The organism is Aeromonas sp. DSM 116730 (genome assembly GCF_046581335.1).
GTDB lineage: Bacteria > Pseudomonadota > Gammaproteobacteria > Enterobacterales > Aeromonadaceae > Aeromonas > Aeromonas rivipollensis.
The window spans coordinates 4,165,001-4,278,582 of record NZ_CP144265.1 but is presented as its reverse complement, the minus strand read 5'-3'; the positions used below and the strand labels follow the sequence as shown (position 1 = coordinate 4,278,582).

Annotated in this window: 100 protein-coding genes and 4 tRNA genes (2 of these 104 running past the window's edge); 66 read left to right on the top strand and 38 right to left on the bottom strand. The window is 61.9% G+C overall.

The genetic code is table 11. The annotated features are described in order from the left end of the window. From nirC to Aeroheme_RS19645, 9 genes are all read right to left on the bottom strand, one after another. Positions 1-557, bottom strand: partial view of a nitrite transporter NirC gene (nirC, locus tag Aeroheme_RS19685; protein WP_411166424.1) — the 5' portion only. Its footprint begins 256 nt before the window's first position; 557 of the gene's 813 nt are visible here — the first part of the coding sequence; the start codon lies at positions 555-557; its stop codon lies beyond the left edge, outside the window. Positions 558-608: 51 nt separating this feature from the next. Beyond that, positions 609-926 carry a nitrite reductase small subunit NirD gene (nirD, locus tag Aeroheme_RS19680; RefSeq protein ID WP_241343864.1) on the bottom strand — a complete coding sequence of 106 codons (318 nt, stop codon included), beginning with the start codon at positions 924-926 and terminating at the stop codon, positions 609-611. Beyond that, entirely contained in the window at positions 926-3,472 is a 2,547-nt protein-coding gene (nirB, locus tag Aeroheme_RS19675) for a nitrite reductase large subunit NirB (RefSeq protein ID WP_411166423.1), read from the bottom strand. The genes nirD and nirB overlap by 1 nt, the downstream gene beginning before the upstream one ends. A gap of 226 nt (positions 3,473-3,698) precedes the next feature. Further along, positions 3,699-4,787 carry an ABC transporter permease gene (locus tag Aeroheme_RS19670; RefSeq protein WP_411166422.1) on the bottom strand — a complete coding sequence of 363 codons (1,089 nt, stop codon included), beginning with the start codon at positions 4,785-4,787 and terminating at the stop codon, positions 3,699-3,701. A 2-nt stretch (positions 4,788-4,789) separates the two neighbouring features. Next, entirely contained in the window at positions 4,790-5,899 is a 1,110-nt protein-coding gene (locus tag Aeroheme_RS19665) for an ABC transporter permease (protein WP_411166421.1), read from the bottom strand. Then, positions 5,896-7,650, bottom strand: a complete 1,755-nt coding sequence (locus tag Aeroheme_RS19660; RefSeq protein WP_411166420.1) for an ATP-binding cassette domain-containing protein — start codon at positions 7,648-7,650, stop codon at positions 5,896-5,898. Before Aeroheme_RS19660 ends, Aeroheme_RS19665 begins: the two co-directional genes overlap by 4 nt. Then, complete coding sequence (gene hlyD / locus Aeroheme_RS19655) at positions 7,647-8,615, bottom strand: secretion protein HlyD (protein WP_411166419.1); 969 nt, start codon at positions 8,613-8,615, stop codon at positions 7,647-7,649. Before hlyD ends, Aeroheme_RS19660 begins: the two co-directional genes overlap by 4 nt. Then, a complete protein-coding gene (locus Aeroheme_RS19650) occupies positions 8,612-9,244 on the bottom strand; it encodes a TetR/AcrR family transcriptional regulator (protein WP_411166418.1) in 633 nt (210 codons plus the stop codon). Before Aeroheme_RS19650 ends, hlyD begins: the two co-directional genes overlap by 4 nt. Positions 9,245-9,470: 226 nt before the next feature. Continuing rightward, positions 9,471-10,391 (bottom strand): LysR family transcriptional regulator, encoded by a 921-nt coding sequence (locus Aeroheme_RS19645; protein ID WP_411167268.1) that lies wholly within the window; start codon positions 10,389-10,391, stop codon positions 9,471-9,473. A gap of 186 nt (positions 10,392-10,577) precedes the next feature. Between Aeroheme_RS19645 and Aeroheme_RS19640 the strand changes: the two genes are divergently transcribed. Then, complete coding sequence (locus Aeroheme_RS19640) at positions 10,578-11,966, top strand: MFS transporter (RefSeq protein ID WP_411166417.1); 1,389 nt, start codon at positions 10,578-10,580, stop codon at positions 11,964-11,966. A 69-nt stretch (positions 11,967-12,035) separates the two neighbouring features. Here the strand turns inward: Aeroheme_RS19640 and hslU are convergent, their stop codons facing one another. The 4 genes from hslU to argS all read right to left on the bottom strand — a co-directional run bounded on the left by hslU (position 12,036) and on the right by argS (position 16,742). Next, complete coding sequence (hslU, locus tag Aeroheme_RS19635; RefSeq protein WP_005328414.1) at positions 12,036-13,364, bottom strand: HslU--HslV peptidase ATPase subunit; 1,329 nt, start codon at positions 13,362-13,364, stop codon at positions 12,036-12,038. 68 nt (positions 13,365-13,432) lie between these two features. Then, on the bottom strand, positions 13,433-13,966 hold the full coding sequence (gene hslV, locus Aeroheme_RS19630; RefSeq protein ID WP_005340772.1) for an ATP-dependent protease subunit HslV: 534 nt from the start codon (positions 13,964-13,966) through the stop codon (positions 13,433-13,435). 187 nt (positions 13,967-14,153) lie between these two features. Continuing rightward, positions 14,154-14,993 carry an SPOR domain-containing protein gene (locus tag Aeroheme_RS19625; RefSeq protein ID WP_168236021.1) on the bottom strand — a complete coding sequence of 280 codons (840 nt, stop codon included), beginning with the start codon at positions 14,991-14,993 and terminating at the stop codon, positions 14,154-14,156. Between the two features lie 3 nt (positions 14,994-14,996). Beyond that, the gene (gene argS, locus Aeroheme_RS19620; protein WP_262112577.1) at positions 14,997-16,742 is read right to left on the bottom strand and encodes an arginine--tRNA ligase; all 1,746 of its coding nucleotides are present in this window, start codon (positions 16,740-16,742) and stop codon (positions 14,997-14,999) included. 314 nt (positions 16,743-17,056) lie between these two features. On the opposite strand from argS, the gene Aeroheme_RS19615 reads away from it, so the two are divergent. The 3 genes from Aeroheme_RS19615 (at position 17,057) to Aeroheme_RS19605 (ending at position 18,975) form a co-directional block, all read left to right on the top strand. Continuing rightward, on the top strand, positions 17,057-17,623 hold the full coding sequence (locus Aeroheme_RS19615) for an LON peptidase substrate-binding domain-containing protein (RefSeq protein ID WP_411166416.1): 567 nt from the start codon (positions 17,057-17,059) through the stop codon (positions 17,621-17,623). Between the two features lie 124 nt (positions 17,624-17,747). Further along, complete coding sequence (locus Aeroheme_RS19610; RefSeq protein WP_025328693.1) at positions 17,748-18,317, top strand: sigma-70 family RNA polymerase sigma factor; 570 nt, start codon at positions 17,748-17,750, stop codon at positions 18,315-18,317. Continuing rightward, positions 18,310-18,975, top strand: a complete 666-nt coding sequence (locus Aeroheme_RS19605) for a ChrR family anti-sigma-E factor (protein ID WP_289978315.1) — start codon at positions 18,310-18,312, stop codon at positions 18,973-18,975. The genes Aeroheme_RS19610 and Aeroheme_RS19605 overlap by 8 nt, the downstream gene beginning before the upstream one ends. Before the next feature lie 64 nt (positions 18,976-19,039). Here the strand turns inward: Aeroheme_RS19605 and bacA are convergent, their stop codons facing one another. The 6 genes from bacA to galE all read right to left on the bottom strand — a co-directional run bounded on the left by bacA (position 19,040) and on the right by galE (position 25,505). Beyond that, positions 19,040-19,855, bottom strand: coding sequence for an undecaprenyl-diphosphate phosphatase (gene bacA, locus Aeroheme_RS19600; protein WP_106885514.1), 816 nt, complete (start codon positions 19,853-19,855; stop codon positions 19,040-19,042). Positions 19,856-20,081: 226 nt separating this feature from the next. Further along, positions 20,082-21,077 carry an aldo/keto reductase gene (locus tag Aeroheme_RS19595; protein WP_411167267.1) on the bottom strand — a complete coding sequence of 332 codons (996 nt, stop codon included), beginning with the start codon at positions 21,075-21,077 and terminating at the stop codon, positions 20,082-20,084. 130 nt (positions 21,078-21,207) lie between these two features. Further along, positions 21,208-22,200 carry a galactose-1-epimerase gene (gene galM, locus Aeroheme_RS19590; RefSeq protein ID WP_411166415.1) on the bottom strand — a complete coding sequence of 331 codons (993 nt, stop codon included), beginning with the start codon at positions 22,198-22,200 and terminating at the stop codon, positions 21,208-21,210. Between the two features lie 48 nt (positions 22,201-22,248). Then, positions 22,249-23,397, bottom strand: a complete 1,149-nt coding sequence (gene galK / locus Aeroheme_RS19585; protein WP_163148386.1) for a galactokinase — start codon at positions 23,395-23,397, stop codon at positions 22,249-22,251. Then, positions 23,394-24,440: a UDP-glucose--hexose-1-phosphate uridylyltransferase gene (locus Aeroheme_RS19580; RefSeq protein WP_205598901.1), complete on the bottom strand. Its 1,047-nt coding sequence runs from the start codon at positions 24,438-24,440 to the stop codon at positions 23,394-23,396. The genes galK and Aeroheme_RS19580 overlap by 4 nt, the downstream gene beginning before the upstream one ends. A gap of 51 nt (positions 24,441-24,491) precedes the next feature. Further along, a complete protein-coding gene (gene galE / locus Aeroheme_RS19575; RefSeq protein WP_163148388.1) occupies positions 24,492-25,505 on the bottom strand; it encodes a UDP-glucose 4-epimerase GalE in 1,014 nt (337 codons plus the stop codon). A 217-nt stretch (positions 25,506-25,722) separates the two neighbouring features. On the opposite strand from galE, the gene Aeroheme_RS19570 reads away from it, so the two are divergent. From Aeroheme_RS19570 to Aeroheme_RS19545, 6 genes are all read left to right on the top strand, one after another. Continuing rightward, positions 25,723-26,727, top strand: a complete 1,005-nt coding sequence (locus tag Aeroheme_RS19570; RefSeq protein WP_163148389.1) for a substrate-binding domain-containing protein — start codon at positions 25,723-25,725, stop codon at positions 26,725-26,727. 578 nt (positions 26,728-27,305) lie between these two features. Next, on the top strand, positions 27,306-30,347 hold the full coding sequence (locus Aeroheme_RS19565) for a beta-galactosidase (protein ID WP_411166414.1): 3,042 nt from the start codon (positions 27,306-27,308) through the stop codon (positions 30,345-30,347). Between the two features lie 221 nt (positions 30,348-30,568). Continuing rightward, complete coding sequence (mglB, locus tag Aeroheme_RS19560) at positions 30,569-31,555, top strand: galactose/glucose ABC transporter substrate-binding protein MglB (protein ID WP_111910882.1); 987 nt, start codon at positions 30,569-30,571, stop codon at positions 31,553-31,555. A gap of 53 nt (positions 31,556-31,608) precedes the next feature. Next, positions 31,609-33,129 carry a galactose/methyl galactoside ABC transporter ATP-binding protein MglA gene (mglA, locus tag Aeroheme_RS19555; protein ID WP_041206573.1) on the top strand — a complete coding sequence of 507 codons (1,521 nt, stop codon included), beginning with the start codon at positions 31,609-31,611 and terminating at the stop codon, positions 33,127-33,129. A 15-nt stretch (positions 33,130-33,144) separates the two neighbouring features. Next, complete coding sequence (gene mglC, locus Aeroheme_RS19550) at positions 33,145-34,155, top strand: galactose/methyl galactoside ABC transporter permease MglC (RefSeq protein WP_106885521.1); 1,011 nt, start codon at positions 33,145-33,147, stop codon at positions 34,153-34,155. 58 nt (positions 34,156-34,213) lie between these two features. Then, positions 34,214-35,947 carry a methyl-accepting chemotaxis protein gene (locus Aeroheme_RS19545; protein WP_411166413.1) on the top strand — a complete coding sequence of 578 codons (1,734 nt, stop codon included), beginning with the start codon at positions 34,214-34,216 and terminating at the stop codon, positions 35,945-35,947. 804 nt (positions 35,948-36,751) lie between these two features. Here the strand turns inward: Aeroheme_RS19545 and Aeroheme_RS19540 are convergent. Beyond that, positions 36,752-36,928, bottom strand: a complete 177-nt coding sequence (locus Aeroheme_RS19540) for a hypothetical protein (protein WP_411166412.1) — start codon at positions 36,926-36,928, stop codon at positions 36,752-36,754. A gap of 191 nt (positions 36,929-37,119) precedes the next feature. Between Aeroheme_RS19540 and Aeroheme_RS19535 the strand changes: the two genes are divergently transcribed. The 5 genes from Aeroheme_RS19535 to Aeroheme_RS19515 all read left to right on the top strand — a co-directional run bounded on the left by Aeroheme_RS19535 (position 37,120) and on the right by Aeroheme_RS19515 (position 42,488). Next, positions 37,120-37,332, top strand: coding sequence for a hypothetical protein (locus tag Aeroheme_RS19535; protein ID WP_411166411.1), 213 nt, complete (start codon positions 37,120-37,122; stop codon positions 37,330-37,332). A 343-nt stretch (positions 37,333-37,675) separates the two neighbouring features. Beyond that, positions 37,676-38,896, top strand: a complete 1,221-nt coding sequence (arcA, locus tag Aeroheme_RS19530) for an arginine deiminase (RefSeq protein WP_106885524.1) — start codon at positions 37,676-37,678, stop codon at positions 38,894-38,896. 62 nt (positions 38,897-38,958) lie between these two features. Next, positions 38,959-39,885, top strand: a complete 927-nt coding sequence (arcC, locus tag Aeroheme_RS19525; protein WP_163148393.1) for a carbamate kinase — start codon at positions 38,959-38,961, stop codon at positions 39,883-39,885. Positions 39,886-39,955: 70 nt separating this feature from the next. Continuing rightward, positions 39,956-40,960: an ornithine carbamoyltransferase gene (gene argF, locus Aeroheme_RS19520; RefSeq protein ID WP_411166410.1), complete on the top strand. Its 1,005-nt coding sequence runs from the start codon at positions 39,956-39,958 to the stop codon at positions 40,958-40,960. 121 nt (positions 40,961-41,081) lie between these two features. Continuing rightward, complete coding sequence (locus Aeroheme_RS19515; protein ID WP_411166409.1) at positions 41,082-42,488, top strand: YfcC family protein; 1,407 nt, start codon at positions 41,082-41,084, stop codon at positions 42,486-42,488. Positions 42,489-42,600: 112 nt separating this feature from the next. On the opposite strand, the gene Aeroheme_RS19510 is transcribed toward Aeroheme_RS19515, so the two are convergent. The 4 genes from Aeroheme_RS19510 to Aeroheme_RS19495 all read right to left on the bottom strand — a co-directional run bounded on the left by Aeroheme_RS19510 (position 42,601) and on the right by Aeroheme_RS19495 (position 45,512). Beyond that, the gene (locus tag Aeroheme_RS19510) at positions 42,601-43,092 is read right to left on the bottom strand and encodes an arginine repressor (RefSeq protein WP_005324454.1); all 492 of its coding nucleotides are present in this window, start codon (positions 43,090-43,092) and stop codon (positions 42,601-42,603) included. A 200-nt stretch (positions 43,093-43,292) separates the two neighbouring features. After that, a complete protein-coding gene (pyrI, locus tag Aeroheme_RS19505; protein WP_005324452.1) occupies positions 43,293-43,757 on the bottom strand; it encodes an aspartate carbamoyltransferase regulatory subunit in 465 nt (154 codons plus the stop codon). Positions 43,758-43,774: 17 nt separating this feature from the next. After that, entirely contained in the window at positions 43,775-44,695 is a 921-nt protein-coding gene (pyrB, locus tag Aeroheme_RS19500) for an aspartate carbamoyltransferase (RefSeq protein ID WP_005324450.1), read from the bottom strand. A 232-nt stretch (positions 44,696-44,927) separates the two neighbouring features. Next, positions 44,928-45,512, bottom strand: coding sequence for a hypothetical protein (locus tag Aeroheme_RS19495; protein WP_411166408.1), 585 nt, complete (start codon positions 45,510-45,512; stop codon positions 44,928-44,930). Positions 45,513-45,714: 202 nt separating this feature from the next. Between Aeroheme_RS19495 and Aeroheme_RS19490 the strand changes: the two genes are divergently transcribed. Together Aeroheme_RS19490 and Aeroheme_RS19485 are read left to right on the top strand one after the other, a co-directional pair. Continuing rightward, positions 45,715-45,791: transfer RNA gene (locus tag Aeroheme_RS19490), tRNA-Trp, on the top strand. A gap of 377 nt (positions 45,792-46,168) precedes the next feature. Further along, positions 46,169-48,058, top strand: coding sequence for a methyl-accepting chemotaxis protein (locus tag Aeroheme_RS19485; RefSeq protein ID WP_411166407.1), 1,890 nt, complete (start codon positions 46,169-46,171; stop codon positions 48,056-48,058). 266 nt (positions 48,059-48,324) lie between these two features. Here the strand turns inward: Aeroheme_RS19485 and Aeroheme_RS19480 are convergent, their stop codons facing one another. Next, entirely contained in the window at positions 48,325-48,852 is a 528-nt protein-coding gene (locus Aeroheme_RS19480; RefSeq protein ID WP_404835612.1) for a lipocalin family protein, read from the bottom strand. Between the two features lie 16 nt (positions 48,853-48,868). Then, positions 48,869-49,771 (bottom strand): AraC family transcriptional regulator N-terminal domain-containing protein, encoded by a 903-nt coding sequence (locus tag Aeroheme_RS19475; RefSeq protein WP_408781792.1) that lies wholly within the window; start codon positions 49,769-49,771, stop codon positions 48,869-48,871. A 144-nt stretch (positions 49,772-49,915) separates the two neighbouring features. Between Aeroheme_RS19475 and yqhD the strand changes: the two genes are divergently transcribed. The 6 genes from yqhD to Aeroheme_RS19445 all read left to right on the top strand — a co-directional run bounded on the left by yqhD (position 49,916) and on the right by Aeroheme_RS19445 (position 59,183). Then, complete coding sequence (gene yqhD / locus Aeroheme_RS19470) at positions 49,916-51,079, top strand: alcohol dehydrogenase (protein WP_411166406.1); 1,164 nt, start codon at positions 49,916-49,918, stop codon at positions 51,077-51,079. 506 nt (positions 51,080-51,585) lie between these two features. Next, a complete protein-coding gene (locus Aeroheme_RS19465; protein ID WP_168236006.1) occupies positions 51,586-53,112 on the top strand; it encodes a Re/Si-specific NAD(P)(+) transhydrogenase subunit alpha in 1,527 nt (508 codons plus the stop codon). Between the two features lie 11 nt (positions 53,113-53,123). After that, the gene (gene pntB / locus Aeroheme_RS19460) at positions 53,124-54,608 is read left to right on the top strand and encodes a Re/Si-specific NAD(P)(+) transhydrogenase subunit beta (protein ID WP_106885534.1); all 1,485 of its coding nucleotides are present in this window, start codon (positions 53,124-53,126) and stop codon (positions 54,606-54,608) included. 324 nt (positions 54,609-54,932) lie between these two features. Further along, positions 54,933-56,225, top strand: a complete 1,293-nt coding sequence (locus Aeroheme_RS19455; protein ID WP_411166405.1) for a serine dehydratase subunit alpha family protein — start codon at positions 54,933-54,935, stop codon at positions 56,223-56,225. Between the two features lie 156 nt (positions 56,226-56,381). Further along, the gene (locus Aeroheme_RS19450; RefSeq protein ID WP_168236004.1) at positions 56,382-57,782 is read left to right on the top strand and encodes an L-cystine transporter; all 1,401 of its coding nucleotides are present in this window, start codon (positions 56,382-56,384) and stop codon (positions 57,780-57,782) included. A gap of 72 nt (positions 57,783-57,854) precedes the next feature. Beyond that, the gene (locus Aeroheme_RS19445; protein WP_411166404.1) at positions 57,855-59,183 is read left to right on the top strand and encodes a CoA-disulfide reductase; all 1,329 of its coding nucleotides are present in this window, start codon (positions 57,855-57,857) and stop codon (positions 59,181-59,183) included. 115 nt (positions 59,184-59,298) lie between these two features. On the opposite strand, the gene Aeroheme_RS19440 is transcribed toward Aeroheme_RS19445, so the two are convergent. After that, positions 59,299-60,054 (bottom strand): outer membrane protein assembly factor BamD, encoded by a 756-nt coding sequence (locus Aeroheme_RS19440; RefSeq protein WP_163137524.1) that lies wholly within the window; start codon positions 60,052-60,054, stop codon positions 59,299-59,301. Between the two features lie 116 nt (positions 60,055-60,170). Between Aeroheme_RS19440 and rluD the strand changes: the two genes are divergently transcribed. The 6 genes from rluD (at position 60,171) to Aeroheme_RS19410 (ending at position 67,461) form a co-directional block, all read left to right on the top strand. Further along, complete coding sequence (gene rluD / locus Aeroheme_RS19435; protein ID WP_005324417.1) at positions 60,171-61,151, top strand: 23S rRNA pseudouridine(1911/1915/1917) synthase RluD; 981 nt, start codon at positions 60,171-60,173, stop codon at positions 61,149-61,151. Between the two features lie 109 nt (positions 61,152-61,260). Beyond that, complete coding sequence (gene pgeF, locus Aeroheme_RS19430) at positions 61,261-61,998, top strand: peptidoglycan editing factor PgeF (protein WP_411166403.1); 738 nt, start codon at positions 61,261-61,263, stop codon at positions 61,996-61,998. Positions 61,999-62,256: 258 nt separating this feature from the next. Then, positions 62,257-64,833, top strand: a complete 2,577-nt coding sequence (gene clpB, locus Aeroheme_RS19425) for an ATP-dependent chaperone ClpB (RefSeq protein WP_411166402.1) — start codon at positions 62,257-62,259, stop codon at positions 64,831-64,833. A 60-nt stretch (positions 64,834-64,893) separates the two neighbouring features. Then, positions 64,894-65,715: an MBL fold metallo-hydrolase gene (locus tag Aeroheme_RS19420; RefSeq protein WP_411166401.1), complete on the top strand. Its 822-nt coding sequence runs from the start codon at positions 64,894-64,896 to the stop codon at positions 65,713-65,715. 211 nt (positions 65,716-65,926) lie between these two features. Further along, complete coding sequence (locus Aeroheme_RS19415) at positions 65,927-66,550, top strand: c-type cytochrome (RefSeq protein WP_163137528.1); 624 nt, start codon at positions 65,927-65,929, stop codon at positions 66,548-66,550. After that, a complete protein-coding gene (locus tag Aeroheme_RS19410; protein WP_411166400.1) occupies positions 66,547-67,461 on the top strand; it encodes a c-type cytochrome in 915 nt (304 codons plus the stop codon). Before Aeroheme_RS19415 ends, Aeroheme_RS19410 begins: the two co-directional genes overlap by 4 nt. 273 nt (positions 67,462-67,734) lie before the next feature. Here the strand turns inward: Aeroheme_RS19410 and asnA are convergent, their stop codons facing one another. Further along, entirely contained in the window at positions 67,735-68,727 is a 993-nt protein-coding gene (gene asnA / locus Aeroheme_RS19405; protein WP_411166399.1) for an aspartate--ammonia ligase, read from the bottom strand. A 153-nt stretch (positions 68,728-68,880) separates the two neighbouring features. On the opposite strand from asnA, the gene asnC reads away from it, so the two are divergent. After that, positions 68,881-69,342 (top strand): transcriptional regulator AsnC, encoded by a 462-nt coding sequence (gene asnC / locus Aeroheme_RS19400; RefSeq protein ID WP_106885545.1) that lies wholly within the window; start codon positions 68,881-68,883, stop codon positions 69,340-69,342. 50 nt (positions 69,343-69,392) lie between these two features. Here the strand turns inward: asnC and Aeroheme_RS19395 are convergent, their stop codons facing one another. Further along, a complete protein-coding gene (locus Aeroheme_RS19395; protein ID WP_411166398.1) occupies positions 69,393-70,157 on the bottom strand; it encodes a substrate-binding periplasmic protein in 765 nt (254 codons plus the stop codon). A gap of 83 nt (positions 70,158-70,240) precedes the next feature. Between Aeroheme_RS19395 and Aeroheme_RS19390 the strand changes: the two genes are divergently transcribed. Further along, complete coding sequence (locus Aeroheme_RS19390) at positions 70,241-70,777, top strand: DUF2301 domain-containing membrane protein (RefSeq protein WP_411166397.1); 537 nt, start codon at positions 70,241-70,243, stop codon at positions 70,775-70,777. Here the strand turns inward: Aeroheme_RS19390 and Aeroheme_RS19385 are convergent. Then, positions 70,774-71,178, bottom strand: a complete 405-nt coding sequence (locus Aeroheme_RS19385; RefSeq protein WP_106885548.1) for a CBS domain-containing protein — start codon at positions 71,176-71,178, stop codon at positions 70,774-70,776. The genes Aeroheme_RS19390 and Aeroheme_RS19385 overlap by 4 nt on opposite strands. A 129-nt stretch (positions 71,179-71,307) precedes the next feature. Between Aeroheme_RS19385 and Aeroheme_RS19380 the strand changes: the two genes are divergently transcribed. Beyond that, the gene (locus Aeroheme_RS19380) at positions 71,308-72,012 is read left to right on the top strand and encodes an SDR family oxidoreductase (protein WP_411166396.1); all 705 of its coding nucleotides are present in this window, start codon (positions 71,308-71,310) and stop codon (positions 72,010-72,012) included. Positions 72,013-72,083: 71 nt separating this feature from the next. Here Aeroheme_RS19380 and Aeroheme_RS19375 read toward each other — a convergent pair whose 3' ends face one another. Further along, positions 72,084-72,632, bottom strand: a complete 549-nt coding sequence (locus Aeroheme_RS19375; protein WP_411166395.1) for a 2-amino-4-hydroxy-6-hydroxymethyldihydropteridine diphosphokinase — start codon at positions 72,630-72,632, stop codon at positions 72,084-72,086. Between the two features lie 125 nt (positions 72,633-72,757). Between Aeroheme_RS19375 and Aeroheme_RS19370 the strand changes: the two genes are divergently transcribed. From Aeroheme_RS19370 to Aeroheme_RS19350, 5 genes are all read left to right on the top strand, one after another. Next, positions 72,758-72,850: a YnhF family membrane protein gene (locus Aeroheme_RS19370; protein ID WP_106885551.1), complete on the top strand. Its 93-nt coding sequence runs from the start codon at positions 72,758-72,760 to the stop codon at positions 72,848-72,850. Between the two features lie 102 nt (positions 72,851-72,952). Then, the gene (locus tag Aeroheme_RS19365; protein WP_234690740.1) at positions 72,953-74,353 is read left to right on the top strand and encodes a sensor histidine kinase; all 1,401 of its coding nucleotides are present in this window, start codon (positions 72,953-72,955) and stop codon (positions 74,351-74,353) included. 8 nt (positions 74,354-74,361) lie between these two features. Further along, the gene (locus tag Aeroheme_RS19360) at positions 74,362-74,871 is read left to right on the top strand and encodes a hypothetical protein (RefSeq protein WP_411166394.1); all 510 of its coding nucleotides are present in this window, start codon (positions 74,362-74,364) and stop codon (positions 74,869-74,871) included. 61 nt (positions 74,872-74,932) lie between these two features. Next, the gene (locus Aeroheme_RS19355) at positions 74,933-76,213 is read left to right on the top strand and encodes a sigma 54-interacting transcriptional regulator (RefSeq protein ID WP_106885553.1); all 1,281 of its coding nucleotides are present in this window, start codon (positions 74,933-74,935) and stop codon (positions 76,211-76,213) included. 64 nt (positions 76,214-76,277) lie between these two features. Further along, positions 76,278-76,607, top strand: coding sequence for a phage minor head protein (locus tag Aeroheme_RS19350; RefSeq protein ID WP_394293524.1), 330 nt, complete (start codon positions 76,278-76,280; stop codon positions 76,605-76,607). A gap of 63 nt (positions 76,608-76,670) precedes the next feature. Here the strand turns inward: Aeroheme_RS19350 and Aeroheme_RS19345 are convergent, their stop codons facing one another. Beyond that, on the bottom strand, positions 76,671-77,153 hold the full coding sequence (locus Aeroheme_RS19345) for a DUF1097 domain-containing protein (RefSeq protein WP_106885554.1): 483 nt from the start codon (positions 77,151-77,153) through the stop codon (positions 76,671-76,673). Between the two features lie 370 nt (positions 77,154-77,523). On the opposite strand from Aeroheme_RS19345, the gene msrP reads away from it, so the two are divergent. Together msrP and Aeroheme_RS19335 are read left to right on the top strand one after the other, a co-directional pair. Next, on the top strand, positions 77,524-78,528 hold the full coding sequence (gene msrP, locus Aeroheme_RS19340; protein WP_411166393.1) for a protein-methionine-sulfoxide reductase catalytic subunit MsrP: 1,005 nt from the start codon (positions 77,524-77,526) through the stop codon (positions 78,526-78,528). A 97-nt stretch (positions 78,529-78,625) separates the two neighbouring features. Then, the gene (locus Aeroheme_RS19335) at positions 78,626-79,264 is read left to right on the top strand and encodes a protein-methionine-sulfoxide reductase heme-binding subunit MsrQ (protein ID WP_411166392.1); all 639 of its coding nucleotides are present in this window, start codon (positions 78,626-78,628) and stop codon (positions 79,262-79,264) included. Here the strand turns inward: Aeroheme_RS19335 and Aeroheme_RS19330 are convergent. Next, positions 79,261-79,509 carry a PepSY domain-containing protein gene (locus tag Aeroheme_RS19330; protein ID WP_111910906.1) on the bottom strand — a complete coding sequence of 83 codons (249 nt, stop codon included), beginning with the start codon at positions 79,507-79,509 and terminating at the stop codon, positions 79,261-79,263. The genes Aeroheme_RS19335 and Aeroheme_RS19330 overlap by 4 nt on opposite strands. 63 nt (positions 79,510-79,572) lie before the next feature. Between Aeroheme_RS19330 and Aeroheme_RS19325 the strand changes: the two genes are divergently transcribed. From Aeroheme_RS19325 to Aeroheme_RS19310, 4 genes are all read left to right on the top strand, one after another. Beyond that, positions 79,573-79,905 (top strand): PepSY domain-containing protein, encoded by a 333-nt coding sequence (locus Aeroheme_RS19325; protein WP_025328631.1) that lies wholly within the window; start codon positions 79,573-79,575, stop codon positions 79,903-79,905. 81 nt (positions 79,906-79,986) lie between these two features. Beyond that, a complete protein-coding gene (locus Aeroheme_RS19320; RefSeq protein ID WP_025328630.1) occupies positions 79,987-80,643 on the top strand; it encodes a response regulator transcription factor in 657 nt (218 codons plus the stop codon). Between the two features lie 37 nt (positions 80,644-80,680). Beyond that, positions 80,681-82,030 carry a sensor histidine kinase gene (locus Aeroheme_RS19315; protein ID WP_411166391.1) on the top strand — a complete coding sequence of 450 codons (1,350 nt, stop codon included), beginning with the start codon at positions 80,681-80,683 and terminating at the stop codon, positions 82,028-82,030. Positions 82,031-82,153: 123 nt separating this feature from the next. Then, positions 82,154-82,615: a hypothetical protein gene (locus Aeroheme_RS19310; RefSeq protein ID WP_106885558.1), complete on the top strand. Its 462-nt coding sequence runs from the start codon at positions 82,154-82,156 to the stop codon at positions 82,613-82,615. Between the two features lie 138 nt (positions 82,616-82,753). Here the strand turns inward: Aeroheme_RS19310 and torA are convergent, their stop codons facing one another. Next, positions 82,754-85,234, bottom strand: coding sequence for a trimethylamine-N-oxide reductase TorA (gene torA, locus Aeroheme_RS19305; protein ID WP_411166390.1), 2,481 nt, complete (start codon positions 85,232-85,234; stop codon positions 82,754-82,756). A 22-nt stretch (positions 85,235-85,256) separates the two neighbouring features. Beyond that, positions 85,257-86,387 (bottom strand): NapC/NirT family cytochrome c, encoded by a 1,131-nt coding sequence (locus Aeroheme_RS19300; RefSeq protein WP_111910908.1) that lies wholly within the window; start codon positions 86,385-86,387, stop codon positions 85,257-85,259. 348 nt (positions 86,388-86,735) lie between these two features. Here Aeroheme_RS19300 and Aeroheme_RS19295 point away from each other — a divergent pair, with 348 nt between their 5' ends. Next, entirely contained in the window at positions 86,736-88,706 is a 1,971-nt protein-coding gene (locus Aeroheme_RS19295; RefSeq protein ID WP_408837439.1) for a DNA topoisomerase III, read from the top strand. 85 nt (positions 88,707-88,791) lie between these two features. Here the strand turns inward: Aeroheme_RS19295 and Aeroheme_RS19290 are convergent, their stop codons facing one another. Next, the gene (locus tag Aeroheme_RS19290; protein WP_163148416.1) at positions 88,792-90,147 is read right to left on the bottom strand and encodes a TrkH family potassium uptake protein; all 1,356 of its coding nucleotides are present in this window, start codon (positions 90,145-90,147) and stop codon (positions 88,792-88,794) included. Then, positions 90,144-90,797, bottom strand: a complete 654-nt coding sequence (locus Aeroheme_RS19285; RefSeq protein WP_106885563.1) for a potassium channel family protein — start codon at positions 90,795-90,797, stop codon at positions 90,144-90,146. The genes Aeroheme_RS19290 and Aeroheme_RS19285 overlap by 4 nt, the downstream gene beginning before the upstream one ends. A gap of 125 nt (positions 90,798-90,922) precedes the next feature. Here Aeroheme_RS19285 and murB point away from each other — a divergent pair, with 125 nt between their 5' ends. Together murB and birA are read left to right on the top strand one after the other, a co-directional pair. Continuing rightward, on the top strand, positions 90,923-91,960 hold the full coding sequence (gene murB, locus Aeroheme_RS19280; RefSeq protein ID WP_404835599.1) for a UDP-N-acetylmuramate dehydrogenase: 1,038 nt from the start codon (positions 90,923-90,925) through the stop codon (positions 91,958-91,960). Next, the gene (gene birA / locus Aeroheme_RS19275) at positions 91,957-92,922 is read left to right on the top strand and encodes a bifunctional biotin--[acetyl-CoA-carboxylase] ligase/biotin operon repressor BirA (protein WP_411166389.1); all 966 of its coding nucleotides are present in this window, start codon (positions 91,957-91,959) and stop codon (positions 92,920-92,922) included. Before murB ends, birA begins: the two co-directional genes overlap by 4 nt. Before the next feature lie 77 nt (positions 92,923-92,999). Here birA and coaA read toward each other — a convergent pair whose 3' ends face one another. Further along, positions 93,000-93,938: a type I pantothenate kinase gene (gene coaA, locus Aeroheme_RS19270; RefSeq protein ID WP_106885566.1), complete on the bottom strand. Its 939-nt coding sequence runs from the start codon at positions 93,936-93,938 to the stop codon at positions 93,000-93,002. A 263-nt stretch (positions 93,939-94,201) separates the two neighbouring features. On the opposite strand from coaA, the gene Aeroheme_RS19265 reads away from it, so the two are divergent. The 20 genes from Aeroheme_RS19265 to fusA form a co-directional block, all read left to right on the top strand. Beyond that, positions 94,202-94,286: transfer RNA gene (locus Aeroheme_RS19265), tRNA-Tyr, on the top strand. Between the two features lie 38 nt (positions 94,287-94,324). After that, positions 94,325-94,399 (top strand) — tRNA-Gly (locus tag Aeroheme_RS19260). Between the two features lie 171 nt (positions 94,400-94,570). Then, positions 94,571-95,755, top strand: coding sequence for an elongation factor Tu (gene tuf, locus Aeroheme_RS19255; protein ID WP_106885567.1), 1,185 nt, complete (start codon positions 94,571-94,573; stop codon positions 95,753-95,755). Positions 95,756-95,807: 52 nt separating this feature from the next. Further along, positions 95,808-95,884: transfer RNA gene (locus Aeroheme_RS19250), tRNA-Trp, on the top strand. 60 nt (positions 95,885-95,944) lie between these two features. Continuing rightward, positions 95,945-96,316 (top strand): preprotein translocase subunit SecE, encoded by a 372-nt coding sequence (gene secE, locus Aeroheme_RS19245; protein ID WP_042650611.1) that lies wholly within the window; start codon positions 95,945-95,947, stop codon positions 96,314-96,316. A gap of 33 nt (positions 96,317-96,349) precedes the next feature. After that, entirely contained in the window at positions 96,350-96,877 is a 528-nt protein-coding gene (gene nusG, locus Aeroheme_RS19240; protein ID WP_197066239.1) for a transcription termination/antitermination protein NusG, read from the top strand. Positions 96,878-97,011: 134 nt separating this feature from the next. Further along, positions 97,012-97,440: a 50S ribosomal protein L11 gene (gene rplK / locus Aeroheme_RS19235; RefSeq protein WP_016352267.1), complete on the top strand. Its 429-nt coding sequence runs from the start codon at positions 97,012-97,014 to the stop codon at positions 97,438-97,440. A 4-nt stretch (positions 97,441-97,444) separates the two neighbouring features. Then, the gene (gene rplA, locus Aeroheme_RS19230) at positions 97,445-98,146 is read left to right on the top strand and encodes a 50S ribosomal protein L1 (RefSeq protein ID WP_041206544.1); all 702 of its coding nucleotides are present in this window, start codon (positions 97,445-97,447) and stop codon (positions 98,144-98,146) included. A 257-nt stretch (positions 98,147-98,403) separates the two neighbouring features. Beyond that, a complete protein-coding gene (gene rplJ / locus Aeroheme_RS19225) occupies positions 98,404-98,904 on the top strand; it encodes a 50S ribosomal protein L10 (RefSeq protein ID WP_025328617.1) in 501 nt (166 codons plus the stop codon). A 51-nt stretch (positions 98,905-98,955) separates the two neighbouring features. Next, positions 98,956-99,318, top strand: a complete 363-nt coding sequence (gene rplL, locus Aeroheme_RS19220) for a 50S ribosomal protein L7/L12 (RefSeq protein ID WP_025328616.1) — start codon at positions 98,956-98,958, stop codon at positions 99,316-99,318. A gap of 222 nt (positions 99,319-99,540) precedes the next feature. Next, positions 99,541-103,569, top strand: coding sequence for a DNA-directed RNA polymerase subunit beta (rpoB, locus tag Aeroheme_RS19215; RefSeq protein ID WP_025328615.1), 4,029 nt, complete (start codon positions 99,541-99,543; stop codon positions 103,567-103,569). A gap of 90 nt (positions 103,570-103,659) precedes the next feature. Continuing rightward, positions 103,660-107,964 carry a DNA-directed RNA polymerase subunit beta' gene (gene rpoC, locus Aeroheme_RS19210; RefSeq protein ID WP_005325063.1) on the top strand — a complete coding sequence of 1,435 codons (4,305 nt, stop codon included), beginning with the start codon at positions 103,660-103,662 and terminating at the stop codon, positions 107,962-107,964. 196 nt (positions 107,965-108,160) lie between these two features. After that, positions 108,161-108,877 (top strand): transcriptional regulator, encoded by a 717-nt coding sequence (locus tag Aeroheme_RS19205; protein WP_025328613.1) that lies wholly within the window; start codon positions 108,161-108,163, stop codon positions 108,875-108,877. Positions 108,878-108,903: 26 nt separating this feature from the next. Beyond that, positions 108,904-109,284, top strand: coding sequence for a RidA family protein (locus tag Aeroheme_RS19200; protein ID WP_106885569.1), 381 nt, complete (start codon positions 108,904-108,906; stop codon positions 109,282-109,284). 86 nt (positions 109,285-109,370) lie between these two features. Then, the gene (gene tusD / locus Aeroheme_RS19195) at positions 109,371-109,763 is read left to right on the top strand and encodes a sulfurtransferase complex subunit TusD (RefSeq protein ID WP_163149481.1); all 393 of its coding nucleotides are present in this window, start codon (positions 109,371-109,373) and stop codon (positions 109,761-109,763) included. 9 nt (positions 109,764-109,772) lie between these two features. Next, the gene (tusC, locus tag Aeroheme_RS19190; RefSeq protein ID WP_111913575.1) at positions 109,773-110,129 is read left to right on the top strand and encodes a sulfurtransferase complex subunit TusC; all 357 of its coding nucleotides are present in this window, start codon (positions 109,773-109,775) and stop codon (positions 110,127-110,129) included. A gap of 7 nt (positions 110,130-110,136) precedes the next feature. Continuing rightward, a complete protein-coding gene (gene tusB, locus Aeroheme_RS19185) occupies positions 110,137-110,415 on the top strand; it encodes a sulfurtransferase complex subunit TusB (protein WP_111913573.1) in 279 nt (92 codons plus the stop codon). 182 nt (positions 110,416-110,597) lie between these two features. Continuing rightward, on the top strand, positions 110,598-110,972 hold the full coding sequence (gene rpsL, locus Aeroheme_RS19180) for a 30S ribosomal protein S12 (RefSeq protein ID WP_005306278.1): 375 nt from the start codon (positions 110,598-110,600) through the stop codon (positions 110,970-110,972). 93 nt (positions 110,973-111,065) lie between these two features. Then, positions 111,066-111,536: a 30S ribosomal protein S7 gene (gene rpsG / locus Aeroheme_RS19175; RefSeq protein ID WP_010675949.1), complete on the top strand. Its 471-nt coding sequence runs from the start codon at positions 111,066-111,068 to the stop codon at positions 111,534-111,536. 75 nt (positions 111,537-111,611) lie between these two features. Beyond that, positions 111,612-113,582, top strand: the 5' portion of a protein-coding gene (fusA, locus tag Aeroheme_RS19170) for an elongation factor G (protein WP_106885572.1). 135 nt of this gene lie beyond the right edge of the window; only the first 1,971 of its 2,106 coding nucleotides appear in the window; it begins with the start codon at positions 111,612-111,614; its stop codon lies beyond the right edge, outside the window.

Below are 113,582 nucleotides of genomic sequence, written 5' to 3'. Positions count from 1 at the left end.
AGGCACCACCAGATGGCGATGAACTTGGCCGCGCCCTCGGTGCGCAGCGCCATCCAGATGGCGAGGCAGACCAGCCAGTTGCAGAGGATCCCCTTCATGAACAGGGTCAGGGCCGGCGCCTGGGTCTTGGCCAGCGCCACCTTGTGGGCCAGGCTGCCCGCGTCCGGCAGCAAGCTGCCGCCGTAGGAGTAGATCAGCGCTACTGCGATGGAGCCGAGCAGGTTGCCGGCCCAGGTCTGGGGCAGGATGCGCAGCAGATCGCCCATGGAGATCTTGCCCGCCTTAACCCCCAGGGTGAGGAACATGGTGTGGCCGGTGAACAGCTCGGAGCCGGCGATGATCACCAGGGTCAGGGCGATGCCGAAGGTGGCCCCCATCACCAGCGGACGAATGCTGGGATCCACCAGGTTGCCCAGGGTGAAGATGAGTATGATGCCCAGGCCCACATAGGCCCCCGCCATGGCAGAGCTCAGCCAGAAGCCGAGTTTGTCGTCCCGCTCGAAGCGGTTGATGCGGGCCGCGTTGGCGGCGCACTTGTTGATGGTGTCGGTATACATGCTGGTTCTCTCTAAACGGGCCGCCTGCAGGCCGCCCTGATGTGTATGGGATTAGACGGCGACCCAGACCTGCTGGTCACGCACTTCAACGGCATAGGCCGCAATCGACATGGCCGGATTCTCGAAGCAGTGGCCGTCGCTCAGGCGAAAGCGCTGCTTCTTGAGCGGGCTGGCGACCCAGAGCGCGCCGTCGTGTTCACAGATGATGCCCCGCGACAGCACGTTGGCGGCGAAGAAGGGATCCCGGTTGTCGATGGCGAACACCTCGGCCGCTTCGCTCGGGCGGAACAGTGCGATCTGGCGACCTTCGATCAGGGCGCAGACGCCGGTGCCTGGGAAAATGTCGTTCAGTTGACAGGCGAATTTCATCATTTGGCCTCCACTTCGATCTGGTAGACGGGGATGCGCTCCGCCGGGGTGGCGGGCCTGTGCTGGTCACGCTCGCTGACGAACTGCACGTCAGGGTCACGTTTGCCGCTGTTGATGAAGTGGCTGAAGCGCTTGAGCGCTTCCTCTTCATTCAGGGTGCGGGACCATTCGCACTCGTAGCCGTCGATCAGCACCTGGATGTCACGTTCCAGGGTCTCATTCAGTCCCAGCTTGTCGTCGACTATCACCTCGCGCAGGTAGTCGACGCCCCCTTCCAGGTTGCCGAGCCAGACCGAGGTGCGCTGCAGCTTGTCGGCGCTGGTGACGTAGAACATCATGAAACGGTCGATCAGCTTGATCAGCGTCTCGCGGTCCAGGTCCGAGGCCAGCAGATCGGCGTGGCGCGGCTTCATGCCGCCGTTGCCGCCCACATAGAGGTTCCAGCCCGCGTCCGTGGCTATGATGCCGACGTCCTTGCCCTGGGCTTCCGCACATTCGCGGGTGCAGCCGGAGACACCGAACTTCATCTTGTGCGGGGTGCGAATGCCCTTGTAGCGATTCTCGAGGAAGACCCCGAGGCCGACGCTGTCCTGCACGCCGAAGCGGCACCAGGTGCTGCCGACGCAGGTCTTGGCCATGCGCAGCGCCTTGGCGTAGGCCTGACCGGTCTCGAAGCCTGCGGCCAGCAATTTCCGCCAGATGGCGGGCAGATCGTCTTTCTGAGCCCCGAACAGGCCGATGCGCTGGGCGCCGGTGATCTTGGTGTAGAGCTGGTAGTCACGGGCCACCTCGGCCACCGCCAGCAGGCCTGCCGGGGTCACCTCGCCACCGGCCATGCGCGGGATGACGGAGTAGCTGCCGTCCTTCTGCATGTTGCCGAGGAAGATGTCGTTGGTGTCCTGCAGCTGGGTGTTCTGCGGGCTCAGCACATGGCCGTTCCAGCAGGAGGCGAGGATGGAGCCGACCGTGGGTTTGCACACCTCGCAGCCATAGCCCTGACCGTGTCTGGCCAGCAGCTCGTCGAAGCTCTTGATCCCTTCCACCTTGACCAAATGGAACAGCTCCTGGCGGGAGTGGGGGAAGTGGGCACAGAGGTGGTTGTTGACCTCTATGCCCTGCTTCACCAGCTCGGCGTTGAGCACCTGGCTGATGAGCGGCACGCAGCCGCCGCAACCGGTGCCGGCCTTGGTGTGCTGCTTGATGGCGGCCAGCGTGGTGTGACCCTCGGCCACCGCCTGGGCGATATCGCCCTTGGAGACGTCGAAGCAGGAGCAGATCTGGGCGGTGGACGGCAGGGCATCGACCCCCAGGGTCGGCTTGGCACCGGCATAGGCGGGCAGGATCAGGGTGTCCGGGTGGGATGGCAGCGGCAGGGCGTTGAGCATCAGCTGCAGCAGGTTGCCGTAGTCATCCACGTCGCCGACCAGCACGGCGCCGAGCAGGCGACTGTTGTCTTCGCTCACCACTATCCGCTTGTAGACGCCGGCCTGATCGTCCTGGAACACATAGCTGTGGCTGCCGGGCGTGCGGCCGTGGGCATCGCCGATGGAGCCGACGGAGACGCCGAGCAGCTTGAGCTTGGCGCTCATGTCCGCCCCCTCGAAGCGGCTGTCGCCGCCGAGCAGGTGATCCACCGTGATCTGGGCCATCTTGTAACCCGGCGCCACCAGGCCGAAGAAGCGGCCTTGCCAGGCGGCGCATTCGCCGATGGCATAGATGTCGGGGTCGGAGGTGAGGCAGTGATCGTCGACCGCGACGCCGCCGCGCTCGGCTATGGCCAGTTCACAGTAGCGGCCGAGGGTGTCCTGCGGGCGTATGCCGGTGGAGAAGACCACTACGTCCACGTCAAGCGCGCTGCCGTCGGCGAAGGCGAGGCGGTGTTTGGCCTCCTTGCCGCCGTGCATCAGGATCTCGCTGGTGCTCTTGCTGGTGTGCACCTGCACCCCCATGGACTCGATCTTGCGGCGCAGCAGCTGGCCGCCCTGGCCATCGAGCTGCTCCGCCATCAGCACAGGGGCGAACTCCACCACGTGGGTCTCGAGGCCCAGCGCCTTGAGGGCACCGGCCGCCTCCAGCCCGAGCAGACCACCACCCACCACCACGCCGCTCTTGCCGCTCTTGGCGGCGCTGCGGATGGCCTTCAGATCCTCGATGGTGCGATAGACGAAGCACTCGTGGTGCTGGCTGCCCTGAATGGGCGGCACCCAGGGGTAGGAGCCGGTGGCCAGCACCAGCTTGTCGTAGCCGACCACAGTGCCCTTGTTGGAGTGCACCTCGCGGGTTGCCCTGTCGATTTTTTTCACCGCTTCGCCGAGCAGCAGGCGGATGCCGTGCTTCTCGTAGAAACCGGGTTTGACGAGGGAGAGATCTTCGCTGGTGTGGTGGGAGAAGTAGGAGGAGAGATGGACACGATCGTAGGCGGGACGCGGTTCTGCACCGAAGACGGTGATCTCGAACCGGCCCGGATCGGATCGCTCGATCAACTCTTCGATGAAGCGGTGCCCCACCATGCCGTTGCCGATGACGGCCAGCCTGACTTTGCTCATGATTGCCTCTGATTTGGAGTAATAAAACATCATTCTGAAGCTAGGCTAACCAGTCGGCGGGGGCGGTCGATTGATGCAAATCAAGTGTCTATTTATATATCTCCTCAGGGGTAATTCGAGGGAATTCAAACTTATACATAAATGGGTATACCAGTTGACGGTTTCCGTACCCGGCGCGGTGGCTGGCTCCGGTCGAGTGCCGGCATGGGGGGCAGGGGCCGGGTCATCAGGCGATATGGCGGCGGAACATGGCCAGCGCCAGGGAGAGGGAGACACCGGCGATGGCGAGCAGGGGCCAGAGCAGGGGCCAGGCCGCCGACCAGCCGAGATCCTTGAGGAAGACTCCCTTGAGCAGCAGGATGAAGTGGCTGAGGGGATCCACGGCCGCCAGCCACTGGAACAACAGCGGCATGTTCTCGATGGGGGAGACGTAGCCGGAGAGGATCACCGCCGGCACCATGAAGGAGAAGACCCCGAGAAACGCCTGCTGCTGGGTCGAACAGAGGGACGAGACGAAGAGCCCTATCCCCGCCAGCGCCAGACCGTAGCAGACCATGCCTGCCATCAGCAGCGTGGTGCTGCCGCCAAACGGCACCTGATAGAGGAAGCGGGCCGCCAACGCGACTATGGTGCCCTGGCCCACCGCCACCAGAATGCCGGGCACCGCCTTGCCCGCCATGATCCAGCCTGCGGTGAGGGGGGAGACCAGCAGCTGATCGAAGGTGCCCTCTTCCCGCTCCCGCGCCACCGACAGGGCCGTGACGATGAGGCAGCCTATGGTGGTGATGATGGCCACCAGGGAGGGCAGTATGTGCCAGCTGAACTCTATGTTGGGGTTGTAGAGGTGGCGCACCGTGAGCTCCGGCAGCCCCTTGCCCTCGCTCTGCCAGCGGGCGATCACCTGATTGATGTAGCCCGCCGCCACCTGCCCCCCGTTGGAGCGGCGCCCGTCGATGATCAGCTGCACCTTGGCGGTGTCGCCGCGCGCCAGGCGGCGGGAGAAATCCTGCGGAATGATGAGGCCGATCAGGGCCTGCTGCCCAGTGATGGCATCTGTCATCACAGCCTCACCCGACACCGGCATCACAGTGGTGAAGGCGGGCATGTGGGTGAGGCGCTCGATGAGCTCCCGGCTCTGCGCCCCCCCATCCTGGTCGTAGATGGCCAGGGTGTTGCCGGTCACCTCCAGGGTGGCGGCGAAGGGGAAGAGGGCCGTTTGCAGCAGCACCGGCATGATGAGCAGGAAGCGCCCCTGGGTATTGCCCATCAGGGCCTGCAACTCTTTTCGGATCAACCACCAGAGTCGGATCAGCATGTTTACTCCAGGGTGCGCCGCGTCTTGCGGGCGGTGAGGGCCAGCCAGAAGGCGGCCAGCAGCAACAGGCAGACGCCGTTGACCAGCAGGATGGAGAGCACGTTGCCCGCCTGGTAGAGGGTCTGCAACGAGCTCGCGAAGTAGCGGGCCGGGATCAGGTGGGTGATGGCCCGCAACAGGGGCGGCATGCTGGCGATTTCGAACACGAAGCCCGAGAGCATCATGGCCGGCAGAAACGCTGCCGTCAGCGCGGCCTGGGCGGCGTTGAACTGGCTGCGCATCACTGTGGAGAGAAAGAGCCCGAGCCCGAGGGCGCTGCCGAGAAACAGGGTGGTGAGCACGAACAGGGAGATCAGCGAGCCGCGCCAGGGCACCCCCATCACGGCCACCGAGAAGAGCAGGCAGATGAGCATGGCGGCGATGCCGAGCCCGTAGTAGGGCAACAGCTTGGAGAGCAGCAACTCTGTCTTGGTCACCGGGGTGGCGAGCAGGGCCTCCATGGTGCCGCGCTCCCACTCCCGGGCCACCACCAGGGAGGTGAGCAGGGCGCCTATGATGGTCATCACCACGGCGATGGACCCGGGCACCAGGAAGTTGCGGCTCACCAGCGCCGGGTTGAACCAGGCGCGGCTCTCCACCGCCACCGGCAGGGAGACACCCTCCCTGGCGAGCCACCCCTGCCAGATCCCCTGCACGTAGTTGGTGACGAAGTTTGCCGTGTTGGGTTCGGAGCCGTCGGTGAGCAGCAAGACCCTGGGGGTGCTGCCGCCCTGGCCCGCCATGGCACGGGAGAACCCCTCGTCGATCACCAGCAGGCCTCGGATCTCGCCGCGCTCAAGGCTCTTGAGCAGCACCTCCTTGCTCGGACCGTCCTGCACCTCAAGGGCGTTCGAGCCGCGCAGGGCCTGTTCGAGGCGGATGGCCGGTGCGCCGCCGTCGGTGCGCCAGATGCCGAGTCGCAGGTGGTCCACATCCAGGTTGATGGCGTAGCCCATCACCACCAGCAGCACCACGGGCATGATGAAGGCGATCAGGATGCTGCTGGGGTCGCGCACTATTTGCAGGGACTCCTTGTGGCACAGGGCCAGCAGACGGCGGCGGTTGATGCTCATGCGTCCTCCTCGCTGGCCTGCTCGACTAGCGTGATGAAGGCCTCTTCCATCGTTGGTAATGAAGAGGTTGGCAAGGAGAGGGGGTTGCCTCCGGCGGCACTGGCCTTGAGTTCGTCCGGGGTGCCGAGCGCCAGCAGGCGACCGCGGTAGATGAGGGCGATGCGGTCGCAATACTCCGCCTCGTCCATGAAGTGGGTGGTGACCAGCACTGTGACCCCGTGATCGGCCAGGGCGTTGATGTGGGACCAGAACTCCCGCCGGGTCACAGGATCGACCCCCGAGGTAGGCTCGTCGAGGAACAGCAGCGGCGGCTCGTGGAGCAGGGCGCAGGCGAGGGACAGGCGCTGGCGCAGGCCAAGGGGCAGGGATTCCGTTTGCTGGTCGAGCCAGGGGCCGAGGGCGAACGCCTTCACCATGGCGTCGATGCGCGTCTGCTGCTGGCGACCGAACAGGCCGTAGATGCCGGCGAAGAACGACAGGTTCTGGGCCACGGTGAGTTGCTTGTAGAGGGAGAACTTCTGGGCCATGTAGCCGAGGTGCTGACGCGCCGCCGAGGGGCTGCGGGCCAGATCGATGCCGGTCACCAGCGCCTGCCCGCTGCTTGGGCGCAGCAGGCCGCACTCCATCTTGAAGGTGGTGGACTTGCCCGCGCCGTTGGGGCCGAGCAGGCCGAAGATCTCCCCCCGGCGCACCGCGAAGCTGACGTCGTCGGTGGCGGTGAAATCGCCGAAACGCTTGGTGAGGCGGCGCGCCTCGATCACCGCCTCCGGGGAGACCCCCTCGGGCAGGCTGGCCTCGCGCATCAGCTGCGCCAGGCTGGATTCCCCACCCGGGCCGCCCCCCAGCAGATCGATAAAGGCATCTTCGAGCCGCGCAGGGGTCGGTACGAAGCCACCCTCCGAGAGGCCGAGCTCCGCCAGGGGAGGCTGCATCTGGCCCGGGTGCAGCAGCAGGCGCACCCGCTCCCCCGCCACGGTGCCGTCCATCACAGCCGGGTGGGCCAGGGCGCGGCGCAACAGGGCGCGCCGCTCACGGCCGTCCAGTTCTCCGGCTTCCAGCAGCCAGCAGCGGCTCGCCATGGCCCCCATGAGTGCCGCCGGGGTGCCGCTGGTGCGCACCTCGCCGTCCGCCATCAGCAGCACGTGGTCGCACAGCTCGGCCTCATCGAGGTAGGCGGTGCTCCAGAGCACCGTCATGCCTCCCTGGGCCAGCTCGCGCACCATCTTCCAGAGGGCGCGGCGGGAGATGGGATCGACCCCGACCCCGGGCTCGTCGAGCAGCAGCACGTCCGGGGTGCCGAGCAGGGCGCAGGCCAGACCCAGCTTCTGCTTCATTCCCCCCGACAGCTTGCCCGCCGGCCGTGCGGTGAAGCGGGCGAGATCGGTGAAGGCGAGCAGGCGCTCGAAGGTGGGGCTGCGCTCTGGCTCCAGCACGCCGCGCAAGTCAGCATAGAGGTTGAGGTTCTCCTGCACGCTGAGATCCTCGTAGAGCCCGAACTGCTGGGGCATGTAGCCGAGCCGCTGGCGCAGGGCATCCCCCTCGCGCACCGGATCCAGCCCCAGCACCCGGATCTCCCCGGCCTCCGGCACCAGCAGACCGGCCAGCAGGCGCAGCAGTGTGCTCTTGCCCGCGCCGTCCGGCCCCACCAGACCCGTGATGCCGCCGCTCGGAATGGTGGCCGAGATGGCGTTGAGGGCCACCCGATCGCCGAAGCACTTGGTGAGCCCGGCGAGCTGGATGGCGGCGTTCATGGCTGCAGCCTGACGGTGACCGGCATCCCCTGGCGCAGGGCAGAGTCAGGATCCTGCACCACTATGCGCAGCCGGTAGACCAGGTGGGTGCGAAGGTCCGGCGTCTCCACGGATTTGGGGGTGAACTCGGCGGTGGGGGAGACAAAGCCCACCACCCCCTGATAGGGCTTGTCCGGCCTTGAGTCGGTGGTCAGGGTCACCCTGGCGCCGCTCGGGAAGTGGCCGAGCCAGGGCTCCTCCACATAGGCGCGCACCCAGACAGGCGCTGTCAGTGAGAGGTTGAAGGCGGTGGCTCCCGGCTGCACCATGCTGCCAGTCTCTATGGCGCGGGTGAGGAGGATGCCGTCGCTCGGGGCTGTCAGCGTGGCGTCGGCGAGCGCCAGTTCGGCACTGGCCAGCGCCGCTTTGGCCCCTTGCAGCTGGGCATCGGACTGGGCTATCTCCTCCGGGCGATAACCGGTCTCGAGCTGGCCGAGCTGCTCGCGTGCGGAGCGAACCTGGGCCTGGGTCTGATCCCGCTGGGAGCGGGCGCTGTCGAGCTGACCACGGGAGATGGCACCGGTCGCCGCCAGCGCACTCTGGCGACGCCACTGCTGCTCTGCCTCGAGCGCAGCCGCCTCGGCGGCGGCCAGTTCGGCCCGTGCCCGATCGCGCTCTTCGCTGCGATACCCCTTGTGCACCAAGGCGTTGGCCGCTTCGATCGCGGCCAGATTGGCGCTTGCGCTGTCGCGCTGGTGGGCGAGGGGCACGGGATCGAGACGCGCCAGCGGCTGACCCGCCTTGATGATGTCCCCCTCATCGACCAGCACCTCGTTGACCCTGCCGCCGACCCTGAACGCCAGGTTCACATCGCGGATGTCGACGTTGCCGTAGAGGATGGAGCCGTCGGCCGGACGGCCCTGCCACCAGAGGTAGCCACCGATGACGGATAGCAGCAGGACCAGGATGGCGATGCGTTGTTTCATGCGGGATCTCCTTCGGAGCGGCGCAGGCCGCGCAGGGCCCACGTCAGGCGTTGCCGGGCGGCCTCGGGGTTGTCTATCTGGGACAAAAACGGCGCCGCCTCCGGGGGCAGCCAGCCGAGCTGGCGACCACCACCGGCGATCACCAGGGGCAGACCGACGGAGCCCATGATGAAGATCATCAGTTGCAGCGGGTGGCCCGCCACCAGGGATCCCTCCACCTGCGCCTTCTGGACCTGCTCGAGCAGCAGCAGGGGGTGGCGGCGCGGCAGGCTCAGCAGAAAGCGCTGGGCCGCGTTCTCGCCGGCCAGAGCATCGCCAAACAGGTGATTGATGAAGCTGCGCTGGCGCGCCACCAGGGCGATCACCGCCACCATGGTGGCCTCGAAGGTCGCGAGGGCAGAGGGGTAGGTGCCGCGGGCAGCCACCGCCTTGAGCTCATCAAAGAGGGGGGCGTACCAGAGCTCCACCAGCTCGTCGATGAAGGCGTCGCGGTTGCCAAAGTGATAGACGAAGGTGCCGAGATTGACTTCGGCCGCCGCCGCCAGCTCGCGCACAGTGAGGCCGCGCAATCCCTTGTCGGTGGCGATCGCAAGGCCCGTATCGAGCAGTTTTTGACGAGTGGGGTGCATCTAACAAGGCTCCTGCTGCACTGATTTTGATCTGAATTATACGCTCGTATAAATCCGAGGGAAGGGGGCGGGTCGATCTTTTTTTGAACAAGGGGTGAGCGGCGCCTCGCGGCTCTGTGTGACGGAGGGAAAAGGCGGGTGCAGCGTGCCGGAACCTTCGGAATTTCGGGCGGCCGCGCCGTGCTCCCCGGGCGGCCAGGAGGTGGATTTGCCTGCCGCCGGGTGATCAGCTGTCTCTGATGTCCACTCCATAGGGGGCCTGGGCGCAGGTCTCGCGGATGAGGGTGCGCAGCCAGCGGTGAGCCGGGTCGGCGTCCTGACTGGGGTGCCAGATCAGGGCGACCCTGATCCCTGCCAGCGGGAAGGGCAGGGGCAGGGTCACCAGATCGGCGTGCAGGGCGGCGCAGTGCCGCTCGGGAACCGTCGCCACCAGGTCGCTGCCCCGCACCAGGGCCAGGGCAGTGGCAAAGCCGGGGACCAGGGTCGCCGCCTCGCGTGCCAGCCCGAGGCGCGCCAGGGCCTCGTCTATGGGACCCTGCTCCAGCCCGCGCCGCGACACCATGATGTGGCGGGCGGCGGCATAGCGGGCGGCGGTCAGGGTACCCTCGCACAGGGGGTGGCCCGGACGCACCACGGCGACGAAGTGGTCCTGAAACAGCGCCTGGGTACGCAGCTCGGGCGCCGTCTCTGCACCTATGACGCCGGTTTCGAAATCCAGCTCGCCGCTGCGCAGGGGGCGGCTCCCCTTGTCGGGCTTGGCCAGAAAGTGCAGCCTGACCCCAGGGGCCTCGGCGGCGAGCCGGGCCAGCAGGGCAGGGCCGACCGCCTCCACGAAGCCGTCGCTGGATCTCAGGCGGAAGGTGCGCACCAGCCGGGCCGGGTCTATCTCCTGCTGGGGGCGCAGCACGGCATGCGCCTCCTGCACCAGCTGGCTGACCTGGGCGCGCAGGGCCAGGGCACGCGGCGTGGGCACCAGACCCCGGCCCGCCCTGACCAGCAGGGGGTCACCCGTGGTCTCCCGCAGCCTGGCCAGGGCCCGGCTCATGGCGGAGGGGCTCAAGGAGAGTCGTCTGGCGGCACCGGCCACGCTGCCCTCGTCCAGCAGGGCATCCAGGGTCAGCAGCAGATTGAAGTCGGGGGTGTTCATGGTGTTGCCCTCGCCGAGCCGGGGATCCCGGGTGATGACCCATGACGGTCGGTTGGCTTCATCATACGCGAGAACCCCGATCTTCATATGGCGTCTCGTGCAGCTATAAGCTGCAAGTCGTGCGTCTTCCGCCAACTCATACCCCCCGCTAGCCTTGTGGCATCATCCTCTGCCGGAGACTGTGCCATGTCAGAACCCAAGCCCCTTCCGACCCCTGCCGCTCGCCGTCTCGGCCTGCTGGCACTCGGCCTCGCCACCCTGCTGCCCATGTTGGGGGGTAGCCTGGCCAACATGGTGCTGCCCGCCCTGGGGCAGGCCTTTGCAGTGCCCTTTGCCAGCCTGCAGTGGGTGCTGGTGGCCTATCTGCTGGGGATCACCTGCCTGACTGTGGTGGCCGGCCGACTGGGGGACAGGTTCGGTCGGCGTCGCCTGCTGCTCCTGGGGCTGGGGCTCTTTGCGCTGGCCTCGTTGCTGTGCGCCCTGGCGCCGACCATAGGCTGGCTGATCGCGGCCCGTGCCCTGCAGGGAGTCGCTGCAGCCTGCATGCTCTCCCTGGCGCTGGCCATGGTGGGCCAGCTGGTGCCGCTGGCGCGGCGGGGCTGGGGCATGGGGCTGCTCGGTACCCTGTCGGCCTGCGGCACTGCGCTCGGCCCCTCCTTTGGCGGCCTGCTGACGGCCGGCTTTGGCTGGCAGGCCCCCTTCCTGCTGCTGGTGCCCCTCAGCCTGCTGGCGCTGGGCTGTGCCCGGCTCGGTCTGCCCGGGGACGGCTCCTCGCCACAAAAGGAGGGGATGAACCTCGCGAGCCTGTCACTGCTGGTGGCGGCCCTGCTCTGCTACGGCCTGGCGCTGACTCTGGGGGGCACCCTGGCCCTCTGGTGGGGGATGGGGGCCCTGCTGGTCACGGCCTCGTTCGTTCGCCGCGAGCGCCGCGCCCCTGTGCCCCTGTTGCCGCTGGCGCTGCTGGGGGCCCCGGGGCTTGGCAACGGCCTTGTCGCCAGCGCCCTGGTGGCCAGCGTCATGGTGCTGACCCTGCTCATAGGCCCCTTCTACCTGAGGGGCGTCTTCGGTCTCAGTCTCGGGACTGTCGGCCTGATGATATCGGGCGGGCCCCTGCTGGCGGCCCTGACGGGCATGCCCGCTGGCTGGCTGGTGGACAGGCTGGGGGCGCGGCAGGTGGTCCGGCTGGGGCTGGCCGTCATGGGGGCTGCGGCCCTCGGTCTGGCCGGGGCGGCGGGGCAGTTCGGCCCGCTCGGCTACCTGCTTCCCATACTGCTGCTGACCACCGGCTATGCCCTGTTCCAGACCGCCAACAACAGTGCCGTGGTGGGTGGGGCGAGTGAGCAGACCCGGGGCGCCGTGGCCGGTCTGCTGACCCTGTCGCGCAATCTGGGCCAGCTGACCGGGGTGGCCGGGCTCGGCGGCCTGTTCGCCGCCCTGGTGGGAGAGCAGGGCCTGACCCTGGCCAGCGAGCTGGTGTTCGGCACCCGGGCCCTCTTCGCCCTGAGCGCCTTGCTGATTGGTCTGGCGTTCTGGCTGGTGGGTCGCCGCCGGGAGGGGATGTTGGTCAGCGCCTGAGCCTGAGCAGAAACGCATACAAAAACGCCTCCGCGAAGGGAGGCGTTTGTCTAACGGGAGGCGGCGAGCTTACAGAATATAGCGGCTCAGATCCTCGTCCTCGATCAGGGCACCGAGGTGGGCGTTGACGTAGTCGGTGTCGATGACGAAGGTCTCGCCGGACTTCTCGGAGGCGTCGTAGGAGATGTCTTCCATCAGCCGCTCCATCACTGTGTGCAGGCGGCGGGCGCCGATGTTCTCGGTGCGCTCGTTGACCTGCCAGGCCGCCTCGGCCAGACGGCGGATGCCGTCCTGGGTGAACTCGATCTTGACCCCTTCGGTGGCCATCAGCGCCTGGTACTGATCGGTCAGGGAGGCGTTCGGCTCGGTCAGGATCCGCTCGAAATCATGGGTAGTCAGGGCGGTCAGCTCGACCCGGATCGGCAGGCGACCTTGCAGCTCGGGGATGAGATCCGACGGACGGGCCACCTGGAAGGCGCCGGAGGCGACGAACAGTATGTGGTCTGTCTTGACCATGCCGTGCTTGGTGTTGACGGTGCAACCCTCGACCAGCGGCAGCAGGTCGCGCTGTACCCCTTCACGGGAGACATCGGGGCCCGAACTCTCGCCGCGCTTGCAGATCTTGTCGATCTCGTCGAGGAAGACGATGCCGTTGTTCTCGACCGCGGCAATGGCCTTCTGCTTCAGCTCTTCCGGGTTGACCAGGCGGGCCGCTTCCTCTTCGATCAGCGCCTTCATGGCCTCTTTGACCTTGATCTTGCGCTTCTTCTTCTGCTGCTGGCCGAGGTTCTGGAACAGCCCCTGCAGCTGGTTGGCCATCTCTTCCATGCCCGGCGGGGTCATGATGTCGACGCCCATGGGGGTGGCGGCCAGATCCAGCTCGATCTCCTTGTCATCCAGCTGACCTTCCCGCAGTTTCTTGCGGAAGATCTGGCGGGTGTTGGAGTTGTCGGCCTTCTCCTCCTCGCCCCAGCTGTTGCGCGGGTTCGGCAGCAGGGCGTCTAGGATGCGCTCCTCGGCGGCTTCCTCGGCGCGGTATTTCATCTTCTCCATCTCGGTCTCGCGCACCAGCTTGATGGCGACATCGGTGAGATCGCGGATGATGCTGTCCACTTCCTTGCCCACATAGCCCACTTCGGTGAACTTGGTCGCTTCCACCTTGATGAAGGGGGCGTTGGCCAGCTTGGCCAGACGACGGGCGATCTCGGTCTTGCCGACCCCGGTCGGGCCTATCATCAGGATGTTTTTCGGGGTCACTTCATGGCGCATCTCTTCGCTGAGCTGCATCCGGCGCCAGCGGTTGCGCAGGGCCACGGCCACCGCACGCTTGGCATCGGCCTGACCGATGATGTGTCTGTCCAGCTCGTGGACGATTTCTCTCGGGGTCATCTCGGACATGATGGAGTTCCTGTATCCGGGGCGGGCAGGGCCCACCCCTTGGAGAATGAGTTGGCTGACGGGCGCCCTTACTTGGCGCTGTAGTCCAGCACTTCGATGGTGTGGTTGCCGTTGGTGAAGACGCAGATGTCGCCCGCAATCTTGAGGGACTTCTCGACTATGGTCCTGGCATCCAGCTCGGTGTTTTCCAGCAGGGCGATGGCGGCGGACTGGGCGAAGTTGCCGCCGCTGCCGATGGCGATCAGGTCATGCTCCGGCTGCACCACGTCACCGTTGCCGGTGATGATGAAGGATTTGTGCTCGTCGGCCACGGCCAGCAGGGCCTCGAGACGGCGCAGGGCGCGATCGGTGCGCCAGTCCTTGGCCAGCGCCACGGCGGCGCGTTCCAGGTTGCCCTGATGGGCCTGCAGTTTGGCTTCGAAGCGCTCGAGCAGGGTGAAGGCGTCGGCGGTGCCGCCAGCGAAACCGGCCAGCACCTTGCCGTTGTAGAGGCGATGAACCTTGCGGGCGTTGCCCTTCATGACGGTGTTGCCGAGGGAGACCTGGCCATCACCGCCGATCACGACCTGGCCGTTGCGGCGGACGGAAACTATGGTAGTCACTTTACTTACCTCGCTTGAGCCGAATGACGGCCGGACTGTGCATGGCAAGAAAGATGGGGATGGCAAACCGGCTTTTCAAGCCTGCCTGTTGTCGGGATAAAGGAGGAGGCCATGTCGGCGAGGGAGAGGGGAGTCGAAAGGAGAAGGGCCGGGGTTGTCCCCCGGCCCTTCTTGATTGGCTGTGTGGCTAGCCTTTCTTGGGAATGCAGCCGCTGATGCCGGAGCCTTGCAGCTTGCGGTTGGCCGCATCGACGGCCGCCTTGCCGCTGAAGGGGCCCACCATCACCTTGTAGACGGTGCCATTGGCGCCATTGACTACCTGCAGGCTGGAGGAGAGGCCGGCGCCGAAGGCGATGCGCGCCTTGAGCGATTCGGCGGAATCCTGCGAGCGCAGGGCGGCGCACTGCATCATGTAGCGACCGCCGTCGGCTGCCGCCGTCTGGGTCGCCGCCTTGGCCTTGGCGGCCTCGGCGCGTTCCCGCTCCAGTTCGGCACGGATCTCCCGCTCCATCCGCTCACGCTCTGCCTTCTGGTCGATCACCTGCTCTTGCGCGCTGGCGACCGGGGCACCGGTGGCCGGCTTGGTCGGTTGCACCGGTTGCGGCTGGAAGGGCTTCACCTGACCTAGGGGGGTCCCCGGTTGGGGGATCTCGGTCGGTACCGGCTGCGGCAGCTTCTCGGGTTGCAGGGTGAGGGTCTCGGCAGGCGGTGGCGGCAGCACGCCCGGCTGGGGCGGCGGCTCTATGATGTCCACCTGCTTGTTCTCCAGCCGCTCTATGTAGCTCCACTTCTCCTGGGGCAGGGTGTGACCCTGTGCCTTGGGTTTGTTGGCCTTCACCTGCTCTTCTATGGTGGGGGCATCCGCCCCCTTGCCGTTGATCAGGTAAAGGAAGGCGCCAAAGCCGACGACCAGGGCCCCGGCCAGCAGTGCCGGGATAACAGGAAAGCGGCGAGGTGCCGCTTTCTTGATGTTACGACCACCGGCCCGTCGTCTCGGGCTGTTGCCGACGTAATCCCGGGTCGCCATCTATTACATGCGCTCCAGGGTATGGATGCCCAGCACGCCCAGGCCCAGCTTGAGCACCTTGGCGGTGGCGGCGCACAGCAGCAGGCGGCTGTTGCGGGTCGCTTCGTCCACGCCGTCCTTGTTGATCGGGCAGGCTTCGTAGAAGGTCATGAAGTTACCGGACAGCTCGTACAGATAGGTGCACAGCAGGTGCGGCATGCCCTTGTCCGCCACGCCGTTGACCGCATCGGAGAACTGGATCAGCTTCTGGGCCAGCACCTCTTCGGCCTCTTCGTTCAGGGTCACGTGGCCGGTCAGGGCCTCGGCATCTATGTTCGCCTTGCGGAAGATGGACTGGATGCGGGTATAGGCGTACTGCAGGTAAGGGGCAGTGTTGCCTTCAAACGACAGCATCATGTCCCAGTCGAAGATGTAGTCTGTGGTGCGGTTCTTGGAGAGATCCGCATACTTGACCGCGCCCATGGCGATGGCGTGCACCACCTTGGCCTTGTCTTCGGCGCTGAGATCGCTGTTGCGGCTCTCCAGCAGGGCACTCGCGCGCTCTTCGGCCTCGTTCAGCAGATCGACCAGCTTGACGGTGCCGCCGGAGCGGGTCTTGTAGGGACGGCCGTCCTTGCCCAGCATCATGCCGAAGGCGTGGTGCTCAAGCGGCACGGATTCCGGCACATAGCCCGCCTTGCGGGTGATGGTCCAGGCCTGCATCAGGTGCTGGTGCTGACGGGAGTCGATGAAGTACATGACACGGTCGGCGCCCAGGCTCTCGTAACGGTACTTGGCACAGGCGATGTCGGTGGTGGTGTAGAGGAAGCCGCCATCGCTCTTCTGGATGATGACGCCCATGGGCTCGCCATCCTTGTTCTTGAACTCGTCGAGGAAGACCACGGTCGCGCCTTCGCTCTCGACCGCCAGGCCCTTGGCCTTCAGGTCTGTGACGATAGTGGGCAGCATGTCGTTGTACATGGACTCGCCCATGATGTCCTTGTTGGACAGGGAGATGTTCAGGCGATCGTAGTTGCGCTGGTTCTGCTCCATGGTCATGTCGACCAGCTTCTTCCACATGGTGCGGCAGTACTCATCGCCACCCTGCAGCTTGACCACGTAGTTGCGCGCGCGCTCGGCGAAGGCTTCGTCTTCGTCGTAGTGACGCTTGGCCTGGGTGTAGAAGGCTTCCAGGTCCTTGAGCTCCATGTCGGAGGCGTGCTCGTTGGCCATCTTCTCCAGGTAGGCGATCAGCATGCCGAACTGGGTGCCCCAGTCGCCGATGTGGTTGGCACGCACCACCTTGTGGCCGAGGAACTCCAGGGCGCGGGCGGCGACGTCACCGAGGACTGTGCTGCGGATGTGGTGCACCGCCATCTCCTTGGCCACGTTCGGCGCCGAGTAGTCCACCACCACGGTTTGCGGGGTCGGCAGCTTCACGTTGGCGTTGGCACTGGTCACCATGGCTTCCACCTGACCGGCCAGCCAGCTCGGGTCGAAGAAGAAGTTGATGAAGCCGGGACCGGCGATCTCGACCTTGGCGATCAGATCGGAGGCGGGCAGGTGCTCTATGATGGCAGCGGCCAGCTCACGGGGGTTCTTGCGGGCCGGTTTGGCCAGCAGCATGGCCAGGTTGGTGGCCAGGTCGCCGTGAGCCTTCTCCTTGCATCGGTCTACTTGCACCCGGGCTTCCAGGTCGGCCGGCAAGACGCCCGCGGACTTGAGATTGGCTACCGTTTGTTCAAGTAGATGATGAATATGCTCTTTCATAACTGACCACCGAGGTTGCGCGTCGAAAAATGACTGACTGGATAAGGGCGTGAATTTTACCCGCATCGGGCCGAGAAAACTATAGGAATGGCCCGACCCCCTTGGGGTGGCGGATATTTCACTGCGTTTTTCACCACATTGCAGAATATTGATTTGAATAAGTGGTGGTTATCCATTTCTACTGCATATCGAAGCGGCTTGTCCAGGCTATTTTCCCCTGATTGTTAAGGGGTTATTTATTCCAATTTGGTCTGAATGATCCCGCGCCGTCCGGCGGTCGTATCCTTATAGGAAGTCGCTAGAGGACGATCCCGATGACACTGGTGCTGTTTCCACTCTCCGCCCACCTGCTGCCCGGCGGCATCATGCCGCTGCGCATCTTCGAGCCCAGGTATCAGCGCATGATAGCCGAGGTGCGGGAGCGGGAGTTTGCGCTCTGCATGCTGGACCCCCGCCAGCCCGACGCCATGCGCAACATGTATCCCATCGCCACCCGGGTGCGGATCATCGATTTCGATCTGCTGCCGGACGGCCTGCTCGGCATCACCGTGCTCGGGGTGGCGCGGGTCAGGATAGTCGATCTGTGGCAGGAGTCCGATGGTCTGCGGGTGGGCGAGGTGGAGCCGCTGCCCCCCTGGCAGACCAGCCGGCTCAATGCGGATCAGCACTCCCTGGTCAAGGCGCTGCAGGATGTGTTCAACGACTACCCGGAATACGCTGCCCTCTACCCCGAGCCCGACTGGGACGACGCCAGCTGGGTGGCCCAGCGCTGGCTGGAGGTACTGCCCATCCCGGTGGAGCAGAAGCAGTGGCTGGTCGCGGCCAAGGATAACCAGCCCGCCCTCTCCCTGCTGAGCGGCCTGCTGGTCGCGAGCCACTGAATTCCCGTCCCCGGTGATCCTTTTGCCCCGCCCGTCGTAATGGTGATGACAGCAACACTCAAGGGATGGCGCAATGGCATATACTGGCCAACCACAATCGGCTCCACGCAGGATATCGCCCCCCATGGACAACCCAGATGGCGATCTGACGTCTCTTCTCATTCGGGTGGCCGAGCATGGCGACAAGGTCGCCTTCGCCACCCTGTTCCACCACTTCGCGCCGCGCATCCGCAGCTATGGGATGCGCCACCTCGGCAGCGAGGCCAACGCCCTCGAGCTGGTACAGGAAACCATGCTGCTGGTGTGGCAGAAGGCGCGGCTCTATCACCCCGAGAAGGGGGCGCCGACCACTTGGATCTACACAGTGATGCGCAACCAGAGCTTTGACATGCTGCGGCGCCGTCGCGCCAGCAAGGAGGATCTCTGCGCCGAGGAGCTGTGGCCGCTGCTGGAGTTCAGGGCGGAAGAGGAGCACCTGAGCGGCGGGGAGGACGCCGTGCTGACCCGCCAGATGGCAGATTACCTCGCCACTCTGCCGGAGCCGCAACAACAGGTGGTGCGCGGCATCTATCTGCAGGAGTTTTCCCAGCAGGAGCTGGCCGACAGGCTAGGCGTCCCGCTCGGGACCATCAAGTCCCGCCTCCGGCTGGCATTACAGAAACTGAAAGAGCAAGTGGAGCAAGGCCATGATTAAGACCCATCCGACCGAACTCATGTTGCGGGCCTTCGCCGCCGACGAGTTGCCCCTGCCGTTGGCCGTCGGTGTCTCCGCCCATTGCGAGCTCTGCCCCGAGTGTGCCGCCCAGGTGCAGACCCTTGAGGCTGAGCTGGCGAACCGGCTCCTGGCGCCAGCCGCGCCGGACCAGGGGCTGCCGGCCGGGCTCGACGCCATGCTGGCGGAGATACTGCAACAACCCGTGGCGACCGTGGCCGAGCTAGCGCAGCAGGTGCGGCCGGCCCCCGAGTTGCGGGTCGCGGGCCAATCCTACCGGCTGCCACGGGTGCTGGCCCGCCACCATGCGCCCAAGTGGCGCCATGTGGGCGCCATTCGCCAGCACAGCCTGCCGCTCGACGAGATGGGGGCCCGCGCCAGCCTGCTCCACATCGAGGCCGGTGGCCGCATCCCCGAGCATACCCACAAGGGCTATGAGCTGACCCTGCTGCTGGCAGGCAACATGCAGGAGGGGGACATCTGCTATCAGGCGGGGGACTTCATCTGGCGCGACGCCAGTCACGCCCACAGCCCGCACACCCCGGACGGCTGCCTCTGCTACACGGTGCAGGACGCACCCGTCCACTTCACCAAGGGACTGTCTCGGCTGCTCAACGGCATCAGCCATCGCCTCTATTGAGTGCGGGCAGCAATAGAAAAAGGGACCTTAACGGTCCCTTTTTTCATCAGGCAATCCCTCGGGATCAGGCCACAAATACCAGGTAGACGGCGAAGGCCACCACGAAGCGGTAGATGGCGAACGGGATGAAGTCGAGGCGACGGATCAGCGCAAGGAAGGTCTTGATGGCGACCATGGCGACCGCGAAGGCGGTGACGAAGCCCACCGCAAACATGGGGAAGTCGGCCATGGAGAGGAAGTCGCGGCTCTTGTAGAGGTCCAGTCCGCTGGCCGCCATCATCATGGGCACCGCCATGATGAAGGAGAATTCGGCCGCCGCATGGCGGCTGATGCCCATCAGCATGCCGCCGCTGATGGTGGCGCCGGAGCGGGAGAAACCGGGCCAGAGCGCCAGGCACTGGAACAGACCTATGCCGAACGCCTGCTTGTAGCTGATGTCGTCCAGGGTCTCGGCGGTGACGGCTGGGCGGAACTTCTCGGCGATGATGAGCAGTATGCCGCCGGCCACCAGGGCATACATCACGGTTTCAGGGCCAAACAGATGGGCCTTGATCCAGCTGTGGATGGCCAGCCCGATGAGCACGGCGGGCAACATGCCGAGGATGATGTGCACCAGGGAGAGGGTGGCATGCCCAGGTGCCGGTTTCTGACCGAAATGGATGCCGATGAGGCCGAACAGCCGGCGCCAGAACATGACGACCACAGCCAGGATGGAGCCCAGCTGGATCACCACCTCGAAGGTGGCGGCCTTGGGGCCTTCGAAACCGAGCAGGTGGCCGACGATGATCATGTGGCCGGTGGAGGAAACGGGCAGAAACTCGGTCAGGCCTTCCACTATGCCCAGCACGAAGGCCACAAACAGGGCGTAGGATTCGGTCATGGTACAGATCTCTTGGTTGATGGGTCCGGATAAAATCAGCCCCGATCAGGGTCGGGGCGGCCAATGATGGCGGAAAATCACGCGGGCAACCAGAGATTATTGGAAGGGACAGTCGAACCCGCTAGGTGCCGCGCGGCCGGTGTCGTTTGTCTGCGGGTGGCGCGGGGCAGGGGCCGACAGTCCCCTGGTTCCGTCATCTTCTGACATGGTCAGCGGTATAGGCCCGTCATGCCAGCACCGCCAGGATCTGCTGCTGCAGCGCCTCTTCCAGCGGCGGCAGGGCCAGGGCTTCGACCGCGCTTACTATCTGCTGCGGGCTGCTGGCGCCGATCAGGGCGCAGCTCACCACGGGATCGCGAAGCACCCACTGCAATGCCAGCTGTGACAGGGGCTGCCCTCGTTGCTGCGCCAGGGCATGGAGGGCGCGGATGCGGGCCAGCTTGTCCGGGGTGATCTGGTCTGGCTGGAGGAAGGGGCTGGCGCTGGCGGCGCGGGAGTCCGCCGGGATCCCCTCCAGGTAGCGATCGCTCAGCAGGCCCCCCGCCAGGGGCGAGAAGGCGACCACCCCCACTCCCTGCTCGCGGCAGACCGGCAGCGTCTCGGCCTCGATGTCGCGCTGGAACAGGGAGTACTTGAGCTGGTTGACCAGGCAGGGGGTGCCGAGTTCGGCCAGCCGGGTCGCCGCCCTGGCGGCAAGCTCGGCCGGGTAGTTGGAGAGGCCGACGTAGAGCGCCTTGCCCTGACGCACCATGAGCGCCAGCGCCTGACAGGTCTCCTCCAGCGGGGTGCGGGGATCCGGCCTGTGGTGATAGAAGATGTCCACATAGTCGAGCCCGAGCTGGCGCAGGCTCTGGTGCAGGCTGGCAAAGAGGTACTTGGCGCTGCCGCCATCGCCGTAGGGGCCGTCCCACATCACATAACCCGCCTTGCTGGCGATGATCAGCTCGTCTCTGTAGGGGGCCAGACTGCGTTTGAGCACGCCGCCGAAGGTGGTCTCGGCGGAGCCCGGCGGCGGCCCGTAGTTGTTGGCGAGATCGAAGTGGGTGATCCCCAGATCGAAGGCCTGATGCACCATGGCCTTCACCCTGGCGGGATCGCTCCCGGCGCCGAAGTTGTGCCAGAGCCCGAGGCCTATGCCGGGCAGGCGCAGGCCGTGGCGACCGGCGGCTCTGTAGGGCTGGCGCTGGTAACGATCCGGCGCGGCGAGGTAGTGATCATCCATGTTCATCAAGACTCCTGAGTTGGCTCGGTGGACTGTCGTCAGCAAGAGAGGGTGAAGAATCCCACCTCTCCCCTTCATAAGAGGCGTCATAGCGCCTCCCCCTTTCGAAGGGGGAGATCGGTAGGGGGTCTTAGCCTGCGGGGATCAGGCGGTAACGGGTCTGGTGGTGATACAGCTGGCCCGGCAGCAGCCAGGGGTCGCCGAGCTCGGGCCGGTTCGGGCTGTCCGGCAGCTGTTGCGCCTCCAGGCAGAAACCGTCGTAATCCCGGTATGGTCGACCGCTGCGGTCCGGCGTGCTGGCCAGCCAGTTGCCGGTGTAGAACTGCAGGGAGGGTTGATTGGTATGGACCTCCATCACCAGCTGCTTATCCCCTGAGACCACCCTTGCCGCCAAGGCCTGTTCGGAGCCGTTCAGCAGAAAGGCGTGATCAAAGCCCTTGGCCTGCTGCTGTTGGGGGTGGCTCAGCCAATCCTGGCCTATGGGGCGTTCGGTACGCAGATCGAAGGGGCCCTCCACCGGCGTGATGGCGAGCGGCAAACCGCTCTGGTCGGTGGGCAGGAAGCGATCGGCATTGATACTGATGGCATGACTGCGAATATCAGAGTGCAGATCGCTGCCGCTTTGGTGGCCATCGAGATTGAAATAGGCGTGGCTGGTGAGGCTGACCGGGGTCGGCGCGTCCGTGCTGGCCCTGAAGTCGACCACCAGATCCTGCTGCTCCAGCCGATACTCCAGGGTCACCCGAAGGTTGCCGGGGAAGCCCTGATCTCCCGCCCTTGAGAGCAGGGCCAGCCTGACCCTGTCCGCCTCCCGTTCCTTTATCTGCCAGGGCTGACGATGGAATCCGGCTCGTCCGCCGTGCAGGCAATGGGGGGCCTGATTGGCGTCCAGGGACCAGCGTTCGTCCCCTCGCACCAGCTCGGCGCCGCCGATGCGGTTGGCAAAGCGCCCCGCCACTGCCCCCAGCCACACCTGCTGGGTGGCATAGGCTTCATCGGTGCAGCCCAGCAGCACTTCACGGCGCTGGCCCGCTACCGGCAGGCTGAGGGAGGTGAGGGTGGCGCCAAATTCGAGGCCGCGCAGGCGCAGCCCCTCCTCGTTTTCCAGTTCGAATATCTTCATGGTTTGCCCGTTTCTATGGTCAGTGACCTATCACTCATCTGCTTCCCGTTAGAGCCTGCCAGCCCCGGCGCTGGCGCGGCAGACGTAGCAGTCCGCCTTGAGGCCAAACCTGGCCGGGTACTGGGCCTCGACCACGGCGATCACCTCGTCCACCTGCGCCGGGCGCAGCAGGGCCACCACGCAGCCACCGAAGCCACCCCCTGTCATGCGCACGCCGCCCTGGGTACCGATCTCTGCCTTGATGATCTCCACCAGGCCGTCGATGGCGGGCACGGTGATCTCGAAGTCATCCCGCATGGCGGCATGGGACTGGCCCATCAGCTCGCCGAGGCGCACCAGATCGCCAGAGGCCAGCGCCTCGGCGGCGGCCAGGGTGCGGGCGTTCTCCCCCACCACGTGGCGGGCACGACGGTAGCAGGCTTCGTCCAGCCCGGCCTTGCCCGCTTCCAGCGCGGCCAGATCCAGGTCGCGCAGGGCCTTGACCCCGTAGTGACGGGCGGCGGTCTCGCACTGCTGGCGACGGGTGTTGTATTCGCTGTCCACCAGGCCGCGGCGCACGTTTGAGTTGACGATCAGCACCGCCAGATCTTCGGGCATGGGGATGAGGCGGGTCTCCAGGGAGCGGCAGTCCAGCAGCAGGGCGTGATCCTGCTTGCCACTGGCGGAGATCATCTGATCCATGATGCCGCAGTTGCAGCCGACGAACTGGTTCTCCGCCTGCTGGCCGTTGAGGGCGATCTCGGCCTGGCTGATGTGAAGCCCCAGGGCCTCCTTGAAGGCCTGGCCTATGGCCACCTCAAGAGACGCGGACGACGACAGGCCGGTCCCCTGGGGCACGTTGCCTGAGACCACCAGATTGAGGCCGCGCAGGGCATGGCCACGGGCTTGCAGATGCTTGACCACGCCGCGAATGTAGTCGCTCCAGCGCTGGTCCGGATGATGGGTGATGGGCTTGTCCAGGTCGAACAGATCCCGTTGGTTGCCGTAGTCGGCGGCGATCACGTGCACCAGGTTGTCGCTGCGCAGGCCGATGGCGACACAGGTCTCGTAGTCGATGGCGCAGGGCAGCACGAAGCCGTCGTTGTAGTCGGTGTGCTCGCCGATGAGGTTGACGCGACCGGGGGCGCGCACCAGCAGGTCGGGTTGTTGCTCAAACTGCTCGGCAAACACGGCGCTGACGCGTTGGCTCGGGGTCATGGGGTCACCTCATTGGCTTTGTAATGAACGGGGGAGAGGGAGCGCAGGCGCTCGGCGGCCTGTTCCGGGGTCAGGTCTCGCTGGGTTTCGGCCAGCATCTCGAAGCCCACCATGAACTTGCGTACCGTGGCGGAGCGCAGCAGGGGCGGATAGAAGTGGGCGTGCAGTTGCCAGGCCTCGGGGCAATCCGACTTGGGCGGCGCGAAGTGCCAGCCCATGGAGTAGGGGAAGCTGCACTCGAATAGATTGTCGTAGCGGCTGGTGAGCTCCTTGAGCGCCACCGCCAGATCCTCTTGCTGCTCCTGGGTGAGATCCAGCAGGGAGGGCACATGGGCCTTGGGCAGCAGCAGGGTTTCGAACGGCCAGGCCGCCCAGAAGGGCACCACTGCCAGCCAGTGTTCGGTCTCCACCACTATGCGGGATCTGTCCGCCAGTTCCCGCTCCACATAGTCCAGCAGCAGCGGGCGGCCGTGTTCGGCCAGCCAGTCGCGCTGGTGCTGCTCTTCGCGGGCGATCTCGTTGGGCAGGAAGTCGCTGCCCCACAGCTGGCCATGGGGATGGGGGTTGGAGCAGCCCATGACGGCGCCCTTGTTTTCAAAGACTTGCACCCAGTCCCACTGGCTCGACAGCTCGGCCACCTGGCTCATCCAGGTGGTGATCACCGCTTCTATGGCGGGCAGCGCCAGCTCGGGGAGTGTCTTGCCGTGATCCGGCGAGAAGCAGATGACCCGGCTGGTGCCGCGGGCGGCCTCCAGCTTCAGCAGGGGATCCTGCTGGCTGTCGGCGGCCGGGGTGTCCTGCATCAGGGCGGCGAAGTCGTTGGTGAAGACGAAGGTTTTTTGATAGTCGGGATTCTGGTCGCCGGTGACGCGCTTGTTGCCCGCACAGAGGAAGCAGTCCGGATCGTGGGACTGGCTCGGTGCCTGGCTTATTTTTTCGACCTGACCCTGCCAGGGGCGCTTGGCCCTGTGGGGGGAGACCAGCACATATTGGCCGGTCAGCGGGTTGAAACGGCGGTGGGGGTGATCAACAGGGTTGAACATCATCACTCCAATCAATGAGTTGAGAAAATCGTAACGGGCAGGCCGTCAGGCCTACTCCTCGTAACCGTTCGGGTTGGCGAACTGCCAGCGCCAGCTGTCGGCGCACATGGCCGCGAGATCCCGGGTGGCATGCCAGCCCAGCTCGCGCTCGGCCTTGGCGGGATCGGCCCAGCACTCGGCGATGTCACCCGGGCGTCTGGGTTCGATGCGACAGGGCAGGGGGCGGCCGCATGCCGCCTCGAACGCCGCCACCATCTGCAGCACGCTCTGGCCCTGGCCCGTACCCAGGTTGTAAGGGTGGACGCCGCCTCGCCCCGCACAGTGGTGCAGCGCCTTGACGTGCCCCTCGGCGAGATCCATCACATGGATATAGTCGCGCACCCCTGTGCCGTCCAGGGTGTTGTAATCGTTTCCAAAGACCGAGAGACAGTCACGACGGCCAATGGCCACCTGAGTGATATAGGGCATGAGATTGTTGGGCATGCCCTGGGGATCCTCCCCCAGGGTGCCGGACTCGTGGGCGCCGACCGGGTTGAAGTAGCGCAGCAGCGTCATGCTCCAGTGGGGTTCGGCGGCCTGCAGATCCTCGAGGATCTCCTCGATGATCAGCTTGGATCGGCCATAGGGATTGGTGGCGCTGCGCGGGAAGTCCTCCCGGATGGGGGTGCTGGCCGGGTCGCCGTAGACGGTGGCCGAGGAGCTGAACACCAGGTTGTGAACCCCGGCCCGCTTCATCGCCTGCAGCAGCACCAGGGTGCCGCTCAGGTTGTTCTCATAATATTCGAGGGGGATCCGGGTCGATTCGCCGACCGCTTTCAGGGCGGCGAAGTGGATCACTGCGTCTATCTGCTGCTCGGCGAAGATGCTGTCCAGCAGGGCCGGATCACGGATGTCCCCCTGATAGAACTTGGGCATCTGCCCGCTGATGGCGGCGACCCGTGTCAGCACGGCGGCCTTGCTGTTGCAGAGGTTGTCCACCACCACGGGCTCCATGCCTGCCGCCTGCAAGGCCAGACAGGTGTGGCTGCCGATATAGCCGCAACCGCCGGTCACCAGTACTCTCATCCTCTTCTCCACCGTTTGTGCCTCACGCAAGGAAAGCCTGAGCAGGAGTCTAGCCGAGGGGCTGACGGACAAACTGTGAACTGGTTAACAAATATGTGGAAACGATTACACTTGTTTGTGTGGTTATAAATGCATCGACATGGCTTTTCCCCCTGTTATCAGTGACATTGCCCGGTATAATGGCGCCATATCGAACCGTGAAATAAGTGAAAACAGCATGAGCACCATCAAGGATGTCGCCCGTTTGGCCAATGTATCGGTGGCAACGGTTTCACGGGTGATGAACAACTCACCCAAGGCCAGCGCCGCCTCCCGCGAGGTAGTGCAGAAGGCCATGGCCGAGCTGGGCTACACCCCCAACGCCAACGCCCGGGCCCTGGTCAGCCAGACCTGCGACACCATGGGGGTGGTGGTCGGTGACGTGGCGGATCCCTTCTTCGGAGCCCTGGTCAAGGGGGTCGCCGCCGTGGCGGTGGAACAGGGGTTGCACCTGCTGATGGGTAATGGTTTTCACCGCGCCCAGCAGGAGCGGGAAGCCATAGATCTGCTGATCGGCAAGCGCTGCGAGGCGCTGGTGGTGCACAGCAAGGCGCTCAGCGACGAGGAGCTCATCGACTACGCCCTGCGAGCCCCCGGCATGGTGCTGATCAACCGCGACATCCCGAGCCTTCGGGGCCGCTGCATCGCCCTCAACAACCGGCAGGGGGCCGCCACCGCGACCCGCCATCTGCTGGAGCTGGGGCACCGTCACATCGCCTTCCTCAGTTCGGATCACGCCATCGAGGATGCCCTGCTGCGCCATCAGGGTTATCAGGATGCCCTGGCCGAGGCGGGTTTGAGCGCCGATCCCGAGCTGGTGGAGAGCGGCATGCCCAATGAGGAAGGGGGGGAGCGCGCCATGCTCAACCTGCTGGCCAAGGGGCTGCCCATCACGGCCGTGGTGGCCTACAACGACGCCATGGCGGCAGGGGCCATCTCGGTGCTGGCGGACAACGGCCTCAAGGTGCCGGAAGAGGTCTCTGTGGTGGGCTTCGATGACATCATCTATGCCAGATACCTGAGACCCAAGCTATCCACCATGCGCTATCCCATCGAACTCATGGCCGCTCAGGCCGCCAAACTGGCGTTGCAACTCGCCGCCGGGGAGAGCGAGACGGTGCAGAGCCGGATCTACACCCCGACCCTTATCAACCGCCACTCGGTCGCGCCCGTCAGGCTCTGATCGCCGCATCTTCTCGCCGCCGTCATGACGGTGGAGTGAAGGCGGTAGAGGCGTGTTTACAGGCTCACGCTCTGCCCCCCCTTGCCGCTGTCATGGCGCTGGCGTGAAGGCGGCAGAGGCGTGTTTACAGGCTCACGTTCTTCCCATTTGCCGTTGTCATGGCGCTGGAGTGGGGGGGCAGAGGCGCCGCTACACGCCCAGATCACTGTTCAATTGCCGCTTGATGGCGTCCGCCAGTCTCTGAACAATTGCATCCGATGGTCCCCACCGCTCTGAAGGCTGTGTCTCCTTGCCGTTTTCTGACGGTGGATTGGAGGCGCCTCTGATGACGCGCTCTGACTGGCTCCCATTCGAGGCCAGATTTATCTCTTTTTCCCCGGTTTCCCCGTCTGAATCGCCCTGTTTCAGCCTGCCTATCCTGTGGGGCGATCTTTTACTTTCATTTATCTTATTTTTACCCTGTTTTACTTAACAAAATCAGTGTAATCGTTTACATCTGTGTGAGCGAGATCGCCGATCACCGGGCAAAACTCCCCTACACTGCATGCGTTATCTGTTTCATGCAGGGAGAGAGAAGAATGCTCAGGGAGATAGTGGCCCGTCAGGACTGGCAGACCCAGGCGATTACATCGGTGAATCGTCTGCCTGCCCATACCCCCTTGTTCAGCTGGCGCAGCGAGGCCGATGCCCGTGCCGGGCTCCCTTCGCCCTCCCGCATGCTGCTCGATGGTGACTGGCGTTTCTCCTTCTTCGAAGCCCCTGAGCTGGTGCCAGAGCGCTGGGTGAACGAGGATCTAGCCGACGCGACCCCCATCAGGGTGCCCGGCAACTGGCAACTGCAGGGGTTTGATCGCCCCATCTATACCAACATCAAGTACCCCTTCCCCTGCGATCCGCCCCGGGTGCCGGCCGAGAATCCCACCGGCTGCTATTCCCGCGAGATTGAACTGCCCGCCGACTGGCTGGCCAGCGGCCAGACCCGCATCATCTTCGATGGGGTGGACAGCGCCTTCCATCTGTTCTGCAACGGCCGTTGGGTCGGTTACTCCCAGGACAGCAGGCTGCCCGCAGAATTTGATCTCGGCGACTTCCTGCAGGCCGGTCCGAACCGGCTGGCCGTGCTGGTGCTGCGCTGGTCCGATGGCTCCTATCTGGAGGATCAGGACATGTGGCGCATGAGCGGCATCTTCCGCTCCGTCAGCCTGCTGCACAAACCCGAGCGCCGGTTGCTGGACGTGCGGCTGACACCTGTGCTGGACGCCTGTTACCGGGACGCCCGCCTCAAGGTGGCGCTTCAGGTCAATGAGGGCGCCGGGCTGGCGGTGGAGGCCAGGCTCTATTTCGGTGAGACGCTGATCGCCGATCGGCGCCAGCCGCTCGGCACAGGCGCCATCGACGAGAAGGGCGCCTACCCAGACAGGACCGAGCTGTGGCTGGATATAGCGGCGCCGCACAAGTGGAGCGCCGAGACGCCGCACCTCTATCGACTGACCCTGACCCTGCTGGACGAGCAGGGGGAGCCCATCGAGAGCGAGGCCCATGACGTGGGTTTTCGGGCGGTGGAGATCAAGGGCGGCCTGCTGAGGGTCAACGGCCAGCCGCTGCTGATCCGCGGCGCCAATCGCCACGAACACGATCCCGCCCTGGGCCATGTGGTGACCCCTGCCGCCATGGAGCAGGATCTGCGGTTGATGAAGCAGCACAACTTCAACGCGGTGCGCTGCTCTCACTACCCCAACCATCCCGAGTTCTATCGACTGTGTGACCGGCTCGGCCTCTACGTGGTGGACGAGGCGAACCTGGAGACCCACGGCATGACCCCCATGGGGCGGCTAGCGCAGGATCCCGCCTGGAGCAACGCCTTCCTGGAGCGGGTCACCCGCATGGTGGCGCGGGACTTCAACCACCCCAGCATCATCATCTGGTCCCTGGGCAACGAATCCGGTTATGGCCCGGCCCACGACGCAATGTATCAGTGGGTCAAACGGGCCGATCCGAGCCGGCCGGTCCAGTACGAAGGGGGCGGGGCCGATACCCCGGCCACCGACATCATCTGCCCCATGTATGCCCGCACCCATCAGGATCAACCCTTCCCGGCGGTGCCCAAGTGGGCGCTGGCCAAGTGGATAGGCCTGCCGGACGAGACCCGGCCGCTGATCCTCTGCGAATATGCCCACGCCATGGGCAACAGCCTGGGGGGCTACGCCCACTACTGGCAGGCGTTTCGCGATCATCCCCGCTTGCAGGGCGGCTTCGTGTGGGATTGGGTGGATCAGGGGCTCGACAAGCAGACCGACGATGGCCGCCATTTCTGGGCCTATGGCGGTGACTTCGGCGATCTTCCCAACGATCGCCAGTTCTGCTGCAACGGCCTGCTGTTCCCGGACAGGACACCGCATCCCGCCCTGTTCGAGGCGAAACGGGCCCAGCAGCCCTTCATGCTGACCCTGCAAAGCCGGCAGCCGCTCCGGGTCGAGATCCGCAGCGAATACCTGTTCCGCCCCACGGACAACGAAGTGTTGCGCTGGCAGCTGCTGGAGGACGGTGTGGTGCTGAGCCAGGGTGAGTGCCCGCTCGAGCTGGCGCCCCAGGGCTGCGTGACGCTGACCCTGCTGGAGCGGCTGCCGGGCTTTGCCGCAGGCACCCTGGCCTGGCTGGATCTGACCATAGTGCAGCCCACCGCCACGGCATGGGCCGGGGCGGATCACGAGGTGGCGCGCCAGCAATGCATGCTGCCGACCCCTCTGGCCCTGCCTGTTACCCGGGCGCCCGCCTCATTGAGCGAGCAGCCGGACCACTGGCTGGTGCGTGCCGCAGGCAGCGAGTGGCGGCTGGACAAGGCCAGCGGCCGCATCAGCAGCTGGCAGAAACAGGGTCATGAGCGGCTGCGGGATGCCATAGCCGATCACTTCTACCGGGCACCGCTCGACAACGACATCGGCACCAGCGAGGCGGATCACGCGGATCCCAACGCCTGGATTGCCCGCTGGCAGGAGGCCGGGCTCAATGATCTGCAGCACCGCTGCCTCGGCCTGGAGGCTAACCCCGATAAGGGGACGCTGGTCGTATCCCACGGTTACTTCGTCGGGGAGTCGCTGCGGCTGCTGACCCGCTGGCATCACAGCTTCGGTGCCGACGGCGCCATGGCGCTGCGCATAGAGGTGGAGGTTGCCGCCGATATGCCGTCCCTGCCCCGCATCGGGGCCAGGCTCTGGCTGGCCGACGAGGTTGATGAGGTGAGCTGGCTGGGACGCGGTCCCCACGAGAACTATCCGGATCGTCAGCTTGCCGCCGACCTCCATCGCTGGCAATTGCCGATCTCGGCCCTGCACACCCCCTATGTGTTCCCGACCGACAACGGGTTGCGTTGCGATACCCGTCAGCTGCGCCTCGCAGAGGTGAGCATGGAGGGCAAGTTCCACTTCAGCGTCAGCCGCTACAGCCAGCAGCAGCTGGCCCAGGCCCGCCACCAGACCGATCTGGTGGCTCAGGGGGGATTGCACCTCTGCCTGGATGGTTTCCACATGGGTGTAGGGGGCGATGACTCCTGGAGCCAGAGCGTGCGACCCGAATTCTGGTTGCCACCTGGAAGTTACAGTTGGAACTGTGTTCTACACTGAATCTGACGCCGATGACGAAAATGGATTCGTAAAGGTCTTTTAATTGGTTATCTGATTGATTTTAAAATGTTTTATGTCTATGTAACAGAGTGTAAACGTTTTCATTTTGTTGCCATGATCACAGACCGCCATACAACAAACTGATTACATTAGGCTGGCGCCAGTTCAAACGGTGTACAGCATTCCCTACAAAAACAGATATTAGAGATCGGAGCATAACAATGAAAAAACTCACGACAGTTGCCACCTTGCTGATGGGACTGATGGCGGGAGCCCAAGCCCAGGCCGATACCCGTATCGGTGTCACCGTCTACAAGTATGACGACAACTTCATGGCGGTAGTGCGCAAGGCCATCGAGAAGGAAGCGGCAGCCAATCCCGGTGTGGAGCTGCTGATGAATGACTCCCAGAATGACCAGTCCAAGCAGAACGACCAGATCGACGTGCTGCTGGCCAAGGGCGTGAAGGCGCTGGCCATCAACCTGGTTGACCCGGCGGCGGCCCCTGTCGTGATCGAGAAGGCCCGTGCGGACGAGATCCCCGTGGTGTTCTACAACAAGGAACCGAGCGCGGCCGACCTGGCCAGCTATGACAAGGCCTACTACGTGGGTACCGACTCCAAGGAGTCAGGCATCATCCAGGGCCAGCTGATCGCCAAGCACTGGAAGGCACACCCTGAGTGGGATCTGAACAAGGATGGCGTCATCCAGTTCGTACTGCTGAAGGGCGAGCCGGGCCACCCGGATGCCGAAGCCCGTACCACCTACGTCGTCAAGACCCTGAATGACGGCGGCGTCAAGACAGAGCAGCTGCACATGGATACCGGTATGTGGGATACCGCCATGGCGAAAGACAAGATGGACGCCTGGATCTCCGGCCCCAACGCCAACAAGATCGAAGTGGTCATCGCCAACAACGACGGCATGGCAATGGGTGCTGTTGAATCCCTGAAAGCCCAGGGCAAGAGCGCCATCCCGGTATTCGGCGTCGATGCCCTGCCGGAAGCCCTGGCCATGGTCAAGAGCGGTGCCATGGCGGGTACTGTGCTGAACGATGCGGCCAACCAGGCCAAGGCCACCTACGAGCTGACCAAGAACCTGGCTGAAGGCAAGCCGGCCGGTGAAGGCACCAACTGGAAGATCGACAACAAGGTCGTGCGTGTTGCCTACGTGGGCGTTGATAAAGACAACCTGTCCCAATTCGAGTAATTCCCCCCTCCAGGGCAAGGGAGATCCCCTTGCCCTTTTTTCAACCAGATGTGATGGCTGATATGACAACACGGCAACAATCAGAATGGCTGTTGGAGATGATTGACGTCAGTAAGAGCTTTCCTGGCGTCAAGGCACTCGATAATGTCAATTTACGGGTCCGTCCTCATTCTGTGCATGCGTTGATGGGCGAGAATGGCGCAGGAAAGTCCACGCTGCTCAAGTGCCTGTTCGGCATCTACGAGAAAGATCAGGGCAAGATCTTCTTCAAGGGCGAGGAGGTCAACTTCACCTCTTCCAAAGAGGCGCTGGAAAATGGCGTATCCATGGTGCACCAGGAGCTGAACCTGGTATTGCAACGCACCGTGATGGACAACATGTGGCTAGGTCGCTATCCCACCAAGGGCTGGTTCATCGACCACGGCAAGATGTATGACGACACCAAGCGCATCTTCGACGAGCTGGACATCGACATAGACCCCCGGGTCAAGGTCGGCACCCTCTCCGTCTCCCAGATGCAGATGATCGAGATTGCCAAGGCATTCTCCTATGACGCCAAGATCGTCATCATGGACGAACCCACCTCCTCCCTGACCGAGAAAGAGGTCAACCACCTCTTCAAGATCATCAACAAGTTGAAGGACAAGGGGTGCGGCATCGTCTACATCTCCCACAAGATGGAAGAGATCTTCCAGCTCTGTGACGAGATCACCATATTGCGGGATGGCCAGTGGGTGGCGACCCAGCCGCTCGAGGGCATGACCATGGATCAGATCATCGGCATGATGGTCGGTCGTGAGTTGACCCAGCGCTTCCCGGAGAAAACCAACCAGCCGAAAGAGGTGATCCTCGAAGTCGAGCACCTGACGGCCAAGAACCAGCCCTCCATCAAGGACGTGAGCTTCAACCTGCACAAGGGAGAGATCCTCGGCATCGCCGGTCTGGTGGGGGCCAAGCGCACCGACATAGTCGAGACCCTGTTCGGCATCCGCGATCACAGCGACGGTGTCATCAAGCTGCACGGCAAGGAGGTCGCCAATCGCAACGCCCACGAGGCGATCCAGAACGGCTTCGCCCTGGTGACGGAGGAGCGCCGCTCCACCGGCATCTACTCCCGTCTCGATATCGCCTTCAACTCCCTGATCGCCAACATGGACAGCTACAAGGGATCCATGGGGCTGCTCAGCGACAACAAGATGAAGAGCGATACCCAGTGGGTCATCGACTCCATGCGGGTCAAGACCCCGACCCAACAGACACAGATTGGCTCCCTCTCCGGGGGCAACCAGCAGAAGGTCATCATAGGCCGCTGGCTGCTGACCCAGCCGGAGATCCTGATGCTGGATGAACCGACCCGCGGCATAGACGTGGGCGCCAAGTTCGAGATCTATCAGCTCATCCTGGAGCTGGCGAAGAAGGACAAGGGCATCATCATCATCTCGTCCGAGATGCCTGAACTGCTGGGGATCACGGATCGCATCATGGTCATGAGCAATGGCCGGGTCGCGGGGATCGTCAACACCAAAGAAACTGACCAGAGCGAGATCCTGCGCCTGGCATCTCTGTACCTATAAAGACAGGAAGACATTATGGAGTCGGCTAAAAATTTCAATCTGATGCAGGCGCTCAAAGAGAACGCCATCTACCTGGTGCTGCTGGTGTTGCTCATGATCATAGTGATCCAGGAGCCCTCCTTCCTCAGCCTCACCAACCTCAGCAACATACTGACCCAGTCCTCGGTGCGGGTCATCATAGCCCTCGGGGTGGCGGGCATCATCATCACCCAGGGTACGGATCTCTCGGCCGGTCGTCAGGTCGGTCTGGCGGCGCTGATCGCGGCCACCATGCTGCAGGCGCTGACCAACGTCAACAAGGTGTTCCCCAGTCTGGGTGAAGTGCCCATTCCTGTGGTGATCCTGCTGGTGTGTGCTGTGGGTGCCCTGATCGGTCTGGTCAACGGCCTGATTGTTGCCTACCTGAACGTGACGCCCTTCATCACCACCCTGGGCACCATGATCATCGTCTACGGCATCAACTCCCTCTATTTTGATTCCGTGGGTGCCTCCCCGGTGGCCGGCTTCGACCCCCGCTTCTCCAGCTTCGCGCAGGGCTTTATCCGGATAGGGGGATTCAAGCTTTCGTATCTCACCTTCTATGCGGCCATCGCCAGCGTCTTCGTCTGGGTGCTGTGGAACAAGACCCGCTTCGGCAAGAACATCTTCGCCATCGGTGGCAACCCGGAAGCCGCCAAGGTCTCCGGCGTCAACGTAGCGGTCAACCTGGTGATGATCTACGCCCTGGCCGGCGTCTTCTACGCCTTCGGCGGCATGCTGGAAGCGGGCCGCATCGGCAGCGCCACCAACAACCTCGGCTTCATGTATGAACTCGATGCCATCGCGGCCTGCGTGGTGGGCGGTGTCTCCTTTGCCGGTGGTGTGGGGACTGTCGCCGGTGTCATCACAGGGGTGCTCATCTTCACCCTGATCAACTACGGCTTGACCTACATAGGGGTCAGTCCCTACTGGCAGTTCATCATCAAGGGCGGCATCATCATTCTTGCCGTGGCCCTGGACTCCATGAAGTACGCCAAGAAGAAGTAAGCATTGGCAGAGAGGGTCGGACATGTTCCGGCCCTTTCTACTTGGAGGGACCCACCCCATGCCATTCAAAGTCAAAATCAACGTCCTGCTGCTGCTCGCCATCCTGGTCACCATCGGCACCGCCTGGTTCAGCGTCAATCACTTCATCAGTGGCTATATCCGCACCCAGGCGACCCAGAACATCAACGAGCAGATCACCCTGGTCAAGGAGAAGCTGGCCGGTGACATCAACCAGAAGGTGCTGCTGGCGGCGAACCTCAACCTCGGGGTGACCAGCGTCAAGAAGGCGCTGCAGGAGACCGGCTTTCACAACATCGTCAAGCTGATCGGCGACATGGCGTTCGACGTGAACGGGGTCATCGACGACAAGGCCAGGGTTGAAGCCCTGCGCAAGCTGATCCCCGCCGCCAACAACCAGATCACCGTCAGCTCGCTGGAGCAGCTGGACGGCAAGCCGGTCATCTCCATCCTAGTGCCCCGGGGTGCCGATTCCGCCTACCTCTATTACCTCGATATGAGCGAGTTCAAGGCGCTGCTGGCCAAGGTAAGCGGGGAGGGGCGCTACTTCTCCCTTGCGGACAGTCAGGGCCAGGTGCTCTACAGCAGCAAACCCCAGGGAGAGAGCGAGTCTCGCCCCAACCAGCTGGATATCCGTGGCAGCCAGTGGACCCTGACCGGTTACGTGGACCTCGATTACATCCGGTCCATGACCCAGGCACTCAACGGCAAGATCACCCTGGCCCTGCTCGGGGTAGCGGCCCTGGTGCTGGTGATCTCCATGGTGGCCCTCAACCTGGCCTACCGCCCCATCCTCTCCCTGCGTGATCTGGTGCAGGAGCTGTCCAGGGGCAGCGGCGATCTGACCCGCCGTCTGACGGTGACCAGTACGGATGATCTCGGCCAGATCTCGGCCGGCATCAACCGCTTCATCGAGCGGCTGCAGGAGATGATGGGAGAGGTACGGGAAGCCAGCGGCCAGCTCAACGAAGGGATATCGGGTCTGGCCAGGCAGACGGGCTCGGCCCAGGGGCTGCTGGCCGAGCATGTGCGAGAGACCGAACAGGTGGTCACCGCCATCAACGAGATGAGCCGTACCGCCGTCTCGGTATCGGAGAGTGCCGCCAGCACGGCCCAGCTGACCGGCCAGAGCCAGCAGCTCGCGAGCCAGTCGCGCCGGGTGGTGGATCAGGCCATGGCCAGCGTGACCGCCCTGGTGACAGAGGTGGAAACTACGGCACACTCCATCGCCGCCATGCAGCAGGATGTGCAGCAGATTGGCTCCATCCTCGGGGTCATCGGCAGCATCGCCGAGCAGACCAACCTGCTGGCCCTCAACGCCGCCATCGAGGCCGCCCGTGCCGGCGAGCAGGGGCGCGGCTTTGCCGTGGTGGCCGACGAAGTGCGCTCCCTGGCGGGCCGTACCCAGCAGAGCACGGCCGAGATCCAGACCATGCTGACCCGGTTGCAGCGGGGAACCCAGACTGTGGTGGCCGCCATGGGCAACACCCGGCAGAGCTGTCAGGATGCGGCAGAGAACACCAGCAAGGTGAATGCGTCGCTGGATCTGATGGCGGGGGAGGTGGTGGAGATCAACGATCTCATCAGTCATATCGCGACAGCGGCGGAGCAGCAGAGTGCGGTCGCCGAAGAGATCAACCGCAACATGAGCGCCATCGCCGAGGTGATCACCCAGCTAAAGGGCAATGGTGAGCGGACTGTGGAGAGTTCGACCTCAATGCAGCACACCTATGACAGGCTGCGGGAGATAGTGGGGCACTTCCGGCTGGAGTAAGGTCGGTTGGACGGGTCGTGGGCACCCTGGCCGTTGGCGCCAGGGTGGCAGCTCACCGGGAAAGTGTGAAAAATTCCCAAAAAAAGATGGGGGCGACTTGCGTCGCCCCCGATAGTCTTATCGCTCATATCCTTGAACGAAGTTGCTCCCTGCAATCCCTGACTATACCTCTTCCTTTAGGTTTCCCCTTCCCAATCCTTTGGGGTGTCCTTTAGCCATCATGGCCTGACGAGTCATCCGTTCCCGTCGCACTTTCTCCGTCCTGGGAGGTGTCCTTTACCACATCCTGTGGTGAGTCCATTTGCCCAACCCTGGCAGCCAGTCTTCCTGACCGACTTCATTGCGTCCGTGCAGGAGTAACTATAAGGATTTCCCGGGGGAGGACAACGGCATGTTGAAAAACGTTTTTTCGAAACTCGTTTCTCGAGAAATGATAATGATGTTATTTCGTTGTAAATCATTTAGTTGTGATTTTTTAGTGCGGTTTTTTTGCTCTTATCTTCCGACTATGGCGAGAATTTTTGAGGCGCTTGGCTTACGCCGGCTATGGCGAATGTCTCACGGCTCGTTTAACTGAGGTTCAGGAAAGTCGCCAGGCTCAGAGTCGATCGCGGATAGGCGAGTCGAGGTCGTCAGCATCCAGGGTCAGAGGCACCTGTGCCAGGACGGGTCGAGGGGGGAACACAGAGGGTTGCATGGGGTTGCTGGCCGGAAGCGGCTAAAAGGAGCGGGCTATCGGGGGAGGGGTATGCCGGTGTGGGGAACTGACAACCCAGGAGGAGGCGTTCTCCCCCTGGGGCAGTATCAATGGTGCTGCTGGCCGCCATGCTGTTGGCACAGATAGGCGGGGAGCAGCTTCTGGGGAGCCTGGTCAACATGGCACACCACCAGCGGCATGGCGGGGGCGCCCTGGGCCTGAACCAGGGTCGGGGCCATGGGCAGAACCAGGGCGACCAGTAGAAACAGCGATTTGATCTTCATGGTTATCTCCTTGGTGATAGAAAATAGCGTGATCCTGATCACTTTCTGAGTTAAGGCGAACCCGGGAGTGGCGCAAGGTGGCGCAATAAATTCAACTAATGAAAAAACTTTAAAACCCGGATGCAATGGCGCTGGTGAGAAAAGCATCGCCAGGATGCGCCCAGAATGCATATCCATATAAAGGAGATGCGATGAGCACCCTGATACGGAGGGCTGCCCGTGCGGGTTGGCGCCGATGCCATGATCTGGGACAAGAGATGGATTATTCAGGCGAAGGGATGAAGATGACTATTTATGTGGTGAGCGGCGGGCGTATTTATGAGGATAAATGCATGGATGAACGTATAAAATTCAAACAAAAAATAAAATCCATCCATGCCAATGATTTTATTGGTTATTTTTAATTGATCATATCCATTTGTAGATATCCTACATGAATGAAAACGGTATCCTGGTGAAATAAAACCTGCCCTTATTGCGTCGTTATGCGGCAGCCGTTAATGAGTAAATGTCATTTATGTAAACTCCATCATAAATTAACTCCTGATTTTATTCAGTCTAGAGTGAATGTGATCAATGTCTAAGTTTGTGGTGATTACTAGTCCTAACCTCTGTCACGAAAGGCAAGGGCAGGATAGAACACAAGCCGAGTACCCTACATAAAGAATATCCCGCCTTAGCCACGAGCCAGAATAGAAGGAATCTATTCAATCACTCGCAGGGACCACTGCTAGACGGAATATAATCATGAGCAAATTTTATGTAGGTTCTGAAGTTGGCCAATTGCGCCGTGTCATGCTGCACCGCCCCAACCTCAGTCTGAAGCGCCTGACCCCTTCCAACTGCCAGGATCTGCTGTTCGATGACGTCCTGTCCGTTGAACGTGCCGGTCAGGAGCACGACAAATTCGCTCAGGTACTGCGCGATCAGAATGTCGAAGTCTTCCTGCTGACCAACCTGCTTGCCGAAACCCTGGATGTGCCGGAAGCCAAAGCCTGGCTGCTGCAACACCAGGTCTCCGATTATCGCCTCGGCACCGCACTGGCCAATGACGTGCGCTGCTTCCTGGCTGACATGCCGCACCGCGAGCTGGCCCGCATCCTCTCCGGTGGCCTGACCTACTCAGAGATGCCCTTCAGCGGCGTCAACATGGTAGTGGGCATGCACGCTCCGACCGACTTCATCATAGAGCCGCTGCCCAACCACCTCTTCACCCGTGATACCTCCTGCTGGGTTTACGGTGGCGTCTCCATCAACCCCATGGCCAAGGCCGCCCGTCGCCGCGAAACCAACCATGTGAAGGCCATCTACCGCTGGCACCCGCAGTTCGCCGGTCAGGACTTCATCAAGTACTTCGGTGACGAGGATCGTGACTACGACAACTCCACCATCGAAGGGGGTGACGTCCTGGTCATCGGCCGTGGCGCCGTGCTCATCGGCATGTCCGAGCGCACCACGCCGCAAGGGGTGGAACACCTGGCCCGCGGGCTGTTCAAGCACGGCCAGGCCAAGCAGGTCATCGCCATGCAACTGCCGAAACACCGCAGCTGCATGCACCTGGACACCGTCATGACCCACATGGACATAGACACCTTCTCCGTCTATCCGGAGGTCATCCGCAAGGATGTGAACTGCTGGAGTCTGACTCCGGGCGGTGCCACCGGCATGAACATCAAGGAAGAGGGCTACTTCGTCACCGCCATCGAGAAGGCGCTGGGCGTGGATCAGCTCAAGCTCATCACCACAGGTGGTGACAGCTTCGAGGCCGAGCGCGAGCAGTGGAACGATGCCAACAACGTGCTGACAGTGCGTCCCGGCGTGGTGGTGGGTTACGAGCGCAACACCTACACCAACGAGAAGTACGACAAGGCCGGCATCACAGTGCTGCCCATCCCGGGTGAAGAGCTGGGACGTGGTCGCGGCGGCGCCCGCTGCATGAGCTGCCCGATGGAACGTGACGGCATCTGACAAGACGGCGTGGCGCCGGCAGAGGCTGGCGCCACACACACCAAGACTCGAGAGTAACACTCATGAAAAAACCAACTGTCGTCGTCGCCCTGGGTGGCAATGCCCTGCTCCGTCGTGGCGAGCCCCTCGAAGCTGACATCCAGCGCAAGAACATAGCGACCGCCGCCAAGACCATCGCCCGGATCGCCGAGGAGTACAACGTGGTGCTGGTGCACGGCAACGGCCCGCAAGTCGGCCTGCTGGCTCTGCAGAACAGCGCCTATACCAAGGTCTCCCCCTATCCCCTGGATGTGCTGGGCGCCGAGTCCCAGGGCATGATCGGCTACATGCTGATCCAGGAGCTGAAAAACCTGATGCCGAGCCGCAACGTCACTGCGCTGCTGACCCAGGTGCAGGTCGACCCCAAGGATCCCGCCTTCGCCAATCCGACCAAGTTCATCGGCCCCGTCTATGAGGAAGCCGAAGCCCGCGCCCTGGCGGCCGAGAAGCAGTGGAGCGTCAAGGCCGACGGCAAGTTCTTCCGCCGCGTGGTGCCGTCCCCGCTGCCCCAGCGCATCGTCGAAGGCGACGCCATCGAAACCCTGATCGCCCAGGGCCACCTCATCATCTGTACCGGTGGTGGCGGCATTCCGGTGACCTGGGATGGCCAGTGCCTGACCGGCATCGAAGCGGTGATCGACAAAGACATGTCCGCCGCCTACCTGGCCAGACAGATCAAGGCCGATGCCCTGCTGATCCTGACCGACGCCGATGCCGTCTACCTGGATTGGGGCAAGCCGACCCAGCACCCGCTGCGGGTCACCAGCCCGGATGAACTGGCTGGCGTCAAGTTCGATGCCGGCTCCATGGGGCCCAAGGTCGAAGCCTCCTGCGAATTCGTCAAGGCAACCGGCGGCATGGTCGGGATCGGTTCCCTGGAAGATGGCCTCGCCATCCTCAAGGGGGAAGCCGGCACCAATATAGTCGCCACCCATACCGTGAATGCTTGAGTCGTTGAATCACTGCGTAGTTAATAACACTGCCCGAATTGGTCTGACACAAATATAGAGAGAACTCATCATGGCTTTTAATCTGCGTAACCGTAACTTCCTGAAACTGCTGGACTTCACCCCGCGCGAAATCCAATACATGATCGATCTGGCCATCGACCTGAAAAAAGCCAAATACGGTGGCTATGAGCGCAAACACCTGACCGGCAAGAATATCGCCCTCATCTTCGAGAAGACCTCCACCCGCACCCGCTGCGCCTTTGAAGTGGCGGCCTTCGACCAGGGCGCCCAGGTCTCCTACCTTGGCCCAAGCGGTTCCCAGATCGGTCACAAGGAGTCCATGAAGGACACCGCCCGGGTGCTGGGCCGCATGTATGACGGCATTGAATACCGTGGCTACGGCCAGGAGATAGTCGAAGAGCTGGGCGCCCATGCCGGCGTCCCGGTCTGGAACGGCCTGACCAACGAATTCCACCCGACCCAGATCCTGGCGGACTTCATGACCATGCTGGAGCACGGCAAGGGCAAGCGTCTGGATCAGATCAAGTTCGCCTACCTGGGTGACGCTCGCAACAACATGGGCAACTCCCTGATGGTCGGTGCCGCCAAGATGGGCATGGACATCCGCCTGGTTGCTCCCAAGGCCTTCTGGCCGGAAGAGGAGCTGGTCGCCAAGTGCCGCCAGATCGCCGAAGAGACAGGTGCGCGCATTCACCTGACCGAAGACGTGAAAGAGGGCGTGCTGGGTACCGACTTCCTCTACACCGACGTCTGGGTCTCCATGGGTGAAGCGAAGGAAGCCTGGGATCAACGGGTGAAACTGATGACCCCCTATCAGATCAACATGGACGTCATCAACGCCACCAATAACCCGGATGTGAAGTTCATGCACTGCCTGCCGGCGTTCCACAACGATGAGACCACCATGGGCAAGGAAGTGGCTGACAAATATGGCATGAAGGGTCTGGAAGTGACCGAGGACGTGTTCGAATCCGAGCACAGCATCGTGTTTGACGAGGCCGAAAACCGGATGCACACCATCAAGGCAGTGATGGTGGCTACGCTGGGCGACTAAGGTCGCAGTAGTGGTGCCGGGGGGTGACCCCCGGCTTTTCGACCATGTGACGGCGGCATAACACCTCTAACCCTACGACCCGCAGATACATGGATACCACACCACAGAAGGAAGCTGGACCATGACCAAATTCAAGTTCCCGTCAGCCTACACCATATTGTTTGTGCTGATCGCCCTGGTGGCCGCCCTGAGCTGGATAGTGCCGGCCGGCAAATACGACATGGTAATGAATGAAGCCCTCGGCAAGGAAGTGCCGGTGGCTGGCACCTACAAGCTGGTAGAGGCCAATCCCCAGGGGATAGTCGACGTGCTGCTGGCACCCATCGACGGCCTCTACAACCACGACACCTATGAGGCAGGCGCCATCGACGTCTCCCTCTTCATCCTGATCATCGGCGGCTTCCTTGGCATTGTGACCAAGACTGGCGCCATCGATGCCGGTATCGAGCGCGTCACCGATCGTCTGCGTGGCCGCGAGGAGTGGATGATCCCTATCCTGATGGCGCTGTTCGCCGCAGGGGGCACCATCTACGGCATGGCGGAAGAGTCGCTGCCCTTCTACACCCTGCTGGTGCCGGTGATGATGGCCGCCCGCTTCGACCCCGTGGTCGCCGCCGCGACCGTATTGCTCGGCGCCGGTATCGGTACCCTGGGCTCCACCATCAACCCGTTCGCCACCGTGATTGCCGCCAACGCGGCCGGCATCTCCTTCACCGACGGCATCTGGCTGCGGGTCGCCATGCTGGTGGCCGGCTGGCTGCTGTGCGTGGCTTACGTGATGCGTTACGCCAAGATGGTGCGCAACGACCCCAGCAAATCCCTGGTGGCTGACAAGTGGGAAGAGAACCGTGCCCACTTCCTCGGCAACAAGAGCGACCAGATGCTGGAGTTCACCCTGACCCGTAAAATCGTGCTCGGCATCTTCGTCGCCGCCTTCGCCGTGATGATCTACGGTGTGGCCGTACTCGGCTGGTGGATGGCGCAGATCTCCGGCGTCTTCTTGGCCGCCGCCATCATAGTCGGCCTCATCTCTCGCATGAGCGAGGAGGAGCTGACCTCCAACTTCATCGACGGTGCCCGTGACCTGCTCGGCGTGGCCCTCATCATAGGTATCGCCCGCGGTATAGTCGTGGTGATGGACAACGGCATGATCACCCACACCATCTTGAACAGCGCGGAAGGGATCGTCACCGGCCTCTCCACTGTGGTGTTCATCAACGTGATGTTCGTGCTGGAAGTGGTGCTCTCCTTCTTGGTGCCGTCCTCCTCCGGCCTGGCCGTGCTGACCATGCCGATCATGGCGCCCCTTGCCGACTTCGCCAACGTGGGCCGCGAGCTGGTGGTGACCGCTTACCAATCCGCCTCCGGTCTGGTGAACCTGGTGACCCCGACCTCAGCCGTGGTCATGGGTGGCCTGGCCATCGCCAAGGTGCCTTATGTGCGCTGGCTGAAGTGGGTGGCACCGCTGCTTGGCATACTGACTGTGCTGATCGTGGTCTGCCTGAGCCTGGGGGCCCTGCTCTCATAAGGGATGACTATCAAGACGCAACGGGAGCCTGTGGGCTCCCGTTTTTTTATGGCCTAGATGACAGGCAACAAAAAGGCGACCCAGGGGTCGCCTTGCTGCATTCGGGGCTGGCTTAGCGCGCCTGCTCCAGGGTGCGCACCACGGCGGCATGGGCCTGGCGAGTGCGACTGATGTGGCGCGGGGCTATCAGCACCACATCGTTGCCGGCCACGGCCCCCAGGATCTCGGGATCGGCGTGGCGATCCAGCAGGCGGGCCACCACGGTCGCGGCCCCAGGGGTGGTGTGCACCAGCACCATCTGCTGGTTGTGCACCACGGCGCGCACCATGTCGTGTACGGAGCGGGTGCTGCCGGCGGGTTCCAGCTGATCGTCCACTAGCGTGTAGACCTTCTTGCCGTTGGCATTCTGGGCCTTGGCGACGCCGAGGCGGCGCAGCAGACGGGAGATGGTGGACTGGCTGATGTCGGCGAAGCCGCGCTCCGCCAGCTCGCGGCGGATCTCTTCCTGGGTGCTGTAGCAGTGCTGGCCGATGATCTGGCGGCAGGCATCGAGCTGGGCCAGGTCGGACTCCTGTTCCGGGGGGCGACTGAGGGTCTTGACCATGGCGACTTCCTTTGACGATGACAGATGGCTATGGCGCTCAGTCTGTCATGCCTGTTTTTCATAGCGAAAAACACTGATGACGAGCATTTCGGTAGGTGATGAGCGATGTCTAGCCGTTGCGAGATGGCAAATTATAACCAAAGGGGGAATTAGTGATGTGACAGGGGTCAAAAATGGGCCCCGCAGGGCCCGACAGAGTATCAATAGCGCTCGCTGACGATGTCCTGGGTGAAGGACTTCTCGCAGTATTTGCACTTCATGCGCACAGCGCCCTTCACTTCGCGCACCCGGAAGTAGCTGTCCACCGGCTCGTTGTGGGAGATGCAGTTGGAGTTGGGGCAGTGGAACACCCCGGCGATGAACTCCGGCAGCTTCAGCTGGTGCTTCTTCACCACGGCGAAGTCTTCGATGATGTTTACGGTCGCGGTCGGGGCAAACAGCGCCAGCTGGTTGGCCTGCTGTTCGGTCAGGCGGGTGTTCTCGATCTTGATGAGATCCTTCTTGCCCAGGGCGCCGGATTTGAGGTTGAAGCCGACGGTGATCCGCTCCTGGGTCTCGATCAGCTGGAACAGCTTGAGGATCTTGATGCCCTGGCCGGCGGGGACGTGGTCGATGACGGAGCCGTGACGGATGGCTTCGACTTGCAGTTGGTTCTTCTCGGACATGATGTTCCCCTTTTCCCTTAGACGGTTTCGTTCAGTACCAGTGCCAGCAGCGCCTGGCGTGCATAGACCCCGTTTTCCGCCTGCTGGAAGTAGTAGGCGTGGGGGGTCTTGTCGACGGCGACCTCGATCTCGTCGACCCGGGGCAGGGGATGCAGGATCTTCATGGTGGGTTTGGCCCCTTCCAGGGTCGCCAGCTCCAGCACGAACTTGGCGGCCATGTGCTTGTATTCGGTCTCGTCGAAGCGCTCTTTCTGAACTCGGGTCATGTAGAGGATGTCGAGCTCCGGCATCACCTCTTCCATGGTCTCGTGGACGCTGAACTGAATGCCCTTCTCCTCCAGCTCTTCGCAGAGGTAGTCCGGCATCGCCAGGGCTTCCGGTGAGATGAAGAAGAAGCGGCAGTTGAACAGGCTCAGGGCCTGGGCCAGGGAGTGGACGGTGCGGCCGTACTTGAGGTCACCGACGAAGGCCACGTTGAGGCCGTCCAGCTTGCCCTGGGTCTCGTGGATGGAGAAGAGGTCGAGCAGGGTCTGGGTCGGATGCTGGTTGGAGCCGTCACCGCCGTTGATGACAGGCACCCGGGAGAACTCGGAGGCCAGACGGGCGGCGCCCTCCTTCGGGTGGCGCATCACCACCGCATCGGCATAGGAGCCGATGATCTTGATGGAGTCGGCCAGGGTCTCGCCCTTCTTGGCGCTGGTGTTGCCGCCGTCGGCGAAGCCGATGATGTTGCCGCCGAGGCGCTGTACCGCGGTCTCGAAGGAGAGACGGGTGCGGGTAGAGGCCTCGAAGAAGCAGCTGGCGACCAGCTTGTCTTTCAGCAGGCGGGTGTCGGGTTCGGCCTTCAACCGCTGAGCGGTGGCGACCACCAGTTCCATGTCGGACCGGGTCAGGTCCGAGATGGAGATGACGTGTTTGTTATAGAGTGGATTGGTCATCGTCTGCATTCCCTTTGACATCAATGAAGGTTTTTCTGGCACAAAAAAAAGCCCCTGAAACAGGGGCTCTTTTTAAAAATAACTGGGGATCTGTGGGTCGGAAACCGGAAACAACGGGGCCGCTCTGGTGCGCTCCACCCGTCTGCAAGGCTGCTTTTTTCATCAAAAACGGCATCGTCCTGTCCCGACCTTTTTCAAAACCGGACAGATTATAGGGCTGGTTTTTGAATTGTCAAAAATTTATTTCAGAGGCAGGATTTGCCGGTAAAAACGTTTGAGTGTCGCGAACGGGTCGACAAATCCAGACCTGGTGTTCACTCTGCAACGGCAGACCATCTTCGGCCATGCTGCGCAGATAGCCGAGCCTGTGGTGCCCCTCCAGCAGGCAATATGGCTGCGGCAGGGGTTGGCCGTCCGGATAATGGCCGCCGGGCTCGGGGGCGAGCACTATGATGGGCTCTGACCAGGTGCCCCGGCTCAGCATGTCCTCGCCGAGCCAGGAGCGGCGCACATAGCGGTTGCTGCGCAGCATCTCGCCCCAGCGCTCGATCACCTCCATGTGGCGGGAGCCTATCTGGCTCACGATCTGGGCCGTGTCCCAGGCCTCGCACTCGAATTGGTGGCGGGCGAGGTCGATAAAGCTCCAGTTGGACTCAAAACCGCGCCAATGGCGGTAAATCCATTGCGTCAGCACATTTTGGGGAATGAAGGGCACCAGGGGAGAGACCCGCTCGAGATAGTCTGGCAGGGACTCGGTTTTGCGCTCATCCCGGAAGTTGAGGGGCGCAAGTTGTTGAAGCAGGCGGTAATTGAGCATGAACGACCTCCCTGTAGCTGGTTTCACCCTACCCCCATTTATGCCCCATTCCTACCCCGGCGGGACTGCAAATACAGCAAGTTACCCCGGCTGGTTGCGGGAATTGCCGCGATTTGCTCGTGAATTGTTCGATCGCATCGAAAGTGAGAAAAAAAGCCTTTACCTTTGATCCCGGCTTTGTATAATTCGCCTCGTTTGTTGCAGGGGCGTAGTTCCAATTGGTAGAACAGCGGTCTCCAAAACCGATGGTTGCGGGTTCGAGTCCTGCCGCCCCTGCCATTTTCAGAAAGGCCAGCTCATTGAGCTGGCCTTTCGCATTTCTGCGATCCCTGAACCTTTCTGCTGCGCCGCTCGCCGGCGACCCCTGACGCGCTCCGCGCGACTCACTTCTCTTGTCCTTGCCGATCCGCCCCTTGGGTTCGCTCACCCTCGCTGGTCGCCCTGGCGCCATGGCGTTGCTGACACTGGTGCCGCCAGCGGGCGGCCTCTGGATCTTGGTGCCCGGCGGCTGAGGTTGAGGCGGCATGCACAGCATCTTCGGCTGTTGATAAAGAAGAAATTAAAAGGATTCACTAAAGTCCAGTGAGGCTGCCGCCGATATCACCTACCAATATGGGGGTATTCCTGGCCTCCTGTCACCACAAGGATTTGTAGTCATGACACTCTCGTTGCGCGGCAAGCTGCTCGCGACCAGCCTGGGGGTAGTGCTGCTGATGGCTGCCCTGCTCGGCATAGTCGCCTTCCACACCCTCAAATCACGGACCCTGAGCGCCATCCAGAGCGAGGCGGTCAACTATGGTCACGCCCACTCGGTGGCCATCGGCAACTGGATGGCGGATCGCAAGCACGCGGTCGATGCCCTGGCCGCCGTCATTGCCGACAATCCCGAGGCGACTCTGGTGCCGCACCTGCTGCAGACCCGCACCTCCGGCGGCTTCGGCCTCACCTATTTCGGCTCGGCGCAAGGGGCCATGACCCGTCACGATCCCTCCCTCAACACCGCCAACTACGATCCCCGGGTACGCCCCTGGTATCAGGGCGCCAGCAAGGCGGGCAAGCTGATCGTCACCCCGCCCTACGTCAGCGTGACCATGCAGCAGATGGTGGTGACCCTGGCGGAGCCGGTGAGTCATCAGGGTCAGGTGATCGGGGTGGCGGGGGCGGATCTCTCCCTGGATGCCCTGATCGACGAGGTGCTGGCCATGAAGGTGCAGGGGGAGGGCTACGCCATGCTGCTGGACAGCTCCGGCCTCATCGTCGGTCACCCGCAGAAGGAGCTGGCCCTCAAGCAGGTAGCCGAGCTGGCCCCCGGCCTCACGGGGGCTACCCTGGAGGGCTGGAGCCGGGACGGCGAGCTGCACGTCGCCACCATAGCGGGGCGTGAGGTGCTGCTGTCGGTGCAGGGGGTGCCAGGCACCGACTGGCTGCTCGCCATGGTGATGTACAAGGATGTGCTGGAGGCGCCCTTCGCCAGCCTGCTGTGGCAGCTGGTGGGGCTGACCCTGGTGCTGCTGCTGGTGTTCAGCGCCCTGCTCATCGCCATGTTCAACTACCTCTTTGCCGATCTCGGCCGGGTCTCCAAGGCGCTGGCCGACATAGCCCACGGCGAGGGGGATCTCACCGTGCAGATCGCGGCCCACAGCAAGGACGAGGTGGGGCTGCTGGCCCAGAACTTCAACCTGTTCGTGGCCCGGCTGCACGGCATCGTCAGCCGGTTGCGGGATGTCACCGTCGAACTGGCGGCCCAGTCGCGGACCCAGGCGGCGGGGGCAGAGGCTCGCAGCCAGCGGGTGCGCGAGCAGCAGGACGAGATCGTCATGGTGGCGACCGCGGTGACCGAGATGGCGTCCGCCACCCAGGAGATCGCCGGCAACGCCGAGTTTGCCGCCACCACCTCAGGTGATGCGGTCAGGCTGGCCGTGGCCGGTCAGTCCCAGGTCGGCCAGAGCCAGCGCAGCATCAGCGGCCTGGCGGGGGAGGTGGCCGACGCCAGCCAGACCATTCATGAGCTGGATGGTCATGCCCAGAAGATCAGCGGCATCCTGGCCACCATCAGCGGTATCGCCGAGCAGACCAACCTGCTGGCACTGAACGCCGCCATCGAGGCGGCCCGGGCCGGGGAGCAGGGACGCGGCTTCGCCGTGGTGGCGGACGAGGTACGGGTGCTGTCGCGCCGCACCCACGACTCCACCGCCGAGATCCAGCAGATGATAGAGGCGCTGCAGCAGACTACGCGCCGCGCCGTGGGGGGCATGGAGACCAGCCGCCAGCTGGCGGGCACCAGCGTGGAGGATGCGGAGGCGGCGAACCAGAGCCTGGCGCGGATCAACGAGGCCATAGGCGCCATCAGCGACATGGCGACCCAGATAGCGGCGGCGGCGGAGGAGCAGACCTCGGTCACCGGCGAGATCAGCCGCAACACCGAGAACATCCGCCATGTCTCCCAGACGCTGGCGGCGCAGGCGAAGGAGGAGGCCGCCCAGGCCGCCGAGCTCAAGTCCCTGACCGAGCGGCTGGAGCAGGAGATAGGCCGCTTCCGGCTCTAGGGGCAGACCCTGATGTGACAAAGGCGACCCCGGGGTCGCCTTTATTCATGCGGTGTATGGATATTTTGTCGACATGCACCCGCTGAATAATGCCGGGGCCAGGCTTTGCAATCGGCCCGGTCAGGGGGGGGCAGAGCGGCTTGATCTAGCTGTAGGAGTCGATGTCCCGCTGGTCGCCGAGGGCTTGGGCCCGCTGATTGTCGGTGGCTGTGCTCAGCATCAGGGGGCGACCCGGGGAATGTCCGGCGGGGTGGCCTGGAAGATCTTCAAGGCGTGTTCCCGGCCGGCTCCTGGCTGACCCAGATAAGCTGGTCGGTAGCAAAGCCCAGCCCCTTCGCCTTGGCGATCAGCGCATCCACCTTGGCCTTGGGCGGCTGGGGGGAGCGGGAGAGGATCCACAGATAGTCGTGGTTGTAGCTGGTCACCAGGGAGAGCTGGTAGTCGGGGTCCAGCTCGATGACGTTGTAGCCGCCGTAGAAGGGGCCGAAGAAGCTCACCTTGAGCCGCGCCTCGGTAGGCTTGTCCACGAAGTAGGCCTTGCCTTCGGCCTCGCGCCAGCTGCCATCGCTCTGCAGGCCGCGGTTGAGCACCTTGACGCCGCCGTCGTCACGCAGGCTGTAGGTGGCGCTCACCCGCTCCAGCCCCCGCTCGAAGCTGTGGTCGAGACGGGCGATTTCGTACCAGGTGCCGAGGTAGCGATCGAGCTGGAAGCCGGTGACGGGGCGGATGCCGTCGGCGAGGCCGGTGCAGGCCGTCAGTAGCCAGGCGGTGAGCAGACAAAGCAGTGAACGCATGGGGGATCCCTCTCTTTTAGCCTTCGATGATGTGCAACTGGCCTTCCCGGAAGCGGGAGGCCTGATCCGTCGGCGTGCTGCCGAAGAAGCGCTTGTACTCCCGACTGAACTGGGAGTTGCTCTCGTAGCCGACCCTGGCCGCCGCCGCCCCCGCCTTGATGCCGTCGTGCAGCATCATCATGCGCGCCTTGTGCAGGCGAAACGACTTGATGTACTGCAGGGGCGAGGTGGCGGTGACCGCCTTGAAGTGGTGGTGGAAGGCGGAGACGCTCATGTTCACCTCCCGGGCCAGCTCCTCCATGGTCAGGGTGTCGGCGTAGCGCGCCTCTATCATACGCAGCACCCGGGCTATCTGGCCCACATGGTTGTGACGATTGGCCAGCGCCTGCAGCGCCGGGCCGCCCTCCTCGTGCAGGGCGTAGAACAGCATCTCCCGCACCGTCTGCGGCCCCAGCACCCGGGCGTGGTGGGGCTTGTCCATCAGATCGATCAATCGCTCGGCGGCACAGAACATTTCTTCGGACAGGGGGACAGAGTGCACACCGCTCTTTTGCACAGCCGGGGCGGGCAGGGCATCCCCCAGTTCCAGCAGCAGTTCTTGCAGGGTGGCGACGTTGATCTCCAGGGAGAAGCCGATGAGGGGCTGCTCGGGGGAGGCGAAGCACTCGCACTCGCAGGGCAGCGGCAGTGTCATCAGCAGGTAGTGGCTGGGGTCGTAGCGAAACACCTGATCCGCCAGATAGCCCACCTTGTGTCCCTGCAGTATGACGATCATCCGGGGCTGGTAGAGCACAGGCGTGCGGCCGTGATACTCGGTGGTGTAGATGAGGTTCACCTGCTCAACCGGAGAAGCTGTGATGCCCGGGGTGGTGACGTGGCGGGCCAGCCTGGCGGCGAGATCGGCGTAACGGTTGGACATGGTCGCTCCGGGTGGATTCTGATGATTTGTAGAAATAGGCAAGCAATGTGCAGAATGTTGCCTTGATGGTAGAGGTTGTCTGTAGAAAAATGCAATCAACATTTTGCGGCCAGGCCGCCGGACTATCAGAAGAAGGCAATGTCGATGAACAATTTTACTCTCCATACCCCCACCAAGGTGCTGTTCGGCAAGGGCCAGGTGGCCCAGCTGCGCGGCCAGATCCCGGCCGACGCCCGTGTCCTCATCACCTACGGTGGCGGCAGCGTGGTGCGTAGCGGCCTGTTGGCGCAGATCCGCAGCGAGCTGGCGGGCCTGACCCTGTTCGAGTTCGGCGGCATAGAGCCCAACCCGGCTTACGAGACCCTGATGGGGGCGGTCGAGCTGGCCCGTGCCGAGAAGATCGACTTCCTGCTCGCCGTCGGCGGCGGCTCGGTGCTCGATGGCACCAAGTTCATCGCCGCTGCCGCTCACTACGATCTGGCCAGGGAGCCCTGGCACATCCTCGAGACGGTCGGTGGCGAGGTGGCTTCCGCCATTCCCCTCGGCGCCGTGCTGACCCTGCCGGCCACCGGCTCCGAGATGAACATGGGGGCCGTCATCACCCGCAGGAGCAGCGGCGACAAGCAGCACTTCTTCTCGCCGTTCGTGATGCCGCGCTTCGCCGTGCTGGATCCCGTGCTCACCTATACACTGCCGGCCCGCCAGGTGGCGAACGGCGTGGTGGATGCCTTCATCCACACCCTGGAGCAGTACCTCACCTACCCGGTCAACGCCAAGGTGCAGGATCGCTTCGCCGAAGGCCTGCTGCTGACCCTGGCTGAGGAGGGCCCCAAGGCGCTGGTGGAGCCGGAAAATTACGAGGTGCGCGCCAACATCATGTGGAGCGCCACCCTGGCGCTCAACGGCCTGATCGGAGCCGGTGTGCCCCAGGACTGGGCCACCCACATGCTGGGCCACGAGCTGACCGCCCTGCACGGCCTCGACCACGCCCAGACTCTGGCGGTGGTGCTGCCCGCCCTGCTCGCTGCCAAGCGTGAGCAGAAGCGCGCCAAGCTGCTGCAATACGCCGAGCGGGTCTGGGACTTGCGCAGCGGCAGCGAAGAAGAACGCATCGACGGCGCCATCAAAGCCACCCGCGACTTCTTCGAGCGGATGGGGGTCAAGACCCGGCTGCGGGACTACGGCCTGGCCGATGCCAATATCGACACCCTGCTGGCCAAGCTCGAAGAGCACGGCATGACGGCGCTCGGGGAGCACGGCGACATCGACCTGGTGCAGAGCCGGCATATTTATGAAGCCGCCTGGTAAGAGGCGAGAGACCAGCTCCGGCCTTGTCCGGGGTTGAATCAGGGGGCCCGCTCCCGCCTTATGGCGGCGGCGCGGCCCCCGAGTCGTTACAAAACGGTTACTTTTTCCCCTTTCATCTCATCAGATGAGCCAACGGCAGATTTCATAAGAACAAAAAACGCTAAGGTAGAGGCTCGGCAAAACATTTTTTTTGACTGGTTGGATCACTTTTTTCAGCGCATTTTGCTGGTATAAGCCCCTAATTTGGTTTGTTTTTTTTAATCATGGTCCGGGATGGGCTGAATTCTGTACCCGCCCGCTCGGGGTCGTGGTTGTAATAAAACTCCAAAATTTGATACTAATCACCTTCGCGCCTGAAAAGCGGGGGCCTGACCATGACAGGAGGTTGAGGTAAAGCCTGCTGATTTTCATAACAAAGGGCCCGTGACCTGCACTTTGATCATGCCTTGTCCCCTCAGACATGAGAGACTGGGCAATGATTGTTTATTAACCATCAGGGAATAGTCATGCAGATTGGAATACCGAGAGAGAGTCTCGCCGGTGAGACCCGGGTCGCAGCGACCCCGGCCACCGTCGAGCAGCTGAAAAAGCTCGGCTTCGAGGTCGCCATCGAGGCCGGTGCCGGCCAGCTGGCCAGCTTCGATGATGCCGCCTTCGAGGCTGCCGGTGCCAGCGTGGTGCCGAGCGTCTGGCAAGCCGACCTTATCTTCAAGGTCAACGCGCCGACCGATGCCGAGATCGCACAAATTAAGGATGGTGCCACCCTGGTGAGCTTCATCTGGCCTGCCCAGAACCCCGAGCTGGTCAAGAAGCTGTCCGAGCGCAACATCAATGTGATGGCGATGGACATGGTGCCGCGGATCTCCCGTGCCCAGTCCCTCGATGCCCTCTCCTCCATGGCCAACATAGGCGGCTATCGCGCCGTGGTCGAAGCCGCCCACCAGTTCGGTCGCTTCTTCACCGGTCAGATCACCGCTGCCGGCAAGGTACCGCCCGCCAAGGTATTGGTGATAGGTGCCGGTGTGGCCGGTCTGGCTGCCATCGGGACCGCCGGTTCCCTCGGCGCCATAGTGCGTGCATTCGACACCCGTCTGGAAGTCGCCGAGCAGATCGAATCCATGGGGGGGGAATTCCTCAAGCTGGACTTCGGTAGCGAGGACGGTGCCTCCAGCGACGGTTATGCCAAGGTCATGTCCGATGAGTTCATCAAGGCCGAGATGGAGCTGTTTGCCCAGCAGGCCAAGGAAGTGGACATCATCATCACCACGGCCCTGATCCCCGGTCGTCCGGCGCCCAAGCTGATCACCAAGGAGATGGTCGACAGCATGAAGCCGGGTTCCGTCATCGTGGATCTGGCTGCCGCCACCGGTGGCAACTGTGAATACACTGTGCCGACCGAGCTGTTCGTCACCCCGAACGGCGTCAAGGTGATAGGTTACACCGATCTGCCTGGTCGTCTGCCCGCCCAATCCTCCCAGCTCTACGGTACCAACCTGGTCAACCTGATGAAGCTGATGTGCAAGGAGAAGGACGGCAACGTCGCCATCGACTTCGAGGACGTGGTTCAGCGCAACATGACGGTGATCCAGGCCGGTGAAGTGACCTTCCCGCCCCCTGCCATCTCTGTCTCTGCCGCGCCGCAGAAGCCGGCTGCCAAGGTTGCGCCGAAGAAGGCCGAAGAGAAGAAACCGTCCAACAAGAAGTTCGTGTTCGGTGCCCTCGGCATCGCCGCCTTCGGTTGGGTGGCTGCGGTGGCACCTGCCGCCTTCCTCTCCCACTTCACCGTCTTCATCCTGGCCTGTGTGGTCGGTTACTACGTGGTGTGGAACGTCTCTCACGCCCTGCACACGCCGCTGATGTCGGTCACCAATGCCATCTCCGGCATTATCGTGGTCGGTGCCCTGCTGCAGATTGGGCAAGGGTCGACCCTGGTCACCGTATTGGCCTTTATCGCCGTGCTGATTGCCAGTATCAACATCTTCGGTGGCTTCACCGTCACTCAGCGCATGCTGAAGATGTTCCGTAAGGATTAAGGGGGTTTAACGTGTCTCAAGGACTGGTAACAGCATCCTATATCGTTGCCGCCGTGCTCTTCATCCTCAGTCTCGCGGGACTGTCGAAGCAAGAAACGGCCAAGCATGGCAACCTGTTCGGTATCGCGGGGATGGCCATTGCCCTGCTCGCGACCGTCTTCAACCCGGAAACCAGTGGCGTGCACTGGATAGTCCTGGCCATGGTCATCGGTGGCGCCATCGGCGTGCGCCTGGCGCTCAAGGTCGAGATGACAGAGATGCCCGAGCTGGTGGCCGTGCTGCACAGCTTCGTGGGCATGGCGGCGGTGCTGGTGGGCTTCAACAGCTTCATCGACTTGCACCCCTCCGCACCCGCTGAGGTAGTCGTCTCCGTTGGCTCCAACCTGGATGCGACCCTGGCTGCTGCCCGGGCGGCGTTCGAGCAGGCGGCCAGCGTCGCCCAGGTCGAGCACCTCTCCGGCGCCATGCTGAACATCCACCTGGTGGAAGTCTTCCTGGGCGTCTTCATCGGTGCCGTGACCTTCACCGGTTCAGTCGTGGCGTTCGGCAAGCTGCGTGGCCTGATCTCTTCCAAGCCGCTGCAACTGCCCCATCGTCACAAGCTGAACCTGCTGGCCGTGGTGGTTTCGCTGGCGCTGATGATCCACTTCGTCAACGCCGGTGGCTCCACCTTCGCACTGCTGGTGATGACCCTGATCGCCTTCGCCTTCGGCTGGCACCTGGTGGCCTCCATCGGCGGCGCCGACATGCCGGTGGTGGTCTCCATGCTGAACTCCTACTCCGGTTGGGCGGCGGCGGCGGCGGGCTTCATGCTCTCCAACGACCTGCTGATCGTGGTGGGTGCCCTGGTGGGTTCCTCCGGTGCCATCCTCTCTTACATCATGTGCAAGGCGATGAACCGCTCCTTCATCTCCGTCATCGCCGGTGGCTTCGGCTCCGACGGTGTGGCCTCCACGGCCGATCAGGAGATGGGCGAATACCGCGAGACCAACGCCGAAGACGTGGCCGACATGCTGAAGAATGCCAGCTCCGTCATCATCACCCCGGGCTACGGCATGGCGGTGGCGCAGGCCCAGTACCCGGTTGCCGAGATCACCCACAAGCTGCGCGAGCGCGGCGTCAAGGTGCGCTTCGGTATCCACCCGGTTGCCGGTCGTCTGCCTGGTCACATGAACGTGCTGCTGGCGGAAGCCAAGGTCCCGTATGACATAGTTCTGGAAATGGACGAGATCAACGAGGACTTCAGCGATACCGACGTGGTGCTGGTGATAGGTGCGAACGACACCGTCAACCCGGCCGCCATGGAAGATCCGGGCAGCCCCATCGCCGGCATGCCGGTGCTGGAAGTGTGGAAGGCGCAGAACGTCATCGGCTTCAAGCGCTCCATGAACACTGGCTACGCCGGTGTCCAGAACCCGCTGTTCTTCAAGGAGAACACCCAGATGCTGTTTGGCGATGCCAAGGCCAGCGTCGAGGCCATCCTGAAGGCGCTCTAAGCGTCGATGGGATGAGACAAGAGGAGGCTTCGGCCTCCTTTTTTATTGCCCGTTTTTCAGGGGGGCGCGGGCAACACATTGATGGCAAAGGGCCCTGGCCGGGAGGGGAGATCTGCTACCGGCGGCAGGGCAGCAATCCGGTGACGTTGCCCTCGCTGGAAGGCATAATGGCGGCAAAAGGCGAGGGGGCTCAATTTTATTTGAGGCTCGAGCCACTAGAATCAAATAAAGTGACATGGACGGGGTGGCCCGGCGGGCGGCCCTCCAGATTGAACCCATACCCCCATACGATGCCTGCGGCACAGTGAACCAGAGAAACCACAGATGAAAGCACAATGGACCGACTTTATTACTCTGCTCAAGCGTGAAGTGGTGCCGGCCCTGGGCTGCACCGAGCCCATGTCGGTGGCGCTGGCCGCCGCCAACTGCCGCAAGCTGCTGGGGCAGGATCCGACCAACATCAGCGTCTGGGTCAGCGGCAATCTGTTCAAGAATGGCATGGGGGTCGGCGTGCCCGGCACCGGCATGATAGGTCTGCCGGTCGCCGCCGCCGTCGGCATCACGGGGGGCAACCCGGATGCGGGGCTGGAGGTGCTCAAGACTCTGACCCCGGAGCAGGTGGACGCCGCCAAGGCGCTGCTGCCCATCATCAAGGTGGACGTGAAGGATGTGCCTGATGTGCTCTACGCCGAGGTGCTGGCCGAGGCCGACGGTCACAGCGCCCGTGTGGTGATCTGCACGGATCACACCCGTATAGTGCTGCTGGAGAAGGATGGCGAGGTGCTGATGGAGCAGGACAGTGCCCCCGGGGTGCAGATCCAGCCCGCGAAATCCGACAAGCCCGCCATGACGCTGCGGGAGATAGTGGCGTTCGCCCTGGAGGCGCCACTGACCGAGATCGACTTCATCCGCGAGGCCGCCACCATGAACCAGGCGCTAGCGGATGAGGGGCTGCAGGGCTATGGCCTGCGCATCGGCAAGATCCTCACCGAGCAGGTGGAGCGCAAGCTGCTCTCGGACGATCTGATGACCTTGGCCATGCGCCTCTCTTCTGCCGCGTCGGACGCGCGGATGGACGGCGCCATGCTGCCCGCCATGTCCAACTCGGGCTCGGGCAACCAGGGCATAGCCGCCACCATGCCGGTGGTCGCCGCCGCCCGTTTCCTCAAGGCCGATGACGAGCAGCTGACCCGGGCACTGGTGATGAGCCACCTGGTGGCCATCTACATCAAGGCCTACCAGAACAAGCTGTCGGCCCTGTGCGCCGCCAGTACCGCCGCCATGGGCTCGGGCGCCGCCATCACCTGGCTGCTGGGTGGCCAGTTCGAGCAGATCAGCCACTGCATCAACAACATGATTGGCGACGTCTCCGGCATCATCTGCGACGGCGCCGGCAGCGCCTGCTCCATGAAGGTGTCCACCTCCACCTCGGCGGCGGTCAAGTCGTCGCTGATGGCCATCAACAACCTGCACGTGCCCCAGAGCGAGGGCATAGTCTCCGACGATGTGGACCAGACCATAGCGAACCTGGGTCGCCTCTCGAAACAGGGGATGCTGGACACCGACATAGAGATCATCAACATCATGCGGGCCAAGCAACAAGGCAAGGCTGGCTGATGAGGGGGGCGGCACTGGCCGCCCCCGGTTTTTGCAGAGATTGACGTCACCCCGAACGGGGGGCGTGCCGCCACGATGCGGCCAGTTTCGGGGCGAGGCGCAGGGTGCGCCCGTCCATCCATCTCGGGCCTCGCCCGTTTATTTTTGGGGAATATCATGACTCTTAGCGTTATCGGTAATCTGGCCATCCTGGTCATGTTGCTGCTGTTTCTCTACCGCTTGCAGCAGACCCACGTCAGCTTCACCCGCCGGGTCTTCTCGGGGCTGGGGCTCGGGGTCCTGTTCGGCTGGGCCTTGCAACTGCTGTACGGCGTCGGCTCCGAGGTGCTGGTCCAGACCGGCGACTACCTGGATCTGGTCGGCAGCGGCTACGTGAAGCTGCTGCAGATGATCATCATCCCGCTCATCATGGTCTCCATCATAGGCGCCATCCTCAAGCTGAGCGGCGGCACGGCGCTAGGCAAGATCAGCGCCCTGACCATAGGGGTGCTGATCTTCACCACCATGATCGCCGCCGGGGCGGGCATACTGATGTCCAACCTGTTCGGCCTGAGTGCCGAGGGGCTGGTTGCCGGCGCGGCCGAGACGGCCCGTGGCGCGGCCCTGCAGACCAGCCTCGGCAGCGTCGAGAGCATGTCCCTCCCCAAGATGGTGCTGGAGTTCATCCCGGCCAACCCCTTCCTCGACATGACGGGGGCACGCAAGACCTCCACCATAGCCGTGGTGATCTTCTCCATCTTCATCGGCCTGTCCGCCACCGGCATCGCCCGCAAGCAGCCCGAGATCTTCGCCAGCTTCGAGCGCTTCATGCAGGTCGCCCACGCCATCGTCATGCGGATGGTGACCCTGGTGCTGCGTCTCACCCCCTATGGCGTGCTGGCGCTGATGGCCAAGGTGGTGTCCGGCTCCAACTACGCGGACATCATCAACCTGCTGAACTTCGTGCTGGCCTCTTACGGTGCCATCGCCATCATGTTCCTGGTGCACCTGCTGCTGGTGAGCCTGGTGGGCATCAACCCGCTGCGCTTCCTGAAGAAGATCATGCCGGTGCTGGCCTTCGCCTTCACCTCGCGCACCAGTGCGGGCTCCATCCCCATGAACGTGCAGACCCAGACCCGGGCCCTCGGCATTCCGGCGGGCATCGCCAACTTCGCCGCCTCCTTCGGCGCCACCATAGGCCAGAACGGCTGCGCCGGCATCTACCCGGCCATGCTGGCGGTGATGATAGCGCCGACCGTGGGGGTCAATCCCCTGGATCCCGGCTTCATCATGACGCTCATCGCCATCATCACAGTCAGCTCCTTCGGGGTGGCCGGGGTCGGTGGCGGCGCCACCTTCGCGGCGCTGATCGTGCTCTCCGCCCTGGACTTCCCGGTGGCCCTGGCGGGCCTGCTCATCTCCATCGAGCCCCTCATCGACATGGGCCGCACCGCCCTCAACGTCTCCGGCTCCATCACGGCCGGCACCCTCACCAGCCGGTTGATGGGACAGACCGACATGGCGGTCTTCAACGGCGATGCCGAGGTAAGCCTGGACGGGGAAGAGTCCGCGGTCTGACCGGATCTTATCTTCTGATTTGTTTATGAAAAGGGGAGGCGAGGCCTCCCCTGTCGTGACTGGAGTCAAGCTATGCGTATTGTGATCATCGGTGGCGAAGCCGCCGGCATGAGTGCGGCGGCCAAGGCGCGCCGTCTGGCCAAGGATGCCGAGATTGTGGTCTATGAGGCCTCAGAGGTGATCTCCTTCGGGGCCTGCGGTCTGCCCTACTTCGTGGGGGACGACTTCCAGGAGCCGGGCTACATGGCCGAGTTCACCCCGGAGCAGTTCGCCGCCAAGGGGATAGAGGTGAAGATTGGCCACAGGGTACTGAGCCTGGATGCCGGAGCCCAGACCCTGCGGGTGGAGCACAAGGGGGACAGCTTCACCGATAGCTACGATCGGCTGATGATAGCCACAGGTGCCCGCGAACAGATGCCGCCGATCCCCGGCTTGCAGCAGCAAGGGGTGTTCGGCCTGCGCCGCATGAGCGATGGGCTGGCACTGAAGGCAGCGGTGCAGGATCCGCGCAACAAGAAGGCGGTGGTGATCGGCTCCGGCTTTATCGGGCTGGAGGTGGTCGAGGCCCTGGTCCATCAGGGCAAGGAGGTGCGCCTCATCGAGCTGGCGGACAGGGTCATCCCCGATGCCTTCGACTCGGAGATAACCCAGCACATCGAGACCGAGCTGCGCGAGCAGGGCGTCTCTCTGCATCTGGGTGAGCGCGTCCAAGCCTTGCTGGGGGAGGGCCGGGTGACCGGCGTGCGCACCGACCAGGGTGAGTACCAGGCCGATATAGTGGTGGTCTGCACCGGGGTCAGGCCCAACACCGAGTTCCTGGCCGACACCGGCATAGAGCGGCTCGGCAATGGCGCCATCAAGGTCGACCGTCAGGGCCGCAGCTCGCTGACCAATGTCTGGTCGGCGGGGGATTGCGCCAGCGTCTGGCACAGCGTCAAGCAGCAGCAGGTCTATGTGCCGCTCGCCACCATAGCCAACAAGCTGGGGCGCATGGTGGGGGAGAACCTGGCCGGCGCCGGCCAGGAGTTTCCGGGCACGCTGGGCTCCGCGGCGCTCAAGGTGCTGGGGCTGGAGGCGGGTCGTACCGGACTTTCTGAGAAAGAGGCCCAACAATTGGGCATCGACTACCGCACCGTGGTGATCAAGGACAAGTGCCACACCAACTACTGCCCGGGTCAGTCAGACATCCACGTCAAGCTGGTCTATGAGGCGGGCAGCAAGCGGCTGCTGGGGGGGCAGATCCTGGGTCGCAAGGGGGCGGTACACCGCATCGATGCCCTGGCAGTGGCCATCACCATGGGGGTGACCACGGATCAGCTCGGCATGCTGGACTTCGCCTATGCGCCGCCCTTCTCCCGCACCTGGGACGTGCTCAACGTGGCGGGCAACGTAGCCAAGTAGCTGAATGAAGATGACGGCGCATGCAGGGCGCCGTCATGGGAGGCGCACTCTGCGCGGAGATTGCAGCCATAAAAAAACCGATGCCTTGGCATCGGTTTTTTTGTTCCCGTCATGCTCAGCCGCGGCCAAGGCGATTGTCCGGGTAGTTCTTGGCCAGCACTTCGCGGGCGTGGCGGGCCAGGGTCGGCATCTTCAGGGTATCGTAGGCGTTGACCATGATCTCCAGTGCCTTCTCTGTCTCGACAGTGTCGGGATAGGTTTCGACCACCAGCTTGGCGCGGTTGGCGGCGGCGATCAGGGCATCACGCTTCACGTAATACTCGGCCACCCCCAGATCGTAGCGGGCGAGGCGGGTCTTCAGACCGACCATGCGGGCACGGGCATCGGCCGCGTAGCTGCTGTTGGGGTAGCTCTGCAGCAGGGTCTTGAAGTCCTGGAAGGCCTGACGGGCGTAGGAGGGGTCCTTGTCGTCCCGATCTATGCCCAGGAAGTCCTGGAAGAAGTTGTAATCCGCCGCCATGTTGGTCAGACCGCGCATGTAGAACACGTAATCGATGTTCTTGTGCGCCGGGTTGAGGCGGATGAAGCGGTCGATATTGGCGATCGCCTGGGCGGTATCATCCTGCTTGTAGTAGGCGTAGATGAGATCGAGCTGCACCTGGTTGGAGTAGGCGCCGAACGGGTAACGAGAGTCCAGCGCTTCCAGCAACTCGATGGCATTCAGGTAGTTGCCTGTGTCCAGTTTGAGACGGGCTTTCTGGTACAGAACTTCCGGCGGTTCGTCGGGAACCTTGGGTTTGGTGCTGGAACAGCCAGTGATCAGCGTAGCGACCAAGGCGAGCGACATCAGCAGGCGAGACTTCTTTCCCATCAACAACATCCGGTCCATTTCCACGAAATTGGCAAAGTATCCGTTATGCTTGGCTAAAAGAAAAGCTAGAATACCCGGATTATTTCGAATTGATACCCCCGCTCAAGAGACCATACATGAGCCAGCATATTGAACTGACAGGCGAATTCCAGGATCACCAATTCGGGCAGCGACTCGACCAGGCCCTGGCCGAATTGTTTCCAGACTACTCCCGCACCCGCATCAAGGAGTGGATTTTACAGGACAGAGTGACCCTGGACGGTCAGGTTGCCAATACCCCGCGCGAGAAAGTGGTGGCCGGGCAGCAGGTACATGTAGATGTCGAGTTGGAAGATGACACCCGCTGGGATGCCCAGAACATCGACCTCAACATCGTCTATGAAGATGAACACATTCTGGTGATCGACAAGCCGGCCGGCCTGGTGGTTCACCCGGGCGCCGGCACGCCGGATGGCACCATACTCAACGCCCTGCTGCACCGTTACCCCGGCATCGCCGAGGTACCCCGTGCCGGCATAGTGCACCGTCTGGATAAAGACACCACTGGCCTGATGGTGGTTGCCAAGACGATCCCGGCCCAGACCCATCTGGTGGAGGCGCTGCAGGCGCGTCAGATCACCCGTGAGTACGAAGCCGTCGCCATAGGTCACATGACCGCAGGCGGTACCGTGGATGCCCCCATAGGTCGCCACCCGACCCAGCGTACCCACATGGCTGTGGTGCCCAATGGCCGTCCTTCCGTGACCCATTACCGGGTGCACGAGAAGTTCCGTGGCCACACCCGTCTGCGTCTGCGTCTGGAAACCGGTCGTACCCACCAGATCCGTGTCCACATGGCTCACATCAAGCATCCGCTGGTGGGTGATCCCGCTTACGGTGGCCGTCTGCGCCTGCTGCGCAATGCGACTCCGGAGCTGACTCTGGCCCTGCGCAACTTCAACCGCCAGGCGCTGCATGCCACCATGCTGAAGCTGGCTCACCCCATCACCGGCGAAGTCATGGAGTGGCACTCTGCCACGCCGCAAGACATGCTGGATCTGATGGAAGTGCTGCGGGCTGATACGCTCGCCAACCCGGACGATTTGGTCTGGAGCTGATGCAATAGGGCCTGCGTCGGTTTCTGCCGCCGTCCGGCCCTAAGAGATGCCAAACGGGGTTCCCTTTCAGGAGCCCCGTTTTTATATCCGTGAATGGAAGGAGTCACAGATGAACTGGATTGAACCCGACTGGCCCGCTCCTGGCAATGTCAGGGCCCTGTCGACCACCCGGGATGGTGGCCTGAGCGAAGGGGTCTTCGCCGGTCTCAACCTGGGGGCCCACGTGGGGGACGAGCCGGCACGGGTCGAGGCCAACCGTGCCCGCCTGCAACAGGCGGCGCAGATCCCCGGGCCCCTCAACTGGCTCAACCAGGTGCACGGCATCGCAGTCCACCCCGTCAGCAACGAATACGACGGGGCGCCGGACGCCGATGCGGCCTGCACCCAGCAAGCCGGGCAGGCCTGCATAGTGATGACAGCCGACTGCCTGCCGGTGCTGTTTTGCGACCGGGCCGGCACAGTGGTGGCTGCCGCTCACGCCGGTTGGCGTGGGCTGAAGGAGGGAGTACTGGAAGCCAGTATCGCCGCCATGGGCTGCGAGCCGGGGGAGATCCTGGCCTGGCTCGGCCCGGCAATCGGCCCCACGGCGTTCGAAGTGGGTGGTGAGGTGCGCGAGGCCTTTATGGCGGAGCAGGCCGAGGCGGTCGCCGCCTTCGAGCCTTCAGCCAACGACGGGAAATGGCTGGCGGATATCTACCGGCTGGCCCGCCTGCGACTGGCTCGCGCCGGTGTGAACGCTGTCTATGGCGGCGAATTCTGCACCTTCGGCGACGGCGATCAGTTCTACTCTTATCGCCGCGACGGCCAGACCGGCCGCATGGCCTCCCTTGTCTGGTTGGATAAATAGAAGTTGAGAAGGGGGCATCAGCGTAATCGGTGCGACGCCCTATGCGCGAGGTGATTGTCTCCCTTCATCTGGTCGACCCCTGGTAAAGAGTCCCGACCCTGTCAGTGGAACAAGGGCGGGAATGCCCCCGCATCCCATATTGAAGAAAAAATAACCAACCTCGCCCCTTGAAATAACCCGTACGGGCCTCATTTACCTTGTCAGAAGATCATGTTGTTTGCCGCGCAAGCGGCGTGTCTGTTTCAAAGGGGGAGTGCAATGCGCCTCGATCGCCTGACCAGCAAATTCCAAGTCGCTATTTCCGATGCCCAGTCTCTCGCACTGGGTCGTGACCACCAATTCATCGAACCCGTCCACCTGATGACAGCCCTGCTCAATCAGGATGGCGGCTCCATACGCCCGCTGCTGACCCTGACCGGGATGGACATCAATGCCTTGCGCTCCCGTCTCGGCGAGGAGCTCGACCGCCTGCCCAAGGTGAGCGGCGTCGAAGGGGATGTGCAACTTTCCAACGGCCTCGGTCGTCTGCTCAACGTCTGCGACAAGCTGGCCCAGCAGCGCAAGGATCAGTTCATCTCGTCCGAGCTGTTCGTGCTGGCCGCCCTCGACGAGAAGGGCAACCTGGGGGAGCTGCTGCGCGCCCAGGGCCTGACCAAGGAAAAACTCGAAGCCGCCATCGACAAGGTGCGTGGCGGCAAGAAGATCGATGATGCCAACGCCGAGGAGAACCGCCAGGCGCTGGAGAAGTACACCATAGACCTCACCGAGCGGGCCGAACTCGGCAAACTTGACCCTGTGATCGGCCGGGATGAAGAGATCCGCCGCACCATACAGGTGCTGCAACGCCGCACCAAGAACAACCCCGTGCTGATCGGTGCCCCCGGCGTCGGCAAGACCGCCATCGTCGAGGGGCTGGCCCAGCGCATCATCAACGGCGAGGTGCCGGAGGGGCTCAAGAACAAGCGGGTGTTGTCGCTGGACATGGGGGCCCTGGTGGCCGGTGCCAAGTATCGCGGCGAGTTCGAGGAGCGGCTCAAGGCGGTGCTGAGCGATCTCGCCAAGGAGGAGGGCAATGTCATCCTCTTCGTGGACGAGCTGCACACCATGGTCGGCGCCGGCAAGGGCGAGGGGGCCATGGACGCGGGCAACATGCTCAAACCGGCCCTGGCGCGCGGTGAGCTGCACTGCGTCGGTGCCACCACCCTCGACGAATATCGCCAGTACGTGGAGAAAGACGCCGCCCTTGAGCGCCGCTTCCAGAAGGTGCTGGTGGAGGAGCCCTCGGTGGAGGACACCATCGCCATACTGCGCGGCCTTAAAGAACGCTACGAGCTGCACCACCATGTGCAGATCACAGACCCCGCCATAGTTGCGGCGGCCCAGCTGTCCCACCGCTACATCGCGGATCGCCAGCTGCCTGACAAGGCGATAGATCTCATCGACGAGGCGGCGGCCAGCATCCGGCTGCAGATCGACTCCAAGCCTGAGTCCCTGGACCGGCTGGAGCGGCGCATCATACAGCTCAAGCTGGAGCAGCAGGCGCTGATGAAGGAGGACGACGACGCCAGCCGCAAGCGGCTCGATCTGCTCAACCAGGAGCTGACCGAGAAGGAGCGGGAATACAACGAGCTGGAAGAGGTGTGGAAGGCCGAGAAGGCCGCCCTTGCCGGTACCCAGCACATCAAGGCCGCGCTGGAGCAGGCCCGTCAGGATCTCGAGGTGGCCCGCCGGGCCGGGGATCTCGGCCGCATGTCCGAGCTGCAATATGGCCGCATCCCCGAGCTGGAGAAACAGCTGGATCTCGCCACCCAGGCGGAGATGCAGGAGACCAGCCTGCTGCGCAACAGAGTCACCGACGTGGAGATCGCAGACGTCCTAGCGCGCTGGACCGGCATTCCGGTGGCGCGGATGCTGGAAGGGGAGCGGGACAAGCTGCTGCGGATGGAAGAGCAACTGCACAGCCGGGTGATCGGCCAGGAAGAGGCGGTGGACGCCGTCTCCAACGCCATCCGTCGCTCCCGCGCCGGGCTGTCCGATCCGAATCGCCCCATCGGCTCCTTCCTGTTCCTCGGGCCTACCGGGGTGGGCAAGACAGAGCTGTGCAAGGCGCTGGCGGAGTTCCTGTTCGATACCCAGGATGCCATGGTGCGCATCGACATGTCCGAGTTCATGGAGAAGCACAGCGTGGCGCGGCTGGTGGGGGCACCTCCCGGCTACGTGGGCTACGAGGAGGGGGGTTATCTCACCGAGGCGGTACGCCGTCGCCCCTACTCGGTGATCCTGCTGGACGAGGTGGAGAAGGCGCACCCGGATGTGTTCAACATATTGTTGCAGGTGCTGGACGACGGTCGTCTGACCGATGGTCAGGGCCGCACCGTCGATTTCCGCAATACCGTGGTGATCATGACCTCCAACCTCGGCTCGGATCTGATCCAGGAGCACTACGCCGAGAAGGACTATGAGGAGATGAAGGCCCTGCTGATGGAGCTGCTGACCCGCAGCTTCCGCCCGGAGTTCATCAACCGGATCGACGAGACTGTGGTGTTCCACCCCCTCGGCGAGGATCACATCAAGTCCATCGCCCGCATCCAGCTCAAGAGCCTGATGGGCCGTCTGGAGTCCCAGGGCTTCGAGGTGGAGGTGAGCGAGGAGCTGCTGACCAAGCTGGTCCACGCCGGTTTCGATCCCGTCTACGGGGCGCGTCCCCTCAAGCGGGCGATCCAGCAGAAGGTGGAGAACCCGCTGGCCCAGGCGCTGCTCAGCGGCCGGGTCATCCCCGGCAAGAAGTTGCTGCTGGGTGCCGACAGCAACGGGCTCACCATGAGCCAGCCATGATGGTGTCATCGATGAAAAACGCAGGCCTTGTGCCTGCGTTTTGTTTTCAGGGTGATTGAGATGCTGACGTTTTCCGTCTTGGTGGATGATGATGTTCATCTACCCGGCTGCCTGCCTGAAAAGGGACTGTCGTTGCTGTTGGAGTGCGATGGCCTCAGGGTGCTGTTCGACAGCGGTCGGGGCCGGGTGCTGCGCCACAATGCCGAGGTGATGGGGGTCGATCTCGGCTCTCTCACCCATGTGGTGCTGTCCCACGGTCATTACGACCATGTGGGCGGCATCGGCTCCCTGCCCGTATATTCCGATCCTATCCCGTTGATCGCCTGTCCGGATGTGTTCAATGAGCGGGGCTACTTCCTGCCGTTGCTGCCCCGACGCTACAACCTCTACCGCCTCTCGGGCGACCTGGATCCGCTACAACTGGCGACGAGAGGGCTGCTGCCTCACTGTTCGGCCGAGCCGGTCTGGCTGTCCGAGCGACTGGTGTTTCTCGGGAGCATCGCGCGGCGCGACAAGGCGGCGCCTTCCCTGCTTGGCTACATATTGCGAGGTGGTCGAGTGGAGAAGGATCTTATCAGCGACGACTCGGCGCTGGCCTACAAGAGCGAGCAGGGTCTGATTGTCTTCATCGGCTGCGGCCACTCCGGGGTCGAAAACATCGTCCAGTGGGCCAAGGAGGTGTGTGGCGACGAGCGGGTGCATGCCGTCATAGGTGGCTTGCACCTGAAGTTTTCCGGCCCGCAACGGGCAGTTGCGCTGGGGTCATATTTGCAACGGGAAGGGGTCGGCAGCCTTTTTGCCTGTCACTGTACCGGCAAGCGGAAGGTGGGGCTGCCAAGGCAAACCCAGATAGGGGCGGGCTTTGAACATGTGTTCCCGTGAGCCTGAGCGAGGTGGGAAGCTAGCCCAACCAGCACTGCGGCGGTGACGATGAGGCCATCGACCAGAACCACGCCAGCCCTCGGGCTGGCGTTTTTATTGTCGCAGCGTGTTGGCGTTAACATGGCGATAACTATTGGTCATCGAATTGTAGTGATAGGCTTCATACCATTAATGACGCCATTGTCATTGTCAGGAGAGGGAGCCTTTGCCGATGAGGACACGATTTTCGCTCATGTTGCTGTGCAGCAGCCTGGTGCCCCTGGCGGTGCAGGGGGAGCAAGCAACCCAGGATGTGCCCCAGATCTGCGCCACCTGCCACGGGATGAACGGCGTACCCAAGGAGTCGAACATCCCCAATCTCTGGGGACAGTCGGAGGCCTACCTGACCGAGCAACTGCGTGCCTTTCGCAGCGGCAAACGGGTCAGCGATTTCATGAATCCCATCATCTACCAGTTGAGCGACGAGCAGATAGCCCGGGCGGCCAGCCATTTTGCCGGCCAGGCTGCCGCCAGGGAGGTGAGCCTGCACTGGAGCGGCGACAAGTGGCCCGGGGACATGGAGACGGGGGAGCGGCTGGCCCTGGCCGGCAAACCTGAGCGCAATCTGCCGGCCTGCGTGGCTTGCCATGGCCCGAGTGGCGTCGGCGTCATGCCCCTGTTTCCCCGTCTCGCCGGTCAGGATCCCGCCTACCTCAAGCGGCAGTTGATCTACTGGAAGGCCGACAAGCGCCCGCTCGGCGCCATGGGCTCCATGCCTGCCATCGCCAAGTCGCTCAGCGAGGCGGAAATGGACGCAGTGGCCAACTACTTCGCGGCGCAGGGGGTGGCGAAATGAAGCATGCATATCTGATGGCCTGCCTGCTGGCCGGTTTGGCTCATGGCGCAGCGTTCGAGGATCAGTTCAGCGTCCCGCTCGGGGAGAAGGCACCCGATGGCAACTACCACAAGGTGCCCGACTGGTCTGCCGTGCCGGAGGGGGAGATGGGCGCGGCCATCAAGCGTGGCTACAGCCTGTTCGTCAACACCCAGCAGCTCAAGGGGCAGGGCCAGCCGGGGAACGGCTTGCAGTGCAGCAACTGCCACCTGGGGGCCGGCATCATTGCCGGTGCCAGTCCGATGTGGGGGGCCTATCCGGCCTACCCCGCCTATCGCAAGAAGAACAACAAGGTGAACACCTATGAGGATCGGCTGCAAGGCTGCTTCCTCTATTCGATGAATGCCAGAGAGGGCCAGCCCCCCGCCTATGACAGCCAGGCGATCCGGGACCTGGTGGCCTACTCCTACTGGCTGGCGAGCGGTGCCCCCATCAGCGACAAGCTGCCCGGGCGCAACTTCTTCACCATCGCCACCCCTCCCCAGGCCCCCGATTTCAAGCGGGGCCAGAGCGTCTATGCCGAGCGCTGTGCCGATTGCCACGGCGGTGAGGGGGAGGGCAAGAAGGTGGCGGATCGCTATGTCTTCCCACCTCTGTGGGGCAAGGAGAGCTACAACTGGGGCGCGGGCATGCACGGCATCGACAAGGCGGCCGCCTTCATCAAGAGCAACATGCCGCTCTCCCAGGGGGGGAGTCTGAGCGATCAGCAGGCCTGGGATGTCTCCATTTACATCAACAGCCACGAGCGCCCTCAGGATCCCAGGTTCAAGGGGGATCTCGGCCAGACCACCAAGGCGTTCCATGGCACCTACTCCCAGTACGGCTTGCCTTCCCCGGTGGATGGTCACCTGCTGGGCAGCAAGGCGTATTGAGGGCTGAGGCAGGACTGCAGAGGGGCTCAGGCCCCTTTTTTCATGGGTCACCGGGCCGCAGGCAAAAAAAACGGCAATCCGAAGATTGCCGGGAGGAATGTATTCGATGCGACCTTGCGTGGGTTGAGCGGGTCGCAGGGGCAAGCCCCGGTTTCGCAGCGGATCATCCAGGATGACCGCCCTGCTTACAGCCTGTCCGGACTGCGCTCTTTCAGTCCGAACCGCCACACACCTTCGGTATCCGGCATGGGTTGCCGGATGCCATTAATCTGCTTACAGCATGCCCGCAATGGCAGCCTTCATCTCGGATGGCCAGACACCGACTTGTACCTGACCTATGTGCTCTTTTTGCAGCAACAGCATGGCCAGACGGGATTGGCCTATGCCGCCACCTATGGTTTGCGGCATCCGCTCGGCCAGCAGATCCTGGTGCCAGTCGTACTGCAGGCGATCCTCGTCCCCTGTAATGGCGAGCTGGCGGCGCAGGGCCTCGGCGTCCACCCGGATCCCCATGGAGGAGATCTCGAAGCTGTCTTCCAGCACAGGGTTCCACACCAGGATGTCGCCGTTCAGACCCGCCAGACCCAGTTCGCTCTTGCTGCTCCAGTCGTCATAGTCAGGGGCACGCACGTCGTGGCGCTCGCCGTGGGAGAGGGCACCGCCGATGCCGATGAGGAAGACGGCTCCCAGCTCCTTGGCGATGGCCCGCTCGCGCCCCTTGGCATCGAGGTCCGGGTAACGGGTCAGCAGCGCTTCACTGTGGAGGAACTGGATCTCCGCCGGCAGGAAGGGGGTCAGCTCATGCTCGGCGCAGACGGCGTGCTCTGTGGCCTTGATGGCGGCCCAGATGCCGCGCACCGTCTCCTGCAGATAGGCCAGATCCCGGCGCTCGCTTGGCATCACCTTCTCCCAGTCCCACTGATCCACGTAGACGGAGTGGATGGGGGTGAGTCTGTCTTCATCCGGGCGCAGCGCCTTCATGTGGGTGTAGATGCCTTCACCCGGGCCGAAGCCAAAGCGACCCAGGGTATGGCGCTTCCACTTGGCCAGGGAGTGCACCACTTCGTAGCTGTGCTCAGGCAGCGTCTTCACCTTCACTTGCACCGCATTCTCGTGGCCGGAGAGGTTGTCCTGAGTGCCATCACCGACCCGGCTCAGAATGGGGGCTTGCACCTCCATCAGACCCAGTTGCTGGGCGAGCTGGCGGGAGAACATCTCTTTGACGAAGCTGATCTGTTGTTGGCTGCGAATGTAGTGCTGTTTCATGGGAAATACCTGTTTCAAACCCGTTGGATGTGGCGATTCTTCAACAGATTGCGCACTAAATTCAATATTCGATAATAGAAATAGGCTTTACGCATTTTTTTGTTCAAAATATCCGGGTGTTTGCTGAGAGATCGTCAACGGGAGTGCAAAAAAGTGTCGGAAAATTATCGGATCGATAATCTCGATCAGGCCATCCTCACCGCCCTGATGGAGAATGCGCGGCTTCCCTATGCGGAGCTGGCTAAACAGCTGGCGGTCAGCCCGGGCACCATTCATGTGCGGGTGGAGAAGATGAAGCAGGCGGGGATCATAGAGGGGACCCGGGTGCAGGTGAATGCCAAGAAGCTGGGTTACGACGTCTGCTGCTTTATCGGCATCAACCTCAAGAGCGCCAAGGATTACCCCTCGGCCCTGGCCAAGTTGCAGGCGCTGGACGAGGTGGTGGAGGCCTACTACACCACGGGCCACTACAGCATCTTCATGAAGGTGATGACCCGCTCCATCGACGAGTTGCAGACAGTGCTGATCCACAAGATCCAGACCATAGACGAGATCCAGTCCACCGAAACCCTGATCTCGCTGCAAAATCCCATCCTTAGAGATGTGAAACCCTGATCTCGCTGCAGAACCCGATATTGAGAGACGTGAAGCCCTGACCCTAGGGATCAGGGCTCGAGATAGGGGATGCCGTATTTGTCGTAGAGGGCCTTGAGGCGGCCGTCATGCTTCATATGCAGCAGTTCGGCGTCATAGGCCGCCATCAGGGCCGGAGTGTCGGCATCGGCCCGGGAGCGGGTCCAGACATTGAAGTAGGGACTGGTCTTGAGGGGCCTCGGCAGGTAGCCGAGCTTGCCCTCCAGCCCCTCTTCCCTTATCTGGGTGAAGGCGGTGACCAGGGACATGGGGACCAGATCGATGCGCCCGGCGATCAGCTTGCGCAGTTGCAGCTGGTTGATGGGGATCGCCTGGAAGCGATAGGCCGGATCGGCCAGGGCTGCCGTCAGCTCGGGGGTGTAGGAGAAGTCCTTGGTGACACCTATGCGCCAGGGCTTGAGATCGGCCAGGGTCTGGTAGTGGATCTTGCTCATGTCGGCCTTGCGCACGAAGAAGTGCCAGCTGTGGCGGATATGGGCCTGTTTGGGGTAGAGCAGGTAGCGCGTTCGCTCCGGCTTGTAGGAGTGGCTCAGCAGCAGGTCATAGACGCCGCCCTCGGCGTTGCGGGTGAGTCTGGCACCGGAATCGAGCAGCTCTATCCTGATAGGGACCTGGAGGACGCCAAAGATGGTGGTGACCAGATCCACATCCAGCCCCCGTGGCTGTCCTGTCTCATCCAGCCACTTCAGGGGGGGCTCAAGAAGGCCGCCAATGACCAGCTCCCTGGCCGACAGCCAGCAGGGCAGCAGCAAACAGAGCATGAGCAAGACTCGCAAATCACATCTCCTGAACACTCGGGGCTGGTTTATGCGCAACGGGGTATAGTGACCGGCAGATACCTCAATAGAGACGACCCCGGATGGCAAACCCTGAAGTAGAAAGCGAACTGGATGGCATCGACAGGCTCTCTGTCTGTCTCTATCGTCTCGGTCTGAGTCTGACAGCTTTGCTGCTGTTGTGTCGAGGGGTTGGTTTGCTGGGAGGGCCGGCACCGCTGTCGCCTTCCATCTGGCTGACCATGCTGGTGGTGGCCAGCGGCCTGTGCGGATTCTGCCTGCACATTTATGACAAGCGGGTCCGGTTTTTCCTGCAGGGGCTGGCCTGGGGCGGATTGATGCTGGCCGCCTGCGGCGCCCCCGCCCTTCTGGTGCTGGGGGTGGCCTTGGCCACCCTCAGTGGCCTGGCATTCAAGGAGCAGTTCTGCTTCGCCATCCCGGGTATCAGGCTCTTGCCTCTGTTGTTACCCCTGCTATGGCTGCTGGAGTGGACCCGCTTCGCCTGGGCCACGGCCCTGGTTGCCCTGGTGAGCGGCTTGCTGCTTGGCCTGCTCAGTCTGGCCAAGTGGCGCATGCCCCTGCATTTCGATATCGGCGATCGGGGACGCTACCAGCTCTAGGTGGCCTGGCACTGCTTCATCTGCGCGTTGAGGGCCTGCATCACCTGCCGGCGGTTGATGATGCCGACCACCTTGCCCCCTTCCAGCACCGGATAGACCTTGGGCCTGGCCCCCGTCATCTGGCGGGCGAGATCCAGGATGCTGTCGTCCGGGCTGACGAACAGCGGGGTGCGGCTCATCAGATCCTCCACCCGGGTGCGGCTGTCGCAGTGATAGCTGCCGGTGAGCAGGCTGGGGATGCAGTCCTGCTCGGAGAGAAATCCGATCAGCCGTTTCTGGTCATCCAGCACCGGCAGGCCGCTCGCGTCGGCCTGATGGAGTCTGTCGAGGGCCTCGGCCAGGCCGAGTTGCGGGCTGAGGGAGTGGGTCAGGCGGCTCATGTGATTGCGGATCTGCAGCATCTGGGTGGCTCCAAAAGGGTTAAAGTGGTGTCACTATGTCCCCTGGACGGCGGACGGGGCCAATGGCTTGTGCCGTGGAGATTGATAGGCAGGGCCCCGGTTCGGCAAGCACTGACAAAAGGAGAGGTTATGCGTGCATTGGTAACGGGCTGCGGCCGTCGGCTGGGATTCTACCTGTGCGAGCAGCTGGTGGCCGCGGGCTGGCAGGTGACGGGCAGCTATCGCAGCGAGCGGCCCGAGCTGGCCCGCTTGCGAGCACTGGGGGTGGAGCTGGTGCAGGCGGATTTCGCCCTGGAAGAGGATGTGGCCCGCCTTGTCACTGCGCTGGGTGCCCATGACGATCTGGCTCTGATCATCCACAACGCCTCCGCCTTCGAGCCACAGGCGGCGGAGCCGGCAGCCCAGCTGGCCCAGTTCGAAAAGTTCTACCGGGTGCATATGGCGGCGCCATTTCAGCTGAATCGCGCGCTGGCACCCAAGCTGGCAGGCAATCCCAACGCCAGTATCATCCACATCACCGACATCTACATTCACGCCCCGGCGCCCCAGTTCGCCGCCTATGTGGCCACCAAGGCCGGGGCGCATTCGCTGGCCATGAGCTTTGCCCGGGAGCTGGCGCCCGCGGTGCGGGTCAACACCATAGAGCCCGGCCCCATACTGTTCCTCGATGAACATGGGGACGCCTGGCGCCAGCAGGTGCTGGCCCGGACGCCGCTGGCGAGGGAGGGGGGGCTGGAGCCCATCTGGCAGGCAGTCAGGCTCTTGATGACAAACGACTATATGACGGGGGCCAGCATCCGGGTGGACGGTGGCCGGGCCCTCGCCGTCATCTAGACGTCATGAGGGGCTATGGAGCTGGAGGTGGCGAAAGCTTGCTCGGGCGTTCGCCGCACTGTGCCGGGCGCCTAGTTGGGCCGAATGGTTGCCTGATGGGCAGGCAGGTCCGGGTGCACGGCGGGCAACTCCTGACGCTGTTCGGCAGCTTGGCGCAGGGCGACGGGCTGCTGGCCGAAGCTCTGCTGCGCAAACACCTTGCTGGTTTGCAGACGCAGCGTCACCTTGTGGGCGCCGACCCGTCCCCCCTCATACATCTCGGCCAGCAGATCCCTGAGATAGGCATCCACCCCGACCCCGGCGAAGGCATCCCTCTCATGGCTGGCCAGGATGTCGATGTCGAGGGGCCTGTCTGTCACCTTGCACAGGGGATTGCCGCGATCCCGCCCATGGGCCAGCTCCATGGTGACGAATTCGGCCTTCAGCTGGGCGACGGAGAGCTCGCTCTGGACGACGAACAGGCAGTTGAGAAAGTCATGGCGCGACTGCATCCCCACCGGTTTGGTCTGGATCACCGAACTCAGACGCAGCTGGCCGAAGCGGGCCAGCAGCTCTTCCACTGCCTGGCTGACATGCTGGGTAGGGTCGAGATTGGATCCAATGCTGCAGAGGTAAAACATGGTTGCCATTCCTTGGGTTGGGCTCGTCTGAAATATATACGCAGCTCACGGTTATCGGATTCACTATGAATTAACATGTCGTTATCTGTTGTGATCCAACTCTGATTGGCAGAAAGGAGGTTCATATGAGTGTGGAGATGAAGTGGGCGCTGTTGACCGCCTCAGGTGCCCTGGCAGTGATCCTGATAATCTGCCTGGCGTCCGTCGGTCTGGCGTGAATCCTGACCCCGAGTGCAATCAAACCGGCCCCCTGGCCGGTTTTGCTTTTTCATGGAGTGCGGATATGCTGGCCCACCCATGAAGAATCGAGACAGCAGAAGATGACCAAGGTTCGGCCCCGTTCCCTGCTCCAGGTGGTATTGATGGGCTTTGTGCTGGTGCTGATGCCCCTGGGGGGCATGATCTGGCACGACAGCCAGGCGCTCTCCCATCTGGGCCAGCTGACCAGCGACGAGATGGAGCGGGCGGTGCGGGATACCCGCCGGGCGACCCTGCTCACCACCCAGGCCATCGATCTGGAGCGCACCTTGCGCCGCTATGCGGTGCTGGGGGACGAACGCATCCTCGGCAGTTATCAGCAGCAGCTGGCCCGCTATCGCGAGCTGCTCGCCACTCACCGGCAATCCATCCCGGATGCCGCCGCCTACACAGATCTCGAGGCCATCCTGGCCTGGCTGGATGGCTTGCAGGATCTGCGCAAGGCCAGACAAGAAGCGACCAGCCCCAACTTCACCCAGTTCAACGAGCTCAACCAGCAGCTGGAAGTGGTCACCCGCAGCCAGGTCGATGAGCATGTGGCGGGGATGCGGGCGGCCATCGCCGAGCTGCGGAAGGAGATCTGGTGGGTGAGCGGCTTCGTGGCGGGGCTCAGCCTGTTGCTGGTGCTGCTGTTTACCTACCTCATCATCCACCCCGTGCGTCAGATTGAGTCGCGGATCCTGAGCCTGGGAGCCGGTGTCGAGCCGGACAAACGCCCGGTGGATGGCCCCGCCGAACTGGTACTGCTGGGAGAGCGGATCGGCTGGCTGCACGACAAGCTCAAGGAGCTGGAACAGCAGAAGTACCAGTTCCTGCGCCATGTATCCCACGAGCTGAAGACACCCCTCGCCGTGCTGCGGGAGGGGGCGGATCTGCTCTCCGAACAGCTGGTGGGGCCGCTCAACGGGGATCAGCAGGAGATCTGCCAGATGCTGGAGGAGAACAGCCGCCGGTTGCAGACCCTGATCGAGCGCCTGCTCGACTTCAACCGCCTCAGCCAGCAGGAGGTGTTCAGCCTGATGGCGGTGCCGCTGGCTCCCTTGTTGTCAGAATTGTCTGCGGAGTACCGGCTGGCGCTGGAATCCAAACAAATCAGTGTACACTTGCCGCCCGAGCCCATCAGCCTGCAGGCCGAGCCTTATCGTCTGCGACTCATCCTCGACAACCTGTTTTCCAACGCGGTCAGTTATGGCGCCAAGGGTGGCCAGATCTGGATCCGTGCCGGCCAGGATGCCAACGGCAGCTGGCTGGAGGTCGCCAACGAAGGGCCCGTCATCCCGCCAAACGAGCGGGAGCGGATCTTCGAGCCCTTCGAGCAGGGCAGCATAGTGCGCCAGGGGTTGTTGAAAGGATCCGGGATGGGCCTCTCCATTGCCCGCGAGTCGGCGATGAGTCTGGGGGGCGAGCTTAAATTAATTGAGGATAAACAGGCTGATGTCTGTTTCCGGTTGGATCTTAAGTGAAATTCAAGATGAAACGATTCGTTGTACCCGTATTGATGATAGGCCTGCTCTCAGGCTGTTCCCTGCTGCCATCGCGCAGCCTGACCGAGCCCTCGGAGCAGGTCCTCGCCAAGCGGATGGAGTTCGCGAACAAAGAGATGCAGGTACGCCTGCAATACTCGGACTGGTTGCTGGCCAGCCGTCCCCAGCAGCGGGCGCAGGAGCGCGATCGGCTGGCCGGTGCCACCGATCTCGAGAGCCGGGTCAGCCTGGCCATGGTCAACACCCATCCGTCCGAGTCGGTGGCGAGCCGCCGGGCCGGGCTGGATCGGCTCAAGGCCCTGCTGCCCGAGCTCGGCCTGGATGCCCAGGCCTTCCTGCGCAGCTGGATAGCCCTCGGCGAGGAGCTGCTGGCCCGTGACAGCCGCCGCGACGATCAGAGCCAGGAGGTGCAGCGTCTGCGCCGCCAGATAGAGCAGCTCTCCGCCATCGACGAACAGCTCAACCAGCGCAAGCTCAATGGGGGCGCCCAGCCATGACATGCCGAGGGCGTGCAAGGCGGGGAACCACAACAGATCTTCAGGGTAAAGGGGTGAGAGCATGAGTCGCATTCTGCTGGTGGACGACGATGCCAGCCTGCTCAAGCTGATGAGCATGCGTCTGCGCAGTCAGGGTTACGAGGTGGATACTGCCGACAGCGCCGAGGGGGCGCTGGACAGGTTGCGTCAGCAGCGGGCCGATCTGGTGCTGAGCGACCTGCGGATGGGGGGCATGGACGGACTGGCGCTGTTCGAGCGGATCCAGGCCCAGTGGCTCGGCATGCCGGTCATCATCATGACCGCCCACGGCACCATCCCCGACGCCATTCAGGCGACCCGTTCCGGGGTGTTCAGCTTTCTCACCAAGCCCATCGACAAGGACGAGCTGCTCGTCACCATAGAGCACGCCCTGAGCCTGACTCGCCCGAAACAGCAGCATGAGTGGCAGTCCCTCATCCAGACCCGTAATCCCCAGATGGAGCAGTTGCTGATCCAGGCGAGCAGCGTGGCCGCCATGGAGGTGCCCGTGCTGATCCTGGGGCCTTCGGGCTCCGGCAAGGGGGTGATGACCCAGGCGCTGCATCAGGCAAGCCGTCGTCGTGACCAGCCGCTGCACACCATCAATTGTGCCGCGCTGCCCTGGCCTGTGCTGGACTTGCAGCTGTTTGGCGAGGATGGACAGTCCGGCCTGTTCGAGCAGGCCAAGGGGGCGACCCTCTTCCTCGACGAGATAGGGAATCTGTCGGAGTCGTTGCAGGCCAAGTTGCTGCAGGTGCTGGCGGAATATGGTCAGGGCACCCCCGAGGTGCGGGTCATCAGCTCCAGCCATCAGGATCTGGTGACCGCCATGGAGGAGGGGCGTTTTCGGGAGGATCTCTTCTACCGCCTCAACGTGGCCAACATCACCTTGCCACCCCTCAGCGCCCGCAGCGAAGACATCCCCCTGCTGGCGCGCCAGGCGCTGGACGACTATCGCAGTCGCCACGACAACTGCGCCGCCCTCGGCTTCTCGCCGGAGGCGCTGGCCCTGCTGGCGGCGGCGGCCTGGCCCGGCAACGTCCGTCAGCTCTACGGAGTGGTGGAACAGCTCGCCAGCCTCTGCTGCAGCCCTGTGATAGGCGCCGCCATGGTGGAGTCGGCCCTGAGCGGTGGTGTCGGCGGTATTCCCTCGTTCAACGAGGCCCGCGCCGAGTTTGAGAAGGAGTATCTGATCCGCCTGCTGCGCACCACCGAAGGGAATGTGACCCTGGCGGCCAACATGGCGGGAAGAAACCGCACCGATTTCTACAAGTTATTGAATCGGCACGGTATCGAGGCGGCAAACTTCAAATCGAAGGGATAAGCGAGGCGGGAGCGGCCGGTCAGCGACGGGTCGCAGCCCTTGTTCAGTGGCGTAGGAGAGTGAGGTGGACAATAAAATTGAGAGGGCTGCTGCTCAGTGGCTGCGTATCCAGCGCACCAAACGCGCCTTGCCATACCTGCTTTACCAACTTGGACCGCGCCGCGAGGCCTGTGAGCTGCACCTGAAGTGGGATGGCGTGCTGCTTCCTGTCGATGATCCATGGTGGAGAACGCACTTTCCTCCCAACAGCAACGGATGCACGTGCTGGGTTCGTCAGGTTTCAAAGTATGAGCACCAGAAAATACTGGCATCAGGCAATGCCAAGACCAGCACTTCTGATGATGGCATCGAGCCTGGGTGGGATTTCAATCCTGGCTTAGGCCGAAACCCGTAGCGAGCCGTCCTAAAGCCGGGTTAAAGCCCACTTCACGCAATCAACAGTGATCAGTCTATACATTCAGGCCGGATCGACCGCGCTGTTTGCGGCCTGGGCCTTCCGGGTTTTGTCGGAGAGCCAGAGGCCGCTCGCCTTCATCAGATAGCCAAAGAGTGCGCCTATCACCAAGGATGGCAGGATAAGCCGCCACTCCCCCGCCGCCCCGAAGGTGGCGCAGCAACCGGCGAAGGTGCCGGGAATGTAGCCCAGCCACTGCTGCTTGGCCTGCACGCACATCAGGGTCGCCACCACACCCGTCATCAGATAGCCCGCCATGCCAGCCCCCCACCAGCCTTCGCCGTGGATCAGCAGCAGTGCCCACAGCATGCCGGTGGCATTGCACAGCAGGGTCTGCAGCAGCGCCTTGTAACCGCCGCTCGAGGCGAAATAGCTGGTACAACCGAGGAAGCCGACCCAGGAGATGAGGCCGAGGGCGGCGGCCAGTCCACCCCAGACGGCGGAGAGGATCCCGGTCGTGATGGCGATGGCGATCAATGGGCTCATGACATGATTCTCAGTGGTTGGATTCGGAAAAGGAGGCAGCCTACCCTTCGGCAAGGGGGCGGCAAGCAGGGGCCGGATTGTGTGTGATCTCCGTCACTCTTTTCAACTCGGGAATACGCTTGCGCTCGCGAAAAAAATTCATTGGAGGCGTTCTTGGCCTTCGACCATAGTTAGAGGCCCTGTCCTGCTCATGGAGTGAGTCTGATGGCGCCAAACGTGATAGTCCCCCTGCTGGTATTCATTCTGCTGTTCCTGGTCGGCACCATGGCCAAGGCGCTGCCTCTTTACCAGCTCATGTAAATTTGTGTGAAATAAAACTCGGCCGGGGCGGGTCTTATGGTTGTCAGCCTCATCGCCCCGGGAGTTTTCCATGTTGATCAAGCGCCGTTCCTCTCATCACCTCACCGAACAGGATGTCACGCCGGAAGCCATCTATCAGGATCGCCGTCTCATCCTGAAAGGGCTGGGGCTGAGTGCCGCCACCCTGGCGTTTCCCACCCAGGCCAGCCTGCTGGATCTCTTCTCCGCCGAGCAACCTGTGCCTGCGCCCTCGACCAGGCCCCTCGACATCAGAGCCGCCACCAGGCCCGAGGGCCTGATCCTCACCCCGGAGGAGAAGGCCATCAGCCACAACAACTTCTATGAACTCGGCACCGACAAGGGGGATCCGGCTCGCAACGCCCACTACCTCAAACCCGAGCCCTGGACGCTCAAGGTAGAGGGGGAGGTGGCCAAACCCTTTACCCTGGATGTGTGGGATCTTATCAACAAGAGCACCCTGGAGGAGCGGATCTACCGGCTGCGCTGCGTGGAGGCCTGGTCCATGGTGCTGCCCTGGAGCGGCATTCCGCTGGCGGATCTGATCCGCCGGGCCGAGCCCAACAGTCGCGCCAAGTTCGTGGCGTTCGAGACCCTCTATGATCCCGAGCAACTGCCGGGACAGGCCTCCCGCTCCCTCGGCGGCGGCATCGATTACCCCTATGTGGAGGGCTTGCGCCTCGACGAGGCGATGAACTCGCTCTCCTTCCTGGCGATGGGGCTCTACGGCAAGACGCTGCCCGCCCAGAACGGGGCACCCATCCGGCTGGTGGTGCCCTGGAAGTACGGCTTCAAGAGCATCAAGAGCATAGTCTCCATCCGCCTGGTGGAGGAGATGCCTCCCACCACCTGGAACCTGCTGGCACCGAACGAATATGGTTTCTATGCCAACGTCAATCCCGAAGTGGATCACCCGCGCTGGAGCCAGGCCAGCGAGCGCTTCATCGGCGAGGGGGGCATCTTCGGCGCCAAGCGCCAGCCGACCCTGATGTTCAACGGCTATGGCGACGAGGTGGCCTCCCTCTATCAGGGGATGGATTTGCGCAAATGGTATTGAAACTGACGCTCTGCCCGAACGGTGTCTTGCCCCCTTCTCCCCTTGCGGGAGAAGGGTTGGGGATGAGGGATGGGAAAAACATAACGGGAACTGCGATATGACGCCGAGACTGAAAACAGCCCATATCAACGGCTTGCGCCTGCTGGTACACCTGGCCTCGCTGGGCTTTTTGCTCTGGCTTGGCTATGCCGTGCCGGCCGGGTTGCTGGGGGGGGATCCGGTGCAGGGGCTGACCCACTACCTCGGCAAGGGGGCGCTGCATCTGCTGCTGCTCACCCTGCTGGTGTCGCCGCTGGCCAAACGCTGGCGCCAGGGTCAGCTCATCAAGCTGCGCCGGCCCCTCGGGCTCTGGTGCGCGGCCTGGGCCGGGTTGCACTTTATGGTTTGGCTGGGGCTGGATCTGCAGTTTGACTGGGGTCTGATCGGCGGCGAGCTGGTGAAGCGCAGTTACATAGTGGTGGGTATGGTGGTGCTGCTGTTGCTGCTGGCGCTGAGCATCACCTCGATCCCGGCCCTGCTGCGGCGCATGGGGCCAGCCTGGCAGAAGCTGCACAACTGGATCTATGCGGTGGCCCTGCTGGTGCCTGTGCACTACTGGTGGTCGGTGAAGAGTGGCTGGCAGGAGCCCCTCATCTACCTGTTGCTGGCGATGGCTCTGCTGTGGCCGCGGCGAGAGAAGCTGCTGCGTCCCTGGCGCCAGCGCCGGCAGCAACGCCAGAAACTGAAAGAGGCCTAATCGGCCTCTTTTTTGGTGATCTCTCCGCTGTAGGCATCGACCTGCAGTTGCACCCGCCTATCGTCGGCATCCAGGGTTTCCACCTCGAATTTGTCCCCTTCCAGCTCGACTTCCCGAATGTCGTGGTACCCTTGGGCCAGCAACAGCTTGACCAGGGCCGGCATGTCGAGACGCGTCTGAGCCGCCCAGCCAAGGGTGGAAAAAAGGCAGAGGATCAGCAGGATACTGCGTGGGATCATATTCATTCCGGATTCATGGCTGGCACACTATAAACGGCATTATGTTAGGTTTTGAGAGATGAATCACCCATGAATAGCGCGCTGCCCCTGCTTGGATTGCTGCTGCCGATGCTGGTCCAGGCGGCCCAGCCGAATGAGGCCTTGCTGCAACAGGCGGTCAGCGAGGGGCGGATCCGGCCTTTTCATGAGCTGATGGAGGTGGCTTCCCGCCTGCCGGTGCGCGTGCTGCGCGTCGATCTGGGGGAGGAAGACGGGGTCTGGCTCTATGAGCTCAGGCTTATCGACGACGAGAACAGCGTCATCAAGGTGGGCTATCGCGCCGACAACCTGGAGATGGTGTGGCTCAAGGGCCATCATCTGGAGCGCCTGTTCGAGCCTCGCCCGCCCCCGGAGGAGGAGTGATCCGCCCTATGCTCCCCGCCCTGATGACTCGTCCCCCAATCGCCGCCGCGACAGGCGCAACTCTGCTTTGGATACCCATTTATGCGAATTCTGATAGTTGAAGATGAAAAGATCCTGGCAGGCCAGCTGGCGGAACAGCTGCGCCTGTCCGGGTTTGTGACCGATCTCTGCCACGATGGCAACGAGGCGGGTTTTCTCGGCGAGACCGAACCCTATGACGCCATCATTCTGGATCTCGGCCTGCCGGGTCGCGATGGTCTGAGCGTGCTCAAGGAGTGGCGCAGCAAGGGGATAGACACCCCTGTGCTGGTGCTGACCGCCCGTGGCCAGTTGCACGAGAAGATAGAAGGGCTCAACGCCGGGGCCGATGACTACCTCACCAAGCCGTTCCAGGTCGCCGAACTGGTGGCCCGGGTGCAGGCCCTGGTGCGCCGGGCGGCGGGCAATGCCAGCTCGATCCTGGAGATAGGCGGGGTGCGGCTCGACATGGCGGCGTCCCAGGTATGGTACGAAGGCACCCCCATCAAGCTGACTGCCCACGAGTTCCGGGTGCTGGGTTACCTGATGCAGCACAGGGGCAAGGTGGTGTCGCGCAGCGAGCTGATCGACCACATCTATGCCCAGGATTTCGATCGCGACTCCAACACGGTCGAGGTGTTCATCGGCCGGATCCGCAAGAAGACCCACGCCGATCTGATCGAGACGGTGCGCGGTCTCGGCTACCGGATCAACGAGTGAGACGGACGCTGATGCTAGCACGGCAGGGGGTCGATGAATGAGGCTGGTGCGTACCCTGCGGGGACGGCTGGTGGCTATCGCCCTGGTCTGGTGCGGGCTCTTCCTGTTCGCCACCGGCTTCAGCCTGCAGACCATGATGCGCAACTACTGGCAGGAGGCGGAAGCCGACGGCCTGAGGTTGCAGCTCTACGATCTGCTCTCTCGCCTCGAGATCCAGCCCGATGGTCTGCCTGTGGTCACCGAGCCCATGGCGGATCCCCGTTTCCGCCAGCCCTATTCCGGTTATTACTGGCAGCTTGAGCTGGGGGATGCCGTGGTCAGCCGCTCCCGCTCCCTGTGGGATGTGCACCTGAGCGCCCACGGCCTGAAGTCGGCCTTCGGGGATCCGGATCTCTTCGTCGGCAAGGGGCCCAACAAGGAGCCCCTGCTGATCATGACCCGCACAGTGCTGCTGCCGGGCTCTGACAAGGTGTTTACCCTGGTGATGGCCAAGGACAGCAGCGCCCTGACCCAGACCCTGAAGAAGACCCGGATCAGCCTCTTCTTCGGTCTCGGCTTCGCCGCCGCCGGCCTGGTGCTGGGCTTCATGTTCCAGATCGTCTACGGCCTGCGTCCGCTCCATCTGCTGCGCCGCGAGCTGGGCCGGGTCCACCAGGGTCATCAGGAGGGGTTCCGGCTGCGCTATCCGCTGGAGATCCAGCCGCTGGTGGAAGACATCAACCGGCTGCTGCACCACTACAGCGAGCTGCTGCAGCGAGCCCGCTCCCACACCGGCAATCTGGCTCACGCCCTCAAGACGCCCCTCAGCATAATGCGCAATCAGGTGGCCCAACTGCCCCCCGAGGATCAGGCCGCCATCGGCGAGCAGCTCGACCAGATCCAGCGCCACATCGACTATCACCTCGGCAAGGCGCGGGTCACCGGGGCCGCCAAGATCCTCGGGGTCTCGACCCCGGTGCGGGCGAGGGTGGAGTACATCTGCCGCGCCTTCTCCCGTCTCTACCCGGGCAAGACGGTGGACCTGCAGGTGCCGGCCAACCTGGCGGTCGGGGTGGAGGAGCAGGACTTCGACGAGATGGTGGGCAATTTGCTGGAAAATGCCTTCAAATGGTCGGCCAGCCAGTTGCGCATCTCCAGCGCCGAGCTGGGGGGCTGGATCACCCTGCGTATCGAGGACGACGGCCCCGGCATGAGCGAGGATCAGATAGCCAAGGCGGTGCTGCGCGGGGTGCGCCTCGACGAGAAGGTGCCGGGTTCCGGGCTCGGCCTCAATATAGTGTCAGACCTGGCCGAAGCCTATCGTGGCAGCCTCATCATGGGGCGCGCCGAGCTGGGGGGGCTGGCAGCCTCGCTCTCGCTGCCCAAGGTGGCCAGGGTCGACGGTTAATGCACAGATGAGTGAGGCGTCCCGGCATGGGCCGCTCGGGCCCGGGTCGTCCTCCGAGGTAGCATGGGGGGCGCACCAGGCATAAGATATGGGTCCTTATTTCAAGCGGTAGGAAGGGTAGCAATGACTGACGATCCATGGGCGCTGTGCCATCTCGATGATTCGTTCGATGCCTCGGTGCTGGGTACCAAGGGGGCCCAGATCCAGTGGTTTGAGGACAGGGAGTCCCTGATCCAGTTCTTGCTGGAGGACTTTGTCGATCTGCTGGCCGATGTGGGCGAACTGGATGAGGATCAGACCGAGAGCGCCCGCGAGCGCTTCACCCTGCTGGTGGAGCAGAGTCAGGACGATCGCACCCTGATGGATGCCATCAACGATCTCGCCTCCGGCCTGCGCCGCATCGCCTGGCTGGGGCCGCTCTCGGAGCTGGCCGAGATCAGCGACGACTTCGCGAGCGGCCTGCGCGCCTTCTTCTGGACCCAGTATGATGGGGACGAGGATGACCCCGAAGCCTGGGTGCCGGAAGATCTCTGGCCCCAGCTCGTTGAGTGTGCGGAAGAGTACATGGTTGAGGGAGACTTCTGATCCACCTTGTCTGCGCTCTGGCGGCAAAGCGGGTGGAGTGTGCACAAGGGTAGATGGTGGAGGGAGACTTCTGAGTCACTCCGAAAACCGCGATATAAAACGGCGCCTTATGGCGCCGTTTTTGTCTTCATCCCGGCATCAGGCGTGGGCCGGTACCTCATGGGCTGTGTTGACGAGCTCTGGCCCGCTGTACTTCTCGATCTGCAATTGGGCCATGTGACCGCAGTTGCCTTGCGCCAGGCTGGAAGAGCCCTCGTCGAAGGTGAGGCAGTTGACGTTGCCGTTCTTGCAGATGGTGCCCACCTCACCCGGTTTGGCCGGATCGAACCAGGCCCCTTCGCAGATCCGCACCACGCCGGGGCGAATGTCTTTCGAGAGCAGCGCCCCGACCAGGATCTGGCCGCGCTCGTTGAAGGCGCGCACCAGGTCCCCATCCTGGATGCCGCGTGCCTTGGCGTCGTCCGGGTGGATCAGTATGGCCTCCCGATCGGCGATGGCGAACTTGTCCCGCAGCGGGGTGTTGTCCAGCTGGGAGTGCAGTCTCTGGGTGGGGTGCGAGGTGTTGAGGGAGAGCGGATAGCGCGCTGCCACCTCGCTCTTCACCCACTCCTTGGGTTCATACCACTTGGGGTGGCCGGCGCAGTCGGCATAACCCATGCCAGCTACCGTGTTGGAGAAGATCTCTATCTTGCCGGACGGGGTGCCGAGCGGGTTGAGCAGCGGGTTCTCGCGAAAATCGGCGTGGCGGATCCACTGGCGGTTCGCCTCGGGGATCGGGAAGCGAATGTAGTTGTTGGACTCCCAGAACATGCTGAACGGCGGCAGCGCCACCCGGGCACCCCGGGCCTGGGCGGCCATGCCGTCGTACATCTGCTTGAGCCACAGCATCTCGTCCTTACCTTCGGTGTACTGCTCCTGCACACCCAGCTTGGCGGCGATGGCGCTGAAGATGTCGAAGTCGTTGCGGGACTCGTGCTGGGGGGGCACGCACTGGTGCATGGGGAACACATAGCGCTGGGAGTAATCGCCCCCCATCTCCAGATCGTTGCGCTCGTAGCTGGTGGTGACCGGCAGCACTATGTCGGCATGCTTGGCGGTAGCCGTCCAGTAGGGCTCGTGGACTATCACAGTCTGCGGCTTGCGCCAGGCTTTGAGCAGGTTGTTGGTGTCCTGATGGTGGTGGAAGGGGTTGCCGCCCGCCACATAGACCAGCTTGATGTCCGGATAGGTCACCTTGCGGCCGTTGAAATCGATGGTCTTGCCCGGATTGGCGAGACAGTCGGCGATGCGGGCCACCGGGATGGGTGCCGGGCTGTTCTTGGGGGCGTTGCCGGCGGAGATACCCGCCAGGATCCCACCCTTGGCGGTGGGGCTGCCACCGGAGGAGTAGTGGTAGCTGAAGCCGTAGCCGCCCCCCGGCAGGCCGATCTGGCCCAGCATGGCCGCTAGCGTGATCAGCATCCAGTTCGGCTGCTCGCCGTGGTGCTGACGCTGCATGCCCCAGCCGGCCATGATCATGGTGCGCTTGGCCGCCATGTCGAGGGCCAGCTGGCGAATGACCTTGGCCTCGACACCGCAGACGCTGCTCGCCCACTCGGCACTCTTCGGCTGACCGTCGTCCTTGCCGAGCAGGTAGTCGAGGAACTTGTCGAAGCCGACGGCGTAGCGATCGAGGAAGGCCTGATCGTGCTTCTTCTCGCTATAAAGGGTGTGGGCCACCCCCAGCATCATGGCCACGTCTGTGTAGGCGTTCGGGGCTATCCACTCGGCGTTGGCCAGCTTGGCGGTCTCGTTGTAGACGGGATCTATGCTGATGACGCGGGTGCCCTTCTCCTTGAGGGCCTTGAAACCGGCCTGGCCCTCGTGATCCGGCATGTTCCAGCTGTTCTTGAGGGTGACCTGGGCGTTGACCCCCCAGAGCACCACCAGTTCGGCGTGCTCCACCACGTTGGGCCAGGCGGTCTGCTGCTCGTACACCTCGATGGAGCCCATCACGTGGGACATGATCACCTGGGCCGCGCCTGTGGAGTAGTCACCGGCATAGCCGGTGAAGCCGCCACTGAGGTTCATCAGGCGGTGTAGCAGGGTGCGGCTGTTGTGGAACATGCCGACACTCTTCCAGCCGTAGGAGCCTGCGTGGATCGCCTGGGGGCCGAAGTCGCCCTGGACCCGCTGGATCTCGCCGGCCACCAGTTCGATGGCCTGCTCCCAGCTCACCCGCACCCACTCGTCGGCGCCGCGCAGCTCCGGCTTGGCGCCCGGGCCGTGCTCCAGCCAGCTCTTGCGCACCATGGGGTACTTGATGCGGTTCTTGGCATGGACCTGGAACGGTGCCATGTCGATGAGGTCATTCGGTGCCGGATCATCGGCCACCGGCTGGACCCGCACCATGCGGCCATCGGCGACTATGGCTTCGAAGGCTCCCCAGTGGGCGCCGGTCAGTATGCCCTTCTGGGCGGGGACCAGGGTGGGGAACTGCTCCAGCGCCGTGCTGATGGCCTGGGCCAGGGCGTGTTTCGGGAACAGGGCACCGAGCAGAGGCAGGGCGGCACAGGCCCCCAGGCCCTTGAGCAGGCTGCGGCGGGACAGATTGGTCTGTTGATCATTGAAAAAAGTCATATCGAATTCCTCTGTTCCAGCCTTAGTGTGCCGCGCTCATGTCACTGGCGTGTTTCTGCACGTATTGGGTCAGCATGCGAGCCTGCTCCGGGGTGAGGGAGGTGCGGGATTCCATGCCCTTGATGACGCCTATCCACTGGTTGGCATTGAAGTGATCCAGCGCGGTCAGACCGTGGCAGCCGGTACAGTTGTTGGACATCAGGGTGGAGGCGTATTGCCACAGCTTGCCCTGATCGCCGATGAGCTGGGCCTCGTCCACCCAGGCGGTCAGCTTGACCTGATGCCAGGTGAGGTTGGTGGCGCTGTCGGTCTCGCTCTTGCCGGTGACCAGCGCCTGCTTGGCGGCATCGCCGACCAGCACGCTCAGGATGCGTTTGCCGGGGGCGGCGTAGAACACCTCGCTCACCCCGTCCTGCTGCCAGCCCTCGATCTGCACCTGGGCGCGGCCGTTGTCGTTGGCCAGCACTTCCACCTTGGTCGACGGCATCAGGGTGCCTTCGTCCGTGGTGGCCTTGGCATCGAGGAACAGGGGCGTGGTGGCGATGGCGTAACGGGTGGTGACGCTGGCCGGGGTCTGGGCCGCGGCAGCCGCCAGTTCACTGGCGCCGGCGGCTGCCAGACCGCTCATGTCAGGCATGATGTGGGCGACGCCGCGGTGGCAGTCGATGCAGGTCTGGCCCTCCTTGATGGCGACCGGATGCTCGGCGCGGGCGTTCGGGCGCTGGGCCAGAATGTCCATGGCGGCGTAGCTGTGGCAGCTGCGGCAGGTGGCGGAGTCATTGGCCTTGAGCTGATCCCAGACCGTCTGGGCCATGCGCAGCTTGTGGGCTTCGTATTTCTCAGGAGTGTCGAGGGTGCCGATCGCCTCGTGATAGATGTCCTTCACGGCGCGGATCTTGGTCCAGAGGTAGGAGGCGGGCTCATTGGGAATGTGGCAGTCGGCGCACTCTGCACGGATCCCCTTCACGTTCTGGAAGTGGACGCTGCCCTGATACTCGGCGAGCGGTGTCTGCATGGAGTGGCAGGAGACGCAGAATTCGGTGGAGCTGGTCTTGTGCAGCACTGTGACTGTCACTCCCAGTGCCGCGACGCCCAGCAGGGCTCCGAGCAACAGGAGCCAGAACCAGGTCTTTCTCAACATTTTTCCAAGCATGGCGGCAGTGTCCTTCGAATCGGGTATTACCAATATAGTAGTAGTCTTGACGGGTGAGGGATTGACCTCGGTTATGCTTTTTATTCTTTAAATTGGTTTTTCTTGGTTTTAAATTTCATAAAGACGTTTTTGTTTGAATTAAAATCAAACCCAGATGGTTAACTTTGTTAGTTTAGCCTTATTTGGCTCTCTTTTGGTCATCATATCCGTACGAATGATGCTGGAAACGGCACTGTCGCGACGTTTTGTTCTCCAGTGCGACTTTCTGGCTCGGAATGGGCCGGTGTTGGGCTTTACGAAAGGCTCGATATATACTGTTTGCATATACAGTGATCAGGTTTGTCAGTCATGCGACTCTTTATTGCCGAAAAGCCCAGCCTTGGCCGCGCCATCGCCGATGTTCTGCCCAAGCCCCACAAGAAGGGGGAGGGCTTCATCGAGACGGCGCAGGGAGACGTGGTGACCTGGTGTATCGGCCACCTGCTGGAGCAGGCGGAGCCCGATGCCTATGATGCCGCCTACAAGCAGTGGCGCATGGAGCAGCTCCCCATAGTGCCGAGCCAGTGGCAGCTGGTGGCCAAACCCAAGACCAGGAGCCAGCTTGCCGTGATCAAGCGGCTCATCAAGCAGGCCGACTGCGTGGTCAATGCCGGTGACCCGGACAGGGAAGGGCAACTGCTGGTGGACGAGGTGATCGATTTTCTCGGCTACCCCAAACTCAAGCCGGTGCAGCGCTGCCTCATCAGCGATCTCAACCCCCCCGCGGTGCGCCGTGCCCTCGACAAGCTGCGGGACAACAAGGAGTTCGTACCGCTGGCGGTCTCGGCGCTGGCCCGTAGCCGCGCGGACTGGCTGTACGGCATCAACATGACCCGTGCCTATACCCTGCTCGGGCGCAAGGCCGGCTGCAGCGAGCTGCTCTCGGTCGGCCGGGTGCAGACGCCGCTGCTGGGGCTGGTGGTGCGGCGGGATCTCGAGATAGACGCCTTCGTGCCCAAACCCTTCTACGAGGTGCTGGCCCATGTGGTGACGGAGCGCAACGAAGGGTTCAGCGCCAAGTGGCTGCCTTCCGAGGCCTGTGCGCCCTGGCAGGACGAGGAGGGGCGGGTGCTCAACCGGGCGCTGGCTGCCAAGGTGGTGGAGCGCATCCAGGGTCAGCCAGCCCGGGTGGAGGAGGTGGAAGAGCAAGCCCGCAAGCAGGCGGCGCCACTGCCTTACAACCTCTCCAGCCTGCAGATCGATGCTGCCAAGCGGTTTGGCATGGATGCCAAGCGGGTGCTGGATGTCTGCCAGAGCCTCTACGAGCGCCACAAGCTCATCACCTACCCCAGATCAGACAGCCGCTATCTGCCGAGCGATCACTTCAATCGGGCACCCCAGGTGCGGGATGCCATAGCCGCCACGGCCCCGGCCCTGGCCAAGGCAGTGAGCGAGGCAGATGGCAAGCTGCGCAGCAAGGCGTGGAATGACGGCAAGGTGGATGCCCACCACGCCATCATCCCCACCGAGAAGCATGGCAACCTGGCCAGCCTCTCCGCCGACGAGGGCAAGCTCTATGGCCTGGTCGCCCGCCAGTACCTGCTGCAGTTCTATCCGCCGTTCGAATACAACGACAGCCGGGTGTTGCTGCGCATCGCCGGTGGCCTGTTCCAGGCCAAGGCGCGGCGCATCCTCAAGGCGGGCTGGAAGGCGCTGCTCGGGGTCGAAGAGGACGATGAGGAGGAGGCGGGCACCCTGCCGGCCCTGCGTCAGGGCGAGGAGCTGCGCTGCGAGCGGGGCGAGCTGCTGGAGAAGATGACCCAGGCTCCCAAGGCATTCACCGACGCCACCCTGCTGGCCGCCATGACGGGCATAGCCCGCCATGTGCAGGATCCCGAGATCCGCAAGATCCTGCGCGAGACAGATGGCCTCGGCACGGAGGCGACCCGGGCCGGCATCATAGATCTGCTGTTCAAGCGCCGCTTCCTGGTGCGGCAGGGCAAGAGCATCAAGGCGACCCCGACCGGACGGGCCCTGATCCAGGCATTGCCTGCCACTGCCACCACGCCGGACATGACGGCGCTGTGGGAGCAGCACCTCGGCCGGATCGCCGAGCGTCACGCCAGCTACCAGCAATTTATGGGGCCGCTCACCGATCAGCTCAACGGCCTGATTGAGGGGGCCAGGCAGGATTCGGGAGCCAGCTTCAGCGCCCTGCCCAAGGAGGCGCCGGGGGCCAGCAAGCGGCGCTTCAGCCGCAAGAGTTCGTCGACCAGTGGCACCGGTGCGGCGCCCCGCAAGGGGGCGGGCAAGCGCCCGGCCAGAGGCAAGGCCGCCTGAGTGGCCTGGTGCCATTGCGGCGACATGAAGCGTAAAAAGAGAGAGGGGCCCTGGGCCCCTCTCTCGATCCGGTTCTGGCGGCCGATCAGCCGGTATAGACGCCCTCTTCCGGGTAGCGGATCCGGGTCTCGCTCGGTCTGGCCAGCATCAGCGCCAGGGTCAGCGGCCCGAGACGGCCGCAGATCATCACCAGCACCAGGATGAGCTTGCCCGGCTCGCTCAGGGAGGCGGTGATGCCGGTGGAGAGGCCGACGGTGGCAAAGGCCGAGACGGTCTCGAACATGATCTTGTCGAAGGGCAGCGACTCCGTGAGCATCAACAGGAACATGGCCAGCATCAACACCATGGTGCTGACGATGATGATGGCCAGGGATCGGGTCACTATCTGGGGTGACAGGGTGCGGCCGAAGGCGGTGACATGGGGACGCTTGGTGAGGAAGGCCCGGGTGGCCAGCAACACCACGGCGAAGGTGGTGACCTTGATACCGCCCCCCGTCGAGGTGGCACCAGCACCGATGAACATCAACATCATCATGAACAGCAGGGAGGCGGGTACCATCTGGCCAATGTCCACCGTGTTGAAGCCTGCCGTGCGCGCCGTGGCCGACTGGAAGAAGGCCGCCATTAGCTGGCCGCCGGGCCCGGCGTTGCCGAAGGTGGCGGGATTGTTGTGCTCCAGCAGCCAGAACATCAGGGTGCCCAGCAGCAGCAGCCCCGGGGTCATCAGCAACATCAGCTTGCTGTGCAGCTTGAGCTTGCGCCAGCGACGGTTGCGCACCAGATCGACGATGACGGTAAAACCCAGGCCGCCGAGGATGAGCAGGGCCGGTATGGTCAGGCTGATGATGGGGTCGTCTCTGTAGTCGATGAGGTTGTTGGCAAACAGCGAGAATCCGGCGTTGTTGAAGGCAGAAACCGCATGGAAGAAGCTGACGTAGAGGCCATGGCCCCAGCCCATCTCGGGCACCCAGCGAATGGCCATGATGGCGGTGCCGATCAGCTGGGCAATCAGGGCGAACAGCACTATGCGCTTCACCAGCTGGATGATGTTGACCGATCCCTCCTGGCCCAGTGCCTCCTTCGCCAGTACCTGCTGGCGCAGGCCGACCCGCTTGCTGAACATGGCGATGAGCAGCAGGGTCATGGTCATCTGGCCCAGGCCCCCTATCTCCATCAGCATCAGCAGTATGATCTGCCCTTGCAGGGTAAAGGCGGTGCCTGTATCCACCACCCCTAGCCCGGTCACACTGATGGCCGAGGTCGCGGTGAACAGGGCATTGATGAAGGTGACCTCGCCGTTGTGGCTCGAGGGCTGCACCAGAAACAGGGTACCGACCAACAAGATGATGAGAAAGCTGCCCAGGATCAGCCTGGCTTCACTCCAGCGGGACTCGGTATCCCTGTACAGGGCGAAGGCGTAGTTGCTGCGCCAGTTGATCATAGGGTGTCGAGCCAGTGATCGATAGCGTGCTTGTTGCCGGCCAGGATCAGGATGTCACCGAGCTGCAGCTCCATCTTGCCGGTCAGCACGTTGTGCAGCACCTCACCGCGCTTGATGGCCAGCAACTGGAAGTCGCTCTGTTGCAGCAGGTGCAGATCGGCCAGGGTACGGCCGTTCTGTTGCAGACCGATCACGAATTCGGTCAGCACCATGTCGTGTCCCAGCTCCAGATAGTCGAACAGCCGGTTGTCCAGCATGCTCTGGGCGACCCGGCGACCCATGTCCCACTCCGGGTTGATCACCTTGTCGGCGCCCACCTTCTGCAGGATCTTGGCGTGGAACTTGTCACGCGCCTTGACCCATACCTTCTTCACCCCGGCTTCCTTCAGCACCAGCGTGGTGAGTATGCTGGTCTCCAGGCTGTCGCCGATGGCGACGAAGACGATGTCGAAATTGGCCAGTCCCAGCTCGGCGACCGTGGCCTCATCGGTGGCATCGGCCACTATGACGTGATTGCACAGGGTTGCTATCTGGCGGGTCTTGCTCTCGTCGATATCGATGGCCAGCACCTCGGCATTCTGCAACTGCAGCTCTTCACACAGTGCGCTGCCGAACAGGCCGAGGCCGATGACGGCGAATTGATTGTTCATTCATGCTTCCTCAACGGGCTGAAGGGCTTACTTTACTCCAGCGGTTTGAGTCCGAACAGTACCCGGGTTTTTCGTCCCGGGGGATCTGGGGTAAACTGCGCCCTTGCCCTTGTCGGAACACGCAGATGAAACTCACTCCCCATGCCCCCTTGGCGGCCCTCAATACCCTGGGTTTGGAAGCACATTGCCTCTGGCTGGCCGAAGTGGCCCAGTTGGATGATCTTTGCCAGTTGCGGGCCAATTCGGAGCTGAGCGCCTTGCCGCGCCTGGTGCTGGGTGGTGGGAGCAACATCTTGTTCTGCAATGATTTTGCCGGTCTGGTCGTGCTCAATCGGATGAAAGGCATAGCGCTGCAGGATGACGACAGCCACTGGTTGCTGCACGTGGCGGCGGGGGAGGAGTGGCATCAGCTAGTGTGCCATGCCCTGCAACAGGGCTGGCATGGGCTGGAGAACCTGGCGCTGATCCCGGGCACAGTCGGTGCGGCCCCGGTGCAGAACATAGGCGCTTACGGGGTCGAACTGGCCCGGTTCTGTGCCTATGTGGAGGCATTCAACTGGCAGAGCGGCGAGGTGGAGCGCATCGCCGCAGCCGACTGTCAGTTCGGCTATCGTGACAGCATCTTCAAGCACGATTATCAGGACACCCACTTCATCACCGCCGTCGGGTTGCGCCTGCCCAAGGTCTGGCAACCCGTGATCGGCTATGGCCCCTTGGCGGCCCTCGGCGAGCACCCAGGTGCGCAGGCCATCTTCGACACCGTCTGTGCCACCCGCATGGCCAAGTTGCCGGACCCTGCCGTGCTCGGCAACGCGGGCAGCTTCTTCAAGAACCCCGTGGTGCCAACCTCGGTGGCGGATGCACTCAAGGGGCAATATCCGCAGATGCCCTGCTACCCGGCCGGGGAAGGGCAGGCCAAGCTGGCGGCGGGCTGGCTCATCGATCAGTGCGGGCTCAAGGGCTTTGCCATCGGCCGTGCCGCCGTCCATCAGGAGCAGGCGCTGGTGCTGGTCAACCTCGGGGGCGCCAGCGCCATGGAGCTCATCGCCCTGGCGGCCCATGTCCGTGACAGCGTGGAGCACAAGTTCGGTGTCGTGCTGGAGCACGAGGTGCGCTTCATGGGGCTCACCGGCGAAACCTGGCTGGACGAGGTGCTGGCATGACCCTAACTCCCGTCAGACAGACCCTGATCACCCTGCTCAGCGATGGCCAGTTTCATTCCGGCGAACAGCTGGGGGAGCAGCTCGGCATCAGCCGTGCGGCTGTGAGCAAGCACATGGCCGCCCTCAAGGAGCTGGGGCTGGATCTGTTCAGCCTGACCGGCAAGGGGTACCGCCTGGCGGTTCCCATGGCACTCTATGATCAGGCGCAACTGCAGGCCCTGGCCCCCATGGCGCCGGTACACTGCTTCTCGGTGATCGACTCCACCAACCAGTATCTGTTTGAGCGGGTCAACCAGCTGAGCGCCGGCGAGAGTTGCCTGGCCGAGTGCCAGACCGCCGGTCGGGGGCGTCGTGGCAAGCCCTGGGTCTCGCCGTTCGGTTGCCAGCTGATCCTCAGCATGTACTGGCGGCTCGAGCAGGGCATGGCGGCCGCCATGGGGCTGAGTCTGGCGGTGGGGGTGGCCGTGGTGGAGGTGCTGGAATCCCTCGGCTACCCCGGGGTGGAGCTCAAGTGGCCGAACGATCTCTATTACCAGGGCCGCAAGCTGGCGGGCATACTGGTGGAGATGAGCGGCAGCGCCGGCGCCAGCTGCCATCTGGTGATCGGCATCGGCCTCAATCTGGCGATGCCGAGCCAGCAGGGGGAGAAGATCGATCAGGCCTGGTCAGAGCTGCGCCAGGTTCAGCCCGAACTGGTGGATCGCAACCAGCTGGCGGCCTGCGTACTCCTGCATCTGCAAGAGGCCATGCAGACCTTCGAGCAGAGCGGTCTGGCGAGCTTCGTCGAGAGCTGGAACCGGCTCGACTACTTTGCCGGCCAACCGGTGAAGTTGCTGATGGGGGAGCAGGTGATCCGCGGCATAGCCCGGGGCATCGACGATCGTGGTGCCCTGCGGCTGGAAACGGACGAGGGAGTCAAACTCTATCTGGGGGGAGAGATCTCCCTGCGCCGGGGCGACTGAGCGAGACTGGCTCATGAGAACCCAATAGAAGAGGGGGCCTGCGGGCCCCCTCTTCGTTATCCGGCGACCCGCTGCGGTCACTTGCGCAGCTTGATCTGCTCGATGGCGTGCTCTTGTCCCTTGGTCAGGATCAGGTTGGCCCGCTCCCGGGTCGGCAAGATGTTCTCTTGCAGATTCAGATAGTTGATGTCTTGCCATATGTTGCTGGCAATCTCGGTCGCCTCGCTTTCCGCCAGTTTGGCATAGTGGTGGAAGTAGGAGTCCGGATCCGAGAAAGCCCCGCTGCGGAACTTGAGGAAGCGATCTATGTACCAGGCGCGCAGCAGCTCGGCGTCGGCGTCCACATAGATGGAGAAGTCGACAAAATCTGACACGAAGACCCTGTGGGGCTCCTGGGGGTAATCCATGCCGCTCTGCAGCACGTTGAGCCCCTCCAGGATCAGGATGTCCGGCTGCTCCACCACCTTCTTCTCATCGGGCAGGATGTCGTAGATAAGGTGGGAGTAAACCGGCGCTTCGACCTTCTCGTGACCCGCACGAATATTGGCGACAAACTCCACCAGATGGCGGATGTCGTAGGATTCCGGAAAACCCTTGCGGCGCATCAGCCCACGCTCTTCCAGCTCCTTGTTGGGATAAAGGAAGCCATCCGTGGTGACCAGCTCTACCCGCGGGTGCTCGGGCCAGCGCTCCAGCAATGCTTGCAGGATGCGGGCCGTGGTGCTCTTTCCCCCCGCCACGCTGCCGGCGATGCTGATGATGTAGGTGCCCTTGCCGCGAGACTGGCCGAGAAACTGCTCCAGCACCCGACTGCGGCGCTGCTTGGCCTTGACGTAGAGATTGAGCAGGCGGGAAAGGGGCAGATAGATCTCTTCCACCTCGCGCAATGACACCTTCTCGTTGATGCCACGCAGGGTGTGCAGGTCCCTCTCGGTCAGGGTCAGGGGGACCGCATCGCGCAATAACGCCCATTGTTCGCGGGTGAATTGCAAATAGGGGTTATGCTCTGTCGTCATGGTGTCATCACTGTTTCTTGGGCAGGGCGACCATACACCAAGGGATCGGGAGCGACAAGGGACGCGTCCGGTTGGGACTGAGGAGGAGCGTTTTTTTGCATAGATCCCGGCAATAATGCACATTTTGCAGGGCGCAGTGGTTGCATCCCCAAAATCCTTACCATAAAATGCGCGACGCTTGGATGTCTGTCGTCTATTTGCCCAGCAAAAGCGACAAAAACAACGGGTGCAAGCAGAATTACCGTTGTGGCATTCGTGCAATCGGAGGGGTTCCCGAGCGGCCAAAGGGATCAGACTGTAAATCTGACGGCTCTGCCTTCGAAGGTTCGAATCCTTCTCCCTCCACCATATTTCTCTGCGGTTTGAGTTCTTTGGGTTAGAGAAATGCGGGCATCGTATAATGGCTATTACCTCAGCCTTCCAAGCTGATGATGCGGGTTCGATTCCCGCTGCCCGCTCCAAGATGCTGATATGGCTCAGGTAATTCTGAAAGCCACACCCTAGGGTGAGTTCGGCAATCGAACCTGCCTGCCAGCACCATCCTCTCTGTCCCCCTGATTCAAATCCATCATATAAACTGTTCTGTGGTTAGCTTGCCACCGCGTACTCAGCGTTAGTTTAGAGGGACGATCATGTCTAAAGAAAAATTTGAGCGTAATAAACCGCACGTTAACGTGGGTACCATCGGCCACGTTGACCACGGTAAAACCACCCTGACCGCCGCCATCACCAACGTGCTGGCCAAGCACTTCGGTGGTAAAGCTTTCGCCTTCGACCAGATCGACAAGGCACCGGAAGAGCGTGAGCGTGGTATCACCATCAACACCTCCCACGTAGAATACGACACCGCTATCCGTCACTACGCCCACGTAGATTGCCCGGGTCACGCCGACTACGTTAAGAACATGATCACCGGTGCTGCCCAGATGGACGGCGCGATCCTGGTAGTAGCCGCGACTGACGGCCCGATGCCGCAAACTCGTGAGCACATCCTGCTGGGTCGCCAGGTTGGTATCCCGTACATGATCGTGTTCATGAACAAGTGCGACATGGTAGACGACGAAGAGCTGCTCGAACTGGTCGAGATGGAAGTTCGTGAACTGCTGACCGAGTACGACTTCCCGGGTGATGACCTGCCGGTAGTTCGTGGTTCCGCGCTGAAAGCGCTGGAAGGCGACGCTGCATGGGAAGAGAAGATCATCGAGCTGGCTCACCACCTGGATACCTACATCCCGGAGCCGGAGCGTGCCATTGACCTGCCGTTCCTGATGCCTATCGAAGACGTCTTCTCCATCGCTGGCCGTGGTACCGTTGTTACCGGTCGTGTAGAGCGCGGTATCGTTAAAGTTGGTGAGACTGTAGAAATCGTCGGTATCAAAGACACCGTTTCTACCACCTGTACCGGTGTTGAAATGTTCCGCAAACTGCTGGACGAAGGCCGTGCTGGTGAGAACGTTGGCGCCCTGCTGCGTGGCGTGAAGCGTGAAGAAGTTGAGCGTGGTCAAGTACTGGCCAAGCCGGGCTCCATCAAGCCGCACACCAAGTTCGAATCCGAAGTGTACGTGCTGTCCAAAGAAGAAGGTGGTCGTCATACTCCGTTCTTCAAGGGCTACCGTCCGCAGTTCTACTTCCGTACTACCGACGTGACCGGTACCATCGAACTGCCGGAAGGCGTTGAAATGGTAATGCCAGGCGACAACATCAAAATGGTTGTTACCCTGATCGCTCCGATCGCGATGGACGACGGCCTGCGTTTCGCTATCCGTGAAGGTGGCCGTACCGTAGGTGCTGGTGTTGTAGCCAAAGTTATCGCTTAATCTTGGCTTACATAAATAAAGCAAAGCCCCTATAATAGGGGCTTTCTTATGCAGGGGCGTAGTTCGAATTGGTAGAACAGCGGTCTCCAAAACCGATGGTTGCGGGTTCGAGTCCTGCCGCCCCTGCCATATACCTCGTCTCGTACGGGGCTTTTGTGTCTTTGGTTACGTCAGATACAGGTGGGTTGTATGAGTGTTAGTTCTGAGGGACAGGGCGGAAGCAAGGATACCCTTCTTTGGGGCCTGGTTTTCATCATCCTGGCGGCCGCTGTGGTAGGTAATTACCTGCTCACTGACGTTGTCGCCGCCGTCCGCGCCCTGGGTGTGGTCGTTGTCATCGCTGCTGCAGGTGCAGTGGCCCTGCAAACCACCAAAGGTAAGGCAACACTGGCTTTTGCTCGTGAGTCGCGCCTGGAAGTCCGCAAGGTCGTATGGCCGACCCGCCAGGAAGCCATTCAGACAACCCTGATTGTGCTGGCGGTGACCGCCGTGATGGGGCTCTTGCTGTTCATTCTGGACGGTGCCTTGGTCTGGTTGGTCAACCTGATTACCGGTGTGTAAGGAAAAGCCATGACTGAACAACGTGAACAACGTATGAGATGGTATGTCGTGCAGGCATTTTCCGGCTATGAAGGCCGGGTTGCCAAATCCCTGCGTGAACATATCAAGATGCATGGTATGGAAGAGCTGTTTGGCGAAGTGCTGGTCCCGACCGAAGAAGTGGTCGAGATGCGTGCCGGCCAGAAGCGCAAGAGTGAGCGCAAATTTTTCCCGGGTTATGTCCTGGTCCAGATGATGATGGACGAGACCACATGGCACCTGGTACGCAATGTGCCGCGTGTGATGGGCTTCATCGGCGGCACCTCCGATCGTCCAGCTCCGATCTCCGATAAGGAAGCGGATGCCATCCTCAATCGTCTGCAAGATGCCCACGACAAGCCGCGTCCGAAAACCCTGTTTGAACCGGGTGAAATGGTGCGGGTTGCCGATGGTCCGTTCGCTGACTTCAATGGCACCGTTGAAGAAGTGGACTACGAGAAGAGCCGCGTGAAGGTCTCTGTATTGATCTTCGGTCGCTCAACGCCGGTAGAACTGGATTTTGGTCAGGTCGAAAAGGGCTGATTAAACTCTGTACGTTTAACGGTTGTCAGGGGCAGCGATTATCTCTATAATTCGCTGCCCCTTTATTTGTTGGGGAGCCGTTTGCAGGAGCATGTCTCCGAGGCGCTAGAACCCATTTTTGAGGTATTTTCGTAATGGCTAAGAAAGTCACAGCTTATATCAAGCTGCAAGTTAAGGCTGGCAGTGCTAACCCCAGCCCTCCCGTTGGTCCTGCTCTGGGTCAGCACGGTGTGAACATCATGGAATTCTGTAAGGCGTTCAACGCTCGTACAGAAAAGCTGGAAAAAGGCTCACCGACTCCGGTCGTGATCACCGTTTACAGCGACCGTTCCTTCACCTTCGAAACCAAGACTCCGCCTGCTTCCTTCCTGCTGAAGAAAGCTGCTGGCATCCAGTCTGGTTCCGCCAAGCCGAACAAAGACAAGGTTGGTAAGGTGACTGTTGCTCAGCTGCAAGAAATCGCCAAGACCAAAGAGCCGGACATGACTGGTGCCGATCTGGATGCAAAAGTACGTTGCATCGCAGGCTCCGCTCGTTCCATGGGCCTGGTAGTGGAGGATTAAGACAATGGCAAAACTTTCCAAGCGTATGCGCGTTATTCGCGAAAAAGTTGACGGTACCAAAGAGTACTCCATCAACGAAGCCATTGCCCTGCTGAAAGAACTGGCTACCGCCAAGTTCGTTGAAAGCGTTGACGTTGCCGTTAACCTGGGTATCGATGCTCGTAAATCCGACCAAAACGTACGTGGTGCTACTGTACTGCCGCACGGTACCGGTCGTGACATCCGTGTCGCCGTATTCACCCAGGGTGCCAACGCCGAAGCCGCCAAGGCTGCCGGTGCTGAACTGGTTGGTATGGATGACCTGGCCGAGCTGGTCAAGAAAGGCGAGATGAACTTCGACGTCGTGATCGCATCCCCGGATGCCATGCGCGTTGTTGGTCAACTGGGCCAAATCCTGGGCCCGCGCGGCCTGATGCCTAACCCGAAAGTGGGTACCGTAACCCCGAACGTTGCTGAAGCTGTGAAGAATGCTAAAGCCGGTCAGGTTCGTTACCGCAATGACAAGAATGGTATCATCCATACCACTCTGGGTAAGGTTTCTTTCAACGAAGTTCAGCTGAAAGAAAACTTGGAAGCTCTGCTGGTTGCTCTGAAAAAGGGCAAACCCTCTTCCGCCAAAGGCATCTTCATCAAGAAAGTCAGCATCTCCACCACCATGGGTGCCGGTGTTGCCGTAGACCAAGCTTCTCTGGAAGCTCAGGGCTAATTGATGGATTTTACAAGGCGCAAAATTTAATCTATAATTTTGCGCCTTGATTGGTTGGGGGTTTCGACCTCCGTCCAAGACCGCAGGTGGCTGCAAGGCCTTAATCCTTCCTGCGTAGACGGTGCCGGAAACCCAGCGAGAAAGTTTTCTTTCTCTTCTGGAATCCTGCTACCGCATCGTTCCCCTCTGTTGTGAAGGTAGGGGGGATGTGTCAGTACTGAGTCATGAGACTCAGATTCAATCCAGGAGTTAAGCCAATGGCATTGGGACTCGAAGACAAAAAGGCAATTGTTGCTGAAGTCAACGAAGCTGCCAAAGGCGCTCTGTCTGCAGTTGTAGCCGATTCTCGCGGTGTGACTGTTGACAAGATGACCGTCCTGCGTAAATCCGCTCGTGAAGCCGGTGTGTACATGCGCGTTGTGCGTAACACCCTGCTGCGTCGCGCGGTAGAGGGCACCGAATTCGGTTGCCTGAACGACGTATTGACTGGTCCTACCTTGATTGCTTTCTCTAACGAACACCCGGGCGCTGCCGCTCGTCTGTTCAAAGAGTTTGCCAAAGCGAACCAAAAGTTCGAAATCAAGGCTGGCGCTTTTAACGGTGAGTTTATCGCCGCAGCACAAATTGATCGTCTGGCCACGCTGCCGACCTACGACGAAGCAATTGCGAAGTTGATGGCTACCATGAAGGAAGCCTCTGCTGGCAAGCTGGTTCGTACTATCGCTGCTGTTCGCGACCAGAAACAAGCTGCTGCTTGATTCTCGCCTATTTAGGCTGTTTGAGTTTATTCAACATCAGGAATTTTTGTCATGTCTATCACTAAAGACCAAATCATCGAAGCCGTTGCTTCCATGTCCGTAATGGAAGTTGTTGAGCTGATCGAAGCAATGGAAGAGAAGTTCGGTGTTTCTGCCGCTGTTGCTGTAGCTGCCGGTCCGGCCGCTGAAGCAGTAGAAGAGAAGACCGAGTTCGACGTAGTTCTGACTGCTGCTGGCGCCAACAAAGTTGCCGTCATCAAGGCCGTTCGTGCTGCCACCGGCCTGGGCCTGAAAGAAGCCAAGGACCTGGTAGAAGCCGCTCCGACCAACCTGAAAGAAGCCGTCTCCAAAGACGAAGCTGAAGCTCTGAAGAAAGAGCTGGAAGCTGCCGGTGCTTCTGTTGAGATCAAATAATCTGCATTTATGTAGATTAGCCTGATAAAACAGGCTAGGGCTGGTGAATGTTTGTTCACCAGCCTTTTTGCGCTGTAGACTGAGAGCATTTCACACCGTTTACGACTCTCAGTGCACCAGCAATCCGGACCGCCTCATCGTCCGGGCCAACACAAAACGGTGTTGAGACAGAGCTGTCCCGCGGGACAGAGTGGGTCACTTATCAGCGAGCTGAGGAACCCTATGGTTTACTCTTATACCGAAAAAAAACGCATTCGTAAGGACTTCGGTAAGCGAGACCAGGTACTGGACACGCCTTATCTGTTGTCCATTCAGCTGGACTCCTTCAAGCAGTTCATCGAGGCTGACCCGGAAGGTGAATATGGCCTAGAGGCCGCTTTCCGTAGCGTTTTCCCGATCACCAGTTACTCCGGTAGTGCTGAGCTTCAGTATGTCAGCTATCGCCTGGGTGAGCCGGTATTTGACGTAAAAGAATGCCAGATCCGTGGAGTGACCTACTCCGCGCCGCTGCGTGTCAAGCTTCGTATGGTTCTGTACGACCGTGAAGCAGCTGCCGGCACCGTCAAAGATATCAAGGAACAAGAAGTGTACATGGGCGAAATTCCGCTCATGACCGAAAACGGCACCTTTGTCATCAATGGTACCGAACGGGTTATCGTCTCCCAGCTGCACCGCAGCCCGGGCGTCTTCTTCGACCACGATAAAGGCAAAACACATTCATCCGGTAAGGTACTGTATAACGCCCGCGTTATCCCCTACCGTGGCTCCTGGCTGGACTTCGAGTTCGATGCGAAAGACAACCTGTTTGTCCGTATCGACCGTCGTCGTAAACTGCCGGCCTCCATTATTCTGCGCGCCCTGGACTTCAGTTCCGAAGAAATCCTGGCCACCTTCTTCGAGACCATTGGTTTCGAGGTCAAAGATGGCAAGTTGATGATGGATCTGGTGCCCGAGCGCCTGCGTGGTGAGACTGCGACCTTCGACATCATTGCCAATGGCGCCGTGGTGGTTGAGACTGGTCGTCGTGTCACTGCCCGTCATATCCGTCAGTTGGAAAAAGACGCCATCACCCAGATCGAGGTGCCGGTAGAGTACGTTGTTGGCAAAGTTGCAGCCAAGAACTACGCGCACCCGCAAACTGGTGAAATGGTCGTGACTGCCAACCAGGCTCTGAGCCTGGAAGCGGTTGCCAATCTGTCCCAAGCCGGCTTCAAGCACTTCGAGGTTCTGTTCACCAACGAACTGGACCACGGTGCCTACATGTCCGAAACCCTGCGCATCGACTCCAGCTCCAGTCGTCTGGAAGCGCTGGTCGAGATCTACCGCATGATGCGTCCGGGCGAGCCGCCCACCCGCGAAGCGGCCGAGCAGCTGTTCGAGAACCTGTTCTTCTCTTCCGAGCGTTACGACCTGTCTACCGTGGGTCGGATGAAGTTCAACCGCCGTCTGGGTCGTGAAGACGAGACCGGCGTTGGCGTGCTGACCAAAGACGACATCGTCGAAGTCATGAAGCGCCTGATCGACATCCGTAACGGCAATGACGAGGTGGACGATATCGACCACCTGGGTAACCGTCGTATCCGTTCTGTCGGTGAAATGGCAGAGAACCAGTTCCGTGTCGGTCTGGTGCGTGTCGAGCGTGCGGTCAAGGAGCGTCTCTCCCTGGGCGACCTGGACACCCTGATGCCGCAGGATCTGATCAACGCCAAGCCGATTTCCGCCGCGGTCAAAGAGTTCTTCGGTTCCAGCCAGCTGTCCCAGTTCATGGACCAGAACAACCCGCTGTCTGAAGTGACCCACAAGCGTCGTATTTCCGCGTTGGGCCCGGGCGGTCTGACCCGTGAGCGTGCCGGCTTCGAAGTTCGAGATGTACACCCGACTCACTACGGTCGTCTGTGCCCCATCGAGACTCCGGAAGGTCCGAACATCGGTCTGATCAACTCGCTGTCCGTGTATTCCCGCACCAACGAGTACGGTTTCCTCGAGACCCCGTACCGCAAGGTCATCGACGGTGTGATCACCGACGAAGTGGATTACCTGTCAGCAATCGAAGAAGGCAAGTACGTGATCGCACAGGCTAACGCCGCGACCACCGAAGATGGCCGTCTGAAAGACGAGTTGATCCCGTGCCGTCACAAGGGTGAATCCACCTTTATGAACGCCGACCAGATCCAGTACATGGACGTGAGCCCGCAACAGATAGTTTCTGTGGCAGCGGCCCTGATCCCGTTCCTGGAGCACGATGATGCTAACCGAGCCCTGATGGGTTCGAACATGCAACGTCAGGCCGTACCGACTCTGCGTGCTGACAAGCCGCTGGTAGGTACCGGTATGGAACGCGCCGTGGCCGTTGACTCCGGTGTTACCGTAGTGGCCAAGCGTGGCGGCATGATCGACTATGTCGATGCCTCCCGTATCGTTATCAAGGTCAATGAAGATGAGCTGCTGCCAGGCGAAGCCGGCATCGACATCTACAGCCTGACCAAGTACACCCGTTCCAACCAGAACACCTGTATCAACCAGCGTCCTTGCGTGATGTTGGGTGAGCCGGTGATGGCGGGCGACGTGCTGGCTGACGGCCCGTCTACCGATCTGGGCGAACTGGCGCTGGGCCAAAACCTGCGCGTCGCCTTCATGCCGTGGAACGGTTACAACTTCGAAGACTCGATCCTGGTGAATGAGCGCGTGGTACAGGAAGATCGCCTGACCACCATCCATATCCAGGAACTGGCCTGTATCTCCCGTGACACCAAGCTGGGTCCGGAAGAGATCACTGCCGACATCCCGAACGTGGGTGAAGCCGCTCTGTCCAAGCTGGACGAGTCCGGTATCGTCTACGTGGGTGCCGAAGTGAAGGGCGGCGACATCCTGGTCGGCAAGGTAACACCCAAGGGTGAAACCCAGCTGACCCCGGAAGAGAAGCTGCTGCGCGCCATCTTCGGTGAGAAGGCCTCCGATGTGAAGGACTCCTCCCTGCGTGTGCCGAACGGTGTGTACGGTACCGTGGTTGACGTGCAAGTCTTTACCCGCGATGGCGTGGAAAAAGACAAGCGCGCCAAAGAAATCGAAGAGATGCAGCTGAAGGAAGCGAAGAAGGACTTGACCGAAGAGTTCAAGATCCTGGAAGACGGCATTTTCGGCCGCTCCCGCAACCTGCTGCTGGCCGCCGGTTACAGCGAAGATCGTCTGAACAAGCTGGATCGTTCCAAGTGGTTTGAATTGGCCATCGAAGATGAAGCCAAGCAGATCGAGCTGGAGCAGATCGCCGAACAGCACATCGAGCTGAAAGCCGACTTCGACAAGAAGTTCGAGAACAAACGTCGCAAGATTATCCAGGGTGATGATCTGGCGCCGGGCGTACTGAAAATCGTCAAGGTTTACCTGGCAGTCAAGCGTCGCATCCAACCGGGTGACAAGATGGCGGGCCGTCACGGTAACAAGGGTGTTATCTCCAAGATCTGCCCGGTCGAGGACATGCCCCATGACGAGTTCGGCCGTCCGGTCGACATCGTACTGAACCCGCTGGGCGTACCGTCCCGTATGAACATCGGTCAGATCCTCGAAGTGCATCTGGGCCTCGCGGCCAAGGGCATCGGCGAGAAGATAGACCGCATGATCAAGGATCAGCGCGAGCTGCACGAGATGCGTGACTTCCTGCAACAGGTCTATGACCTGGGCGAGAAAGACACCCAGCAAGTGAACATCGCCGAGCTGTCTGATGACGACGTACGTACCCTTGCGGGTAACCTGCGTAAGGGTCTGCCGGTTGCTACACCTGTCTTTGATGGTGCCAAAGAGCGCGAAATCAAGGCCTTGCTGAAGCTGGCCGATCTGCCGGAATCCGGTCAGATCTCCCTGTTCGACGGTCGTACCGGTAACGCCTTCGAGCGCAAGGTCACCGTGGGTTACATGTACATGCTGAAGCTGAACCACTTGGTAGACGACAAGATGCACGCGCGTTCTACCGGCTCCTACAGCCTGGTTACCCAGCAGCCGCTGGGTGGTAAGGCACAGTTCGGTGGTCAGCGGTTCGGTGAGATGGAAGTGTGGGCCCTGGAGGCTTACGGTGCGGCATATACCCTGCAGGAAATGCTGACCGTCAAGTCTGACGATGTGAATGGCCGTACCAAGATGTACAAGAACATCGTGGATGGCGACCACCGTATGGAGCCGGGCATGCCCGAATCCTTCAACGTACTGTTGAAGGAAATCCGCTCTCTGGGTATCAACATCGAGCTGGACGAAGAGTAAGAGCTCGCTCTTATTGTTCGAGAATTGACGTGGGCGCCCTGCTGCTTTGGCAGTAGGGCGCCGAGGTTAGACTCCTGACAGGGGAAACACGTGAAAGACTTACTCAAGTTTTTGAAGGCTCAGACCAAGACCGAAGAGTTTGACAGTATCAAGATCGGTCTGGCCTCTCCTGACATGATCCGCTCCTGGTCATTCGGTGAGGTCAAAAAGCCTGAGACCATCAACTACCGGACTTTCAAGCCGGAACGTGATGGTCTGTTCTGCGCCCGTATCTTCGGACCGGTGAAGGACTACGAGTGTCTGTGCGGCAAGTACAAGCGCCTGAAACACCGTGGTGTGATCTGCGAGAAGTGCGGCGTAGAAGTGACTCAGACCAAGGTCCGTCGCGAGCGCATGGGCCACATCGAGCTGGCCAGCCCGACTGCCCACATCTGGTTCCTGAAGTCCCTGCCGTCCCGTATCGGTCTGCTGCTGGACATGACCCTGCGTGACATCGAGCGCGTGCTGTATTTCGAATCCTATGTAGTGATCGAACCCGGCATGACCAACCTCGAGCGCAGCCAGATGCTGTCCGAAGAGAACTATCTGGACGCACTGGAAGAGTGGGGCGACGAATTCGACGCCAAGATGGGTGCCGAAGCAATCCTTGCATTGCTGCGTGCCATCGATCTGGAAGGTGAAGTCAAGACCATGCGCGAGGAGCTGGATCAAACCAACTCCGAGACCAAGCGCAAGAAGACCACCAAGCGCCTGAAGCTGATGGAAGCCTTCCTGCAGTCCGGCAACAAGCCGGAGTGGATGATCATGACAGTGCTGCCTGTGCTGCCGCCGGACCTGCGTCCGCTGGTACCGCTGGACGGCGGCCGTTTCGCGACTTCCGATCTGAACGATCTGTACCGTCGCGTGATCAACCGTAACAACCGCCTGAAGCGTCTGCTGGATCTGGCGGCGCCGGACATCATAGTGCGCAACGAAAAGCGCATGCTGCAAGAGTCCGTGGATGCCCTGCTGGATAACGGCCGTCGTGGTCGTGCCATCACAGGTTCCAACAAGCGCCCGCTGAAATCCTTGGCCGACATGATCAAGGGTAAGCAAGGTCGTTTCCGTCAGAACTTGCTGGGTAAACGTGTCGACTACTCCGGTCGTTCCGTTATCACCGTAGGTCCGACCCTGCGTCTGCATCAGTGCGGTCTGCCGAAGAAGATGGCGCTCGAGCTGTTCAAGCCCTTCATCTATGGCAAGCTGGAATCCCGTGGTCTGGCGACCACCATCAAGGCCGCCAAGAAAATGGTGGAGCGCGAAGAAGCCGTCGTTTGGGACATCCTGGACGAAGTGATCCGCGAACACCCGGTCCTGCTGAACCGTGCACCGACCCTGCACCGTCTGGGTATCCAGGCGTTTGAACCGACCCTGATCGAAGGCAAGGCCATCCAGCTGCACCCGCTCGTCTGTGCCGCCTATAACGCGGACTTCGATGGTGACCAGATGGCGGTCCACGTACCGCTGACCCTGGAAGCCCAGCTGGAAGCGCGCGCCCTGATGATGTCTACCAACAACATCCTGTCGCCTGCCTCCGGTGAGCCGATCATCGTTCCTTCCCAGGACGTGGTCTTGGGTCTGTACTACATGACCCGTGCCCGTATCAACGCCAAGGGCGAAGGTATGGTGCTGGCCGGCCCGAAAGAAGCCGAGAAGGTCTATCGCGCCGGTCTGGCCGATCTCCATGCTCGTGTGAAAGTGCGCATTACCGAATACCTGCGTCAGGAAGACGGTTCCCTGCTGCCGCACACCGAGATGAAGAACACCACAGTTGGTCGTGCGATCCTGAGCCTGATCCTGCCCAAAGGCATGGAATACGCGCTGATCGACGAACCCAAGGTGCTGACTGCCGCCGAGCAGGCCGATCTGGATGCCAATCCGCAGAACTGGATCAAATCCGTATCCAACAAGGCGCTGGGCAAAAAGCTCATCTCCCGTCTGCTGAACACCTGCTATCGCAAGCAGGGCCTGAAGGACACCGTCATCTTCGCTGACCAGCTGATGTATACCGGTTTCCATTACGCGGCCCTGTCCGGTGCTTCCGTTGGTATCGATGACATGGTCATCCCGGATGCCAAGAAAGACATCATTGCGGCAGCCGAAGCCGAAGTCGCCGAGATCCAGGACCAGTTCCTGTCCGGTCTGGTGACCGCGGGCGAACGCTACAACAAGGTTATCGATATCTGGGCCAGCGCGAACGATCGCGTCTCCAAGGCCATGATGGATAACCTCTCCAAGGAGCGGAACGTCAACTCCCTGGGTGAAGAAGAAGAGCAGGCCTCCTTCAACAGCATCTTCATGATGGCCGACTCTGGTGCGCGGGGCTCCGCCGCCCAGATCCGTCAGCTGGCCGGTATGCGTGGCCTGATGGCCAAGCCGGATGGTTCCATCATCGAAACGCCGATCGTGGCGAACTTCCGTGAAGGTCTGAACGTACTGCAGTACTTCATCTCCACTCACGGTGCTCGTAAGGGTCTGGCGGATACCGCACTGAAGACGGCGAACTCCGGTTACCTGACTCGTCGTCTGGTTGACGTGGCTCAGGACATGGTGATCACCGAGGACGATTGCGGTACGACCGAAGGTCTGTGGATGACTCCGCTGATCGAAGGTGGTGACGTGGTCGAGCCGCTGCGTGAGCGCGTGCTGGGTCGTGTGGTCGCCGAAGACGTGATCAAGCCGGGTACTGAAAGCGAGATCCTGGTCGCGCGCAATACGCTGCTCGACGAGTATCTGTGTGACCTGCTGGAGCGTAACTCCGTCGACCGCGTGAAGGTACGTTCTGCCATCACCTGTGAGACCGACTTCGGTAACTGTGCCCACTGCTACGGCCGTGATCTGGCCCGTGGTCACCTGGTGAACAAGGGTGAGGCTGTCGGTGTTATCGCCGCCCAGTCCATCGGTGAGCCGGGTACCCAGCTGACGATGCGTACCTTCCACATCGGTGGTGCCGCATCCCGAGCTGCTGCCGAGAGCAGCATCCAGGTCAAGAACACCGGTAGCATCAAGCTGCAGAACGCCAAGTTTGTTACCAACAGTGCAGACAAGCTGGTTATCACCTCCCGTTCTACCGAACTGACCATCATGGACGAGATGGGCCGTACCAAGGAAAGCCACAAGCTGCCTTACGGTTCCGTCCTGGAAGTGAAAGATGGCCAGGCCGTGAGTGCTGGTGATACCGTCGCCAACTGGGATCCGCACACCCACCCGATCATCACCGAAGTAGCAGGTCGCCTGGACTTCGAACACATGATCGACGGTGTGACCATCACTCGTCAGACCGACGAGCTGACCGGTCTCTCCTCTATCGTCGTGCTGGATGTCAACGAACGTCCGAGCGCCGGTAAAGAGATGCGTCCGACTGTGAAGCTGGTCGACCAGAACGGCAAGGATGTCATGATCCCGGGTACCGATGTTGCCGCCCAGTACTTCCTGCCGGGCAAGGCGATCGTGAACCTGGAGGATGGTGCCAACGTGGGCGTGGGTGACGCGGTCGCGCGTATCCCGCAAGAGTCCAGCGGTACCAAGGACATCACCGGTGGTCTGCCGCGCGTTGCGGATCTGTTCGAAGCACGTCAACCGAAGGAACCGGCTATCCTGGCCGAGATCTCCGGTACCATCTCCTTCGGGAAAGAGACCAAGGGCAAACGCCGTCTGGTCATCACCCCGACCGACGGTGGCGACATCTACGAAGAGATGATTCCGAAGTGGCGTCACCTGAACGTGTTCGAAGGTGAAAAAGTTGAGAAGGGTGAAGTGCTGGCAGACGGTCCTGAGTCTGCTCACGACATCCTGCGTCTGCGCGGTATCAGCCCGGTCGCCAACTACATCGCCAACGAAGTGCAGGACGTTTACCGTCTGCAAGGCGTTAAGATCAACGACAAGCACATCGAAGTCATCGTTCGTCAGATGCTGCGCAAGTGCGAGATCCTGAGCGCCGGCGACACCGACCTGATCGAAGGCGAGCAGGTTGAAGTGGCTCGTGTGAAGATTGCCAACCGTAAGCTGGTTGCCGAGGGTAAGACTCCGGCCACCTTCCGTCACATCCTGATGGGTATTACCAAGGCATCCCTGAGCACCGAGTCCTTCATCTCCGCGGCTTCCTTCCAGGAAACCACTCGCGTTCTGACCGAAGCGGCCGTTGGCGGCAAGCGTGATGAACTGCGTGGCCTGAAAGAGAACGTGATCGTGGGTCGTCTGATCCCGGCTGGTACCGGCTTTGCCTACCACCATGCCCGGATCAACCAGCGTGCCGCCGCAGCCCGTGCTGTCGGTGTGCCGCAGGTGACTGCCGATGAGGCTCAGCAAAATCTGGCGGATCTGCTCAACGCAGCCGGCAGTTTTGACGAAGAGTAATCTTCAGCTGCAGTGATTAAAAAGGGCTCCTTCAAGGGGCCCTTTTTGTTGCCCGCCCGCCAGCAGTGCGCTGCACCGGGCTGGGGCAGGGGATGATCCAGTGCAAGGTTATAGAGCAAAAAATCAAAAAAAGTTGACATTGATCCCCCGCAATTGAAAACTCGGGAAAGTTGAATGGTTATTACAGGGGTAGAACATGGCTGTCGGTATCGAGGAAGTACTGCTTCCCGAAGAGCAACTGAGCGGTCGCGCTTTTACAGACGAAGACAGGGAATTGTTGCGTTCATATGAGGGCCTCATCGAGGGCCTGGCCGATCTGTTCGGCAAGCACTGCGAAGTGGTGCTGCATTCCCTGGAAAATCTGCATGAGTCAGTGATCAAGATAGCGAACGGATTCAACACGGGGCGGACCCTGGGAGCACCGATCACCGATCTGGCCCTGCGCATGCTCAAGGACATCGAGAGCACGGGTCAGGATCACACCCAGAGCTACTTTGCCCGCAGCCGGACCGGTGCGCTGATGAAGTCGAGCACCATCGCCATCCGCAACCGCGACAAGCAGGTGATAGGTCTTATCTGCATCAACCTGCACATCAATGCGCCTTTCCACGAGTTCGTGGCCGAATTCTTCCCGACGCCCCAGCAAGTGGAGCGTCAATCGCCGGAGACCTTCGCCAACAGCGTGGAGGAGCTGGTTGCCCAGACGGTGGACAACACCATCGACGAGATCAACCGCGATCCCTCCGTGGCCAACAACGCCAAGAATCGTTTTATCGTGACCCAGTTGTTCGAGAAGGGCATATTTGATATCAAGGACTCGATCAACCTGGTCGCCGACAAGCTGAATATTTCCAAACATACCGTGTATCTCTACATCCGACAGCGCAAGCAGGGTGAAGAAGAGAGCGAGTAAGCGCCATAGATAGGGGATAGATAACAATGGCTAAAGAAGTGATTGCAACCGACAAGGCGCCTGCCGCAATTGGTCCTTATGTTCAGGCTACCAAGCTGGGTGACCTGGTGTTCACCTCCGGGCAGATCCCGCTCGATCCGGCCACCATGGACATAGTTGCCGGTGGCATCGAGGCGCAGGCCGAGCAGGTGATGAAGAACCTGGTTGCAGTATTGAAGGCGGCGGGTGCCGATACCAGCAAGGTGCTGAAGACCACCTGTTTCCTGAGCGACATGAACAACTTCGTGGCCTTCAACCAGGTCTATGCCCGCTACTTCGGTGACGCTGCGCCGGCGCGCTCCTGCGTGGAAGTAGCTCGCCTGCCCAAGGATGTGCTGGTCGAAGTCGAAGCCATTGCTCATGTCTGAGTCTGAGTCATCGGAAGAGCCCCTCCCAGGAGGGGCTTTTTCGTCTTTGAGGTAGAATGGATGCACATCTGTGCAGGAGTCCGGATATGAGTCTGAATTTTGCCCTGCTGGTCACCGGGCCCGCCTATGGTACCCAGACGGCCAGCACAGCCTATCGCTTCGCCCTGAGCCTCATCGAACAGGGACATCAGCTGTCTCACCTGTTCTTCTATCAGGATGGGGTCCATAACGGCAATGGTCTGCATGCCCCGGCCAGCGATGAGACCGACCTGGTGGCGCTGTGGCGCGATCTGGCTCTGGCGCAGGGCATTGCCATCGATGTGTGTGTCGCCGCCGCCATGCGCCGCGGGGTGCTCGATGAAGCCGAGGCTAAGGGGATAGGCAAGACCCAGTTCAATCTGCAGGCCCCGTTTCGTTTAAGCGGGCTGGGGCAACTGGCCGAAGCCAGTCTGACCGCCGACCGCTTCGTCCAGTTCTAGGGGGATGGAATGACCAAGATAGCCTTTATCTGCCGGCGTGGTCCCCACGGTACGGCGAGTGGACGAGAGGGACTGGATGCCTTGCTGGCCACCTCTGCGCTGACGGAATCACTGGCGCTGTTCCTCATCGGTGACGGTGTGCTGCAATTGCTCAGGGAGCAGTCGCCACAGGGGATATTGCAGCGCCACTACGCCCCGACCTTCAAGATGCTGGAACTGTACGATGTCGAGGAGGTCTATGTCTGTGCGGCGTCGCTGGCCGAACGTGGTCTGACTGCCGGGGATCTGCTGATCCCAGTGACGGTACTGAGCCCTGCCGAGATCCGCCACCAGTGGGACAACTTCACCGCCCACATCAGCTTTTGAGGTGCCCATGATACAGCTGGTATTGAACTCTCCCTTTCTCAGCCAGGACCTCGAGCAGGTGCTGCGTTATCGTCAGGACGCGGATCTGCTGGTGCTGATGCAGGACGCCGTGGTGGCGACGACTGCCCCGCAGTGGTGCGAACGATTGAACGGGATCCCCCTCTATGTGATGGGGGAAGACCTGAAGGCGAGGGGCTTGTCCCCCAGGATCGGGATGGAACTCGACATGGCCGGTCTGATCAAGCTGATCGCCGAACAGGGATCACCGCAGACCTGGGCCGGCTAGTTTTGATTTTTGCCTGTTGGCTCAGGTGGTTATCACAATAATGACGGGATGTCATTTGCCCTTTTGGCGCACGAATTGTATAAATCTTGACTCCCCAGACAACAGGGCATAAAATTTCGCGTCCCCGTATCTGCGGGGAGGATTTTTCACACGTTTATGAAGTCATTATCAGGAGCCTTTTGATGGCAACTATTAACCAGTTGGTTCGCAAGCCACGCATCAAGCTCGTTGTGAAAAGCAACGTGCCGGCGCTGGAAGCGTGCCCTCAGAAGCGTGGCGTATGCACCCGTGTATACACCACCACCCCCAAGAAGCCTAACTCTGCACTGCGTAAAGTGTGCCGTGTACGTCTGACCAACGGCTTCGAAGTCACCTCCTACATCGGCGGTGAAGGTCACAACCTGCAGGAGCACTCCGTTGTTCTGATCCGTGGCGGTCGTGTCAAGGATTTGCCAGGTGTTCGTTATCACACCGTTCGTGGTGCGTTGGACTGTGCCGGTGTTAAAGACCGTAAGCAGGCTCGCTCCAAGTATGGCGTGAAGCGTCCGAAAGCTTAATGGTTCTCCGTTAAGTAAGGCCAAACGTTAATTCGTTTCTAGTTAGATAACTTTCTAGTTTTGGGTAACCCCTGAAGTTACGGAGAATTTGAAATGCCAAGACGTCGTGTTGTTGGTCAGCGTAAAATCCTGCCGGATCCCAAGTTCGGATCAGAGCTGCTGGCTAAATTTGTCAACGTAGTAATGGTTGACGGTAAGAAATCTGTTGCAGAAGCCATCGTTTATGGCGCCCTGGACATCATTGCCACCAAATCTGGCAAAGAGCACCTGGCCCTGTTCGAAGTCGCTCTGGACAACATTCGTCCGGCGGTCGAGGTTAAATCTCGTCGCGTCGGTGGTGCAACCTATCAGGTGCCGGTAGAAGTTCGTCCGGTTCGTCGCAATGCCCTGGCAATGCGCTGGTTGGTTGATGCCGCTCGTAAACGTGGTGAAAAATCAATGGCTCAGCGTTTGGCTGGCGAGCTGCTGGATGCCGCTGACAATAAGGGTTCGTCTGTCAAGAAACGTGAAGACGTTCACCGTATGGCTGAAGCGAACAAGGCCTTCGCTCACTTCCGCTGGTAATCCGCTTGCGCAGGGTCTTCTGGCTCTGCGCACCTTTAATTATCTGGGGACAAGTGCCCTAGTAAGAGGATGACAATGGCTCGTACAACCCCCATTGAGCGTTATCGTAACATCGGTATCTCTGCTCACATCGACGCCGGTAAGACTACTACTACCGAGCGCGTTCTGTTTTACACCGGTGTAAGTCACAAGATCGGTGAAGTTCACGATGGCGCCGCCACCATGGACTGGATGGAACAGGAACAAGAGCGTGGTATCACCATCACCTCCGCCGCGACCACCGCTTTCTGGTCCGGTATGGGTAAACAGTTCCAACCGCACCGTATCAACATCATCGATACCCCGGGCCACGTTGACTTTACTATCGAAGTAGAGCGTTCAATGCGTGTTCTGGACGGCGCAGTGATGGTGTACTGTGCCGTAGGTGGCGTACAGCCACAGTCTGAGACCGTATGGCGTCAGGCTAACAAGTACAAGGTTCCCCGTATCGCGTTCGTCAACAAGATGGACCGTACCGGCGCCAACTATCTGCGCTGCGTTGAGCACATCAAGACCCGTCTGAAAGGTACCCCGGTTCCGCTGCAACTGAACATCGGTGCAGAAGAGAACTTCAAGGGCGTTATCGACCTGGTCAAGATGAAAGCCATCAACTGGAGCGAAGCTGACCAGGGCGTGTCTTTCGATTACGAAGACGTCCCGGCCGAGCTGCTGGAACAAGCGCAAGAAATGCGCATGAACCTGGTTGAAGCCGCTGCTGAAGCGTCTGAAGACCTGATGGAAAAATACCTGGGTGGTGAAGAACTGACCGAAGAAGAGATCAAGAAAGCTCTTCGTCAGCGTGTTCTGAACAACGAAATCATCCTGGTTACCTGTGGCTCCGCGTTCAAGAACAAGGGCGTACAGGCCATGCTGGATGCCGTGGTTGACTATCTGCCGGCTCCGACCGACGTAGCAGCCATCGACGGTCTGAAGCTGGATGGCGTCACCAAAGACGAGCGTCACGCTTCCGATGACGAGCCGTTCTCTGCTCTGGCATTCAAGATTGCTACCGACCCGTTCGTTGGCAACCTGACCTTCTTCCGCGTTTACTCCGGTGTGGTTAACTCCGGTGACTCCGTGCTGAACTCTGTCAAAGAGAAGCGCGAGCGTTTTGGCCGTATCGTTCAGATGCACGCCAACAAGCGTGAAGAGATCAAAGAAGTTCGCGCAGGCGACATCGCCGCTGCCATCGGTCTGAAAGACGTGACCACTGGTGACACCCTGTGTGACGAAAAATCGCCGATCATCCTCGAGCGTATGGAATTCCCGGAGCCGGTAATCTCCATCGCGGTTGAGCCGAAAACCAAGGCTGACCAAGAGAAGATGGGTCTGGCACTCGGCCGTCTGGCGCAGGAAGATCCGTCTTTCCGCGTATGGACTGACGAAGAATCTGGCCAAACCATCATCGCCGGTATGGGTGAGCTGCACCTGGACATCATCGTTGACCGTATGCGTCGCGAGTTCAAGGTTGAAGCGAACGTAGGTAAGCCGCAGGTTGCCTACCGTGAAACCATCCGCAATACCGTCAAGGACATCGAAGGCAAGCATGCCAAGCAGTCCGGTGGTCGTGGTCAGTACGGTCACGTTGTGATCGACATGTACCCGCTGGAAGAAGGCAAAGCCTACGAGTTCGTTAACGACATCAAGGGCGGTGTGATTCCTGGTGAGTTCATCCCGGGTGTTGACAAGGGTATCCGTGAGCAGCTGAAGTCCGGCCCGCTGGCTGGCTATCCGGTAATGGATCTGGGCGTGCGTCTGCACTTCGGTTCCTACCACGATGTCGACTCCTCCGAACTGGCGTTCAAAATCGCTGCTTCCATGGCCTTTAAGGCTGGCTTCATGAAGGCCAACCCGGTTCTGCTCGAACCGATCATGAAAGTAGAAGTTGAGACTCCGGAAGATTACATGGGCGACGTGATCGGTGACCTGAACCGTCGTCGTGGCCTGATCGAAGGTATGGAAGACGGCCCGTCCGGCAAGATCGTTCGTGCTCTCGTGCCGCTGGCC

What these genes read in the sequence shown, in the direction of transcription:
- nirD (WP_241343864.1), bottom strand. Translation starts at nt 926, where the DNA reads ATGAAATTCGCCTGTCAACTGAACGACATTTTCCCAGGCACCGGCGTC.
- nirB (WP_411166423.1), bottom strand. Translation starts at nt 3,472, where the DNA reads ATGAGCAAAGTCAGGCTGGCCGTCATCGGCAACGGCATGGTGGGGCAC.
- Aeroheme_RS19670 (WP_411166422.1), bottom strand. Translation starts at nt 4,787, where the DNA reads ATGCTGATCCGACTCTGGTGGTTGATCCGAAAAGAGTTGCAGGCCCTG.
- Aeroheme_RS19665 (WP_411166421.1), bottom strand. Translation starts at nt 5,899, where the DNA reads ATGAGCATCAACCGCCGCCGTCTGCTGGCCCTGTGCCACAAGGAGTCC.
- Aeroheme_RS19660 (WP_411166420.1), bottom strand. Translation starts at nt 7,650, where the DNA reads ATGAACGCCGCCATCCAGCTCGCCGGGCTCACCAAGTGCTTCGGCGAT.
- hlyD (WP_411166419.1), bottom strand. Translation starts at nt 8,615, where the DNA reads ATGAAACAACGCATCGCCATCCTGGTCCTGCTGCTATCCGTCATCGGT.
- Aeroheme_RS19650 (WP_411166418.1), bottom strand. Translation starts at nt 9,244, where the DNA reads ATGCACCCCACTCGTCAAAAACTGCTCGATACGGGCCTTGCGATCGCC.
- Aeroheme_RS19645 (WP_411167268.1), bottom strand. Translation starts at nt 10,391, where the DNA reads ATGAACACCCCCGACTTCAATCTGCTGCTGACCCTGGATGCCCTGCTG.
- Aeroheme_RS19640 (WP_411166417.1), top strand. Translation starts at nt 10,578, where the DNA reads ATGTCAGAACCCAAGCCCCTTCCGACCCCTGCCGCTCGCCGTCTCGGC.
- hslU (WP_005328414.1), bottom strand. Translation starts at nt 13,364, where the DNA reads ATGTCCGAGATGACCCCGAGAGAAATCGTCCACGAGCTGGACAGACAC.
- Aeroheme_RS19625 (WP_168236021.1), bottom strand. Translation starts at nt 14,993, where the DNA reads ATGGCGACCCGGGATTACGTCGGCAACAGCCCGAGACGACGGGCCGGT.
- argS (WP_262112577.1), bottom strand. Translation starts at nt 16,742, where the DNA reads ATGAAAGAGCATATTCATCATCTACTTGAACAAACGGTAGCCAATCTC.
- Aeroheme_RS19615 (WP_411166416.1), top strand. Translation starts at nt 17,057, where the DNA reads ATGACACTGGTGCTGTTTCCACTCTCCGCCCACCTGCTGCCCGGCGGC.
- Aeroheme_RS19610 (WP_025328693.1), top strand. Translation starts at nt 17,748, where the DNA reads ATGGACAACCCAGATGGCGATCTGACGTCTCTTCTCATTCGGGTGGCC.
- Aeroheme_RS19605 (WP_289978315.1), top strand. Translation starts at nt 18,310, where the DNA reads ATGATTAAGACCCATCCGACCGAACTCATGTTGCGGGCCTTCGCCGCC.
- bacA (WP_106885514.1), bottom strand. Translation starts at nt 19,855, where the DNA reads ATGACCGAATCCTACGCCCTGTTTGTGGCCTTCGTGCTGGGCATAGTG.
- Aeroheme_RS19595 (WP_411167267.1), bottom strand. Translation starts at nt 21,077, where the DNA reads ATGGATGATCACTACCTCGCCGCGCCGGATCGTTACCAGCGCCAGCCC.
- galM (WP_411166415.1), bottom strand. Translation starts at nt 22,200, where the DNA reads ATGAAGATATTCGAACTGGAAAACGAGGAGGGGCTGCGCCTGCGCGGC.
- galK (WP_163148386.1), bottom strand. Translation starts at nt 23,397, where the DNA reads ATGACCCCGAGCCAACGCGTCAGCGCCGTGTTTGCCGAGCAGTTTGAG.
- Aeroheme_RS19580 (WP_205598901.1), bottom strand. Translation starts at nt 24,440, where the DNA reads ATGTTCAACCCTGTTGATCACCCCCACCGCCGTTTCAACCCGCTGACC.
- galE (WP_163148388.1), bottom strand. Translation starts at nt 25,505, where the DNA reads ATGAGAGTACTGGTGACCGGCGGTTGCGGCTATATCGGCAGCCACACC.
- Aeroheme_RS19570 (WP_163148389.1), top strand. Translation starts at nt 25,723, where the DNA reads ATGAGCACCATCAAGGATGTCGCCCGTTTGGCCAATGTATCGGTGGCA.
- Aeroheme_RS19565 (WP_411166414.1), top strand. Translation starts at nt 27,306, where the DNA reads ATGCTCAGGGAGATAGTGGCCCGTCAGGACTGGCAGACCCAGGCGATT.
- mglB (WP_111910882.1), top strand. Translation starts at nt 30,569, where the DNA reads ATGAAAAAACTCACGACAGTTGCCACCTTGCTGATGGGACTGATGGCG.
- mglA (WP_041206573.1), top strand. Translation starts at nt 31,609, where the DNA reads ATGGCTGATATGACAACACGGCAACAATCAGAATGGCTGTTGGAGATG.
- mglC (WP_106885521.1), top strand. Translation starts at nt 33,145, where the DNA reads ATGGAGTCGGCTAAAAATTTCAATCTGATGCAGGCGCTCAAAGAGAAC.
- Aeroheme_RS19545 (WP_411166413.1), top strand. Translation starts at nt 34,214, where the DNA reads ATGCCATTCAAAGTCAAAATCAACGTCCTGCTGCTGCTCGCCATCCTG.
- Aeroheme_RS19540 (WP_411166412.1), bottom strand. Translation starts at nt 36,928, where the DNA reads ATGAAGATCAAATCGCTGTTTCTACTGGTCGCCCTGGTTCTGCCCATG.
- Aeroheme_RS19535 (WP_411166411.1), top strand. Translation starts at nt 37,120, where the DNA reads ATGAGCACCCTGATACGGAGGGCTGCCCGTGCGGGTTGGCGCCGATGC.
- arcA (WP_106885524.1), top strand. Translation starts at nt 37,676, where the DNA reads ATGAGCAAATTTTATGTAGGTTCTGAAGTTGGCCAATTGCGCCGTGTC.
- arcC (WP_163148393.1), top strand. Translation starts at nt 38,959, where the DNA reads ATGAAAAAACCAACTGTCGTCGTCGCCCTGGGTGGCAATGCCCTGCTC.
- argF (WP_411166410.1), top strand. Translation starts at nt 39,956, where the DNA reads ATGGCTTTTAATCTGCGTAACCGTAACTTCCTGAAACTGCTGGACTTC.
- Aeroheme_RS19515 (WP_411166409.1), top strand. Translation starts at nt 41,082, where the DNA reads ATGACCAAATTCAAGTTCCCGTCAGCCTACACCATATTGTTTGTGCTG.
- Aeroheme_RS19510 (WP_005324454.1), bottom strand. Translation starts at nt 43,092, where the DNA reads ATGGTCAAGACCCTCAGTCGCCCCCCGGAACAGGAGTCCGACCTGGCC.
- pyrI (WP_005324452.1), bottom strand. Translation starts at nt 43,757, where the DNA reads ATGTCCGAGAAGAACCAACTGCAAGTCGAAGCCATCCGTCACGGCTCC.
- pyrB (WP_005324450.1), bottom strand. Translation starts at nt 44,695, where the DNA reads ATGACCAATCCACTCTATAACAAACACGTCATCTCCATCTCGGACCTG.
- Aeroheme_RS19495 (WP_411166408.1), bottom strand. Translation starts at nt 45,512, where the DNA reads ATGCTCAATTACCGCCTGCTTCAACAACTTGCGCCCCTCAACTTCCGG.
- Aeroheme_RS19485 (WP_411166407.1), top strand. Translation starts at nt 46,169, where the DNA reads ATGACACTCTCGTTGCGCGGCAAGCTGCTCGCGACCAGCCTGGGGGTA.
- Aeroheme_RS19480 (WP_404835612.1), bottom strand. Translation starts at nt 48,852, where the DNA reads ATGCGTTCACTGCTTTGTCTGCTCACCGCCTGGCTACTGACGGCCTGC.
- Aeroheme_RS19475 (WP_408781792.1), bottom strand. Translation starts at nt 49,771, where the DNA reads ATGTCCAACCGTTACGCCGATCTCGCCGCCAGGCTGGCCCGCCACGTC.
- yqhD (WP_411166406.1), top strand. Translation starts at nt 49,916, where the DNA reads ATGAACAATTTTACTCTCCATACCCCCACCAAGGTGCTGTTCGGCAAG.
- Aeroheme_RS19465 (WP_168236006.1), top strand. Translation starts at nt 51,586, where the DNA reads ATGCAGATTGGAATACCGAGAGAGAGTCTCGCCGGTGAGACCCGGGTC.
- Aeroheme_RS19455 (WP_411166405.1), top strand. Translation starts at nt 54,933, where the DNA reads ATGAAAGCACAATGGACCGACTTTATTACTCTGCTCAAGCGTGAAGTG.
- Aeroheme_RS19450 (WP_168236004.1), top strand. Translation starts at nt 56,382, where the DNA reads ATGACTCTTAGCGTTATCGGTAATCTGGCCATCCTGGTCATGTTGCTG.
- Aeroheme_RS19445 (WP_411166404.1), top strand. Translation starts at nt 57,855, where the DNA reads ATGCGTATTGTGATCATCGGTGGCGAAGCCGCCGGCATGAGTGCGGCG.
- Aeroheme_RS19440 (WP_163137524.1), bottom strand. Translation starts at nt 60,054, where the DNA reads ATGGGAAAGAAGTCTCGCCTGCTGATGTCGCTCGCCTTGGTCGCTACG.
- rluD (WP_005324417.1), top strand. Translation starts at nt 60,171, where the DNA reads ATGAGCCAGCATATTGAACTGACAGGCGAATTCCAGGATCACCAATTC.
- pgeF (WP_411166403.1), top strand. Translation starts at nt 61,261, where the DNA reads ATGAACTGGATTGAACCCGACTGGCCCGCTCCTGGCAATGTCAGGGCC.
- clpB (WP_411166402.1), top strand. Translation starts at nt 62,257, where the DNA reads ATGCGCCTCGATCGCCTGACCAGCAAATTCCAAGTCGCTATTTCCGAT.
- Aeroheme_RS19420 (WP_411166401.1), top strand. Translation starts at nt 64,894, where the DNA reads ATGCTGACGTTTTCCGTCTTGGTGGATGATGATGTTCATCTACCCGGC.
- Aeroheme_RS19415 (WP_163137528.1), top strand. Translation starts at nt 65,927, where the DNA reads ATGAGGACACGATTTTCGCTCATGTTGCTGTGCAGCAGCCTGGTGCCC.
- Aeroheme_RS19410 (WP_411166400.1), top strand. Translation starts at nt 66,547, where the DNA reads ATGAAGCATGCATATCTGATGGCCTGCCTGCTGGCCGGTTTGGCTCAT.
- asnA (WP_411166399.1), bottom strand. Translation starts at nt 68,727, where the DNA reads ATGAAACAGCACTACATTCGCAGCCAACAACAGATCAGCTTCGTCAAA.
- Aeroheme_RS19390 (WP_411166397.1), top strand. Translation starts at nt 70,241, where the DNA reads ATGGCAAACCCTGAAGTAGAAAGCGAACTGGATGGCATCGACAGGCTC.
- Aeroheme_RS19385 (WP_106885548.1), bottom strand. Translation starts at nt 71,178, where the DNA reads ATGCTGCAGATCCGCAATCACATGAGCCGCCTGACCCACTCCCTCAGC.
- Aeroheme_RS19380 (WP_411166396.1), top strand. Translation starts at nt 71,308, where the DNA reads ATGCGTGCATTGGTAACGGGCTGCGGCCGTCGGCTGGGATTCTACCTG.
- Aeroheme_RS19375 (WP_411166395.1), bottom strand. Translation starts at nt 72,632, where the DNA reads ATGTTTTACCTCTGCAGCATTGGATCCAATCTCGACCCTACCCAGCAT.
- Aeroheme_RS19370 (WP_106885551.1), top strand. Translation starts at nt 72,758, where the DNA reads ATGAGTGTGGAGATGAAGTGGGCGCTGTTGACCGCCTCAGGTGCCCTG.
- Aeroheme_RS19365 (WP_234690740.1), top strand. Translation starts at nt 72,953, where the DNA reads ATGACCAAGGTTCGGCCCCGTTCCCTGCTCCAGGTGGTATTGATGGGC.
- Aeroheme_RS19360 (WP_411166394.1), top strand. Translation starts at nt 74,362, where the DNA reads ATGAAACGATTCGTTGTACCCGTATTGATGATAGGCCTGCTCTCAGGC.
- Aeroheme_RS19355 (WP_106885553.1), top strand. Translation starts at nt 74,933, where the DNA reads ATGAGTCGCATTCTGCTGGTGGACGACGATGCCAGCCTGCTCAAGCTG.
- Aeroheme_RS19345 (WP_106885554.1), bottom strand. Translation starts at nt 77,153, where the DNA reads ATGAGCCCATTGATCGCCATCGCCATCACGACCGGGATCCTCTCCGCC.
- msrP (WP_411166393.1), top strand. Translation starts at nt 77,524, where the DNA reads ATGTTGATCAAGCGCCGTTCCTCTCATCACCTCACCGAACAGGATGTC.
- Aeroheme_RS19335 (WP_411166392.1), top strand. Translation starts at nt 78,626, where the DNA reads ATGACGCCGAGACTGAAAACAGCCCATATCAACGGCTTGCGCCTGCTG.
- Aeroheme_RS19330 (WP_111910906.1), bottom strand. Translation starts at nt 79,509, where the DNA reads ATGAATATGATCCCACGCAGTATCCTGCTGATCCTCTGCCTTTTTTCC.
- Aeroheme_RS19325 (WP_025328631.1), top strand. Translation starts at nt 79,573, where the DNA reads ATGAATAGCGCGCTGCCCCTGCTTGGATTGCTGCTGCCGATGCTGGTC.
- Aeroheme_RS19320 (WP_025328630.1), top strand. Translation starts at nt 79,987, where the DNA reads ATGCGAATTCTGATAGTTGAAGATGAAAAGATCCTGGCAGGCCAGCTG.
- Aeroheme_RS19315 (WP_411166391.1), top strand. Translation starts at nt 80,681, where the DNA reads ATGAGGCTGGTGCGTACCCTGCGGGGACGGCTGGTGGCTATCGCCCTG.
- Aeroheme_RS19310 (WP_106885558.1), top strand. Translation starts at nt 82,154, where the DNA reads ATGACTGACGATCCATGGGCGCTGTGCCATCTCGATGATTCGTTCGAT.
- torA (WP_411166390.1), bottom strand. Translation starts at nt 85,234, where the DNA reads ATGACTTTTTTCAATGATCAACAGACCAATCTGTCCCGCCGCAGCCTG.
- Aeroheme_RS19300 (WP_111910908.1), bottom strand. Translation starts at nt 86,387, where the DNA reads ATGCTTGGAAAAATGTTGAGAAAGACCTGGTTCTGGCTCCTGTTGCTC.
- Aeroheme_RS19295 (WP_408837439.1), top strand. Translation starts at nt 86,736, where the DNA reads ATGCGACTCTTTATTGCCGAAAAGCCCAGCCTTGGCCGCGCCATCGCC.
- Aeroheme_RS19290 (WP_163148416.1), bottom strand. Translation starts at nt 90,147, where the DNA reads ATGATCAACTGGCGCAGCAACTACGCCTTCGCCCTGTACAGGGATACC.
- Aeroheme_RS19285 (WP_106885563.1), bottom strand. Translation starts at nt 90,797, where the DNA reads ATGAACAATCAATTCGCCGTCATCGGCCTCGGCCTGTTCGGCAGCGCA.
- murB (WP_404835599.1), top strand. Translation starts at nt 90,923, where the DNA reads ATGAAACTCACTCCCCATGCCCCCTTGGCGGCCCTCAATACCCTGGGT.
- birA (WP_411166389.1), top strand. Translation starts at nt 91,957, where the DNA reads ATGACCCTAACTCCCGTCAGACAGACCCTGATCACCCTGCTCAGCGAT.
- coaA (WP_106885566.1), bottom strand. Translation starts at nt 93,938, where the DNA reads ATGACGACAGAGCATAACCCCTATTTGCAATTCACCCGCGAACAATGG.
- tuf (WP_106885567.1), top strand. Translation starts at nt 94,571, where the DNA reads ATGTCTAAAGAAAAATTTGAGCGTAATAAACCGCACGTTAACGTGGGT.
- secE (WP_042650611.1), top strand. Translation starts at nt 95,945, where the DNA reads ATGAGTGTTAGTTCTGAGGGACAGGGCGGAAGCAAGGATACCCTTCTT.
- nusG (WP_197066239.1), top strand. Translation starts at nt 96,350, where the DNA reads ATGAGATGGTATGTCGTGCAGGCATTTTCCGGCTATGAAGGCCGGGTT.
- rplK (WP_016352267.1), top strand. Translation starts at nt 97,012, where the DNA reads ATGGCTAAGAAAGTCACAGCTTATATCAAGCTGCAAGTTAAGGCTGGC.
- rplA (WP_041206544.1), top strand. Translation starts at nt 97,445, where the DNA reads ATGGCAAAACTTTCCAAGCGTATGCGCGTTATTCGCGAAAAAGTTGAC.
- rplJ (WP_025328617.1), top strand. Translation starts at nt 98,404, where the DNA reads ATGGCATTGGGACTCGAAGACAAAAAGGCAATTGTTGCTGAAGTCAAC.
- rplL (WP_025328616.1), top strand. Translation starts at nt 98,956, where the DNA reads ATGTCTATCACTAAAGACCAAATCATCGAAGCCGTTGCTTCCATGTCC.
- rpoB (WP_025328615.1), top strand. Translation starts at nt 99,541, where the DNA reads ATGGTTTACTCTTATACCGAAAAAAAACGCATTCGTAAGGACTTCGGT.
- Aeroheme_RS19205 (WP_025328613.1), top strand. Translation starts at nt 108,161, where the DNA reads ATGGCTGTCGGTATCGAGGAAGTACTGCTTCCCGAAGAGCAACTGAGC.
- Aeroheme_RS19200 (WP_106885569.1), top strand. Translation starts at nt 108,904, where the DNA reads ATGGCTAAAGAAGTGATTGCAACCGACAAGGCGCCTGCCGCAATTGGT.
- tusD (WP_163149481.1), top strand. Translation starts at nt 109,371, where the DNA reads ATGAGTCTGAATTTTGCCCTGCTGGTCACCGGGCCCGCCTATGGTACC.
- tusC (WP_111913575.1), top strand. Translation starts at nt 109,773, where the DNA reads ATGACCAAGATAGCCTTTATCTGCCGGCGTGGTCCCCACGGTACGGCG.
- tusB (WP_111913573.1), top strand. Translation starts at nt 110,137, where the DNA reads ATGATACAGCTGGTATTGAACTCTCCCTTTCTCAGCCAGGACCTCGAG.
- rpsL (WP_005306278.1), top strand. Translation starts at nt 110,598, where the DNA reads ATGGCAACTATTAACCAGTTGGTTCGCAAGCCACGCATCAAGCTCGTT.
- rpsG (WP_010675949.1), top strand. Translation starts at nt 111,066, where the DNA reads ATGCCAAGACGTCGTGTTGTTGGTCAGCGTAAAATCCTGCCGGATCCC.